This window comes from Dyadobacter linearis, assembly GCF_907165045.1.
GTDB lineage: Bacteria > Bacteroidota > Bacteroidia > Cytophagales > Spirosomataceae > Dyadobacter > Dyadobacter linearis.
Genome location: NZ_CAJRAU010000001.1, coordinates 173,015 through 288,357 on the forward strand (window position 1 = coordinate 173,015; position 115,343 = coordinate 288,357).

79 protein-coding genes and 2 pseudogenes (2 of these 81 running past the window's edge) are annotated in these 115,343 nt (G+C 48.1%); 44 read left to right on the forward strand and 37 right to left on the reverse strand.

Going from position 1 to position 115,343, the window contains the following annotated elements:
• From KOD92_RS00660 to KOD92_RS00670, 3 genes are all read left to right on the forward strand, one after another.
• Positions 1–330, forward strand: the end of a protein-coding gene (locus KOD92_RS00660) for a RagB/SusD family nutrient uptake outer membrane protein (protein ID WP_215231592.1). 1,398 nt of this gene lie to the left of the window's left edge; 330 of the gene's 1,728 nt are visible here — the last part of the coding sequence; its start codon lies off the left edge, out of view; its stop codon occupies positions 328–330.
• 45 nt (positions 331–375) lie between these two features.
• Positions 376–3,369, forward strand: coding sequence for a PA14 domain-containing protein (locus KOD92_RS00665; RefSeq protein ID WP_215231593.1), 2,994 nt, complete (start codon positions 376–378; stop codon positions 3,367–3,369).
• A 232-nt stretch (positions 3,370–3,601) separates the two neighbouring features.
• Complete coding sequence (locus KOD92_RS00670) at positions 3,602–5,158, forward strand: carbon-nitrogen hydrolase family protein (RefSeq protein ID WP_215231594.1); 1,557 nt, start codon at positions 3,602–3,604, stop codon at positions 5,156–5,158.
• A gap of 72 nt (positions 5,159–5,230) precedes the next feature.
• Here the strand turns inward: KOD92_RS00670 and gdhA are convergent, their stop codons facing one another.
• From gdhA to KOD92_RS00690, 4 genes are all read right to left on the reverse strand, one after another.
• Complete coding sequence (gdhA, locus tag KOD92_RS00675; RefSeq protein ID WP_229254552.1) at positions 5,231–6,547, reverse strand: NADP-specific glutamate dehydrogenase; 1,317 nt, start codon at positions 6,545–6,547, stop codon at positions 5,231–5,233.
• Positions 6,548–6,677: 130 nt separating this feature from the next.
• A complete protein-coding gene (locus tag KOD92_RS00680) occupies positions 6,678–7,070 on the reverse strand; it encodes a YidH family protein (protein ID WP_215231596.1) in 393 nt (130 codons plus the stop codon).
• Between the two features lie 48 nt (positions 7,071–7,118).
• Positions 7,119–9,245: a cation:proton antiporter gene (locus KOD92_RS00685; RefSeq protein WP_215231597.1), complete on the reverse strand. Its 2,127-nt coding sequence runs from the start codon at positions 9,243–9,245 to the stop codon at positions 7,119–7,121.
• A 2-nt stretch (positions 9,246–9,247) separates the two neighbouring features.
• On the reverse strand, positions 9,248–9,826 hold the full coding sequence (locus KOD92_RS00690; protein WP_229254470.1) for a hypothetical protein: 579 nt from the start codon (positions 9,824–9,826) through the stop codon (positions 9,248–9,250).
• A gap of 190 nt (positions 9,827–10,016) precedes the next feature.
• Here KOD92_RS00690 and KOD92_RS00695 point away from each other — a divergent pair, with 190 nt between their 5' ends.
• On the forward strand, positions 10,017–11,321 hold the full coding sequence (locus KOD92_RS00695; protein WP_215231598.1) for a sensor histidine kinase: 1,305 nt from the start codon (positions 10,017–10,019) through the stop codon (positions 11,319–11,321).
• 49 nt (positions 11,322–11,370) lie between these two features.
• Here KOD92_RS00695 and KOD92_RS00700 read toward each other — a convergent pair whose 3' ends face one another.
• Positions 11,371–12,024, reverse strand: coding sequence for a response regulator (locus tag KOD92_RS00700; RefSeq protein WP_215231599.1), 654 nt, complete (start codon positions 12,022–12,024; stop codon positions 11,371–11,373).
• Between the two features lie 209 nt (positions 12,025–12,233).
• Here KOD92_RS00700 and KOD92_RS00705 point away from each other — a divergent pair, with 209 nt between their 5' ends.
• The 9 genes from KOD92_RS00705 (at position 12,234) to KOD92_RS00745 (ending at position 24,106) form a co-directional block, all read left to right on the forward strand.
• Complete coding sequence (locus KOD92_RS00705) at positions 12,234–12,683, forward strand: DNA-binding transcriptional response regulator (RefSeq protein ID WP_215231600.1); 450 nt, start codon at positions 12,234–12,236, stop codon at positions 12,681–12,683.
• Between the two features lie 154 nt (positions 12,684–12,837).
• Positions 12,838–15,594, forward strand: a complete 2,757-nt coding sequence (locus KOD92_RS00710) for a DUF6923 family protein (protein WP_215231601.1) — start codon at positions 12,838–12,840, stop codon at positions 15,592–15,594.
• A gap of 183 nt (positions 15,595–15,777) precedes the next feature.
• Positions 15,778–17,022: a sensor histidine kinase gene (locus KOD92_RS00715; protein ID WP_215231602.1), complete on the forward strand. Its 1,245-nt coding sequence runs from the start codon at positions 15,778–15,780 to the stop codon at positions 17,020–17,022.
• A gap of 45 nt (positions 17,023–17,067) precedes the next feature.
• Positions 17,068–17,484, forward strand: coding sequence for a response regulator (locus KOD92_RS00720; protein WP_215231603.1), 417 nt, complete (start codon positions 17,068–17,070; stop codon positions 17,482–17,484).
• 79 nt (positions 17,485–17,563) lie between these two features.
• Positions 17,564–17,803, forward strand: a complete 240-nt coding sequence (locus tag KOD92_RS00725) for a hypothetical protein (RefSeq protein ID WP_215231604.1) — start codon at positions 17,564–17,566, stop codon at positions 17,801–17,803.
• Complete coding sequence (locus KOD92_RS00730; protein WP_215231605.1) at positions 17,800–18,234, forward strand: response regulator; 435 nt, start codon at positions 17,800–17,802, stop codon at positions 18,232–18,234. Before KOD92_RS00725 ends, KOD92_RS00730 begins: the two co-directional genes overlap by 4 nt.
• A 104-nt stretch (positions 18,235–18,338) precedes the next feature.
• Positions 18,339–18,605: a hypothetical protein gene (locus tag KOD92_RS00735; RefSeq protein WP_215231606.1), complete on the forward strand. Its 267-nt coding sequence runs from the start codon at positions 18,339–18,341 to the stop codon at positions 18,603–18,605.
• A gap of 53 nt (positions 18,606–18,658) precedes the next feature.
• Positions 18,659–19,525: a response regulator gene (locus KOD92_RS00740; protein ID WP_215231607.1), complete on the forward strand. Its 867-nt coding sequence runs from the start codon at positions 18,659–18,661 to the stop codon at positions 19,523–19,525.
• Positions 19,526–19,594: 69 nt separating this feature from the next.
• On the forward strand, positions 19,595–24,106 hold the full coding sequence (locus KOD92_RS00745; protein WP_215231608.1) for a CheR family methyltransferase: 4,512 nt from the start codon (positions 19,595–19,597) through the stop codon (positions 24,104–24,106).
• 80 nt (positions 24,107–24,186) lie between these two features.
• Here KOD92_RS00745 and KOD92_RS00750 read toward each other — a convergent pair whose 3' ends face one another.
• The 3 genes from KOD92_RS00750 to KOD92_RS00760 all read right to left on the reverse strand — a co-directional run bounded on the left by KOD92_RS00750 (position 24,187) and on the right by KOD92_RS00760 (position 28,057).
• Positions 24,187–24,567, reverse strand: coding sequence for a response regulator (locus tag KOD92_RS00750; RefSeq protein WP_215231609.1), 381 nt, complete (start codon positions 24,565–24,567; stop codon positions 24,187–24,189).
• Between the two features lie 10 nt (positions 24,568–24,577).
• Positions 24,578–27,718, reverse strand: coding sequence for a PAS domain S-box protein (locus KOD92_RS00755; protein ID WP_215231610.1), 3,141 nt, complete (start codon positions 27,716–27,718; stop codon positions 24,578–24,580).
• 81 nt (positions 27,719–27,799) lie between these two features.
• Positions 27,800–28,057, reverse strand: coding sequence for a hypothetical protein (locus KOD92_RS00760; RefSeq protein WP_215231611.1), 258 nt, complete (start codon positions 28,055–28,057; stop codon positions 27,800–27,802).
• Positions 28,058–28,282: 225 nt separating this feature from the next.
• Here KOD92_RS00760 and KOD92_RS00765 point away from each other — a divergent pair, with 225 nt between their 5' ends.
• Entirely contained in the window at positions 28,283–29,731 is a 1,449-nt protein-coding gene (locus tag KOD92_RS00765; protein ID WP_215231612.1) for a baeRF7 domain-containing protein, read from the forward strand.
• Between the two features lie 3 nt (positions 29,732–29,734).
• Positions 29,735–30,619, forward strand: coding sequence for an alpha/beta fold hydrolase (locus KOD92_RS00770; RefSeq protein ID WP_215231613.1), 885 nt, complete (start codon positions 29,735–29,737; stop codon positions 30,617–30,619).
• Here KOD92_RS00770 and KOD92_RS00775 read toward each other — a convergent pair.
• Genes KOD92_RS00775 through cphA form a run of 3 tightly spaced genes read right to left on the reverse strand, consistent with a single transcriptional unit; the run spans position 30,616 to position 34,870 of the window.
• Positions 30,616–31,359 (reverse strand): FRG domain-containing protein, encoded by a 744-nt coding sequence (locus tag KOD92_RS00775; protein WP_215231614.1) that lies wholly within the window; start codon positions 31,357–31,359, stop codon positions 30,616–30,618. The genes KOD92_RS00770 and KOD92_RS00775 overlap by 4 nt on opposite strands.
• A 7-nt stretch (positions 31,360–31,366) precedes the next feature.
• A complete protein-coding gene (locus tag KOD92_RS00780; RefSeq protein ID WP_215231615.1) occupies positions 31,367–32,218 on the reverse strand; it encodes a cyanophycinase in 852 nt (283 codons plus the stop codon).
• 6 nt (positions 32,219–32,224) lie between these two features.
• Positions 32,225–34,870 carry a cyanophycin synthetase gene (gene cphA / locus KOD92_RS00785; protein WP_215231616.1) on the reverse strand — a complete coding sequence of 882 codons (2,646 nt, stop codon included), beginning with the start codon at positions 34,868–34,870 and terminating at the stop codon, positions 32,225–32,227.
• 263 nt (positions 34,871–35,133) lie between these two features.
• On the opposite strand from cphA, the pseudogene KOD92_RS00790 reads away from it, so the two are divergent.
• Together KOD92_RS00790 and KOD92_RS00795 are read left to right on the forward strand one after the other, a co-directional pair.
• Positions 35,134–36,041: pseudogene (locus KOD92_RS00790) on the forward strand (isoaspartyl peptidase/L-asparaginase family protein).
• Positions 36,042–36,188: 147 nt separating this feature from the next.
• The gene (locus KOD92_RS00795) at positions 36,189–37,148 is read left to right on the forward strand and encodes an SDR family NAD(P)-dependent oxidoreductase (RefSeq protein ID WP_229254471.1); all 960 of its coding nucleotides are present in this window, start codon (positions 36,189–36,191) and stop codon (positions 37,146–37,148) included.
• A gap of 5 nt (positions 37,149–37,153) precedes the next feature.
• Here the strand turns inward: KOD92_RS00795 and KOD92_RS00800 are convergent, their stop codons facing one another.
• Positions 37,154–37,507 (reverse strand): hypothetical protein, encoded by a 354-nt coding sequence (locus KOD92_RS00800; RefSeq protein WP_215231618.1) that lies wholly within the window; start codon positions 37,505–37,507, stop codon positions 37,154–37,156.
• A gap of 141 nt (positions 37,508–37,648) precedes the next feature.
• Positions 37,649–38,848 (reverse strand): MgtC/SapB family protein, encoded by a 1,200-nt coding sequence (locus KOD92_RS00805; RefSeq protein ID WP_215231619.1) that lies wholly within the window; start codon positions 38,846–38,848, stop codon positions 37,649–37,651.
• 213 nt (positions 38,849–39,061) lie between these two features.
• Here KOD92_RS00805 and KOD92_RS00810 point away from each other — a divergent pair, with 213 nt between their 5' ends.
• The 4 genes from KOD92_RS00810 to KOD92_RS00825 all read left to right on the forward strand — a co-directional run bounded on the left by KOD92_RS00810 (position 39,062) and on the right by KOD92_RS00825 (position 47,057).
• Positions 39,062–40,183: a helix-turn-helix domain-containing protein gene (locus KOD92_RS00810; protein WP_215231620.1), complete on the forward strand. Its 1,122-nt coding sequence runs from the start codon at positions 39,062–39,064 to the stop codon at positions 40,181–40,183.
• A gap of 103 nt (positions 40,184–40,286) precedes the next feature.
• Positions 40,287–42,155 (forward strand): serine hydrolase domain-containing protein, encoded by a 1,869-nt coding sequence (locus KOD92_RS00815; RefSeq protein ID WP_215231621.1) that lies wholly within the window; start codon positions 40,287–40,289, stop codon positions 42,153–42,155.
• Between the two features lie 168 nt (positions 42,156–42,323).
• On the forward strand, positions 42,324–45,542 hold the full coding sequence (locus tag KOD92_RS00820; protein WP_215231622.1) for a SusC/RagA family TonB-linked outer membrane protein: 3,219 nt from the start codon (positions 42,324–42,326) through the stop codon (positions 45,540–45,542).
• Between the two features lie 39 nt (positions 45,543–45,581).
• On the forward strand, positions 45,582–47,057 hold the full coding sequence (locus KOD92_RS00825) for a RagB/SusD family nutrient uptake outer membrane protein (protein WP_215231623.1): 1,476 nt from the start codon (positions 45,582–45,584) through the stop codon (positions 47,055–47,057).
• A gap of 85 nt (positions 47,058–47,142) precedes the next feature.
• Here KOD92_RS00825 and KOD92_RS00830 read toward each other — a convergent pair whose 3' ends face one another.
• From KOD92_RS00830 to KOD92_RS00840, 3 genes are read right to left on the reverse strand one after another with little or no spacing between them, the layout of a single operon-like run.
• Positions 47,143–47,970, reverse strand: a complete 828-nt coding sequence (locus KOD92_RS00830; RefSeq protein ID WP_215231624.1) for a class II fructose-bisphosphate aldolase — start codon at positions 47,968–47,970, stop codon at positions 47,143–47,145.
• Positions 47,967–48,920, reverse strand: a complete 954-nt coding sequence (locus tag KOD92_RS00835) for a carbohydrate kinase family protein (RefSeq protein WP_215231625.1) — start codon at positions 48,918–48,920, stop codon at positions 47,967–47,969. Before KOD92_RS00835 ends, KOD92_RS00830 begins: the two co-directional genes overlap by 4 nt.
• 15 nt (positions 48,921–48,935) lie before the next feature.
• On the reverse strand, positions 48,936–50,084 hold the full coding sequence (locus KOD92_RS00840; protein WP_215231626.1) for an SIS domain-containing protein: 1,149 nt from the start codon (positions 50,082–50,084) through the stop codon (positions 48,936–48,938).
• Positions 50,085–50,311: 227 nt separating this feature from the next.
• On the opposite strand from KOD92_RS00840, the gene KOD92_RS00845 reads away from it, so the two are divergent.
• From KOD92_RS00845 to KOD92_RS00890, 10 genes are all read left to right on the forward strand, one after another.
• On the forward strand, positions 50,312–52,291 hold the full coding sequence (locus tag KOD92_RS00845; RefSeq protein WP_215231627.1) for a S9 family peptidase: 1,980 nt from the start codon (positions 50,312–50,314) through the stop codon (positions 52,289–52,291).
• Positions 52,281–53,165: a DMT family transporter gene (locus tag KOD92_RS00850; protein WP_215231628.1), complete on the forward strand. Its 885-nt coding sequence runs from the start codon at positions 52,281–52,283 to the stop codon at positions 53,163–53,165. The genes KOD92_RS00845 and KOD92_RS00850 overlap by 11 nt, the downstream gene beginning before the upstream one ends.
• A gap of 109 nt (positions 53,166–53,274) precedes the next feature.
• Entirely contained in the window at positions 53,275–54,477 is a 1,203-nt protein-coding gene (locus tag KOD92_RS00855; protein ID WP_215231629.1) for a hypothetical protein, read from the forward strand.
• Positions 54,474–55,670: an NHL repeat-containing protein gene (locus KOD92_RS00860; protein WP_215231630.1), complete on the forward strand. Its 1,197-nt coding sequence runs from the start codon at positions 54,474–54,476 to the stop codon at positions 55,668–55,670. Before KOD92_RS00855 ends, KOD92_RS00860 begins: the two co-directional genes overlap by 4 nt.
• A 32-nt stretch (positions 55,671–55,702) precedes the next feature.
• Entirely contained in the window at positions 55,703–57,640 is a 1,938-nt protein-coding gene (locus tag KOD92_RS00865) for a glycoside hydrolase domain-containing protein (RefSeq protein ID WP_215231631.1), read from the forward strand.
• Between the two features lie 7 nt (positions 57,641–57,647).
• Positions 57,648–60,881 (forward strand): DUF5107 domain-containing protein, encoded by a 3,234-nt coding sequence (locus KOD92_RS00870; RefSeq protein ID WP_215231632.1) that lies wholly within the window; start codon positions 57,648–57,650, stop codon positions 60,879–60,881.
• 6 nt (positions 60,882–60,887) lie between these two features.
• Positions 60,888–62,921 (forward strand): alpha/beta hydrolase, encoded by a 2,034-nt coding sequence (locus tag KOD92_RS00875; RefSeq protein ID WP_215231633.1) that lies wholly within the window; start codon positions 60,888–60,890, stop codon positions 62,919–62,921.
• A 5-nt stretch (positions 62,922–62,926) separates the two neighbouring features.
• On the forward strand, positions 62,927–63,214 hold the full coding sequence (locus KOD92_RS00880) for an ACT domain-containing protein (RefSeq protein WP_215231634.1): 288 nt from the start codon (positions 62,927–62,929) through the stop codon (positions 63,212–63,214).
• Between the two features lie 122 nt (positions 63,215–63,336).
• On the forward strand, positions 63,337–64,101 hold the full coding sequence (agaR, locus tag KOD92_RS00885; RefSeq protein ID WP_215231635.1) for a transcriptional repressor AgaR: 765 nt from the start codon (positions 63,337–63,339) through the stop codon (positions 64,099–64,101).
• A 16-nt stretch (positions 64,102–64,117) separates the two neighbouring features.
• Positions 64,118–65,356, forward strand: a complete 1,239-nt coding sequence (locus KOD92_RS00890) for an exo-beta-N-acetylmuramidase NamZ family protein (RefSeq protein ID WP_215231636.1) — start codon at positions 64,118–64,120, stop codon at positions 65,354–65,356.
• A 43-nt stretch (positions 65,357–65,399) separates the two neighbouring features.
• On the opposite strand, the gene KOD92_RS00895 is transcribed toward KOD92_RS00890, so the two are convergent.
• Entirely contained in the window at positions 65,400–66,089 is a 690-nt protein-coding gene (locus tag KOD92_RS00895) for a hypothetical protein (protein ID WP_215231637.1), read from the reverse strand.
• Positions 66,090–66,284: 195 nt separating this feature from the next.
• Between KOD92_RS00895 and KOD92_RS27625 the strand changes: the two are divergent.
• From KOD92_RS27625 to KOD92_RS00900, 3 genes and pseudogenes are all read left to right on the forward strand, one after another.
• Positions 66,285–66,365 (forward strand): annotated as a pseudogene (locus tag KOD92_RS27625) (XRE family transcriptional regulator); the annotation flags it as partial.
• 340 nt (positions 66,366–66,705) lie between these two features.
• Positions 66,706–66,831: a hypothetical protein gene (locus KOD92_RS27525; protein WP_255567375.1), complete on the forward strand. Its 126-nt coding sequence runs from the start codon at positions 66,706–66,708 to the stop codon at positions 66,829–66,831.
• Positions 66,832–68,535: 1,704 nt separating this feature from the next.
• Complete coding sequence (locus tag KOD92_RS00900; protein WP_215231638.1) at positions 68,536–70,770, forward strand: beta-N-acetylhexosaminidase; 2,235 nt, start codon at positions 68,536–68,538, stop codon at positions 70,768–70,770.
• Between the two features lie 15 nt (positions 70,771–70,785).
• On the opposite strand, the gene KOD92_RS00905 is transcribed toward KOD92_RS00900, so the two are convergent.
• From KOD92_RS00905 to KOD92_RS00920, 4 genes are all read right to left on the reverse strand, one after another.
• Positions 70,786–73,248 carry a TonB-dependent receptor gene (locus KOD92_RS00905; RefSeq protein ID WP_215231639.1) on the reverse strand — a complete coding sequence of 821 codons (2,463 nt, stop codon included), beginning with the start codon at positions 73,246–73,248 and terminating at the stop codon, positions 70,786–70,788.
• 98 nt (positions 73,249–73,346) lie between these two features.
• Positions 73,347–74,162: an AraC family transcriptional regulator gene (locus KOD92_RS00910; protein WP_215231640.1), complete on the reverse strand. Its 816-nt coding sequence runs from the start codon at positions 74,160–74,162 to the stop codon at positions 73,347–73,349.
• A 78-nt stretch (positions 74,163–74,240) separates the two neighbouring features.
• A complete protein-coding gene (locus KOD92_RS00915; RefSeq protein WP_215231641.1) occupies positions 74,241–75,311 on the reverse strand; it encodes an NAD(P)H-dependent flavin oxidoreductase in 1,071 nt (356 codons plus the stop codon).
• 47 nt (positions 75,312–75,358) lie between these two features.
• Entirely contained in the window at positions 75,359–77,626 is a 2,268-nt protein-coding gene (locus KOD92_RS00920) for a transglycosylase domain-containing protein (protein WP_215231642.1), read from the reverse strand.
• Positions 77,627–77,769: 143 nt separating this feature from the next.
• On the opposite strand from KOD92_RS00920, the gene KOD92_RS00925 reads away from it, so the two are divergent.
• From KOD92_RS00925 to KOD92_RS00945, 5 genes are all read left to right on the forward strand, one after another.
• A complete protein-coding gene (locus tag KOD92_RS00925) occupies positions 77,770–83,112 on the forward strand; it encodes a S8 family serine peptidase (protein WP_215231643.1) in 5,343 nt (1,780 codons plus the stop codon).
• 180 nt (positions 83,113–83,292) lie between these two features.
• A complete protein-coding gene (locus KOD92_RS00930; RefSeq protein ID WP_215231644.1) occupies positions 83,293–83,877 on the forward strand; it encodes an RNA polymerase sigma-70 factor in 585 nt (194 codons plus the stop codon).
• A 168-nt stretch (positions 83,878–84,045) separates the two neighbouring features.
• Positions 84,046–85,086, forward strand: a complete 1,041-nt coding sequence (locus KOD92_RS00935) for a FecR family protein (RefSeq protein WP_215231645.1) — start codon at positions 84,046–84,048, stop codon at positions 85,084–85,086.
• Positions 85,087–85,338: 252 nt separating this feature from the next.
• The gene (locus tag KOD92_RS00940; RefSeq protein ID WP_215231646.1) at positions 85,339–88,749 is read left to right on the forward strand and encodes a TonB-dependent receptor; all 3,411 of its coding nucleotides are present in this window, start codon (positions 85,339–85,341) and stop codon (positions 88,747–88,749) included.
• 10 nt (positions 88,750–88,759) lie between these two features.
• Entirely contained in the window at positions 88,760–90,295 is a 1,536-nt protein-coding gene (locus KOD92_RS00945) for a RagB/SusD family nutrient uptake outer membrane protein (protein ID WP_215231647.1), read from the forward strand.
• 74 nt (positions 90,296–90,369) lie between these two features.
• On the opposite strand, the gene KOD92_RS00950 is transcribed toward KOD92_RS00945, so the two are convergent.
• The 3 genes from KOD92_RS00950 to KOD92_RS00960 all read right to left on the reverse strand — a co-directional run bounded on the left by KOD92_RS00950 (position 90,370) and on the right by KOD92_RS00960 (position 92,103).
• Entirely contained in the window at positions 90,370–90,933 is a 564-nt protein-coding gene (locus KOD92_RS00950) for a dihydrofolate reductase family protein (RefSeq protein ID WP_215231648.1), read from the reverse strand.
• A 113-nt stretch (positions 90,934–91,046) separates the two neighbouring features.
• Positions 91,047–91,463, reverse strand: a complete 417-nt coding sequence (locus tag KOD92_RS00955; RefSeq protein ID WP_215231649.1) for an ester cyclase — start codon at positions 91,461–91,463, stop codon at positions 91,047–91,049.
• A 73-nt stretch (positions 91,464–91,536) separates the two neighbouring features.
• Positions 91,537–92,103: a Crp/Fnr family transcriptional regulator gene (locus tag KOD92_RS00960; protein ID WP_215231650.1), complete on the reverse strand. Its 567-nt coding sequence runs from the start codon at positions 92,101–92,103 to the stop codon at positions 91,537–91,539.
• A 156-nt stretch (positions 92,104–92,259) separates the two neighbouring features.
• Here KOD92_RS00960 and KOD92_RS00965 point away from each other — a divergent pair, with 156 nt between their 5' ends.
• Positions 92,260–92,904 (forward strand): response regulator, encoded by a 645-nt coding sequence (locus tag KOD92_RS00965; protein ID WP_215231651.1) that lies wholly within the window; start codon positions 92,260–92,262, stop codon positions 92,902–92,904.
• A 240-nt stretch (positions 92,905–93,144) separates the two neighbouring features.
• Positions 93,145–96,618: a S8 family serine peptidase gene (locus KOD92_RS00970; RefSeq protein WP_215231652.1), complete on the forward strand. Its 3,474-nt coding sequence runs from the start codon at positions 93,145–93,147 to the stop codon at positions 96,616–96,618.
• Positions 96,619–96,714: 96 nt separating this feature from the next.
• Here KOD92_RS00970 and KOD92_RS00975 read toward each other — a convergent pair whose 3' ends face one another.
• Complete coding sequence (locus tag KOD92_RS00975) at positions 96,715–97,773, reverse strand: calcium:proton antiporter (protein WP_215231653.1); 1,059 nt, start codon at positions 97,771–97,773, stop codon at positions 96,715–96,717.
• A 365-nt stretch (positions 97,774–98,138) separates the two neighbouring features.
• On the opposite strand from KOD92_RS00975, the gene KOD92_RS00980 reads away from it, so the two are divergent.
• Positions 98,139–100,772, forward strand: a complete 2,634-nt coding sequence (locus tag KOD92_RS00980) for a PAS domain S-box protein (protein WP_215231654.1) — start codon at positions 98,139–98,141, stop codon at positions 100,770–100,772.
• Positions 100,773–100,783: 11 nt separating this feature from the next.
• The gene (locus KOD92_RS00985) at positions 100,784–101,179 is read left to right on the forward strand and encodes a response regulator (RefSeq protein ID WP_215231655.1); all 396 of its coding nucleotides are present in this window, start codon (positions 100,784–100,786) and stop codon (positions 101,177–101,179) included.
• 40 nt (positions 101,180–101,219) lie between these two features.
• On the opposite strand, the gene KOD92_RS00990 is transcribed toward KOD92_RS00985, so the two are convergent.
• The 8 genes from KOD92_RS00990 to KOD92_RS01025 all read right to left on the reverse strand — a co-directional run bounded on the left by KOD92_RS00990 (position 101,220) and on the right by KOD92_RS01025 (position 107,002).
• On the reverse strand, positions 101,220–101,831 hold the full coding sequence (locus KOD92_RS00990) for a pyridoxamine 5'-phosphate oxidase family protein (RefSeq protein ID WP_215231656.1): 612 nt from the start codon (positions 101,829–101,831) through the stop codon (positions 101,220–101,222).
• Between the two features lie 33 nt (positions 101,832–101,864).
• The gene (locus tag KOD92_RS00995) at positions 101,865–102,848 is read right to left on the reverse strand and encodes a type I glyceraldehyde-3-phosphate dehydrogenase (RefSeq protein WP_215231657.1); all 984 of its coding nucleotides are present in this window, start codon (positions 102,846–102,848) and stop codon (positions 101,865–101,867) included.
• Positions 102,849–102,955: 107 nt separating this feature from the next.
• Positions 102,956–103,795: a helix-turn-helix domain-containing protein gene (locus tag KOD92_RS01000; protein ID WP_215231658.1), complete on the reverse strand. Its 840-nt coding sequence runs from the start codon at positions 103,793–103,795 to the stop codon at positions 102,956–102,958.
• Between the two features lie 41 nt (positions 103,796–103,836).
• Complete coding sequence (locus tag KOD92_RS01005) at positions 103,837–104,316, reverse strand: hypothetical protein (RefSeq protein WP_215231659.1); 480 nt, start codon at positions 104,314–104,316, stop codon at positions 103,837–103,839.
• A 31-nt stretch (positions 104,317–104,347) separates the two neighbouring features.
• Positions 104,348–105,439 (reverse strand): transaldolase, encoded by a 1,092-nt coding sequence (gene tal / locus KOD92_RS01010; protein ID WP_215231660.1) that lies wholly within the window; start codon positions 105,437–105,439, stop codon positions 104,348–104,350.
• Between the two features lie 72 nt (positions 105,440–105,511).
• Positions 105,512–105,859: a hypothetical protein gene (locus tag KOD92_RS01015; protein WP_215231661.1), complete on the reverse strand. Its 348-nt coding sequence runs from the start codon at positions 105,857–105,859 to the stop codon at positions 105,512–105,514.
• Between the two features lie 85 nt (positions 105,860–105,944).
• The gene (locus tag KOD92_RS01020; protein ID WP_215231662.1) at positions 105,945–106,115 is read right to left on the reverse strand and encodes a hypothetical protein; all 171 of its coding nucleotides are present in this window, start codon (positions 106,113–106,115) and stop codon (positions 105,945–105,947) included.
• A 74-nt stretch (positions 106,116–106,189) separates the two neighbouring features.
• Complete coding sequence (locus tag KOD92_RS01025; RefSeq protein WP_215231663.1) at positions 106,190–107,002, reverse strand: hypothetical protein; 813 nt, start codon at positions 107,000–107,002, stop codon at positions 106,190–106,192.
• Positions 107,003–107,229: 227 nt separating this feature from the next.
• On the opposite strand from KOD92_RS01025, the gene KOD92_RS01030 reads away from it, so the two are divergent.
• A complete protein-coding gene (locus KOD92_RS01030; protein WP_215231664.1) occupies positions 107,230–108,756 on the forward strand; it encodes a succinate CoA transferase in 1,527 nt (508 codons plus the stop codon).
• Here the strand turns inward: KOD92_RS01030 and KOD92_RS01035 are convergent.
• The 4 genes from KOD92_RS01035 to KOD92_RS01050 all read right to left on the reverse strand — a co-directional run.
• Entirely contained in the window at positions 108,753–110,405 is a 1,653-nt protein-coding gene (locus KOD92_RS01035; protein ID WP_215231665.1) for a carboxylesterase/lipase family protein, read from the reverse strand. The genes KOD92_RS01030 and KOD92_RS01035 overlap by 4 nt on opposite strands.
• A 314-nt stretch (positions 110,406–110,719) precedes the next feature.
• On the reverse strand, positions 110,720–113,032 hold the full coding sequence (locus KOD92_RS01040; RefSeq protein WP_406566150.1) for a glycosyl hydrolase family 95 catalytic domain-containing protein: 2,313 nt from the start codon (positions 113,030–113,032) through the stop codon (positions 110,720–110,722).
• Positions 113,033–113,061: 29 nt separating this feature from the next.
• Positions 113,062–114,591, reverse strand: coding sequence for a RagB/SusD family nutrient uptake outer membrane protein (locus tag KOD92_RS01045; protein ID WP_215231667.1), 1,530 nt, complete (start codon positions 114,589–114,591; stop codon positions 113,062–113,064).
• A 39-nt stretch (positions 114,592–114,630) separates the two neighbouring features.
• A protein-coding gene (locus tag KOD92_RS01050; protein ID WP_215231668.1) for a SusC/RagA family TonB-linked outer membrane protein crosses the window boundary here: on the reverse strand, positions 114,631–115,343 show its final stretch. It continues 2,455 nt past the right edge of the window; only the last 713 of its 3,168 coding nucleotides appear in the window; its start codon lies beyond the right edge, outside the window; it ends in the stop codon at positions 114,631–114,633.

A 115,343-nucleotide genomic window follows, 5' to 3' on the forward strand; every position in this document is an offset into this window, starting at 1 on the left:
TCTTTGGCTGAATGTAAATACAGAGCGGGTGATAAAGCGGGCGCGGCAGTATTGCTGAATGCAGTTCGCAAGCGCAACTATCCTGCGGGCTCACCAAGTCTTTACAAAACGGACGGAAGTCAGCTAACGGATCAGGAAATGCTGGATGAATGGATGCGTGAGTTTTTGGCGGAAGGAAGAAGAAGAACGGATCTGGTTCGCTGGGGCGTGTTTAGTACTGGAACCTGGTGGGACAAAAAACCGGATACGGACAACCATACAGACATTTTCCCAATCGGACAAAACGTGCTGAACTCTTCACCACAATTGAAGCAAAATCCTGGTTACTAATTATGCTTGTTGACAGCTGTTGTCAATCACTTTTAAATAGTTAAAATGAAATTTCACAAGCCACGTCTGGCTGTGCTTGGTACCGCATTAGTTTTTGCGGTACTAAGCTCGGCCAGTACTTTTATTACAACAAAACAGTCCGTTTCAGACGTAGAACGACCACGGGAAGCCTGGGTACTACGCTCGGTTCTCGACGGGAGACCACGTGTTCTGAGTATTGCATTGCACGACAATCTCTGGCTGGCTTACAATACCAAAACAGCCGCTTTGTACAAAGCCTGGGCTGGTAAGATCAACTTTGGCGGCCCGGTTTACACCTCCGCGCACGGCCCGCAGCCGGTTTCTGCCGGAATCACCTACATGGAAGAACCCGATGAAAATCCATGGCGCATTATAGCTGACGGAGAGGAAGTTACACCCGAAATCAGCTACAAAGGTCATACCGTTTTGAACAACCAGGTTACATTGAAATACGACCTGGAGTATCAGGGCAAAAAGGTTTCAGTGGAAGAAAAGCCTGAGTTTTTCGATGCGGGAAATGGTAAAGCAGGGTTCGAGCGGGCATTTACAGTAACTAATGCACCTGCCGGCACTACATTGTCGCTGAATGTGCATTTGAATTCACTTACAGCTGCCACCGATTACAAAACGGATGGCAAGTTTTCGGTAACCAATCAGCGGGATGAAAATGTTGACAATCAATCTTTCAAAGCCATTGACGGAAAACTGGTGCTTAATAGTACTGGTAAGACCACATTCTCTGTTAACCTGACCAAAAAACCAGCGAAGGCCGAAGCTACTCAGAAGGAAAGCAAAGCCGATATGGTGGCTGGACTTTTTGCCAAAAGCGACTGTAATACCTGCCACAACCAGGATGTAAAAACGGTCGGCCCTGCCTACAAAGCGATCGCAGAACGTTACGAAAACAACGACCAGAATAAGAATGCATTGGTTACCAAGGTGATCAAAGGCGGCGCAGATAACTGGGGACAAATCGCAATGTCGCCGCACCCGGATCTGAAAAAAGAGGATGCCGAAACAATGGTAACCTACATATTGGAACTGGACGCAGAAAAGGAAAGAGCACAGGCGGCAAGTAAATTAATGCCGAAGCCCTCCTACCCGGTTGCATTGAAAGCGGTGAATCCTACTCAGGTGGCAACTGCTACTGAGAAGCCTGGTATCGCGGTAAACATTTACCAGTTTGCAAGCGGCATTGGCAGCGTTCCTGAGATCAATGATGAAATGCTTCCTGTAAAATCAGGCTCTATTAATGCATTGCATTTGGACGAAGGAGATTTTGATGACCTGAAAGACAACTTCGCGATTTATGCAAGTGGTTATATCAACATCAAAAAGACTACTAACATTGTCTTCCGGTTGGTTTGCGATGACGGCGGTAAGCTTTTTATCGATAACAAACTCGTGGCTGACAATGGCGTAAATCACGGTCTACAACCTACCGACGCTGAAATTATCCTTAAACCAGGCAAACATCCATTCAAAGTAGAATATTACCAGGGATCGTTCGGCAAAGGACTTTCACTGCAATGGAGACCTTACGGAAGCAAGGAATTTACAGTGGTACCGCCTTCCGTATTTACCTACAAAGGCGCGGATATCAAGCGCACCGGGCAGGCTGCGATTGAGGTAAAAAAGACCGATATTCCAGGTGACAAGTCGCCGCTGATGGCAGTGCACCCAAGCTTTACCTTGTCACAAGCACGTCCTGACAACTTTCAGCCAAGAGTAGGGGGAATGGATTTTCTGGCTGATGGAAGAATGGTGGTAAGTACCTGGGATTCGCTCGGCTCTGTGTACATTGTCGACGGTCGGAAAGCGGCTTCTCCAAATGACATTAAAGTAAAGCGTATTGCCTACGGACTCGCTGAGCCGCTCGGCTTGAAAGTGGTCGACGATGAAATTTACGTCATGCAAAAGCAGGAGCTGACCAAGCTGGTGGATTTGAACAAAGACGAGCTGATCGACGAGTATCAAACCATCTGCAACGGCTGGAAAGTCTCTGCCAACTTCCACGAATTTGCATTTGGGCTGGTGTACAAAGACGGCTACTTCTACGGAACGTTGGCCACGGCCATTAACCCGGGCGGCGCAAGTACAAAACCGCAAATCCCTGACCGCGGGAAAGTGGTGAAGATCTCCAAAAAAGACGGTTCGTTTACATTCGCAGCATCAGGTCTGCGTACCCCAAATGGAATCGGATTGGGCGTAGACGATGAGATTTTCATTGCCGATAACCAGGGCGACTGGCTACCTGCAAACAAGATCATTCACTTGCAGGAAGGTGCGTGGTACGGCTCGCGCTCAGTGGATTTTGAAGGTACTGCCAACAAAAAAGAAGCGCCGCCGGTAGTTTGGCTGACGCAGGATGAGATAGGAAACTCGCCAAGCCAGCCTGCAAAACTGAATGTTGGTCCATACCAAAATCAGATGATCCACGGGGATGTGACGCACGGCGGTATTAAACGCGTATTTGCCGAAAAAGTGAATGGCGCCTACCAGGGAGTCGTTTTCCGGTTTACCCAAGGATTGGAAGCAGGTGTTAACCGCCTGGCCTGGGGTCCTGATGGTTCACTTTACATTGGCGGCGTAGGTTCGACAGGAAACTGGGGACATACCGGCAAGCTGGGTTATGGTTTGCAAAAGCTGACTTTCAACAACAAAGCAGCCTTCGAAATGCTGGCTGTTCGCGCCAAGTCCGACGGTTTGGAGATTGAATTTACCGAGCCTTTGAAAAAAGGTGTTGGCGAGAAAGCGTCCGATTACGGAATCCGTCAATGGTGGTTTAAACCAACCGGCGATTACGGCGGACCGAAATTCGACGAAGAAAATCTGGCTGTAAAAACGGTGAAAGTATCGGCAGACCGCAGGAAAGTAACCTTGCAGCTCACAGGAATGAAAGCCAAACACGTGGTTTACATTCATTTGAACCGAAACACAATGGTAAGCCAGAACGGCGAAACGCTGTGGAGCACCGAAGCATGGTACAATATGAACCAGCTACCCGGTAACATGTAGCTTCACCGGCGGCCGTAAAATATGATGTGATTGGCGAAAGCCGGACAGAAGAAATAATATATTAACGTCGACAATTGGTACCTTTGCGTGAAATTGAAATCGATCAAACCCTGCGAAAATTGATTTGCAGGGTTTTGTTTTTTCAGGAACAGACCATTTAAATCAACCAGCTATCACAAAATCAGTCCCCGGCCTGAACATGAACGAGACAGGCAAACCGGAGCAAAATACCATGGAACCAAACAAAGACAACAAGACAATTGAGAATATCGAGCTGGTATTTTTGAAGCCCGAAGACTACCAGGAGATCAAGGAAATGATGATCGAGACCTATTCCAGCATGCCCGATGCGTATTGGAAAGAACATCATATCAAAACACTGACCAATATTTTTCATGAAGGCCAGGTGGGTATCAGAGTTGATAACGAGCTTGCGGGCTGTGCGTTATCGATTATAGTAGACTACGAAAAGGTCGACTCCAAACATACTTACAAAGCGATAACGGGCAATTACAGTTTTAATACCCACACCGACAAAGGCGATATTCTTTACGGGATCGATGTATTCATTCGCCCCAAATACCGCGGACTTCGGTTAGGCAGGCGCTTGTATGATTACAGGAAAGAGCTTTGCGAGAAACTTAATCTGAAAGGGATCGTATTCGGAGGCCGGATCCCGAATTACCACCAGTATTCACATTCAATTTCCCCAAAGGAATATATTGAAAAAGTGAGAAACAAGGATATTCACGATCCTGTTCTAAATTTTCAATTGTCTAACGATTTCCACCCGGCGAGGATATTGCAGGGGTATCTGGAAGGCGATAAAGATTCGAATGAATACGCAGTGCTGCTTGAATGGGACAATGTTTACTATGAGAAGATCTCGGATCAGGCCGCATTTAAAAAGTCGATTATCAGGCTGGGGCTGATACAATGGCAGATGCGATTGTACAGCGATTTCGACGAACTGATGCAGCAGGTGGAATATTTCGTGGATGCAGTATCGGGTTACCGGTGCGATTTTGCATTGTTCCCCGAGTTTTTCAATGCGCCGCTGATGTCGGACTACAATCATCTTGCAGAGCCGGACGCGATCCGGAAGCTGGCAGAATTTACAGAAAAGATCGTCAACCGCTTTTCTGAGCTGGCGATCTCCTACAATATCAACATCATTACCGGGAGCATGCCGGAGGTGGTTGGAAATAGTCTGTACAATGTGGGCTACCTGTGCAAAAGGGACGGCGGGGTTGAACGGTTTGAAAAATTGCACGTTACGCCCGATGAAGCCAAAGTGTGGGGAATGCAAGGCGGCAACAGCCTGAAAACCTTTAATACCGACTGCGGGAAAATTGGTATTCTGATCTGTTACGACGTAGAATTTCCCGAACTAAGCCGCATTCTGGCCGACGAAGGAATGAATATCCTTTTTGTGCCATTTTTGACAGACACCCAAAACGGCTATTCGCGAGTAAGGAACTGTGCGCAGGCGCGGGCGATCGAAAATGAATGTTACGTGGCCATTGCAGGAAGCGTGGGCAACTTGCCGAAAGTCCATAATATGGATATTCAATATGCTCAGTCTATGGTATTTACGCCCTGCGACTTTTCGTTTCCTACCAATGGAATCAAAGCGGAAGCGACACCAAATACAGAAATGATCCTGATCGCCGACGTCGATATTGATATGCTGCGGGAACTGAATCAGTTTGGAAGTGTAAGGAACCTGAAAGACCGGCGGACCGATATTTATTCCATCATGCGCAGAATTGAGGGGCAGGATAAGTAAGGACGCTGCAACATTAACATAAACAACCCCGGTTACGCCTTCGATCGAAAGTGCAGCCGGGGTTGTTGTTATTTACACCAATCCCTGCGCCAGCATAGCGTCGGCTACTCTTACAAAGCCACCTATATTGGCGCCTTGCAAATAGCTGATGCGGCCGTCGGGCTTGCGTCCGTAACGCAGGCAGGTTGAATGAATATTCAATATAATCTCGTGTAATTTCTTGTCTACCTCCTCGCGGGACCAGGATAAGCGGAGCGAATTTTGCGACATTTCCAATCCTGAAACGGCTACGCCGCCTGCATTTGCGGCTTTTCCGGGCGCATACAGAATATCATTATTCTCAAATACCTCGATCGCTTCGGGCGTGCAGGGCATATTCGCGCCTTCTGCTACACAATAGCAGCCGTTTTTGATCAGCAACTGTGCGTCTTTTGCGTCCAGTTCGTTCTGTGTGGCGTTCGGCAGGGCAATATCACATGGAACTTCCCACGGCGTTTTTCCGGAAACAAACTCACAGCCGAATTTCTCTGCATACGAGTTGATCCGCCCGCGCTCTTCATTTTTTAAATGCATGATGTAAGCAAATTTTTCCGCATCGATCCCATTCTCGTCGTAGATATAACCCGATGAGTCAGAAAGTGTTATAACCTTAGCACCCAGCTCAATGCACTTTTCGAGGGTGTATTGTGCCACATTGCCTGATCCGGAAATGACTACCCTTTTTCCTTTGATACTGTCGCGGCGCTGTTTCAGCATTTGCTCCACAAAGTACACAACGCCATAGCCCGTCGCTTCCGGGCGGATCAGGCTTCCGCCGTAGCTTGCACCTTTGCCGGTTAATACGCCGGTGAACTCGTTTTTAAGTCGTTTATATTGACCAAATAAAAAGCCGATCTCCCTCGCTCCTACCCCGATATCGCCCGCAGGAACATCGTTATCTGAGCTGATATGACGGAAAAGTTCGGTCATAAAGCTTTGGCAGAAGAACATAACTTCCCGGTCCGACCGCCCTTTCGGATCAAAATCAGCGCCTCCCTTTCCGCCTCCCATTGGAAGCTGGGTCAGGCTGTTTTTGAATATCTGCTCGAAAGCAAGGAATTTGAGTGTACCGAGATTCACAGAAGGATGGAAACGCAAACCGCCTTTGTAAGGTCCGATCGCACTGTTCATCTGCACTCGGTAACCCCGGTTGATCTCCACTTCGCCCAGATCGTTCATCCAGGGAACCCTGAAAATGATAACGCGCTCAGGCTCCGCAATACGTTCCAGAATTTTCGCTTTCCGGTAATGCGGTTTATCCTCAATAAATGGAATAATAGTATCGGCGACCTCCCGGACAGCCTGGTGAAACTCATTTTCACCCGGATTCCGATCGATGATCCGGGTCATAAAAGATTGTACTGAAGTCACTGTTGGTGTGGTTAGTAATACAAAAGGTCTCTCGTTGGTAGTGGTGTCAGAATATTCAAAGTTAAGAATTCGCTATTGCCACCCAAGATATAAATGCATTTGAGCACGTTTAAACGCTTTGCAGCAGATAAGCGATCAATAGCATACTGATCAGAAAAATAACGCCGGTAAGAAGGGTTGTCAATAAAGTTGTAGGTTGATAACGTCCCGTCTTAAGTTGCATTTCTGTCCTGCGGTACTGCATGAAGGCGAACAGGATCGAGAGCGTACCGAGGGCGACCAGGATAATCCCGATAACCGACGAATATCCCTGAGAAGGCGCGGTTACCTTCGTATTTAACACAATACCAATTTGTTTCACAAACAGCGAGAACTTGACAACTACAAACCCGAATGCCATAATTCCAATCCCTGTCCTGACCCAGGCAAGGTAAGTCCGCTCATTGGCCAGGTGATCATTGGGCTTGAAAGGCGATGGATCGTTGTCTTTTCCAGAGTTCATTGTCTATTCATCTTTTTAAATTCAATTGTTATCACTCTTGTCGTTCAACTACCCCGGGAAGATCTTGCTGATCATCCGGCCGATCTCAACGAAATCGTCGTGGTTACTCACAGATCGCTTCTCGATTTCGTCTGGATCCTGTTGTGAGAATGGATAGATCATGAGAAAATTGTTATTGAGCGCGTGCTCATTCAAAAAGTCGGGCATGAGGCCCAGGCGCGGGAAGTAAGACGCCATTCCCCGCTTGGCCATAAAAATGACGAGCCCCTCATCTTCCGAAATCCGGGTAGCCGCAACTTCCGCCTCGCCCCAGTAGTCGATCAGGTGCAGGGACATTTCAATCGCCGATTTTTTTGCCACTCTTTCGATGATTCCAATGATCGGCTCGCTGGTATAAAATGCCATTTCGGCACCCGATGATTTTCCTATATTCCAAACACGGAGTAATGCCTGAAAGAAGCCCGGCTCCTTATCCGCCTTCGCGGGAATCAGTACGATGTATTTTTTAATGGTAGAAATAGGCTGCGCCGCGTGGTAGATCAGCGTATTCACATTGTCGTTTTGCAGATAACCATTGGTGAGGTTGTCAACCAGCGACGGCGTAAAACCCTTTTCAGTCTGCAACCCCAGCACCAGGTCTGTTACCCGTTGTTCCTTAATCACATTGTTGATCCCGGTAGCAACGTCACTGTCATATCTGGTCAGCGGCCTGATCTGGACGTCGGCAGCGGCGGCCGTGGTTACTGCCATGTGCAGCGTTTTTTCAGCATTTTTTACAGACGATTCATTCTTTTCGTCATTGATCACATTGAGTGCAAACAGTCTGTCCTTATTATGTGACGCTTTGATCAACAAACTCAGATTTACCACTTTTTCGACATTCTCTTCGTAGTTGATCGCCATCAGAATACTCTCACTTTCCGGACTGATCCCCGACGCAGTCGCTTCTTTATCCGCCGCCGCAATCCTGGCCGCGCTCGACATGGACACAAACGAGGATACCGTACAGGAAACCAGGATCAACAGAATACTACCATTCAAAACGTGCTCGCTCAGCAAGCGGACAGATTCGCCGGCAGTGGTTTCGGAAACGATAATGTTGTACCCGACCATTACAGACGCCAGCGTGGCAGCCGCCGACGCCGAGCTCATTCCAAAAATCAGCATTCCTTCGTCCTTGCTTAATTTAAAGGTTTTCTGGGTCAAAATAGCCGCCACATATTTGCCACCAATGGAAGCTACCAGCATCACCGCCGCCACAACGAGGGTTTCAATACTTTTGAAAAAAACAGTGAAATCGATCAGCATACCCACGCTGATCAGAAAAAACGGGATGAAGATCGCATTACCAACAAATTCCACGCGGTTCATTAATGCAGAAGTGTGCGGGATCAGACGATTGAGTGCAAGACCTGCAAAAAAGGCACCGATAATAGCTTCAATTCCCGCTAACTCGGCCAGCACAGCAGCGAGGTAAATCATCACCAGTACGAATATGTACTGGGAAATCTTATCGTCGACTTTCTTGAAAAACCACCTGCCGATGATCGGGAATACGAGCAGGACCGTCAAACCAAATGCGAGCACAGAAAGCCCCAGGCGCAGCCAGAATGCAGTATTGACCTCTCCCTGCGTCATTCCTACCACAACCGCCAGCACCAAAAGTGAAAGGACGTCGGTCAGCATCGTACCTCCGACAGTGATATTGACAGACAAATTCTTTGAAATACCCATTTTGCTGACGATCGGATAGGAGATCAGTGTGTGGGAAGAGAAAAGACTGGCAAATAATACGGAGGTCAGCAACGAGAAATTCAATATGTAATAGCCGCCGATCATCCCCAATACAAATGGTACGATGAAGGTGAATGCGGTGAAAGTCACACTCTTGCCCATATTCTTTTTGAAATCGCCCATATCGATTTCAAGCCCGGCGAGGAACATAATATAAAGCAGGCCGGTGGTACCCGTCACCACTACACTGCTGTCCCGGGAAAGGAGGTTCATCCCATTGGGCCCGACCAACGCGCCGGCGATCAGAAGTCCCAGTAAATGAGGCACTTTGATCTTGTTAAGCAAAAGCGGGGCGCCCAGGATAATGATTAGTTCCAGCAAAAACTTCAATACCGGATCTTCAATAGGCAGGCTGCCGATATGAATATTTAAAAGGTGCATGGCTATCGGTTTAAGCGTGTGAGTTCCATTGAAAATTGGGCAGTACAGGCTTTATCAATGCCGGTGGTCTGCGAACCTTTTAAGAGCGTTGGATTTTCTCTTTTCAGATCGACGCTGATCTCCATGTTTTTGGTGGCCGAGGTATCGCTTTTGAATTGGAGGTAAATGCTTGTGCTGTCAAATCTGGCAGAATAGACCCTGACTATCTGGTTGTTATTGATAACCCGGGTATAAAGTCCGGTGGAGTCACTGATGAATTCCCAGGTATTGGAACGCTGGTCGCCGATCACATATTCGCTGCAATTGGACTCGCGGCAAACTGACTTGGCACTCCACGCGCCGGCGATCTCTTCCGGCCACTGCTGGATTGCAATAGTAGTTGTATCGATTTTGGTGAGAAGACTATCCCGCATTTTTAACAGTGACTGATAATCAGCCTCTTTCAGGGCAAATGCTTTCTCTCTATCCAGAATCTGCTGCTCGCGCGCAGCAAGTTCCCGCTCTTTTTCCTTATCCTGACAGCTCGCCAGAAACGTTGCAAAGAAGAAGATCAGCAGGAGGTGTTTACGGTTTATCATCATGTTTTAAAAATAAATGGGCGGCAGGAAGATTTCACTCTGATGACTACTAAGTTAAAAAAGCATTCCCTAATCCTGCTCTAAAAACATATAACTTCGTTGAAAGATGAGCAAATCTGGTGTTACATCTTGTCACTTGTTAAAGCGCTATATCATACTTTTAGCCGATTTCTTTACTAATTCTTCTGCTATTTTGAATTCCCTGAAATCCCTGATTGCTTCGATCCGAAATCGCGGGCAGCACCTGATAGGGCAACCGGATGACCTGTCTTTACAAACCCGCATTTACCACTTTGTTTGCATAACTACCATTGCGGTGATGTTTTATGTACTGATTTTCAGTGCTATCCAGCAGATGGTATATTATGCCCTGATCACGCTACTGCTGATTCCGCTGCAAATTTTCCTGCTTTACATTTCCAGGTTCAGGAACCGGACTGCATTGTCCATGAAGGTCTATATCCTGCTCATTCACGGATTTTTTGTGATCAGTTATCGGCTGAGTGCGGGCATTGCCGGCTCAACTTTGCTTTCTTTCAGTATTGTCTTTTTCCTGTCGCTGGCCATAGTACCGAGGAAAGAATACGTATTGCTGACGCTTCTAAATCTGGGTACCGTAGCCGGGCTCCTGCTTGCCGAATACGACAGTCCCGCATTTGTACTCACCCATTATGCAGACAGGGCCGAGCATTTTATAGACATTGCTTCTACTTATGCTGTCACGATCATTCTGATGCTCTCTGGCCTGGGATATATCATCAAAAACTACACAACTGAAAAGGAAAATGCCGAGGCACGAGCCTCTATACTGGATGAGCTGCACGAGGAGAAAGCAAGGTTAATTTCTATCATTTCTCATGATTATCACACGCCCCTGGCCAATTTGCAACATGCGCTCTACATCATGGACACACACGAGCTGAGCCCTTCCGAACTCAAAATTTTTACCGGTGAAATGCGTAAATCTGTTGTGAACACGCAAAGCCTTTTGACAAACCTGCTAGAAATTACCAAAACTGAAAACGGACTTTATTCCTTTGATATGGTCACCTCTTTTTCAGTTTGGGAGGCGATGAGCGAAACATTGGATGTATATAGTGATATCGCCCGGTCAAACGGCCAGCGGATCGAGGTTTCAATTCCAGAAAAGCTGCATATCAATGCCAATCAGCACCTTTACACCACCGTTATCAGAAACCTTATCAATAATGCAGTGAAATATGCGGGAAGCGGCGCCTCTGTTCGCTTTTCATATCAATATCAGGAAGGATATCACGTTTTTCAGGTGGCTGACAATGGCCCGGGGATTCCTGAAAAAGTACAGCAGGAAATACTTCAAAGCTGGAACCAGTCCGCCAGAAATGTCTCGCGCTCCGGGGCGATCGGGCTGCCTCTTTCCAAACAATATGCCGCGGCGCTGAGGGGAGATCTGTTATTCGAAACCGGCCCGGGAGGGACAACTTTTTTTCTAAAAATCCCTGCTGCTGCTCCCGAATGAAGTATCAGGAATGCTGGTCTTGGAATTGAATAACCCTGCAAAAACTATTTCAAACCAGATCCAATTTGTCATTCTCGTAATAGGCATCCATTTTTCTGGAAAGCTCCACCATATTGGTAACATTCAGCTTCTGGAATATTTTGGCTTTCTGTGTACCGACGGTCGGCACGGCGACATTCAGTTCCTGCGCGATTTCTTTGAGCCACTTGCCTTTCAGCAACAACGCCAGGACCTGTCTTTCCCGCGGCGACAGCGCGCGGATCGGGTCCACCGGGAGCGGTTCATTGTTTACCAAATTGCTGACCATCAGTTTATGTACAGCCTGACTGACATACTTTTTACCTTCCAGGACGGTCTTGATAGCGTTTTTGGTCTCCGCTTCCGTGCTGTATTTGTGGAGAAATCCTTTTGCCCCGCTCTGAATATAGATAGGCGCATTGAACAATTCATCACGCGAGGTACAGATCAGGATATTGATGTCGGGCTGCACCGCCTTGAAACGCCTGATCATTTCAACACCCAGCCCTCCGGGCAGCCCCAGGTCAAGAATTATCAAATCCATTTGCTGCCGGCAGTGCTGGTCAATTGCTTTTTGGAAGGAATTGGCAAAAAATAAAGTAACACCATCTGCAATACTTTCAGCCATGGCCCCCATGCCAAAACAGATCATGGGATGGTCATCTACAATCAATATGTTGGGCATATCAAGGCCTTCAATTCTATAAAACTATTTCACTAAACGTTGTAAAGATATTGAAAACACCTTGCACTTGCGCAAGGTAGAACCGCCTTGCACGCTCATCATAATTTTACTATATCTTCTGATAGGTTGTTTAGCGAAGTTTGCAGGAATTTGCGACAACTATCTTCTCGCCAGTTCATCTTCCCTATCCCGTTAAACAATAAATCAGAATGCTCCGCATCGCTGTTATCGATCTGCAACCGCTATCATGCATAGGTATACAGGCATACCTCCAGGAACTGTTAAAAGATATTGAGTGCCAGACCGCCTATACTACAAAGGCTGCCAGCGCACTGCACCTGTCGTCTGGGCTGGACCTGATCATATTGGGTCTCAACCGGAAAACACAACATGAAATGGTGGATCTGATAGCGCAGTTAAATGAAGCAGGTTCACAGATCCCGGTGGTAATAATGTACGAATACTTCGATGTGGCGCACCTGAGACAATTACCCCGGCACACCGCAAGTGGTTTAATTTCCAAGCGGACCAACATCGAACAACTGGCTGAATGCATGGCGGCTGTGCTATCGGGAAGCTCCTTTATGTGCGAAAAAACGCGCCAGCATATTATCGATGTATTTGCAGAAAGCGGGAGCCGCAGGCGATTGGTACAGTGATAAAGGCCGGTAACAGGGATGATAAACCAGGCTGAGGCTGTCGGAATAGTTCCTGATATAATCCGTAATAGATCGAAATATTATGATTTCCCCGCGTTCGATCCCGGTCTACTTTTGCCCTCGCTTGTATGTAACTAATCGTTAACCAAAACGTATGAATAAACATTTTCGAAAATCAATTCACACCGCTAAAAACAAAATCAGGGTTGCGGTCCTGGCGTCGGTCATGACATTACCGGTGTACCATGCATTTGCCCAGCAACCAGCTTTTGACTGCTCGCAGGCGAGCTTTGTCATTGGTAACCGCAGTGTGGGTGGAAGTAATGTATCGGACGGGTACACCCTGGACCTTTCCACGGGCGAGTCGGCCCTGGCGAAATCACCTCTGATCAGTTCCGGCAGCGCATTCGTCAACGCAATCGGTTACAACTCCGTCGATAATTATATCTGGGGATATAGAACAGGTACCAACCAGCTCGTCCGCATCGGCAGCGACTGGTCCGTTGAATTTTTCGACGTCACCGGGTTCGCTTCCACCGGTTTCACGACCGGCGATGTGAGCCCGGGCGGTTTAATGTATCTATACACCACCAGTGCGGCAAGCTTTACAATCGTAGACCTGAACCCAGGCTCGACCAACTACCTTGTTGCGCAAACCGTTCCTACCAGTGGCACCCAGCTCAACGACTGGGCCTTCAACCCGGCCGATGGGCTACTTTATGGTTTTGGGACAGATAAGGTCCTTTACCAGTTTGACCCTGTTTCCGGTACACGCACTACATTAGGCGCAGTCACAGGTGGCGGCATCGAGACTTCTGCCTTCACGGGTGCATTCGGCACTGCTTTTTTTGACACGGACGGTAATATGTTCGTCGGTAACAATAGCAGCGGTGCTATTTTCAAAATTTCCGCCCCGCTGAATACATTGACAGCCAGCCTGTTCTCGACGGCCAATGTAACGCCCGGCGATGGAGCCCGTTGCGCGAATGCATCGGTACCTGTACCTCCTGTGGCTGTGAATGATGAGCTCAACGTGGCTTGTGAAAGTGCTTTGATAGATGTACTGGCGAACGATGTGGCCGGAGACGCGGCAATCGTCCCTTCAACTGTCCGGCTGATTGAGCCGGGTACTTCCAATCGGGTCACTTCGCTCGCTGTTCCGGGCCAGGGCAGCTACGAGGTGAATGTTGTCACAGGAGCAGTTACATTCACGCCTGTGGAAGGTTTTATAAATACCCTTTCCGTGAATTATGTGGTAGCCGACAGCGACGGGCTGGAAGGTGAGGGAAGTATTATCATTACGGGCAACTGCCCCGCACAGCCTGCATTTCCATGCTCCGAGCTGAGTTATGTGATCGGCAACCGCAATGTCAATGGATCCAACGTTTCGGACGGCTATACCCTTGACCTTTCTACCGGTAACGCGGTACTGGGCAAGGCGGACCTGATCGACGGCGCGAATGCTTTTATCAATGCAATTGGTTACAATGTTAAGGACAACTATATCTGGGGGTTTCGCTACAATACCCAGCAGCTGGTAAGGATCGGCAGTGACTGGTCGGTGAAGACTTTTCCGGTATCCGGCTTCCCTACTCCGCTTCCTGGTTACGCTACGGGCGATGTCAGTCCTGAGGGCATACTTTATCTCTACGCCGCCAATAGCACAGAGATCACAAAGGTGGATCTGAACCCCGGCTCGGCTGGCTATCTGACCGCTGTGACCGTACCAACAACTCCCACCGAGCTTAACGACTGGTCTTTCAACCCTGCCGACGGCCTGCTGTATGCATTCGGTACAAACAAGGTCCTTTACCAGTTTGATCCAATAACCGGCAGCCGGACAACGATTGGCGCAGTGACAGGCGCAGGTATCGAAACTTCGGCCTATACCGGCGCTTTTGGTACTGCATTCTTCGATTCGGACGGAGATCTTTATGTAGGGAATAATGGTAGCGGGGCGATTTTCAGGATCAGCGCGCCACTATCAAATCTGACAGCCTCCCTATTTTCAACTGCGAATGTTACGCCCGGTGACGGTGCCCGTTGCGCAAATGCGACAGTTACAGATCCACCAGTTGCCGTGGATGACGCCGCAACCGGTACCTGCAGTGCAACCGTCGTGGATGTGCTTTCAAATGATCTGCCGGGAAGCGCACCGATCACTATATCGAGCGTACAGTTACTTACACCTGGTACTCTTGAGCGCGTCACAACACTGGCTATCGACGGGGAAGGACAATATTCGGTCAATCCTGAAACCGGTTCTGTTACATTTACAGCTTCAAACGGTTTCCGTGGCACCACGTCTGTGGATTATGTACTTGCCGACGGAAATGGTCTTGAATCCATTGGAACCATCACCATTGAGGTAGATTGTCCGCTGCCTGTCACCCTTGTATCTTTTGATACGCGTAAGGAAAACAGGACCGCGCAGCTAAGCTGGTCAACCACTGAAGAAGTAAACTTCGATCGTTTTGAGATCGAGCGCAGCACGAATGCAAAGGTTTGGACAAAGATCGGGACGGTTGGCTCTATTGGCGAAAGCAATACGACAAAGCATTACACTTTCAATGATCTGTCGCCGGAAGCAGGCGAAAACCTGTACCGGTTAAAAATGGTCGATCACGATGGCACAATCGCTTTCAGCCGTGTCAGAAGTCTTACGTGGGAAGGCGCACTCAGCGCACATATTTACCCCAACCCAGCCACCGACCGCATTTACTTGGATCAGGCTGGCACGAAGGCGGTTGCTCATGTGCGCATTTACAATACCTCTGGCACAAAAGTATCAGCGTCAAAACTGCATGATAACTATGTCGACGTCAAAAAACTACCCACAGGCGTTTATATCTTGGAAATCACTTATCAGGACGGTTCAATCGGAAGTTTCCGGTTTGTACGTGGAAAATAACAGGTAGCTGTAACGCTCCCGCAAAACATTGGCTATGCCAATCAACTGCTTCTTCAAGCAGTTTAACGTTGAGTAAGAATTAACACCTCTTGTTATTAATGAGAGGTGTTTTCGTATATTTTAAATTTATGAAACGCAAAACCTTCTCTGTTCGGACGGATCTTGCATTCCAAAACAACAATAATGAACCACAATATTCATAAAGCAGGTGTTGTAGTCGCGGCTGCTATTCCACTATTTATTTTACCTGCCCGCATTTCCGAAGGCCAGTTGAATGACCCGGTCAATTTAATAGGATCCGAAACAGTGATTTTTCTGATGTCGCTTACCTGCTGGTATTGCATCAACTTTGTTCAGCGTAAAATGGGCGCCTGGCAGGCGCTTTTGATTTCAGTGCTTTGCTGCTGTGTCCTTTCGAATCTGTTCTATTTTACCTTCAACCCGCTCTTCAAAGACTTTCCCTTCCGGACGGAGCAGAACTCGCTGGTTATTAAAATCCTGATGTTATCCAGCAGGGGTATCCTCATGAGTGTCATTTTAATCCCAACTGCCTATTTCCTCAAAAGAGACCAGCAGGCACGGTATCAGCGACTTGAAAATGAGCGGCTTGCAGTGGAACGGGTGAAGGTTGAGAACCGGTTGCTGGAACAGGCGGTAGTGGATCGTACGAAAGCATTGCACGAAGCCCTGGCGTCCCTTGAAACTTCCCAGCGCGACCAGGAGCATCAGTTATACATTCAGTCTCGGCTGATGGCATCCATTTCCCATGATATTATCGGACCTTTCAATCACATGGTGATCATATGCAGTATGGTCAGAGAAATGCTGAGCAGCCAGCAATATGCACAAGCGGGCAGGTACAGCGCCGAGCTCCACAAGTCAATGGAAACGATGTTCGTGTTCATACGGAACCTCCTGGAATTCGCCAAGCTGCCTGTTCAGCAGAAGCTTGCGAAAATTGAGACTATTAACCTTTCGGAGCTGATCAATAGCAAAACCGAGCTGTTTGAAGCAATTATTAAAACCAATGGAAACAGCCTGCTTGTAGAATCGGACCGGTCGCTGCATGTATCAAGCAATCCGGCACTGCTGGGGATCGTGTTGCACAATTTGATCGACAATGCAAACAAGCACACATCCGGCGGGGAAATCAGGATCAGGGCCTTCCTTCAGGAGGGGCAGCCCCACCTCATCTGCGAAAATACAAACGCGCATATTCCGCCTGAGGTTTTGGAATGGATCAACTCGGATATTCACGCCGCTCAGACCATTCTCTCGCCAGTTATGATCGAGAACCTGGGTATTGGGTTGATTCTGGTCAAAGAAATCACTTCACTCCTGAAAATTCCACTGTCAATGACTTACACGGGCAACACGATCAGCGCCAGGTTAACTTTCGAATCTGCTGAACGGCATGCCTTTTGCTAGCAGAAGCGATTTATCTTACAAACCCCAGTATACCATTACAGGGCCATGGAACTATACATCGTCGATGATAACCCGGACCATCAATTTTTAGCGTACAAATTGATTAAAACATTAGATAAACCGTACCGGGTAACCTTTTTTGAAAGTGGCCGCTCCCTTCACAAACACATGCAGCAGCTGAGCCGCCTGGACCAGCCTGAGGCATTCCCAAACCTGCTGGTTTTGGATTTCAATATGCCGGGGATGAATGGTATTGAGTTGCTCAGGTTGCTACGCCAGCCACCTTTAGGAAATTGTCCCCATATCAAAGACTTACCTGTTGTGATTATGACCAGTTACATTAGCTCACTCCAAACTGAACAGTGTTACCAGGCCGGCGCGAATGCTGTGATCACTAAACCACTGAATTTTGCTGTGCTTGCGAGTACATTTCGGGCAATTTGTAAATTTTGGATTGGATAAGCTGGCGATTCGCTACTTCTGCAAACGGCGGGAACGATATTTATTATAAAAAGCCCATCATCCAAAAAACATAACTTTTATGGAAAGCAACGATCAGAGAAACACGCCCATTAAAGATGATGCAGTAAGAGAGGCGCTCGCTTCCGGCAGAAATGCGAATGACAACTTTCAGCAGGAGCCCGAGAATGAATATGGCATGGACGAGTCTGCGCCAGATGCGGATGCAGAACGCGAAGAGCGCGACATGATCAAGGGTGGCAAGGGCCAGAGAGGCGTGATCAGGAACCGGAATGATGATTTTGATCAGGAGGAGCAATGAAATCGTTCGACAACATGAAGCCTATCTATATTGTAGATGATAGTGCTGATCAGCGTCTGTTGCTCGGATATTTCATTAAACGGATCAATCCCGAATACCAGATTACATTTTTTGACGGTGGCAGGGCATTGCTTGATTCACTCGCAATCGCTGCGGAGACCGGCACGGCGCTTCCACAGATCATCGTCCTGGATTTACAAATGCCGGGAATGACCGGCTATCAGGTTCTTAAAATGATAAAGAGTCCCGATCAGAATGAGAAACATAAGGAAATCCCGGTCGTGATCCTGAGCAGTCACATGGACCAGGACCTCATTAACCAGTGCCTGGACGCCGGGGCACTGGCTTTTTTACATAAGCCTGTCGATTTTGAACAGTTAAGAAAGCTTCTCTCCGGAGCCGATATATTAGCGACCCGATCAGCCCGCTGACCGGTCGCTTTTTTTAAAGATTGATATTTTCAGCCCAACAAAACTTGCATCTTCTTAAATATTTTGGGCTTATCTTAGAGCTTCATTAGGTAAATAATAGCGTCTTGGATAAAAAATATGTCACCCAGGCGTTCGAACTCCGCCTAAAAGGCCGGTTCGATGTTTTGTTAGCCTACTACGGGGATAGACTCTTTCAGTTACCTGCAATCATCGTTGTCGCACAGATCGAAGACGAATTGGGGATTTCCATCCCGGAGCATTCCATCTACACACTCAAAAAGCGGCTCAAAAAGAGCCGGCAGCAGTCTGATGCAGTTTCTGCAAGTGATATTGCTGTTGAAACAATTCCTTCTCTCTCAAATTCAAACTAAAACAAACAGCCAGGATCGGCAAACGATGATTGTACAATAAGAACGAGCAAAGAATGAAGCAGATATACCTGGTGGATGACGATGACGATGACCGGCTATTGGCCCGCCAAGCGCTGGAAAGCGTTGCAGAAGAGATAGAGATCGTTGAATTGACCAACGGATACCAGCTGCTTGCCGTTTTGGAAGCAGCCCCTTCGGTGGAGCCTGCAATGGTGCTGATGGATATGAATATGCCCCTTGTAAACGGGATCGAAGCCCTGGCCGCTCTGAAAAGCCGCGATGATTGGCGCCATATTCCGGTAGTGATGTTTTCTACCACCGAAAATCCGAAATTCGTAGAAAAAGCCTATCAGTTAGGTGTCAATGCTTACATTGTCAAACCCGCAAGCTTCGAGGGTTATACCCGCATGGCGCAAGCCGTTACGCTCTGTTTTCTTAACCGTTATATGCCGCGGGGTGGCGAGTTTTATACAGATAATGATATTGCAAAAAATATAGTGATCATCGAGGATAATCCCGATCATGCCGTGCTCATGAAGTTTTTACTAAAAAAAAATGCGCCGAAACTCAACGTCGTGTTCCAGACTTCGCAGGAAAGTGCGGTCAGCTTTTTTCAATCGCTTGGTGAGAAGGCTTCTGCTGCCATAGATCTGATTATACTTGACCTTTATCTGCCTGACCGCGAGCAAGGCCTCGACCTGCTTGTCTGGCTCCGATCAACCTTTATGGAAAGGGGTATACCCGCAGTTCCTATTATAGTATTGAGCGCTTCGTCGCATCAGCGGGACATTAAGGCGAGTTACGGACTCCAGGCAAATGCTTATTTAACCAAAACAGCCGAGCCGGCAGAGTCTTTTTCCTATCTGACTGACTTGTGTTCATATTGGTCAGACACGATCTCTCTCCCGGCAAACCGTTAATGCGCACCGTATAGTGATATAAGAAAGCCCGCACAATTTTCCTTATTCTTTATGACTGATCACGGGCCCATGTCCAACAGCAAAAATTCTGAATACACAAATTTACTGCCTAGTAAGCAGCCCGTGCCTATTGTCGCTATCGGCGGTTCGGCCGGTGGTCAGCAGGCGATGAGCGAGCTGCTCTCCTATTTGCCTGTCGATACAGGCCTGGCGTACGTGTATATCCAGCACCTGTCGCCGGATCTGGACAGTAAGCTAGACGCAATTTTTTCGGCAAAAACGTCGATGAAGGTTCTCGAAGCCGCACATTTGATGCCGGTAGAGCCCAATCATCTATACATTATACCTCCCGGCAAAACCCTCGAGGTCATCGACGGTGTGTTGGTACTGACTCCCCGAAAGCCACGTCCAGAACCTAATCTGCCCATTGATCAGTTCTTTTCGTCTCTTGCCGAAAGGCAGAAAGACGGTGCGATCGGCATTGTGCTTTCCGGTATGGCCAGCGATGGTACGCTTGGATTAAAGGCTATTAAAGTGGCCGGCGGGATCACCATTGCACAGGATGAAACGGCAGCTTTTCAGGGTATGCCCCAGTCGGCCATCTCGGAGGGTGTCGTGGACATGGTATTGCCTCCCAAAGAGATTGCTATCGAGCTTTCCAAGCTTAGCAGCCATGCAGACATTTTTCAGCTGACATCGGAGAGCAGCGAAGCAGTCCAGGATGATTCTGACAAAGAAGACCTTAAAAAAATACTCGCTTTTGTCAAGTCTGCGGCGGGTGTTGATTTCAGTCATTATAAAAAAACGACCGTAAAGCGAAGGATCGTCCGGAGGATGTTGCTCTATAAGCTGCAAACGCTTGCGGAATATGTGATCTATTTAAAGAAAAACCCTGCCGAAGCGGGTATTCTCTTTAATGATCTGCTGATCAACGTAACCAACTTTTTCCGTGATCCTTCGACCATGGAGCACGTAAAAAAGCAGATACTTCCCCGGATCATCCAGGGCAAATCCGGCAGCGAACCTGTCCGTATCTGGGTAGCGGGCTGCTCCACCGGCCAGGAAGCCTATTCCATGGCTGTGATGATGCTGGAAGTACTGGGCGACAGGGCTACCAGTCTGCCGGTACAGATCTTTGCCACAGACCTGAGTGATATGGCAATTGCAAAAGCCAGAGTGGGGGTTTTTACCAAAAGTGAGCTCATTGATGTTTCGCCGGCGAGACTTGAACGTTATTTTTCCAAGGTTGACGATTACTACCGGGTCAATAAACTGGTGCGGGACCTTTGTGTCTTTGCTCCGCACAACCTTTTAAGTGACCCGCCATTTTCCAGGATGGATCTGATCAGCTGCCGCAATCTGCTGATCTACCTCGATGATGAGCTGCAAAAGAAAGTATTTGCCACCTTCCATTATGCATTGAAGCCGGACGGATATTTGCTACTGGGAAAATCCGAGTCTGTTGGCAGTTCGTCTACGCATTTTGCGCAAGTTGAAAAAACGCAGAAAATATTTGTGCGGAAAAATAACACCCAGACTAAAATTTCCCTCGATATGGCATTTAAGAGCAACACACCCATCGTACCGATCAAGACGCTCACGACCAAGACGACCGAACTGGTCACTGTGGGCGATTTGGACAAGTTGGTCGACAACCTGCTTCTTTCTCAGTATGTGCCGGCCAGCGTGGTCATTGATCAGGACCTGGAAATCATACAGTTCAGGGGAGTTACCGCACCTTTCTTGCAGCACGCAGCCGGGAAAGCCAGTTTGAACCTATCCAAAATGGCACACCCGTCACTGGTGTTTGAGCTCCGGAACATTGTTCATAAAGCGCGCAAAACGGCAGAAAGACAACGGAAAGACGGCCTGGAAATCAGTTACCCGGAAAAGCCCATCTATGTCAATATTGAAGCTGTACCAATTACGAACCCGGCCAATCAGCAGCTTTTCCTTGTTTTGTTTGAACAGGTGAGCGAGAATGTGGCGAACGTTTCCAATACAGGCGACACCGGCCAGCGCAACCGCCAGCTCGAAGCCGAGCTCACGGCGCTAAGGCAGGACATGCACTCCATTGTGGAGGAGCAGGAAGCCAGTAATGAGGAACTGCAGTCGGCCAATGAAGAGATTGTCAGTAGCAATGAAGAATTGCAGAGCATCAATGAAGAGCTTGAAACGAGCAAAGAGGAAATTGAGTCGGCGAATGAAGAGCTGCAAACCATTAACCAGGAGCTTCAGACCAGAAACGACCAGCTGACCGAGTCCTATGAATATTCGGAGGCGATCCTATCTACTATCAATGAAGCGACCCTTGTTCTGGACGAGCATATGCGCATTAAAAGTGCCAACCATGCTTTTTACAAATTCTTTTTAACAGATCCTGATCGGACAGAGGGACAATTGATCTATGAACTGGGCAGCCGGCAGTTTGACTTTCCGGAATTCCGTGATTTAATGCAACAGGTCGCCACCTATAATGCGCCCGTAAGTGGGCTTGAAGTCAATATGCGGATATCTTCCACGGAGCAGCGGACGATGGTGATACACGCCAGAAAGCTGACCCTTCACCGGAAACAGATCACGCTGTTGGGTTTTGAAGATATTACCGTCCACCGCCGCGAGCAGCGCCTGTTGAACGAAAGAAAGCAATGGTTTGAAAAGCTCGTCGACAACGCGCCAGCCATGATCTGGGTTCGCGGGGCCGATGGAGAGATCAATTATCTGAACAAAGCCTGGCTCAATTTTACCGGAAAGCCAGCTGGTGAAAGCCAGGCGATTTTTTATGCGGCAGTCCACCCTGACGACCTGCAGTCTTACAAGGATACCTTCTCTCAAAACCTGGTTCACCAAACAGAATTCAGTTTGGAATACCGTCTTAAAACAGGCGATGGCGACTACCGGTGGATATTGGAAAACGCAAGTCCTATGTTTTCCGCGGACGAAACCTTTACCGGTTATACGGGCAGCGGGGTAGATATACATTTACAAAAAACGCTGACTGAGCGACTTAACGAGCATGTCGACAAAAAAACCGTGGAGCTTAGTGACGCCAATCAAAAGCTTACACGATCTGCCGATCGCCTTCAGAGCGTGCTCAATGGCGTTCCGGCGTCGGTGACGCTCATGGAGCCTGTGTATGCCGAGGACGGGCGCATTGCCGACTTTACAACATCCGTATTTAATGAGAAAACCCTGGAATTTACTGGCCAGAATAGTGAGGAGATTCAAAACAGGACACTACTCGATGTACTCCCAGTCCTGAAAGATGTCGGGATTTTTGATAAATACGTACAGGTCCTGGAGACCGGTGATGCAGCATATGAAGAACTTTCTTTCCGGCAGATTATTCTTGCCTTTTTTATTACAAGGCAGGTTGATCGGACCGGCATAGTCGTTACTACATTGGATATAACTACACGAAAACAGGCAGAAATTAAGCTGAGTGAGGTTGCGGTAAGCCTGCAAGCGGTGCTGGACAGTTCGCCCGCGTCGATTGCATTTTTCAAGGCAGTTGAAGATAAGAATGGGCAGCCAGTCAATTTTGTGCTGGTTGTTTGCAATCAGAAATTCTCTGCCGACTTTGGAAGACCAGTCTCCGAACTGGTGGGCATGTCTGCGGCCGAGCTTCGTTCCGCGCAGCATCACCAGGAGATGAAGGAGGTTTACACGACCAGGATACCTTTTTATGAAGAGCATCTGCTAAACGATCAGTCCAGATGGCTGGCTACTTCTATGACCAGACATGACCATGGGATAGCTATCACCGACCTGGACATTACCGATTTCAAGGAAAGCAATTTTGAACAAATAAAGCTGATCAAGCAGCTGAACAGCTCCAACGATCTGGTTGAGTCACTGGCGACAATGAAAGAATATGTGCAGCAGCGCGGCGCCTTTCTGCGGTCGTCCTTCCACGATCTTCGTGGCAGTTTTGGTATCATTGTGGGAGCAACTGCCCTGCTTAATACCATCGATACCCACCATGAACGGGAGAAGATCCTTGAAATGCTGCAGCGCAACCTGAATCAGGTTTCACAGATGATGAACCAGCTGCTGGACTATTCGAGGCTGGAATCAGGTGAGGAAAAATTGCATATCAAAAGCTTTGATGCGGGAAGCCTGTTAACAGAACTCTGTGCCGGGTTCCATCAGCTCGCTCTGGAAAAAAATCTGTTTTTACATTTTGAAGGCCCTGCAAATCTGCTTGTAGAAGGTGATGATGTCAAAGTCCGCCGCATAGCCCAGAACCTGATTTTAAATGCATTGAAATATACCCGCGAAGGTGGCGTGAATATCAGCTGGCAGGCGCTTGAATCGGACAGCGGACAGGTTACCTCATGGAAATTCGTCGTCGCTGATACCGGACCGGGACTTGCGGAACACTTGCAGGCAAAAATGAACGGCACAGGTACCCACCATTATAATCCGGATATCGAACCCAATACGGAGGGGCACGGGGAAGGGATCGGGCTTTTTATTATCAAACGCCTTTGTGAGATTCTCCGAGCTGAGTTGACTGTGAACAGTGAGGCGGGCGTCGGAACAAGCTTTCAGATTACAATCCCACTAGCTTATTCATGAGACCGGCCAGCCCATCATTTGCAAAAGGGCGCTATCTGGTCTTGTAGGATCAGATAGCGTAGTAATCAGTCTTCAAATGGCTATTGTTTTTTGAGAAAAGAATCAAGCAGGTCTATCAAAGCGATGAAGTCCACAGGTTTAACCAGGTGTGCATTAAAGCCTACCTCGGAAGACTTGCGCATATCTTGCTGCTGGCCGTATCCCGAAAGCGCAACCAATGGAAGCTCGGTTCCGTGATTGGCACGCAGCAAGGTAGCAGTTTCATAACCATCCATTTCAGGCATTGCAAGATCCAGTATAACTAGGTCAGGGCTCAGCTTTTCGACGGCTTCGAGGGCACCTTTGCCCGAGTAGCGCGTATGCACAGTATAGCCTTTCAGCTCTAAGAACATCCCAACTGTATAGGCTGCGTCCTGGTTATCATCAACGACCAGGATTGTATATTTATCCGTGTTTTCCATTCTGAATGGCTTATAATGCTGTTATAACTGGCAAATAAATAATAAACTCACTTCCTGTATCCAGCCCGGCGCTACGGACCTCGATCCGTCCGCCGTGTTTTTTAACAAAATCTTTAACGAGCGTGAGGCCCAGCCCGAGGCCGTCGCGCAAGCGTGTCCGGGAGGAGTTGACCTGGACAAATAATTCAAAGATTCGGTCCAGCTGATCCTCCGGGATCCCGATACCATCATCACGCACCTTTAAAACGGCGTACCCGTTTTCCTGCCCCAGCTCTACCCAGATGTGCCCTTCCTCATTGGTAAACTTGATAGCGTTCGACAAAAGGTTGCGGACTGCCTGGGTGAGGCGTGTAGGGTCTCCTTGCAGGTAAATGGGTTCATCCGGGACCGCCGCCTCAAGATGACGATGTTCGCGGTTGGCGATGGGAAGTGCAGTCTGTACCGCATCTTTTACCAGGGCTGAAAAATCTATGCGTTCAAGTTCCAGCACAACCTTACCCTGATTAATGCGGCTCACATCCAAAAGATCGTCTACGAGCCGTACCAGCTGGACAACTTCCCGCCGCATCATCGAAACAGCCTTGTCGAGGGGCAACTTATCGTGCATGCCGCCCGTCAGTTCAAGTACCATCAGGGTATTGGAAAGCGTTGCCATCGGGTTACGCAGTTCGTGTGCCAGCAATGCGAGAAACTCGTCCTTGCGGCGATCCGCATCCAGGAGTGATTCCTCCGCATTTTTCCTATAAGTAATATCCAGGATAAATTCCACATACTCGTTCTGGCTTAGCTGCGTACCTGCAAACAAACCCCACCAGCGGGAACCGTCGGGACGTTCCAGCTGCTTCTCGAAAGGCGAACTGCGACCTACTGCCCTGAGCTCGGCGAGCGCCCGCTGCGTAACCGGCATCCAGTCTGGCAGTGTCATTTGCCTGGTATTCAGCTGACGGCTTTCGATCTCAGGCAGGGTAAAACCGCTCATCCGTAAAAAAGCTTCATTTGCATCAATGAAATTTCCCTCTTCATCGAAAAACAGTACCCCTACCGTTGGAATGCTCAATGCCCGTTGCAATCGCTCCTGCGATCTCAGGAATGCCTGTTCGGCTTCTTTTCGGGCTGTCAGGTCTCTCATCATCTTTAAAACCCCTATTATATTGCCGTGTTCATCCAGCAGCGGAGTCGTGACGCCGGAACCGTAAAAACGGGAACCGTCCTGGCGCAAATGCCAGCGTTCGTTTTCGCAGCGACCGGTTCTAAGCGCCTTGGCTACTTCCAGTTCAGGGGCATGTTCTGCCCTGTCCTCGGGGACAAAAACAATGTCGCCGGACCTACCAATCATTTCTGCCTCCGTGAAGCCGAGAATTTGTTCCGCGCCATTGTTCCAGCTGGTAACATTACGGTCGGTATCCAGGGTGAGGATCGCGTAATCCTTGGCACTCTCCAAAATAGCACGTTGCCGCTGGTCGCTGCGCCGTAAAGATTCTTCCGCCTGTTTCCGGTCTGTTATATCAAACATCACACCACTCATACGGAAAGGCTCACCGTCTGCAATACCGGTTACACGCCCGTAACCGCTCATCCACCGGATAGTACCGTCATTTTGCCGCACAATCCTGAGATCTGAATCGTATAGTCCATTCTCCTCGATAGCCCGCCTGATTTCGGCTACTACTCTGGACTGATCGTCTTTATGTATCCGGTTAAAAAATGCCGACGACGGCATCGGGTGATCCTCTACCTCCATGCCCAGAAGCTTGAAATGTTGCGCATTCCACACTACCTCGTCGGTTGTCAGATTCCATTCCCAGGTAGCCAATTCGGTAGCGTCAATAGCAAGCCGCAGCCGCCTGTCCGAATCTGCCAGTGCTTCCTCCGCTTTCGCGCGCTGTACTGATGCCCACGTGCGCTCTGCGACTTCTCCTACCAGTGAGACTTCCAGATCAGTCCAGTTACGCGCCTCGCTCTGGTGTATTTTCATGGCGGCCACCCATTTCCCTTCTTTGTTAAGTGGGGTAGTGATGAAAGCCCTCACTCCGATACTTTGAAAAGCCTCGCGCTCGTTAGGTGCCAGCCGATCATCAGCCATTACATCGTTGATAACTACCGTGTTTCCAGCCCTGGCTTCATCTATCAGCCACTTTCCGAACAGCGCCGCAGGATAGTTACCGATGACAGGCATGATTTCCTCCGATGCCAGGTAATTGCGTGCTATCGAAAATTCGTCTTCGGCGCCTACTATTTCGGCATAGATAACCCTGTCTGTTTTTAGTTTCGCTCCCACCAAAGAAGCCGCAGTCTGCTGAATTTCCAGGGATTCCGCGAGCGGCCTTATTTTATCGCTCAATTCCAACAAAAATGCCCTCCTCTCCTCTGCTACCTTACGTTTTGTAATATCACGGGCCGAACCAAACCATTCGGTAATGTCGCCGCTACTATCCAGCAAAGGTATAGCCCTTGAAAACGTCCAGCCAATGCTGCCGTCGGCCCGGTAAACCTGATGTTCAAGTTCAAAAAGACACTTATTTGTGATCGCTTCATCAATCGCTACACGAACCCTTTTCTGGTCAGCGTCCGGAATGTATTCCTCAAACCATTGGTCGTTTGTTCTTAAAGTATCAGCCAAAAAGTGAAAACCTTTAAAATTGACCATCACACGCCAGTCGGCACTCATGCGATACAACGTATCCGAACTAAGCATGGTCAGCAACCGGAAATGCGTTTCAGATTGAGTGAAATTGGCTTCGGCCTGCTTTTCTTCCGAAATATCAACACAAGCCCCTACCCATTTCACGATTTCCCCGTCTGCCCCCGGAATGGGAAGTATCCTAACGTCGTTCCAGCACCAGCTACCATCAGGTTGCCGCAACCGGCACGCCAACCGTAGCTTTTGCCCGCTCTGAACAGCTGTCTGCCAGCGCGCCAGTGCGTCGTCTATGTCGTCCGGATGCACAGACTCCGTCCACCCTTTTTCCAGCCAGCTTTCAAGTTTTTGCCCGGTATAGGCGCGCCATTCGGGCGCATCTTTGAAAGCCTTTCCATTGACGTCAGTTTCCCAGGTCGCTGCGACGAGGGTTTCTACCAGCATTTTATATTCCGGATTTTTCAGCAGGTTAGAGGTTTCGCCAATTGGCGCCGGGTCAGGATCGTTGATCATTGAAAAAAATTGAAGTGTGTTCCTTCGCAAACAACGAAAATCCTGTCTAAAGTAAAATCCATGCCAGGTTTTTTTGGCCTATTACCTGGGTTCGTCTGACTTGATCGTATCGCGCCCCGGAGTCACAAGTTTTTCTTCGTCACTCTGTTTTATATTCTCTCGGGTATCAAAAGACGCAGTGTCTTTACCCACGACATTGGAATCAATAGAAGTGCCCTGCTCTGACGCACTTTGCTGATTATCTTTATTAGAGCACCCAAACAACAGTGTCGCTGTGAATACAGTCGCTGTGAATAGCGTAGCCGCAAATACAAGGGTTGCAAAATATCTGGATTTCATGATTTCAAATTTTAGATAAAACATAACAGCATTCGATTGCCCGCGCACTCCTATTAAAATTGTTCCCAGAGCGATAGCATTTGGCACGGAAATTATTAATGCTCGCCTCTAATACCGCCTTTCCCGGCGAGCTGTGCGGTATGATGCGCACCGTGCGGTGGCACAGCTCGTGGAAGACCAGGCGCAGGTAATGCATTAGTTAACCAGTAACAAACCAATTGAATTATGGGAAAAGATGAGTCAGGCGGATTCCACCCGCCAAAAGGAAAGCCTTCCACGGTTGGAAAAGTAGAGGGACTTGGAATTTCAAATGCACCAGCTGATAAGATAGAAGAGTTTTTAGACCTTGATAGTGAGTATGTTGCAGACGACCTGAACCTGGATCCGTCGGTGCACGTAAGGCACCCGAACAGGAACACTTCAAAGGGTGAAAATTCTTTCAAGGGTAAAGAGAACAAGCCTGAAAGTGATAAAACGGCCGACCTTCCCATTGATGAAGAGAATAAGACCGAAGTGGAAGAATTGCCACAGGTCCTCAACAAAGAACTCTTTATCGAACTGGCCACCTACCAGTCGCCCTGCTGTGTCACAATCTATATCCCTACCCACAAGGCAGGTGTAGCCGTGAATGAGAAAAAAGACCTGATCGTATTCAAAAATGCGTTGCAGGATATTTCAAAACGATTGGCAGAAAAGGAAATTCCTGTGGCGGTGATCGAGCAAATGCTGACGCCGGGCTACGAGCTGATCAAGGACGATGCGTTTTGGGCGGGCATGAACGAAGGTCTGGCCGTGTTCATTGCGGAGGGATATTTCAGGTACATTAAAATGCCGGTGGCCCCGGAAAGTGAGGTGATGTGCGAAAAGTCTTTCTACGTTTCGCCTTTGATCCCCATTATGGCAAGTAAGGAACACTTCTACCTGCTTGTGATCAGCAAGCAGAAGTGCAAGCTGTTTAAAGCCGATGCATTCGGAATGGAATACATTCATGTACCCGACCTGCCGGATGAACTGATGGAAGTGAAGCGGATTTCAGAAAAAGATGCCAGCACGGTGCGGGTGGCAACCAGTTCCGGAGGAGGCGCAAACTTCCACGGAATGGGCGGCGGTAACCCCGACGAAAAAGCCAACATCGCGACCTATTTCGAGCACGTCGACGATATTTTGTATAAACAAATCCTGCACGAAGAGAATGTGCCGCTTTTGCTGGCCGGCGTGGAATACCTGATCCCGATCTACAAATCCGTTTGCGATTATCACAATGTGTGCGAAGAGTCGATCACAGGAAGTCACGAGCATGACGACAAGAATGAGCTGTACAAACTAGCCAAAGAGGTCATGCTCCCCTATTTCGAGCAGCCGCTTGAAAAAGCATTGACCATTTATGCTAACCAATCAGCGACTGAGCTTACTTCTGCCTCACCTGAGGAGATCATTCCCGCCGCTTATTATGGCAGGATCTCGCACATTTTCGTCAGAAAAGCTGACCATATCTGGGGCACATTTGATGAAGCTGCCAACGAACTGGTAATTGGCGATACAGAAAGTGCGGATTCGGAAGATCTGCTGGACGAAGCATTGATCAAGACCATTCAGATGGGCGGCGAGGTTTACCTGTTGGATCAGGAAAGAATGCCGGCTGAAACCGCTGTGGCAGCAGTTTTCCGATATTAGAATATGCAAAGTTCAACAGCAGCAAAACTGGGCTACGAATACCATTATGTCAACGGCTTAATGCTGCATGTGGGACACCTGGGACCTGCGGGAGGCGAGATCATCGTTTTCCTGCACGGTTTCCCGGAGTTTAGCCTGAGCTGGATGGCGCAGGCAGAATTTTTTGCAAGAAAAGGCTACCACGTCATCGTACCCGACCAACGTGGTTATAATCTTAGTAAAAAACCGGTTTTAGTTAAAGATTACGGACTGACTTATCTGGCTGGCGACATTGCTGCGCTGATCACCTCGCTCACGTCGCGCCCGGTTACTGTCACCGGGCACGATTGGGGCGGTGGGGTCGCCTGGGCACTTGCGCAGTTTCACCCCCAGCTGGTGAAAAATCTGATTGTCCTCAATATGCCCCACTTGCACGTCATGCGGGAGAATTTGAGGAAAAATCCCATGCAGTTGCTAAGAAGCTCGTATGCGTTTTTTTTCCAGCTCCCATTCATTCCGGAAGAGGTGTGCAGCGCATTCAATTTTAAATCATTGGAAATGAGTATGGTTAAAACGGCGCGCCCGGGTATTTTTTCACGCGTGTACCTTTTGGCCTGCAAGCAAGCCTGGCGGCAGCCCAACGCATTAACCGCCATGATCAACTGGTACCGGGCATTTTTTCAGTCCCCGGTTGATCACGATGTAGATATAACGGTTCCGGTGTTGCTGCTATGGGGAGCGAATGACATTTTTCTGAGTAAAAAAATGGCCGGGCAAAGTATCAAACGTTGTCCCAGCGGCCAGCTGATCACCATTGAAAACGCCTCACACTGGCTGCACCATGAGGAACCGGCTGCCGTAAACCAGTATATTTTTACTTTTCTAAATCAGGAAAAAATCAAAAGCTAACAGTTTTCCACCAGCTCCTTTTTCTGATAAAGATGTTCCCAGTTGAGATAATGGCATAAACCGGCCAGCTCGGGGAAAAGTGTCTGCGCATTGAAACCCAGCATATTCAGATGGTCCATTAATTCCCTTTTCAAACCGGGCACAATCGTAAATTCTGTTACATTCATCTTCACATCTTCATCCAGCTGCATCGGCACAAAGCCGCATTTCTCTTCTGAATAAGGATGCACCGTAAACCAACCCGACTGGGCAATGATCCTTTCATTATTCAGTGACGGCCTGAGCACCTTTAATTCCCGGATGTCAAACGGAGAGCCGAGCGGATTGTTGGCACTCACATCGTCCTTATCTATCACCTGCTCATTATAACCCCTGAATAAGTATACAAATGAGGGTGTTTCCCAATCATCAATATCCCTGATCGCAAAGTACAGGGCGACCAGCGGGTTACTCGACCAGTCGAGCAGCCTCGTTTTGAGGCCGTAATGCTGAGCCATGATCAGCAGCTCCCATTCTTCGGAAACGGTATTGGGTAACAGCAGCTTTCCCCGGCGTTTGAGGTCGAGCAGCATTTGCTTTTCAATGCTGATAATATTCTGCTGGTGGTACCGCGCTATGGAAGGGACCAGCGGTGCTTTGATCCGCTGGCCCCTGAAAATAAAGAAGTCGAAGTGTTCTTTTTTCAAATCAACAATATCGCGGATAAACTGATCTATGGATTTGATTTCAACTGATTTCATAGTTTATTTAATGCTTTTCCAAAATCATTTTCCGTTCGCTCAACGAGAAACTCGCTCCCTGTGCCAGAATATGCATCTGCATTCCTTCCACATAGATCGGCTGCATCTTTTTTGCCTCCTTGAAATTGGTCTTTTTGATACTATCCGCTTCCAGGATCATGGCTACGCCCGAGCCTATCGTCCGCATATGGTTCCCGCCGGTAACCACAAGGCTGGTGTCTTCACAAATTCCTATTGCGATAAAACCCGGATTAACCAGCAGTGCTTCGGCCAGCCGCGAGAAACGTCCTCGGCTCATAAAATGCGTATCGATGATGGTCTTCGGCAGTAATGTAAATCCCCTGGTCAGCTCCACAATCCCTTTCAATAGCGACTCGGTACTCGAACCTTCCATGATCATCGCCGCCGACATCGCCATTGCGCCCGCGCTCGTTCCGGCAATTACAAAATCCTCGTTTTGGTAGCGGTCTTTCATCACATCCATAAACCTGGTGTCGCAGATTTTGTCAATGAGCTTGGTCTGGTCACCGCCTGTAAAGAACAGCCCGTCGGCGTCACCCAATATTTCCAGCGTCTTCTTACTATTGACATTACGGCCTGTGAGATTCAGCGCGGTAACCTGTTTGCATCCAAGTTTTCCAAATGTTTCCAGATACATATCTCCCATTTCCTCCGGCTCGCCGGAAGCGGTCGTGATGACCGCCACCTTTGAGTCCGCCCCTTTCATTTCGTCCAATACCTCCTGCAACACGCCCTCGTTTTCAAACTTGACAGGCCGAGCATCGCCCGTATTCTCTGCCTCATGTGCGCGCGCTTCCTTTCCTCCGATAGGTATCAATTTCCCCTTAGGTGATTCCATAATATTCTAATGTAGGGCCAGTTGTGTTTGGTAAAAAGTAACCCCTTCCTCCTGCTCTTTAAAGCTTTTCACAGAAGAAATGGCGCTCTTGATTTTGTCAGTGGTCAGCACGATCAGCTGGCCAGGCCGCGAGTTGCGAATTGCATAGGCGATCGCCTGTAACTCATCCTGGATCACTTCTATCTTGCAGAATGGGTTCACGGCTTTGATTCCGTGCCTTACCAGTTCCACAATCTCGTGGTGTTTCCGGCCCCGCAGGTCTTCGTCCAGCCGGATAATAACCTCGTCAAAAATACCGGCAACCACTTTGCCAAGCTCAGAGATATCCTCATCCCTTCTGTCTCCTATTCCCGTAATGATCCCGAGCTTGCAGGTTGCCGGCAAATTCCCCAAGTATTGGCCCAATGCATACATTCCGTGCGGGTTATGCGCATAATCGACCAAAAAATCGAAATTTTTGAAATGAAAGTGATTCAATCTTCCAGGCGTGGTCTCCTCGGAAACCTGAAAAGTATAGAGCCCTTTTGCGAGCAAATGAACCTCAACACCCTGTGAATAAGCAGCCAGAACGGCGGCCAGGATATTTTCAATCATAAATAGGCACTTCCCATTGAATGTAGCCGGGATCGCTTCCACGTCGGCGACGGTAACCTTGATGCTGCCGTTTACAAGCCGGATTTCTCCCTGCTCATAAATGCAGGCCAGCCCTCCGTCGCGCATGTGGGCGAGCACCCGCTCGTTTTCCGGGTTCATGCTGAAAAGCCCGATCCTGCAACTCAGCCGCTCACGGATACCGTAACTTTCATCATTATCGGCATTGAGAATCGCCAAACCGTCGGGCCGCACAGACTCTGCAACCGTTGCCTTCACATTCACCATCTGCTCAATGGTATGAATGTCTTTCAGTCCTAGATGGTCGGCGGCGACATTCGTTACAATGCCCACGTCGCATTGATCAAAAGCCAGTCCCGAACGGAGCAGCCCGCCTCTGGCAGTTTCCAGTACGGCTACGTCTACACCCGGATCTTTCAGGATCATACCTGCACTTGCGGGGCCGGTACAATCTCCCTCTTCTACCATAAAATCATCCACATAAATACCGTCCGTCGTGGTGTAACCAACGCAGGCGCCGGTTTGCTTCATCAAGTGGGCGGTAATGCGCGTAGTTGTGGTTTTTCCATTCGTTCCGGTGACGGCTATGATCGGAATGCGGCCCGTTTCCTGATTTGGAAAAAGCATTTCAGCCACCGCGTCGCCTACATTCCTCGGCTTGCCTAGTGACGGATACAGGTGCATACGGAAACCAGGACTGGCATTTACCTCGATCACCGACGTGCCCGATGCGTGCAAGGGTTTGGTAATATCCTCCGCAATAACATCAATGCCGCAGATATCCAGGCCGATCAGCCTCGCGACCCGCTCCGCCATCAGCACGATCTCTGGATGGATCTGATCGGTAACATCTTCGGATGTACCTCCCTTGCTGAGATTGGCCGCATCGGATACGGTCACGCTCACATCCGAAGGCAATACCGAATCCAGCGAAAGGCTTTGCGATTCGAGGTGCGCCTGCAGCATTTCGTCCACGACAATACGCGTCAGTTTATTTTCATGACCATCGCCCCTCCGCGGATCCAGGTTGGTTTGATTGATCAGCTCGCGAATGGTGGAAATCCCGTCGCCGAAAACCATGGCTGGAGTACGCTTGGCGGCTGCGCAGAATTTATTACCGATTACCAGCAAACGATAGTCACTTCCCGTCACGAACTTCTCAACAATTACCTGATCCGAAAACAGCGACGCCCAGTTGTATGCATCGATAGCAGCCTGCATATCTTTCAGATTTGTTGTCACACCCTTACCCTGATTAGCGTCAAGGGGCTTCACAACAAGTGGGTAACCCAGGTCTGCGATAGCGTGAAAAAGCTCCTCCTCACTGCTTACGGTGACCCCGGCCGGAACAGGTACCCCGGCTTTCCCAAGCAAATTTTTGGTCGCATCCTTATTCCCGGCAAGTGAAACGGCAATATTTCCGGTGCAATCGGTTGTGGTGGCTTCAATGCGCTTTTGCTTGCTGCCATAACCCAGCTGCACATAGCTGTCATCGTTGAGCCTGATCGCCGGAATGTTCCGTGCCTGGCAGGCGTCGACAATGGACTGTGTACTTGGTCCGAGATGCTCTTTGTAATAAATGGTCTTCAACTGCTGAACCGCTTCCCCAACATCGAAGGGCTTACCTGCAACCAGGGCTGCGGCCAGATCTACGGCGAGTCGCGCGGCCAGTTCCCCTGCCCCCTCTTCCACATACTGGAATACAACGTGGTATACACCGTACTCACCCGTTCCCCTGGTTCGGCCAAAGCCACAATCCATCCCAGCAAGTGACTGCATTTCCAGCGCAATGTGCTCCACAACGTGCCCCATCCAGGTTCCGTCCTTGACACGCTCGAAAAATCCGCCGGCGTGACCTTCTGAACAAAAATGGCTGTGCAGGCTCGGCATTGCCTTTTTCAATCTGTCATAAAAACCTTCGATCCTGTTAGTTGGCAACTCTTCCAGCTCTTCCAGATCCAATTTCATGACCACCAACCTGCTTTTGCGTACCGACCAAACGTTTGGTCCGCGCATGCAACTGATATCGATGATTTTCATACTGTTTTACTAATACTGTGATTATTGTGAACGGTATTGTTACGCACTCCGAAAAATGAGATTGGAGGCGGCTATGAATAAGTGTGCCAGCACATTTGGATGCACCTGGCAATTATTGCTGCTTTGACGATCATCACTTTTAATATTATTCGTAGAAAAACTTGCGCAATAAGAAGTGGCGAATGCGGGATTAACGTTGCGTGGCAGACTTTTTGTAATGCGGCACGGTTTCAAAATTTCAGACCGCATTAAAAAATACAGATATGTTCACTATTGCGATTCACGGCGGTGCCGGCTCACTGCACCGCCACTCTACAACCCAAGAGCAGGAAGAAGATTACAAAAAAGGCCTCGCTAAGGCATTAGAGGCGGGTTATGTTGTTTTAGCACGTGGCGGCAGCGCCATTGAAGCGGTAGAAAAATCGGTGATGGCCCTGAAGATATTCCACTATTCAATGCGGGCCGGGGCGCTGTTTTCACCGCAGAAGGCAAGCACGAGACCGACGCAGCGATAATGTGCGGCCGCACGCTCGAAGCAGGAGCTGTGGCGGGGGTGACTAATATCCGCAATCCGATCAGTCTGGCCCGGGCAGTGATGGAGCAATCTGAAAATGTGCTTCTGGCCGGAAAAGGCGCTATGAATTTTGCAAGGGAGCAAAATATCACTTTTGAGGAGGATACCTATTTCGATACGGACGAGCGTCGCCGGCAGCTCATCGAGGCGCAGCAGAAAGCGGCGGGCAACAATACCGGAAAAGGTACGGTCGGCGCTGTGGCGCTGGATGAACATGGAAACCTGGCCGTTGCTACTTCTACCGGCGGCATTACCAATAAGAAATATGGCCGCGTGGGCGACAGTCCCGTTATCGGCGGCGGTACTTATGCCAACAACCAGTCGTGCGCAGTTTCGTGTACAGGCGACGGAGAGTTTTTCATCCGCCTGGTGACAGCTTACGATGTTGCCTCTTTGGTTCAATATAAGAACACAAAACTCGGCGACGCATGTGACATAGCTATTCGCAAGCTAACAACCCTTGGTGGAGAAGGCGGACTGATCGCGCTGGATACGCAGGGGAATGTTCAGCTGGTATTTAATTGTGAAAGTATGCTCCGTGCATGGAAAAATCACCAAGGCCAGGGAAGTGTCGGCATCTGGCAAGAACCGGAATGATGGAACCGAATCTAACATTGGTATACTTTTTATCATCGCTGCCGATCACCTTTCGAAGATGCCTTATTCAACCAATTTTTCACGTATCGACTCACTACAATGCTACAATTGAAATACACTTTGCCCTTAGATGTCTTATTAATTTTATTGAACAGCTGTGCCACAAAGCCGCTCAGCAAATCAGGTCAGCGCAAACTTGCCGGAAAAACATTTGTGATCACCGGTGCATCCAGCGGATTTGGCCGGGGCGTCGCCGAACAACTGGGTGAATACAAGGCGAATGTGGTACTGGCGGCAAGGCGGGGCGACCTGCTCGAAGAGGTAGCAGACGTGGTTCGCAAAGCGGGCGGAAAAGCGATCGTAGTTGTTACGGACGTAAGCAGGCCGGAAGATATCCAGCGCCTTGCCGACACCACGAAAACGGTATTCGGTGGCGCGGACTTTTGGATCAACGACGCGGGAGTTGGGGCAATCGGCCGCTTTGAGACTATTCCTGTTGCTGAATACTCCAAGCTGGTCGACGTCAATTTTAAGGGTGTTGTGTACGGCAGTAATGCGGCTATGGCGCTTTTCAAGGCCCAGGGCCACGGCAAGCTTATCAATGTGGGCTCCGTAGAAAGTGCGGTCCCTCTGGCCTATCATGCAACTTATGGTTCAACAAAAGCGGCAGTGCGCGCGCTGGGCAATGTACTTCATCAGGAAATAAGGCTTAGCGGTAATAAAAAGAATATTAAAGTGGTAACGATTATGCCCTGGGCTGTTGACACACCTTTCTGGGGACACGCAGCGAATTACAGTGGCGGCACACCGAGAATGGCAGCAATGGACGGGCCGGGGAAGGTGGTGAATGCGATTATCTTCTCGTCACTTCATAGAAAAAGAGAGTTGCCCGTCGGCTGGAAGGCCCGGGGCGCCTACATTTCGCACCGGCTCTTCCCCCACTTCACCGAAAGGATATCGGCTAATATTATACACCGTTATCAGATCAAGAACGCGCCGCCGGCCCCTGCTACATCGGGTGCAGTATTCGCGCCAATGGAGACAGGGAGGGGCGTTGATGACGGCGTGCGTAAAAGGATGAAGCAGGAGAAGAAACAAAGAAAGTAGACCGGTTATTTCTTACCGTTATAATCAGTCAGTGCGTAGTTCACAAGGGCGATACCTAAAAATGCCAGGTGAAAAGCAAGTGCCTTGCTTTCATTGCGCACGATCCGGGATATTGTCAGTGCAGACAACGTCGCCAGGAAAGCAGCGTCCGCCTTCTGGTGCGTTGCCATAGAAATGGATTTTGTAATACCCACAGGCGTATTTGTAATGGCATTAACTGCCGTGAACGTGGCCGCCAGCACTTTGTAAGTTTTTGTCATTTTTGTATTGAGCCCCAAAACCGGCGGCCCGAACAACTGAATCCCTGCAAACGCATAATCGATAATACCGTGCATTTGCGAGTCGATCGGCTTTTTCATATTCGTGTTAGTTTAGATAAAAAGTAAGGTTGATACTATACTATTATGCAATGTTAGCTTGCAAATGACTTGCCGCGACTATTAAAATTATGCCAGAAATTGCTTCCACAGCCTCTCGAAAAGCCGGAACGCAGTGCTGATTTACAATAGTGAAAAATTGATAAACCGAAAGGCAACCAGTGCTAGCATTCCCATCGCCAGCACAGAACCCAGCTGGTAGCAAACGCGCACAAAAGTTTGACCGGAACCCAGGCCGCGCCAGATGATAGGGAAATTGACAACAATGCTGGCCGCCGAAGCAGTGGTACTCGCGCTGCTCACCAGCCCGCCCAGTGCGCCGGTGGCGAGCAGGCCGTAGTCTCCGAAGATCCGGCCCAGTAGATTGCTGCCGATCTGGATGAAAACAAAAAGTAGTCCGAAGGTCAGCGTTTGTTTGAGCGAGATAGGCGATGATAAAGTGAGGTCCGCCTGTGCGCTTCCGTTCTTTTGCTCACTGATCCAGTTGACCCGTATCCAGCAAAGTGCAGCCACGCACATCAGCGCAACAGGAAATAACGCGGTAACCACAGATTCAGGGGAAAATATTCCAAGGATGATCAGGTTACGGATCAGCATGGCGATCGTAGTCAGCAGGCACAATGAAAGTACTTTACCGCGTCCCGACGACTGGGCAAGCTTGCCGGAGAGTTCTGCAATTGTAGCGGTGCTGTTCACAAATCCTCCCAGAAAAGCACCGATATAAAGCCCCTTGTCTTTCAGCACACGCAGCAATAAATAGTTTACAAAACTGATTGCGGAAATCGCGATAATGCTGCTCCACGCGTCGTGGGGATTGAACAGGTTCGTTCTATCAATGTACCTGTCGGGAATGATCGGGTAAATGACAAAGGCAAACAAGCCAAGCCAAATCGCGCTGCGGATCTCGGCCGGGCTTAAACCGCCGGCGAACCGGTTGAGCTCTGATTTCCAGGCTAGTAACATGGTGGTAACCACGGCCGCTGCAACGGGTGCGAACACATAACCCCGTCCCACCAGCACACCCAATGTAAAATCCAGGATCAACACTGCCGACGTGGTGACTTCCGCGCCGGTGCCCCGCATCAGGCTTTGTACATTGGAGAGTAAGATCAACAACAGCACACCGCCGAGCGCAGCGATGATAAAATACTGGCTGATCATCGAGGCAAGCATTCCGAGCAATGCAACCACTGCAAAAGTGCGCGTACCGGCGTCCTTATTCGCCCATTCGCGCTCCATCCCCATCAGCATGCCAATTGCAATACAAACGCCGATCTTGATTGCCGTCGGTAGTGCCTCGAAATATGCAAAATTGTCTGTCATGGATCGTCAATTTTATTAATGCCCGTGCCCTAAGCAAAAACAGTTCCAGCCGCATTGCTGTAAATGCAGCCCGTGTAGCAATTCTGGTGCAGATGTTTTTTGACTGGCGGGTAAAAAGCGCCGATGAAGTTTCTATAAATTGCAGCGCACTGCTTCCGCGGGAAGTTTGAACAGCAGCTGATAAAATGATCGATCAGCCTATTAATTGAACACATGTCCGATCCCCTGTTAATTGGCCTGACGACCGGCGGCGCGTTTCTGCTGGCATTCTTACTTCTTACCAATCCCAAAAACAGCAATACGAAGGCGAATCGCTGGCTGGGTGCATTTGTATTTACATTCGGTTGTGCATTGCTCGAAGTGTTCCTGCATAATCTCAATCTGCACAGCAAGCACGCTATATTGATCGATCTGATCGAAGCCAGCAGGTTCTTGTCCGCTCCGATGCTGTACCTGAGCGTTATCTTCTTTACATCAGCAGCCAAAAAAAGCTCAGCCCGCACGCTCTGGCACTTTGCGCTCTTTGTGATAGTCGTTATATTCCGGCTGCCGCACATGCTGACCGGCCAAAATTTTCAGTTTTCCAATCCATCGACAGCTCATGTTGTATTGATGTTTCTGAAAAATGCATTGCCGGCGCAGACAGTCATATATTGGTTTTTTTCCTATCGCAGACTATCGGGGCACCAGCAGAATATCGAACAGGTGACAAGCTCGACAGACGAAATTGACCTGTCGTGGTTGAAGCATTTTCTCTGGGTACTCGCGGCTGTCGTGCTGATCTGGCTGAATCTTGCCATTTTCAACTTTACCTTACTCTATGATTTTACGCCGCTGCTGTATCTGGTAAGCGTCTATTTTCTGGCATTTTTCGCATTGAAGCAAAGGGAGGTTTATCCATTTGCAAAACCAGCATTACAGGAATTGGACGAAGTGATTTCTTCCAAAACCAACACTCAAACCGAAAAGCAGGAACGACTGAGTGAAAGCCAGATAGCGGCGCTCAAAGAGAAGTTGGAGAAACTGATGCGCTCTGAGAAAGTATTTCTTGACAATGAGCTCAGCCTCCCCGGTCTCTCTCAGAAAATGCATATTTCTATTCATGAACTATCCTATCTGATCAACAAGGTTTACGGTCAAAACTTCTTTGCATTCGTAAATGGATACCGCATTGAAGAAGCCAAGCGGCTGTTGCTTTCAGGAGAAACTGAAAAGTTGAATATGCTGGGAATCGCTTACGAGTCGGGGTTTAATTCCAAAACGACCTTTAATACCGCATTCAAAAAATCAACCGGCCAGTCGCCCAGCGAATTTGCTGCGGCAGGCAAAAAATGAGTCCCAGCCGCCCGAATCCTGTTCGTTTGGATACATCCGAACGTACCGATTGCCATTTTTCTCCTATTTCGGCTATTACCAACCAACTCATAACCGAAATCAAATGGCCCGTCGCATTACCCTGTTTCTTTCTGCTTTGGCAGTATTATTCATCAACACGCTTGCCGGGGTTCATGCCCAGGAACCCGCTCCCGGGACTTTGGATGAACTGAAAACAAAACTGGCGGCCGAGATGCAGCGGCAGCACATTGCTGGAATGATGCTCGCGATCGTGCAGGATGATTCGATCGTTTTCTCCGGTGGACTGGGCTATTCCGACATCCAAAAGAAAACGCCGGTAACCGACCAGCACCTGTTTCGCGGCGCGTCCATTACCAAAATGTTTGTAGCGCTTGGTATTATGAATTTGTTCAAAGAAGGAAAATTGCGGCCCGAAACGAAATTGAGGGATATAGCACCGGAAATCGCATTCAAGAATAAATGGGAAACCACCCGGCCCGTTACCATCGCCGGATTAATGGAGCATACAACCGGTTTCAGCGACAAGTCCCCTTTTGAAGAATACAACTTTACCGGCAAACAGTACACAGCCAAAGAGGCGGTCGAAGTTTTTCAGGATTTTATGGTATCCAGATGGGAGCCTGGCCAGCGCCATGCCTATTCCAGCGTCAATTATGCGATTTTAGACTACATTATTGGAAAGGTATCGGGTGTACCGGCAAGCGAATATCTGCGGGAAAAGGTATTCAAGCCATTGCAAATGCCCCACGCTAATCTGGCGCTAACCGGTGATGGCTCCGACAAATACAGCAAAGGTTACATCTGGAATGGCGCTCATTTTCAGCTAGTGCCCCACCAACCTGCGTTCAATGCGGGATACAGCTCCCTGAATATCAGCGCAGCCGATCTCGCCCATGCATTGAAAGCCTATTTAAGCGACTGGAAAATTCCCTCCGGCCAGTTTCTTTCGGAAGCCGCACTAAGTGATACGGAAACACCTCATACATATCTTTCTGCTTCGGCGGGCTTACATAGTACTTATGGATACGGGAACGAATCCCATGAGCTGGGTGGACATATTTTCCGGGGCCATCGCGGCGCCATTGGCGGGTTTTTGTCAAGTTTTCTGTATAACCGAAATGCGAGGTTAGGGTACGCCTTCGCCATCAATACCCATAACGAATCATTTTATCGGTACGCCGACCATTTGATCAGTCAATTCATTTTACAGAAAGCCCCAAAACCTGCTCCCCCGGTTACATATCCTGTCAATATCAAGGCGGCAAATCCTTTTTTGGGTTATTACAGGTTAAGCAATCCGGATCAGCTCTATACGGGCTTTTTTGAAACACTTACCAATACTATTAAGGTAGAAGCCTCAGGAAGGGAACTGAACGTTCGGATCCTGGGCCGCGGCTCGATGAAATGGCAGGCGGTTGACGAAACGGGATTGAGGTATAACAACCAATATGCTGTCACTCCCCGGATCCTGTTGTTGAAGGATAGTAAATCAAATCCGGTAATCGTAGACGGAACGCTTTATTTTGAGAAAACCACCGCATTTGCCGCCTTGGCTTCCATCCTTTGTTTTGCCGTTAGTGTACTGATATTAGTTACAACCCTCTTTTTCCTGCTGGGGAATCTGGTTCTTGTTTTAATGAAGAAAATCCCGCGTCACCAGCTTTTACCAAAATTCTCACCTGTTCTGATAACCATCGGACTGACATTGGTCCTGCTATCGATCAGCCAGCTATTTGAACACATGAAGCAAGCCGCCCCAACCGCCACCCTTTTCATCATCTGGACGGTTGGAAAGTACCTTTTTGCATTGGGTACGCTGCTTATCGTAATTATTCTGGCCCTGAAATGGAAATCGCTCAATAGCATCGGACTAAAAATTTACCTGGTGCTCATCGCACTCTCCTCTTGCTACTTGTTCCAGGTTTTGGCGGAAAACAGCTGGTTCTGGTGATGTGTCAGTAAAACATCCAGAAAATTTCACCAAAACCGTCAATACCTTTCTTTTTAAATTCAATTACTAATTTTTTCTTACGAAAAAGTTTTTCTTTTTGACAAATAACATATATTTGTTTCGATACCTTTCGATTCAATCATTTCTAGCCCCTTACTTCCATTACTCATGGGAAAACTAAATTTTACCGAGCGTCATATTCGTTTACGTAACGAACGCGGAGTGCCTCTGGGAATAGTCTTCAAAGTGCTATTCCTATTCTTATTATGTGCATCGGTCCAGGCACAGACGCCAAATCGGGCGAATCTGGTGACTGTGAATGGCGTGGTTACAGAAAAAGCAACCAGTCAGCCGCTGGTCGGCGTATCGATCCGGGTTAAAGGCGGTACCGACGGTGTTGTTTCCGATGCGAACGGAGCCTACAAAATCCAGGTACCCGCAAATAGCACATTGCTATTTACGTATATAGGGTACAGTGATGTTGAAGAAGCTGTCGGAAACCGTTCAACTATCTCTCCGCAACTCGAAACGGGGGATAAATCGCTGAATGAGGTTGTAGTAGTGGGTTACGGAAGCCAGTCCAAGCGCGAGCTGACGGGCTCGATTGCCTCGGTGAGTTCGCGGCAATTACAGGACCGGGCCGTGGTTTCATTCAGTGAAGCATTGGCGGGACAAATGGCAGGTGTGCAGGTACAGCAAACCTCAGCAGCACCAGGTGGTGGAATGTCTATCAAAATCAGGGGAACCGGCTCTATTACAGCGGGTAACCAGCCTTTGTACGTTGTTGACGGTGTGCCGCTTGACAACTCAATAAGTAATGCATCTGCCCAGGGCGGAGATATTGGAGATCAGTCTCCCGTAAACCCGCTGGCGAGCATTAACCCTGGTGATATTCAGTCCATTGACGTATTGAAAGATGCATCTGCTACCTCTATCTACGGCTCACGGGGATCCAACGGTGTGGTATTGATCACTACCAAAACGGGAGCGGCGGGCAAGTCGCAGATCAGCCTGAATGCGAGCTACGGTTTCCAGGAAATTGCGAAAAAAGTGGGGATCATGACCAATCAGCAATATACCCAACGCCTTACAGATCAGCGGAATACCGACTGGGTGCGCGCGGGCGGAAAAGCAACAGACCCCAATTCAGTAAGAAGCGGACCTCAATACAAGATTGCCGACGAATTCAAAAATGCGGCCTCCCTCCCATTCACGGACTGGCAAGACCTGCTTTATCGCCGCGCGCCAATGCAAAATTACCAGCTGTCGGCTTCGGGTGGAACGGAAAATGCGCGGTATTACCTGTCGGGTAACTACCAGAACCAGGAAGGTATCGTGATCAACTCCGGTTTCAAAAAATATGCATTTCGTTTAAATGTAGATGCGAAGGTTTCTGAAAAGGTAAAAGTCGGCTTCCGTGTTGCGCCATCTTACACCAATAACCGGATCGCGACCACCGGCGGGATCCAGGATTACGGCGCGGTAGCCACTACGGTAATGTCGGTTCCCGGCTTATATCCCGCCCGGAATGCAGACGGTTCCTATGCAACTTCCTACACGCTGCATTACGACGACGGTACCACGCAGAACATCATTTATAACAACGCGCTGGCTTTTGGGGAGGGAATTAAGAATACCATGAACCAGTTCAGCACCGTGGGAAGCTTGTTTACGACTATTGATATTTTAAAAAACCTTCAATTCAAAACAAGTATCAATGCGGATGTTAATACATTCAGTAACAACAAGTTTTCGCCTTCCTTTATCAGTGTAAATCCTTCAAATGGTCGTTCTTACGCGGCTACTAATATTAGCTGGATCAATGAAAATACGCTGACTTACGATAATAGTTTTGCAGAGCGTCATAACTTGAATGTGCTCGTGGGCTTAACAGAACAGAAATCTTCGTTCAACTCGACGGCAGTCAATGCAAACTCTTTCCCGAACGACCTCGTACCGACGCTGAATGCAGGTATTGTAACGGGCGGAAGTTCGATCCGTTCACAATGGACGTTGCTTTCATTGCTGAGCCGCGCCACTTATAATCTGGATGAAAAATACTTCCTGACAGCCACATTCCGCCGCGATGGTTCGTCCCGTTTTGGTTCGGACAACAAATGGGGGAATTTCCCTTCGGCTTCGGTCGGCTGGCGGATCGGGCAGGAACAATTTATGGCTGATGTAGCTGCTGTGAGTGAGTTGAAGTTGCGTGCGAGTTATGGTCTGATTGGTAACAACCAGATTCCCGACTACGCTTCGGTCGGACTGATCTACGGCAGTAATTACATACTGGGTTCAGGCGACGGCTCCATTGCCAGCGGATTGGCGCAAGGTTCTTTGGGCAATGCTGATCTGGGTTGGGAAAAAGCGAAAGAATTTGACCTGGGGCTTGATCTTGGACTTTTCCAAAACCGAATTTTCCTGACTTTCGACTACTATAACAAGCTTACTTCTGATTTACTCCTCAATGTTCCCGTGCCACTTTCAACGGGTTACGAAACTGCATTGCGTAATCTGGGAAGTCTGCGTAATAAAGGTGTTGAACTTGCATTGGAAACTAGAAATTTTAAGACGGATAAATTCACCTGGAACACCAACGCGAACATCTCTTTTAACACAAACAAAGTGGAATCGCTCGGCCTGGGCGGCACACCGATCATTGTCGCCAACCGTGCCCAGGAGAACTCTTTGACACATATTACGCAGATCGGCAGCCCGCTGGGAAGCTATTACGGCTACATTTTCGACGGGGTTTATAATACAATCGACGAAGTAAACGCTTCCGCGCATTTGCCGAATACTTTCGCAGGTGATGCCAAATTCAGGGACCTGAATAATGATGGCGTGATCAATGATTCTGACAAAACCATTATCGGAAATAACCTGCCGAAATTCACTTACGGTCTTACAAACAGCTTCAATTACGGAAACCTGGATTTCGGCTTTTCGTTGCAAGGTGTTCAGGATGTAGAAGTGATGAACCTGACGAAACGCAGCGCTTACCGCAACAACGGAACGATTTCGGTGAACTACTGGCGCTCGCCGGAAGAGCCGGGTGACGGCAGAACATTCGGTGCGGGCAGCTCGGCCAACAACCGTACGATCTCGTCATACCTGGTGGACGATGCCTCATTCCTGCGTATTAAAAACATTACCATTGGTTACAGATTGGGCAAAATATTGAGTGGTAATACTATTTTGAAAAATGCGCGGGTTTATATGAACATTCAGAACCTGCACACTTTCACGAAATACTCGGGCTACAATCCGGAAGTGAATACAACCGAAGGTGACCCGTGGATCTCATCTGCGCTCACGCCCGGCATCGATTATGGTACTTACCCGGTGGCAAGAACTATCGTATTTGGCCTTAACCTTGGTTTCTGATCCAACTGAAAACAAATCAATCTTTTAACATTGATTCTTATGATCTCAAAGAATATAAAAATAGCAGTAGCACTGGTTATCCTGGCATTTTCGGGGACTTCCTGTGAAGATTTTCTCGAATCAAAACCCATTTCCCAGATCGGCGAAACGGACTTTTTCAAGACCGAATCTGACTTCAACCAAGCGCTCGTGGGAGCCTACTCCGCCTTTTCTCAAGTGTATTCGGGTAATGGATATTACTCGCTGCTGGTGGACCTTCGTTCTGATAACACCAGCGAGCTCGTCGCCGGTGGAGACGGAAACGATGCGAAAAGGAACCTTGACGAATTCCGCGAAACGACAGATAATGAGCACCTTACTGCATTCTGGCAGACCAGCTACAATATGATCGCCAGATGTAATAGTATCCTTGCCAAGATTGAAGGATCGGCTGTGTCGGATAACCTAAAAAAACAATATACCGGCGAAGCGCTGACCCTCCGGGCACTGGGTTACTTCAATCTCGTGCGACTTTTCGGCGGAGTTCCGTTGGTAACTGAGCCGGTAACAGACATTGATGCCAGTTATGAAGTGGGCCGCGCTACTGTTCCGGAAGTGTATGCGCAGATCGAAGCGGATCTTGTAAAGGCAGAGGGACTAGTTCCCGTTTCTTATGATGAAGCAAGCGTGGGCAGGGCCACAAAGGGCGCGGCGCAAAGTCTGCTCGGGCAAGTTTACCTGACCCAGAAAAAATACACCGAAGCAGCTGCTGAATTCAAGAAAGTGGTGACGTCGGGTACTTACAGCCTGTTGCCAGCTTATGCGGATTTGTACAAAGCCGGACAGCAGGGAAATCCGGAGGCGATCTGGCAGGCGCAATACAAAGGTGCAGCAAATGGACTTGGCTCAAACCTTCCAAATCACTTCGCTCCTACTGGTTCAGAGGGAATTACGATTCCATCCGGCGGCGCGTACGGGTTTAACCAACCTACCGATGACATTGCTGCGGCTTACACGACAGGCGATTTACGCCGGAACAACATTGCTGACGGATACCAGAATGGCGCAACATTCGTCGCTGCCAAATACATCCGCGGCTATGTGGAGCGCGAAACAGGCGGCGGTTACGCAGACTCAGGAGCGGATTGGTACGTGATCCGTTATGCAGATATCCTGTTACAGTATGCAGAAGCATTAAATGAAGCAAAAAAAGGCCCTGACGCCGACGCTTATGCAGCGATCAACCAGGTTCGGAAACGCGCGAAACTGACCGACCTGAGCGGACTGACTTACGAAACTTTCAAAGCAGCAGTTTACAACGAAGAACGTCTGGAATCACCATTTGAAGGACACCGCTGGTTTGATCTGCTGCGAACTGGTCGTGCGATGGAAGTGATGAATGCAAAAGTTTCCGGCCCTGGAAAAAGCACAGTCGGAATTTCAACCCCGATTAAAGCGTACCAGTTGCTGTATCCAATTCCAGCATTGGCTGTGATTACCAGCTCGCCTGCGATTGTGCAGAATGAGGGGTATTGATGTGAGATTGAATTAGGGAATTAAAGAAAGAGGGTGTCTCAATATTTGAGACACCCTCTTTCTTTAACTAACAGAAAAGTTAATTTCACCCACCTACATTCCCGACCATTTCCAGCTTAGTTTTCACCAATTCCGTAATCTTGCAAGTCGCCTTTGGAAACACTTTCCGAAGATCAATATCCTCGTTATAAGCCAGTTCGAATTTCAGCGACGCCATGAATATGTTCTTAATTTCAGTCGCCAGGTTCACTTTGCAAATTCCATTTGAAATCGCCTGCTGCACCTGTGAATGGGGTACGCCCGAGCTGCCGTGCAATACGAGTGTAGCTGCGGTTTTTTCGGCGATTTTGCGCAGCAGATCAATGTCCAGTTTGGGTTCTTCTTTATAAAATCCGTGCGCTGTGCCGATCGCTACTGCAAGTGCATCTACGCCTGTTTCTTCTACAAAAGCTGCGGCTTCGTCTGGCTGGGTAAAGCCTGTCGTATGATGCGACTGGCCTAGTTTCGCCACGTAACCCAGTTCTGCTTCCACGTGTGCGCCGTAACTTTTGGCTCGTTCCACTACTTCGCGGGTCAGTCTTACATTCTCTTCAAAAGCCAGCTCACTCCCGTCGATCATCACCGAATCAAAACCCGCGTCCAGGCAACGTTGCACCAGATCCACCGACCCGCCGTGATCCAAATGGATCCAGCCTTCCACGCCAAATTCTTCCAGCCCGTTTCGCCCCAGGTTTACTGCCGTTTTCAGGCCCATGTAATCAATGGAGCTCTGGGTAAGTTGCAGGATCACAGGCTGTTTGGTTTCGGCTGCTGCTTGCAATACACCATGAAGCGTTTCCAAATCGTAGTAATTAGTAGCCAGCAAGCCTTTTTTCAACTGTGTTAATTCGCGTAATTTTTCCTTTAATTTCATGACAGGCTTAATTCGATTCCCCAGAAGTCTTTTATGTTTTCGCTGATCTTGTTCAGGTTGCAGAATGCACCTGTGCCGCCCGCAGCCGTGGTATTAAGCGCGCCCATCAGGTTACCTTCTCTCAGGCAGTCTTCCAAAGAGGCACCGGAAATGTATTTTTGAATAAATCCTGCATTGAAAGAATCTCCCGCGCCGATTGCATCTACGAAATGCTCCACTTCGAAAGCGGGTACTGCTACTCGCTGGTCGCCGGAAATGCCCATACTGCCGTTTCTGCCCATTTTTAAGGCAAGTGTATTCAGGTAAGGACGAATTTTTTCAATGCCGCTCTCAATGGAATCCGTTTTGGTAAGCGCCAGCAATTCCGATTCGTTAGGCATGAAAACATCCACATAAGGCAGGCAGCGCGCGTAATCGAATGCCCATTGCTCGGTCGGGTCCCATTGCAGGTCCAGCGACGTGGTCATTCCGGCAGCTTTCGCACTTCTGAAAATCTGCTCGATGTCATGCTGGATTCCTTTTTGGAGAAACAAACTCGACACATGCAGATGTTGATAAGGGGAGGGTTTACCAAAAGGTATATTATTGATGGTCAGCGCATTCATCGCGCCCTGATAAGTCACGTTCGCACGATCCTGACCGAAATTCAAAATCATCGTGCAGCCAGTTTTATGCTCCCGAAGTCTTGTTACATGCCGGAAGCTGACGGATTTGCGTTCGAGTTCATTCAGGATAAAATCACCAAAGTAGTCTTCTCCAACCACGCCGCAGAAAGCTGTATCTACGCCCATTGCAGCACTATTTGCCGCCATAATGGCCGCAGAACTGCCCAGGCACATATTCATATCGTCCGCGATCATCTCCTTGCCTACCTGAGGAAATGACTGGATTTTATTCAAAATCAGGTCGACATTCAGCTCGCCTACAACCAACAATTTCGGAGTCAACATACGCGGTTCAGCTTTTTATTCTGTATAAATATTCACCCCCTGCACCACCCTGCTGATGGACCCGGACGTAGACGGGCTATCCGGATTAATACCCAGGTGCACCGAGCTATAATAGCCCAGTAACTGCCCCACCAGCGTCACAGGGATCATTTGGTATTGGTTTTCCGTATCAATACTCAATTCTATTTTACTGCTGTTTGGCAAAACCAGTCCATCGACGCCACCTATTTGCAGCGAATAAATTGCCCGCGCGTCACGCGAAATATCCTCCGCCAAATCCCGCTCGTAGCGTTGGATATGCGGATTCCTTGAAAACAGGTAAACCATGAGCGTATTCTCATTCACAAAAGCTCTCGGCCCGTGCCTGAATGCAAGAAAAGAATCAGACATAACTACCCGCTTCCCGTCCGTCAATTCAAGCAGTTTGAGATGGCATTCCTTTGCAATACCAAGATTTTCGCCCGAACCCAAAAACACCACTCGTTCGAAGCCACTTAGAACCAGATTTTCGAGCAGTGTTTGTTTTTCCAGGATCACATTTCCCTGTTCCGTAATGCGCTGAATTTTCGGATGTTCATCTTCAAGCGAATCCACCCGGGCAACCAGCAGCGCACTAAGCAGCATGCAGGTAAAACTGCTTGTCATCGCGAGACTTTTATCGTTCGTCCGCTCCGGCAAAATGAGGCAGAATACGTTGTTAGAAGCTTCCGAATGCATATTCGCCAGCGCACCTTCGCCATTACAGGTGATAATCAAATGGTAAATTTCGTCGCAGCAATGATTGGCTAATCTCGCCGCTTCAACACTCTCCGGACTATTTCCTGAGCGTGCAAATGAGATCAAAAGCGTGGGAACCGACCGGATAAAAGTGGCCTCAGGCTGGGTTACGATTTCGGTTGTCGGCACCGCCTGAACTGTTCTGCGCCACAACTTTTGTAACGTTCCTTGTGCGGCATCACCAATGTAACCCGAGGTCCCAGCACCCGTAAGAAGTATCCTGAGATTTTGCTTTTGCAAAACCGGCATTAAAAAGCTGCTGATTTTGGCGCTTTCCTTTTTTATTAAATGATATACTTCTTGCCAAAGCTCTGGTTGCGATAGGATTTCCCGTTGCGTGTGTGCTTCCGCACCGCTTTCAAGCTCCGTTATTTCATTTTTCTGCATTATTCTCGCGGTCGATTAGAAGACGGTTGTTGGTGACATTAAGATAACCCTGTCACCACAATTCAAATTAAACATCATAAAACGAAAGTAAAAAATATTATTAAACCTTTCTTTTAATTTATTTATGCTTACTCATATATTGCGGATAAATATTAGTGAATTGTAGCAGGTAACTTCTCTCAGGAGGACATATCTTGCAAACACAATCACTGCCTGAACCCACTTTTATGATTTCAAAGGATGTAAAAGCCTCACCTCGGGGACTTTTGATAGATGATTTATGGAGGATCAGAAAAGTGGGAACACCCCTGCTTTCTCCTGTCGGCGACGATCTCGTGTATCACGTTTCTGCCGCGGATATAGCGGAGAATGAACGTTATGATTTGATAGTACTTCTGTCCGGTGAAACAGCCGCAAAAACGGTTTTAGGAAAAGGTACTGTGCACGCATGGTCGCCGGATGGCAGCCGACTTATTTATGAAAACGAGCATGGAGAGCTCCATATCTATTTAATAGCAAAAGCAACAAGCCAATTTTTAGTCCAGCGCTACGGATCTTCATATTTCATCAATCATCTTGCAGAAAATAACTGCATCTGGTCGCCCGATGGAAAGTACATCGCCTATCTCAGTGCCGACATTCCTGATTCGAAAGAAGAAGAACACAATGGAATATGCGTTTTTGACGATCTGCTTTACAAATCCAAAGGCGGAAGCGGCAGGCCAGTGTATGCCGATCGTGCCTATACGCACATATACCTGATTGCAGCCGAGGGAGGATCACCAACGCTGCTTACTCCCGGAAATTTTAACGAGCATTCCATTACCTGGTCGCCGGACAGTCGCCACATCGCATTCATCAGCAATCGAACCGCCAGGCCAGATGATATTCAGCAAAGTGATGTTTGGAAGGTTGATATTGCGAGCCTGGAAATCACGAGATTAACTGAACATCAAGGTCTGGCATACCAGCCAAAATGGTCGCCCGATGGTGCGCACATTGCATTTCTGGCAACTTCCGGGAGCATTGGCACGAATGACAGTCCCGCCGAGGATACGCACATTGCATTGATTTCTTCCAATGGAGGCAGTTTTCAGTATCTGACCAAATCCCTGGACAGGCGGATCGAGCACATTCGCTGGCATCCGTCGGGAAAGTACATATTCTGCACTGCTGGCGATCACGGGGATACTTCCATTTATCGGGTTAGTAGTGTTGGTGAAAAGGTCGAAATGGTTCGGGGTGGTTCGGGCTGCATTTCTGAATTTTGTCTTGATGCCATTGGAGACGATTTTGTATTTGTAAAATCAGATTCAAACCAGCCTGCTGAGCTATTTAGAAGCAAAAATAAAGGCACTATTGAGCAGATCACGCAGGAAAATTCCGAGTTACTGCAAGATAAGACGCTTCAAAAAGCGGAAACATTCTGGTTTGAAAGCTTCGATTATACAAAGGTTCAGGGATGGTTAATGCTGCCTGTTGATTTTGAACAAACGCACAAATATCCACTCATTCTTGTGATCCACGGCGGGCCGCATAATATGTTTGGTCACGATTTTGACGAGCGTATGCATTTGCTTTCGGCGGCTGGTTATGCGGTCGTTTATGTCAATCCAAGAGGCAGCCACGGTTATGGACAAGCTTTTTCAAACGGTACGCTGTTGAACTGGGGCGGCGGTGATTATCAGGATTTAATGGCGGGTGTCGATTTTGTTTTGGATAAAACCCCCTGGCTGGATCCCGAAAGGTTAGGCGTAACCGGCCAGAGCTACGGGGGCTACATGACCAACTGGATCGTCTCGCAAACTTCCCGTTTCAAAGCGGCTGTAAGCGACGGCGGACTAAGTAACCTGGTCAGTTTTGCGGGTACTTCATTATATCATTCATTAATGGAATCCGAATTCGGCGGGCGGGCTTACGAACGTTTTGATGAGCTTTGGAAATGGTCGCCGCTGCGTAATGTGGCACAAGCGACCACGCCAACACTGATTTTGCACGGCGAAACCGACAATGAAGTACCTTTTTCACAGGCCGAGGAAATGTACGTTGCCCTCAAAAAACGAGGCGTCGAAACCAGGCTCGTGCAATACAAAGGCGAAGGCCACGGCTGGCGGCCCGAGCTAAGTCCAAGCAACAAAGCCGACCTGAATGCGAGGATGATCGACTGGTTTGACACCTATGTAAAAACAACATCTAATGAGCAGTAAGACAAATAGTTGGCTGATATATGTGATCATTCACGTGCTGTTCATCGGCGTATGGGGCGCAGTCATTGAAATACCCGAAAAGAATGGTTTTCCTGCAACATTAGGATACGTCGTTTGGGCACTCACAATGGTGCCAGCCGCATTGGCTGCATTGAAAATCAAAGGCTGGAAGCTGGATTTCAACAAACGCGCCATGATCTGGGGCGGCGCAGCGGGGCTACTAGGCGCTGGCGGTCAGCTAGTTCTATTTTTTGTTCTGCGCATTGCGCCGGCTTATCTGGTTTTTCCGCTGCTTTCATTAACTCCCGTAGTCACTATACTGCTGGCGGTTTTTCTACTTCATGAGAAAACAGGCAGATTAGGCTGGATTGGCGTTGGGATCGCGCTCGTTTCCATTTTTATGCTTTCCTATCAGCCGGCTGGTGGTGCACAGGTCAGTGGTTATACCTGGATGTTGCTTACCGCCATTCCGCTGCTAGCGTGGGGCGCGCAGGGGTATATCATGCGTTTTGCCAATGAGATCATGTCGGCCGAAAGCCTGTATTTTTATATGATGGCAACGTCGGTGATGCTCATTCCTTTTGCTTTGTATCTTACTGATTTTAGTCAGCCGATCGAATGGAGTTTTAAGGGTCCGTACCTGTCAGCAATTATCCAATCGCTCAATGCGTTTGGCGCGCTTTGTCTGGTATATGCATTTCGCTATGGAAAAGCGATTATCATCGCGCCTATTACTACCGCGCTTTCGCCGGTACTTACGGTCGCGTTATCGCTGGCTTTGTACCAAACCATCCCCCACCCGGTCATCATTGCAGGGATTGCGCTCGCCATAGTCTCGGCAATTTTAATGGGTTTTGAGGAAGTTAAAAGCTGAAATGAAATTTAAAAGAAAGATTTCGAAAGAAATTAGACTTCATACTGTGCAAAATCGATTCCATTTTTTACATTAGCGTAAATAAAACATTTACCTAAATCTTTAACCTTTGACACGTACAATACAACTCTGGCTGTGTTTGATGTGCGCAGCCACCGCTTTCGCCCAGAAGGCGGACAAAAATGTCGCCTTCATTGAATACCCTGATTTTCCCGAAGCGCATTCCACCTGGGGTTCGATCGGCTACAATGCAGCTTCCAACACCGTGCATATCGGCGTTACCAACCATGCGAACAATATTGGTTTGTACACGTTTGACGCGACTGCAAATGCGATGAAACTCAATGGTTTCATCAAGGATCTGGCGCATTTGCTGCCTTATCAGTGGCAGGGGAAAATACATTCCAAGATTGTGGCGGCACCCGACGGTTCTATCTTTTTCTCTACCGATGGTGGCGAGTCACGAGAGGAGTACCTGATGGAACATCCGCAAGGTTATGCAGGCGGGTTTTTCATGAAATGGAATCCTAAAACAGGCTTGCAAAACCTGGGAATCGGCATGCAATATGAAAGTATCAAGGATGTCGACATTGATCCAAAAACGGGGACGATTTACGGAATAACTTATCCGCAGGCGCATTTCTTGGTCTACAATCCCGAAAAAAATCAAATGCGCGACCTCGGTCGTCTGGCCAGCTCGCATGTGCCGCGTGTATTGTTTACCGACTGGTGGGGAAACTGCTATTATGTAGACTGGCGGCAGCGACTCGTCAAGTATGAAAAAGATATCGACTCACTGGTTTTTGCGCGTGAAAGTCTGCCTGCATTCGCAGGGACACCCGGCTCCAAAATCATCACAGGCGTAACCGCCTACGCCAAAGACGAAGCCAAAGGAATCATTTACCTGATCACATACGGCGCAAAACTCATCGCATTTCACCCTGAAAAGAACGGAATCGGAAAAGTTGAAGACCTGGGAGGCGTGATTGAAACAGGCAAAGCGAACGCCTGGGGGCCTTATGTACCTAATCTGAACATTGGAAAAAATGGAAAGCTGTATTACATCATTGGCGGTCATGGTAATTATGTATTGAAAGACAAAACCGTGCTGGTGGAATACGATCCCGCAACCCGCAAAAAGACCATTTTGCGCGAATATCCGATCACAGAGATCACCGAAGCTACCGGCTGCGACATCCGGGATAAGGACGGGAACCTGTACTTCGCCGCCCGCCGCAATCCTTCGGGGGTAGGCGATTCCACCCGCCCTTTTATGATCCAGTTCAATCCCGAAAAAGAAATCCGGAAATGAAAAACCTGACTAAAAAAATACTTTTCCCAGCCTTATACCTGTCCTGCTCTGCCCCGCTGCTAGCTCAATACACGTTTTTTACACCAAAGAATGCATTTGCAATAGAAGTTTCCCTACCCAACAGCGCCGAAAAACGCCTGCCCATGTACCGCAATGCGATCACTTCTCTGATTGTGCAAGGCGATCGGATATTGGGTGGTACCACGGCGAAGGAAGGCTTATCACCCTACCTTTTCATAGCATCCATTTCGGGCCGGAAAGTGGTGACGGTGAGAGATTTGCAGGATATTATTCCCGGACAAAAAAGCATTGCCACCGGCTTTTGTAAAGGTGCGGGTAACCAGCTGTTCGCGGGAACAATGGGACAGAAAAACCAGCCAGCGGGTCATTTGTTGCAGGTGAGTGTTGGAAACGGAGATGCCATTGAAGTAAAAGATTTGGGCGTTCCTGTCGCCGGAGAAGGCATTTTCACATTGCTAAGCAACAAACAAGGCACCGAGCTGTACGGGATTAGTTACCCGAGCGGGCGGTTTTTCACCTACGACATTGCGACCAAAAAGACGCAGGCATTCGACCAGGTCGCTCCCAAAGAAAAGCACCTGAAAGACGCGCATGATTTTGCGATCGGACCAGAGGCTTATCTCTGCAAATCACTCGTTCAGGACAATGCAGGACTAGTGTATGGCAGTACCGCTGGCAACCGGCTATTTGCATTTGATCCTGCCAAAAAGACATTTCAATTCCTGGAAACGCCACTGCCTGCTGTTTGGGGACGTGAAGTGCTGGGTCAAGTAGAAGCCTGGGCCAAAGCGCCGGACGGAAAACTGTACGGCGGCAACGCAGGTGACGGTCAGTTGTTTGTACTGAATCCTGCTACTAAAAAGATCAAAAACCTGGGTAAACCTATGATGATGGGCCGGTTGCAGGCGCTGGCTTTTGGGCGCGATGGGAAGTTGTACGGATTAGCTGGTGGCGCGCCGGGTTATTCGCATTTGTTTTCGTATGATGAAAATGCTGGTTTTGTCGATCTGGGTAATCCTGAATTTAAAATGGTGGAACCCGGTATTGAGCAGGGTATTTTGTGGCGAGGCTTTCAGCTGAGTACGCTGGCAGCTTCGGCGGATGGAAAATACATGGTTATGGGCGAAGATGAAGCATTGAGCCAGTTGATGATTTTTCCCGTCGGCCAATAGTCGATCACCCACATTCCTGAACCACCTTCACTATGATCCGATTTACAAAATTCATCCTCTGTCTTCTCGCGCTGAATGCATTCAGCTTCGGGACAAAAACTTATGCGTCCGACCTGTGGCAAGCAAACCCGTGGAAGCTGCGGGCATTACCTTCCTCCGTCCGCCTCGATCCGGTTACAAATGAAATCATCGAACACCGCTTCAAAGGTGTTCCTTCCAACCAAGCCGGAAAAGGAAATCTTCTGGATAAAAACTGGCTGTTCGATGGCAAAAAGGTTTCGCTGCACGGCGCGCGGGGCGAATATGTATCGTTTCAACTCGTGCTTACCAATGAAACAGACGCGGAGTTAACGGGCATCAAGCTTGATATGACGCCTTTCAAAAATGGAAACTCCGAGCTGAATATCAAGCCTGAATTATTTCTGGAATGGTCTGTCAATGTGCAGAGTACGAGCACTGGGTACCCCAAATCCACACTCGGTAAAGGCTGGTACCCCGACGCATTGATCCCATTTAAGTACATCCAAACCGACTCGACAAAAGTACACGGCCGCTGGGTATACCCGTTTACATTGCCCGATTTCAATAACCGGATCAGCGGCCAGCGTTCGCAGATCATTTGGGTGGATCAGTTTATCCCGCTCGACGTGCAAAAGGCAAAACCTGGTAGGTATCAGAGCACGATTACCGTTACGATTGGCGGGCAAAGCAGACAAATGCCCATCAGCCTGACTGTCTGGGACTTCGAACTGCCGAACGAAAACGCTTTCAAAGCCAGCCTGCAACACGAGGGTTTTTTGAGCAGAATGGAGGAAAAACAGGAACTCGCTGTGTACCAGCTTTTCAAACGAAACCGCATTTCCTTAATGGACCCGACGTACGATCCGGAAATCCAGGTCAAAAATGGCAAAGTTGAAATTCAGTGGGACAAGCTTGACAAGCGATTGAAAAAATACCTGACCGGTCAGGCTTTCACCAAAGAACACGGTTACATCGACGGTCCCGGCTACGGCGAGCCGCTGGAAACTTTCGCGCTTCCATTTGATGTGTATGGAAAACATGGCACTGCCGGCTGGCCGGATATCGGCAAACCCGAAGTGGAACGCAATGCGGCCAATCAGGCGATTTACACGAGCAGCATCCGGCAGGTTCGCCAGCATTTGCTCCCGATGGTGAATCCCAAAAAGACGCTTTTGACAGTCTATTTGAATGGTCTGGACGAATCCTATTTCCCCGAAGCATGGTCACGAATGGTGTTTTATGGTAATCTTTTCAAAAAAGAATATCCCGAAGCCAGGTTCCGCGTAGACGGTGGTTACAACAAAGATGCAATGGACGTGATTGGTAAATCCATTACAGATTGGGCGTCGCACACGATCAGCTATAACATCGACACGGTAAAGCATTACCAGCAAATGGGTATTAAAGACTGGCTTTACGGTCCGATGCTTTACGAACAAAAGCTCAACAGCTGGGTGGGTAGCTCGACGTTTATTGACTTGCCCTTGGTCAATGACCGCGCGATCAGCTGGTCTTGCTGGAAATACAAAACCTACTCCTGGATCAGCTGGGGCGTGGGCGCGGGCTGGGAAAGAGGCTGGTACGATCCCGAATCGTGGAAAGACTTTTACAAGGAAGCATCGGAGGCCGACGCGGAATTCACCTACCGGCAATTTAATGGGAACGGCTCGGTGATTTATAAACCGGGAATGGTGCCCAATGTATCCGAACCTTGTCCGTCAATACGCTTGAAAACGATGCGTGATGGCGTGCAGGATTATGAATATCTGCGCCTCCTGGCAAGGCTGGATGGCAACTCGAAACGCGCGGATGCGCTTGTTGATCAACTCATTAAAGAACCATTCGGGGACAAATCCATTGGTAACCTGGATGTTTGGAGCTACGATCAGGAGCAATGGTACAAAGTGCGCATGGAACTCGCGGAGCTTATTTTAAAAAGCAAAAAATAGGAAATTTATGTCGCGATTGTTTGCGAGAATAGGACAATTTATGCTTCCGCTGCTGGTGTTGTCACCAGCAGTAGCCCAGGCCCAAAAAGCCAGCATCACTGAGAAAGCACAACCTTTCAAAACCTATCCCTACTCCGACCCTAACCCGATTCCCGTCATGGGCGTCGGCAAAAAAGTCTCGCCATTTTATCCCTATTACGTTTTCGACGGCTACACCAACAAAAGCACGACAAAAAACTGGAAAGTAGTGGAGCTGGAAAATCCCTACATTAAGGTACAGGTGCTGCCGGAAGTAGGCGGAAAAGTGATGGGCGCCGTTGAAAAATCGACTGGTGAAGAGTTTGTGTATACCAACCACGTAATGAAATTCCGGGCGATCGGTATCCGCGGCCCGTGGACGAGCGGCGGCATTGAGCATAACTTCGGGCTTGATCTCGGTCACGCGCCCTGGGCAGCTGCGCCGGTGGATTACGTGATGCAAAACAACCCGGACGGAAGTGTTACCTGCGTAGTAGGTGGCCTCGATCTGGCTTCCCGCACGCAGTGGCGCGTTAAAATCGTACTTCCGAAAGACAAAGCCTATTTCGAAACGCAAAGCCTTTGGTATAATCCCCTTCCCTTGCACGACGCCTACCTTTCGTGGGAGAATGCGGCTTTCCGGGCGTCGGAGGATATGCAGTTCTTTTTCCCAGGCACGCACCATGTTGGTCACGATGGAAATGCCAATCCCTGGCCGATTGACGGGAACGGTGTGGATTTGTCGTACTACAAAAATGTGAATTCCGGCGGGGATAAGTCTTACCACGTGATGGGCGCGCATACGAATTGGTTTGGTGGGTATTGGCATAACAAAAAATTTGGGTTTGGACATTGGGCTCCGTACTCAGATGCGCCGGGCAAGAAATTATGGATCTGGTCGCGGGCGCGGGAAGGTGCAATTTGGGAAGATTTGCTCACGGATTCTGACGGACAGTATATTGAAGCACAGTCGGGTGTGACATTCAACCAGGCGGCCGAGCGGAGCGGGTTTCACAGTCCATTTAATCAAAAATCGCTGGGACCATTTTATTCTGAGACCAAAACGGAATACTGGTTTCCGGTGAAGGCGGCTGGCGGAATGGTCGACGCTTCGCCATATGGAACGCTTAATGTGGCTGTGAGAGGCGATAGTTTGAAAATCATTTTCAATCCGATTTCTCCCATTCAGGATACGCTGAAAGTGACGGTAGCCGGTAAAACGGTTTATCAATCTCCGCTTCAACTGAAACCAATGGAGGTTTATACCAAAGCAATTTTTCTGTCGGCAGCTGATCAAAAATCTGTTCGCGTGAGCATTGGTAAGGATCGGCTCGTATATGCTGTGCAGCCGGAAAAAATCCTTGACCGTCCTGTCCTTTCAGCTGAAAAACAGGATCCACATTCCGCAGAGCGGCTTTTTGAGCTGGGAGAAGATGAAAATGCGATGCGCAATTTCGAAGGTGCGCGGCTTCGTTACCTGGAATGTCTTAAAAAGGAAGCGACCCACAGCGGCGCATTGATCCGACTTGCCGAGTATCATTACCGGAATGGTGAATATGCAAAAGGGCTGGATTTTGCCAGAAAAGTATTGGCTGAAAACACCTACCACGGCGGCGCGAATTATCTGTACGGCGCATTGTACCGAAAGCTCGGCGACCTGACCAAAGCGGAAGAAGCATTGTCGGTGGCGACCTGGACGATGGAATACAAATCCGGCGCGTACACGCAGCTGGCGGGCATTGCCTTACAAAAACAGGACTTCGAAAAGGCCGAAAGTGATGCACGGAAAGCATTGGATTACAGTCGCAACAACCTGGTAGCGTACCAGTTACTAGGCACTGCACTTCGAAAATTAAACAAACCTGATGAAGCAGTGCAGGTTTGGAAAGAGCTGCTGAATGTGGACCCGCTCAATCATTATGCGCATTTCGAGCAGTATTTGCTCCAAGCAGATGCGGAGAACAAGGCCATTTTCCAGAACGCAATTCGCAATGAGCTGCCGCATGAAACCTACCTCGAACTGGCCATGGATTATGTGAATCAGGGACAAAATCAGGAGGCAAAGCAAGTGCTCGCGTTGGCTCCCGCGTACCCTACCGTTTCGTACTGGCTAGCGTATCTTAACCGGGATTCGGCACCTGCGGAAAGTAAAAAGCATTTGCAAAACGCCATTGAAATGTCGCCGGAGTTAGTTTTTCCTTATCGGCTCGAAACAATTCCTGTTTTGATGTGGGCTGAAAAACAAACCGCTTCCTGGAAAAACCGCTACTATCTGGGATTGATCTATTGGCACATTGGCGACAAAGAAAACGCCAAAACCCAATTTGCAGCTTGCAAAAACGAGCCGGATTATGCGCCTTTCTACATCGCAAGAGGCATTCTTTTTCAAAACGACCCGACCAGTTCGGCACAGGCTGATTTTGTAAAAGCCAATCAACTCAACCCGAAAGAATGGCGCAGTTGGCACTACCTGACCCGTCACTTTAGTGAGGGGAACCAGCAGGATAAGGGACTTGCTAATGCCCAAACAGCTTACAAGCAATTTGCTGACAATCCGGTTATCGGCATTGATTATGCCAAATCACTGTTGAATGCGGGCAACTTCGCGGCTTGCTTAAAAGTATTGGAGAAAATCCAGGTTCTGCCGCAGGAAGGAGCGCGGGAAGGTCACACTTTATATGTGGTAGCTAATCTCGGAAATGCGCTTGCTTTGGCGGAAAATAAAAAGTACCGCGAGATACTAAAAGCACTTGAAAAAGCCCGGCTCTGGCCAGAAAACCTGGGTACCGGCAAGCCGCACGAACCAGATACGCGGCTGATGGATTACCTTGCAGCGTATTGCGAAACGCAACTCGGCAATGCGCAGAAAGCCACTCAGTATGCTCAAAATATCTCTGATTATACCCTCAATGCGAGCAAGGAAAGTAACCGAAATGCGCTCAATAATTACCTCGGCGTGCATTTGCTTCAAAAGGCAGGCAAGCAGGAAAAGGCCGCCGGGTTTCTGAACAATTGGAAAGCAGAACAGGATTCGCTGCGAAATTGGGAAATTACAACAGGCTCCGATGCACCGGAAGTGCAATGGGTTTTGGCTAAATCACAAAATGATCAGGCGCTTTCTGAAAAGCTGAAACAGCGGTTGACAGAAGAGAAAAATTACAGCCTTACTACCTTGTTTTTCAGGATACTTGATCTGGTAGAAGCGCGTAAAAAGGAAGATTAATAGTACATGATGAAGCAGCGAAACAGATTTACCGGTTTTACTAAAAACAATGAACATCACCTGACAAGGCTGCTGACTGCGCTGACGATGCTCGCGATAGTAGCAAACGTTTATGCCCAGCCGTCGAGGCCGAAAGGCATTATCGAAGACGGGCAGCATTATAGCGAAGTGTTCAAGGAAAACCGGCATTTCCGACTGATCCTGCCTGCCGATTACCACCAGCATCCCGAGCGGCGGTACCCGGTGATTTATTATTTTCATGGGAATGCGGGGCGGTTTAATGGTCCCGCCGAAGGTGAAGTTTCCCGCTCGGGTGAAGCGCGTTATTATGATGAGTTTAATGGAAATTACGAACGTACCGGCCCGGATTCACTGGATAATTTCGCTAGCTATGTAGCTGATAATGATGTGATCATCGCCAAATGGGACGGTTATGTGCCCGCGCAATATCCGCGTCCGTACGACATTGCGCCCGTGAAGGAAGACAGGCAGTTTGCCGACTACTTTCCTGAATTTGTAAAGTACATTGACGCGCATTACCGCACAAAAGCCTTTCGCGAAGCCCGCGCAGTTTCTGGCCTGAGTATGGGTGGATTTATGTCGATGCTGATCGCTTCCAAATACCCGCATTTGCTTTCGAGCGCCTCGTTTTTCTGTCCGTCCGCTTCCTTTACAGTTGGGCCAAAGTCCTTGCAGATTTTCACGCCATTTAAAGAAATGGGGCGCAACTTTGTGGGGTTACCTATTCGAATGCATTTGGGTAGTAAGGATTTTCTGCGGCAGCACGATCAGGAGATTGACGATGCTTACAAAACATTGGAATTGAACTACGAAAGCTGGCATTACGGAATCGGCTATTTCAAAGGTTTTCACAACGCAGTGAATATTAAAGGGCAGTTTGATTTCCACATGAAGTACTTCCGGATGCCGCTTTCAAAACCTGAAAAATGGCACCATATTGATGTTTATCCTCATTTTTCAGTCTGGAATTATGACATTCGTAGCGACCGGAAAATACCCGGATTCACTGTGCTCGACGATGTGCGGCGGGAAGGATTTAGCATACAAACCAAACAATGGCTGCCCGACGGCCCATCGGTTCCGAACCTTGATGTGCAGATTTTAACAGATAGCATTTACCAGCCAAATACCCGCTTTGAACTGATTAAGCTGGATGTTTCTTCCCGCAAGATTGAGCGTAAAAGTGTTACCAGCGACGCAAAAGGCCGCATTCAATATCAGGGAACAGGCCAGCATAACAACATTGGCTTATACCGATCCGGCGATCCCGGGCACATTACGATTGCCACCTACTCACTTGATAATCGGATGCCTGCCGTGGGTGATATCGTTTCGCTAAGTCCTTTATTATTCAACAAAGGCGGTGCCGCGGTGGATTCTGTTCGCATTGAACTCATCGCGCTGGATGATGAGGTGGAAGTACTCGATCCGGCAATCGCGATTGGGAAAATGGCGCAGGGAGCATTGTATGAAAAAACAGGTTTCCGCATTCGCTCGCGACGCGCGGAGCTGGATCGTGCGAAGCTGAAATTGGTGGTCAGTTACAATGGCAAAAAAGACCAACTTTTACTGGAAGTACCTTTTTACTCACCCGAAAAAACATTGACCAAATTCGAAATTGCTGACGGTCGCGCGGTGAACCTGGAAGTGGAAGAGAAAACGCGCGTTGGCGACGGAAATGGCAACGGAATCGCCAATCCGGGTGAATGGATCAGCATTTTTACAAAATCTGACCTGGATTCACTGCACGATTTTGGTCTGCAATTGTATACCGAAGATCCTTATGTTGATATGGACAGCCGGCGCATGCTTTTCTTTGCACGGGCAGACTGGTCGGGGGCGCAGCGGCTTACTTCGCAGGTGAGGATCAAACCCAACTGTCCGGACGGGCACGAGATCGCTTTTTATGGCATTTATGAATATCCCAAAACCGGAAACACGCGCCGGGACAGCCACGGAGCGCATTCATTTATCCATGAAACGAAGCGGGTTTCTTTTAAAGTGAAAGTCAAAAAATAGTGAAAATGGAGAATGGATTGGCCGATTCGAGCCGGATCTCGGTCTATGTCAGCGACACGAATAATGTGCTCGGCAGGCTTTTGCAGGTGTTTGGAAAGAGCCGGTTTGAAGTAACCTATATGCAGGTTTTTAAAACAGAAGATGAAAACCTGAAACTGATCATCGTGGAAGCATTTTTTCCGAAAGAAATGATGGGGCTCATTCTGGAACGCATTGAAAAGATTATCGAGGTGCACCGCGCTTTCCCGCATCAGGATGAAGCGGCGAATCTTGCGGCTGTACGAAACGGTTAGTTCTGGTTTTTACAAAAGCATTTCCCCGGATGTTGCTACCTTTACAGCCTCATGTGACCGCCCAAGGCCACTTTCAAGAACATTGATTTAATAAAAACTAAGAGCATAAAAGGTTTGATACCATGAAAAAGACCGCGCAGCGCCGTTCACTGATATTGCAAAAACTCGATGAGTTGGGCGAAGTGAATGTGAATGATTTGAGTGAGATGCTGGAAGTGAGTGAGGTGACGATCCGCAACGATCTCGACAAGCTCGAAAACAGTAATCTGCTCGTGAGGGCTCACGGTGGCGCTTTTAAAACCAATAACATTGCCCTGACAGTCACCGAAAAACGGAAGATCAACCACGATATCAAGCGGCTGATAGGCAAAAAAGCCGTGTCGCTGATCAATGAAGACGACAGCATTATCCTCGACTCGGGCACGACGACTTTTGAAATATCGAACAACCTCGAAAAATTCAAGAACCTGACCGTGATCAGCAATGCGCTGGACATTGTCAATAACCTGGCGCAATACGAGAATTTGCAGGTATATATGCCCGGCGGCTACCTCAAAGAGTTCTCGATGTCGCTGGTTGGGCCTATGGCCGAGCGGAATTTTAAACAGCTTTATTGCAATAAACTTTTCCTTGGAATTGACGGAATGAAAGCCAATGCTGGCTTTTTCACGCACTACATGGAGGAAGCGCATTTGAACCAAATTATGATCGACATCGCCGAAGAAGTGATCGTGGTTACTGATTCATCCAAGTTCAAAAAATCGGGTCTGGCGTTTATTTGTGGTTTTGATAAAATTAATAAAGTGGTGACGGATGATAAAATTGAGGAGGCGGATTTGAAGATGCTCAAACAGCATAATATCGAGGTGATTATTGCGGAAAGCTAAAACTACCAGCATTAAAATGGAACAGACATTGAGATATATCTCCCTATTAGTGTTAGCGTTTTTGGCGGTCAGCAATATTGAATGTACCGCACAAACTGCATCGTCAAATCAGCGCAAAATCAATAAAGCGGAGATTATCACTGGGGCTGATCAGACTGAAAAATATCTTTCCTATTTAAAAGGAAAACGAATTGGCCTGGTGGCAAATCAGAGTTCCATTATTGGCAAAAAAAGTAGTGTTGATAGTCTGGTGAGTCTTGGAATTAACATTGCAAAAGTGTTTGGACCCGAGCATGGTTTCCGTGGGAATGCCAGCAATGGAGCCGCGGTAAGTAGTGAAGTAGACGCCAAAACGGGCATTCCAATTATTTCTTTATACGGCAAAAACCAGAAACCGACCAAAGAACAGCTGGCGGATATAGACCTGATGGTTTTTGACATTCAGGATGTTGGCTGCCGCTATTATACCAATATCAATACGCTGGAATATGTGATGGAAGCTTGTGCAGAAAACGATAAAGAACTGCTCATTCTGGACAGACCTAATCCAAATGGATATGTGGTAGACGGGCCGGTTATGACGGATGATCGATTTAAATCCGCCATCGGAATCCATTATACACCCATGACGCACGGCATGACGATCGGGGAATTTGCGCAGTACTTAAATGGCGAAGGTTATCTCGAAAAACAATGCAAAATAAAGGTTATCAAAGTCGCCAATTATGACCACGACATGCCTTATGAATTACCGATTCATCCTTCACCGAATTTGAATACGCAGCAGGCTGTCATGCTTTTTCCGAGCTTATGTATGTTTGAAGGAACTGCAATCAATGAAGGTCGTGGCACTTATTTGCCATTCACAATTTTAGGTGCACCCGCATTGAAAGGCAAATATTCTTACTCGTACAAACCGGTAAGTATCCCAGGCATGAGCGAGCGGCCAAATCACAAAGATTCCGTTTGTTATGGCCTCGACCTGCGCAATTATGACATTGAAAAGCTTCGGAAAAGTCGCCAGATTAACCTGTCGTGGGTAATTGAATTATACAAAGCCTATCCCGACAAAGCACATTTCTTCACTCCCGGCCGGGCGAACCAAGATATATCCGCATTTGACCTACGAATCGGCACCGACCAGTTACGAAAACAAATCATTGCCGGCGTTGCGGAGGCAGAAATCAGACAAAGCTGGGAGCCTGAATTGCAGAAGTTTAAGGCAATTCGGATGAAGTATTTGCTTTATCCGTGAGGAAGGTTTTTGGCAAACAGCGTTGGAAAAATGAATTTGCTGGCTAATCCGCTGATGGCGACAATTCGTAAATGTTTTTTCTGGTTAATAAATAAAGTGCGGTAACGAAAATCGTCCATACAGTTACGAGTTTTGGCGAACCCAAAATCCAGTAATCAGCAAGAATTCCACGCTCCACTAATGTGTTCATTCCTACTAAAACGACCAGAACATCAATCAGAATTGGCGCGAGGAGAAACAAAAGAAACCAGGCGATTTTTTTTCTGTTTTCGATTAATTTGAAAGCCTTCCACAAAGGATAAATTGAAAGCAGCAATACTAACAAAAAGCCAAATATCCAGGATAGTGGTTTGTTATCCAGAATGCTATTGAAGCCCCAAACTTCATCTCCACTTCCCAACGCGGTACCTAAAATGCGGGCAAATGGTAAATTGGCAAAAATGAGTGAGAACCCCAGCGCCTTTTGTTTAGCTGTTTTGTCTGATTTTATCAGGAATGCGCCGAACCAGATCATCAGGAATGTGAATAATGGTCCGGCAAAAGTTGCGAGTACAACAAAAGGCTTTTGCTCGGCACAGCCTTCGCAGACGCCCCAAACATTAAAATCCCTTTGTCCCCAGCAGCCGCAAATTAAGCGGCCCGTGACGGTATGCGCTATTTCGTGCGCCTCGTGCAACACAAAAACCAATGCTAAAAATGTAACTGTAAATCGCGGCGTTATTCTCAATTTCATTGTTATCATCTAATTTGGTCTGATCAATCACTTCCCTTGTTACCTGATTTTAAGCTTATTGATGACATTCGAGCGGCTTGCCACTTGCTCCGCGGGTAAATATAGTTTCGTTCAACGATTTTGCACTGTTTTCACCAGTGCTTTGATGACGGCCGACTAGCTGCACGTGTTTTACACTTGAAGCGCTTTCGCGAAATGCTCTCGATCAAGCAAGATGCACTTGCATTTGAGCTTGGTGAGGACTGGAACCAGCAAAAAATTGCTGAAAGCGAAAGATGATACGATCAGGATGTTGGAGAAGTTGATTGGGGCAAGGTAATTTTACCACCAAATAGCGGTTTATGTCTCAATACACTGGAAAATAGCTCCGGAGGAGCAGCCTGTTTCTAGCTAAATATTATCATTAGCATCAATCCGGCTCCTGAGGAGCCCAATTCAATACACTTATTATCTACTAGAAACAGGGAGCCGCTCTGCGGCTTTTCCTGAGATGCGAACTTTGAAATCTCACGCAAAAACGTTGATATAATTGTTACGCAGTGTGTAGCAAATTAAGCTGAATACATCAGGTTACTCTTTTGACCTCAATCAGCCCACACTAACTCCGATCAACTCCATGCCAAGAATTTCTTCAATTCGCACAATCGTTTCAATCGTAAACCAGCATATCCACCAAAAGCTGATCGAGAAATCAGAAGAACTTCTGTCTAATACCAAACTGACAATCAGCGAGGTCCCTTAGCAATTAGGCTGAACATCCGCAATCTTTCAGGAGGCTGCAAAAAATGAAGACCCCAATATCTCCGGTACAGTTCAGGTCCGGTTTTAATTGATGTTGCTGGTGATGACAATGCATGGAAAGCTCCGGAGGAGCAACCTGTTTATAGAAATGAGAATGAATCAAGTTTGCATGGCTCCCGCGGAGCCTCCTGTAATTTTAGGATAAACAGGAAGCCCCGCCGGGGCTGTGTGACTATGGATTGGGCGTTTTCTAGAAACAGGGAGCCGCTCTGCGGCCTTTCCTGAGATGCGAACTTTGAAATCTCACGCAAAAACGTTGATATAATTGTTACGCAGTGTGTAGCAACTTACGCTGAATACATCAGGTTACTCTTTTGACTTCAATCAGCCCACACTAACTCCGATCAACTCAATGCCAAGAATTTCTTCAATTCGCACAATCGTTTCAATCGTAAAACAGCATATCCACCAAAAGCTGATCGAGAAATCAGAAGAACTTCTGTCTAATACCAAACTGACAATCAGCGAGGTCCCTTAGCAATTAGGCTGAACATCCACAATCTTTCAGGAGGCTGTAAAAAATGAAGACCCCGATATCGGCGGTACAGTTCAGTTCGGGTTTTAATAGATGTTGCTGGTCATGACAATGCACGGAAAGCTCCGGAGGAGCAACCTGTTTTTAGAAATGAGAATGAATTAATTCACGTGGCTCCAGCGGAGCCTCCTGCAGTTTTAGGATAAACAGGAAGCCCCCGCCGGGGCTGTGTGACTATGGATTGGGCGTTTTTTAGAAACAGGGAGCCGCTCTGCGGCTTTTCCTGAGATGCGAACTTTGAAATCTCACGCAAAAACGTTGATATAATTGTTACGCAGTGTGTAGCAAATTACGCTGACTACATCAGGTTACTCTTTTAAACTCAATCAGCCCACACTAACTCCGATCAACTCAATGCCAAGAATTTCTTCAATTCGCACAATCGTTTCAATCATAAAACAGTTTATCCACCAAAAGCTGATCGAGAAATCAGAAGAACTTCTGTCTAATACCAAACTGACAATCAGCGAGGTCCCTTAGCAATTAGGCTGAACATCCGCAATCTTTCAGGAGGCTGCAAAAAATGAAGACCCCGATATCGCCGGTACAGTTCAGGTCCGGTTTTAATTGCTGTTGCTGGTCATGACAATGCACGGAAAGCTCCGGAGGAGCAACCTGTTTATAGAAATGAGAATGAATCAAGTTTGCATGGCTCCAGCGGAGCCTCCTGTAATTTTAGGATAAACAGGAAGCCCCGCCGGGGCTGTGTGACTATGGATTGGCGTTTTCTAGAAACAGGGAGCTGCTCTGCGGCTATTGAATTCGGTAACAAGAGACTTTCATTGTTTGAGCCAAAGTTTGAGTTTTCGTCCTACAAACTTTCCCTCAGATTCCAAATTTCCAGAAACTTCTCCACCGGACTGCAACTTGCAAATAAAAATACAAAAGTTTCATTTCCTTACTTTTTTCTTTTTAATTGCATTCTGCTATTCCTAACCGTCCATTAATCTTTCCGCCTCCCATACCATGGTATTTACCTACAAAAGTTTAACTACCCCCCTTCACATTCTAATTAGCAAGCGATGGACAGGCCTCGGTCTGTTTGCATTTAAAAAGCCGAAATTATCAGGCAAGAGCTCCCTGCTGCTTTGCTGCTGCGTTTTCCTCACAATGTTTTCAGTAAACGCACAAGTGAATGCAGCTCGCACAGTAGCTGCTAAAACAGGCAGCCCCGGCTCAGCGCTGCTTCCTCTTCCGCAGCAAATGCAGCTGACTGATAAAACCTTCACAATCAGCAAAAGCTGGAAGATCGTCTCCGATCGCGCGTCGGTACCAGCGGAGGTTTTAAAAGGTTTCCAAGAAGATTTAAAGAACGCAGGTTTGCCCCTTTCCGTCGGAACAAATGGCAGCTCACCTGCGATTCGGCTGGTTGTGAAAAAGGGTTCGGTAAAAATTGGTACAAGTGTCGACACAAACCGGGCTGCACTTACGCGCCAGGCTTACCAACTAAGCTTAAAGCCTGAGGCTGTGACCATTACGGCAAATGATCCGCAGGGTTTGTATTACGGCATTCAGACTTTAATGCAACTACTTCGCGCACAAGCGCCTAAAATGCAGCTTCCCGAAGGAGAAATTACTGACTGGCCCAATGTGGAAGTACGGATGATTTATTGGGATGATGCGCATCATGTGGAGAAACTGGCTGCATTGAAGCGCATTATCCGGCAGGCTTCGACATATAAAATCAATGCATTTTCGATCAAATTGGAGGGACATTTTCAATATAAGTCTGCCCCGGCGATTGTCGAACCTTATGCATTGACGCCGGAAGAATACCGCGAGATGGCGGATTATGCAAAGGCGCATTATGTCGACTTAGTACCGTTTCTGGACGCGCCGGCGCACGTTTCTTTTATCCTGAAACACCCTGAATACCGCAAGCTGCGCCTGATTGACGACATTAATTACCAGTTTTCAGTTACCAATCCTGAAACATTCAAACTGCTCGATGCGATGTTCAGCGAGCTGATCAATGCGAGCAAAGGCAGCAAGTTCATTATCCTTTCCAATGACGAAGCTTATTATACTGGTAAGGCTCCTTCGGAAAAAGCAATGGCGGATAGCCTGGGTGGGAATGGAAAGTTACTTGCCTGGTTTATCAAGAAAATGGCCGATAGACTGCACGAACAAGGTCGCACAGTTCTTTTTTGGGGTGAATTCCCATTGAGAAAAGAGGATATCACTGCATTGCCTTCGCACATAGTAAATGGCGTTTATAACAAAGCGATTGCGGCAGATTACAAAAAGCACGGGATCAGACAGTTTGTCTATACAGCTACCCAGGGCGCAGAGCCTATTTTCCCAAACTATTATCCATTGCATACAAAAACAGCTGTGATGGCGGATGGAAGTGACCGCTCTTCGGGCCGGGTGGCCGATATGTTCCGGGAGATCGGGACTGCTTTTTCAGCCAACTTATCGTCTTTCATGGGCGTAGTAATTGCGGGCTGGGCCGATGCCGGGCTGCATCCTGAAACTTTCTGGCTGGGCTATGCGACTGCCACGGCTGCGGGGTGGAACAACAATAACCTCACTCCTGCCGACGCCTCGGCCAGGTTTATGAATGCGTTTTACGGACCTGCGCAAAAAGATATGGACAGCGTTTACCGCGTTCTGAGCGTGCAGGCAGAGTTTCATACCGAAAGCTGGGACTGGATCGCGTCGCCCTGGCGACCGATGATCAAGGGAAATTCGGACAGCCTTTTCCTGCAACCTGAAAAAGACCAGACTTTGCCTCTATTGCCTGTGCCGGAAACGGGTACATTGGCGATTTCAAACAAAACTTACCCCGTGAATGCACAGCGTTTGACAACTGCGCAAGCTATGCTTCCGCGAAATAAATATGCATTGCAATTGCTAAAAGAGAACAAATCGCGTGCTGGAAAGCAGCTTTACAATCTGGAAGTGCTCGAATCGGTAGCAGCAATATGCGGGCAAAATTTGCGGATGCTGGTTACATTAAATCAGGTGACAGACGCGTTGCAAAAAGCGTCTTCGGCTGGCAACCCGTCAGCTGCGGTAAAGCAACTGGATGCGGCAATGGAAATGGTTAGCAAGTTGAAACAACAGCGAGACAGTACGCTCGCATTCGTGACAAAAATCTGGTATAAAGAATGGCAGCCGCTGGTTGAAGAAGCCAACGGACGCAAATATCTGCACCAGGTAGATGATATCAAAGACCACCAGCCCGTGCGCACCATCGACCTTAGCTACTTGATTTACAGAGAATTACATTATCCGTTGGATCAATGGTGGAACGATGTACAGAAAGTGCGGAACGATTATGCGAAGCAGCACAATTTACCTTTGGTGAACAAGCAATTGAATTGGGAGAAGTATAAATAGCAATAGCCTTCAAAATTAAAATTCTCTTTCACCGAATTCACTTGCCGGCATTTTGCTCTTTTTAGAGGTTTGGTTGAGGTTATAGCTCAGGTTTAAAAGAATGATATCGGTCTCCTGAATGTAATTGGTTGTCGTGAAAAAATCTTTTCCGAAAGTGGTAATCCGCTGTCGGTTCGAGCCTATTAAACCCAGATCTACATTTTGCCATTGAAGTGTCGCGGAGACTTTCCCTTTTAAAAATGTTTTTCTTGCGGATAAATTGGGTGTCACAAAACGCGAATCCTCCCCTTGTGCAGTTACGCGTTTTGACAAATAATTCACCGACGCCTGTACCTGCAAAGTCTTGGAAAACTTCCAGGTTGTATTGGCATTGATCGAATAAACCCAGCTGGCTGTATTCACCGGTACCGTTTCATCGAAAAGCGCTCCTTTTATTTTGTAGTGATAAAGATTTGCGCCGGCGTAAACCTGCCACCATTTTGCAAGGTCCACGGTGCTGCCCGCTTCAACGCCCCAGGATGTTGCGAGCCCGGCATTGGTGTAAATCCGGTTCAAAATCGTGTCATTATAAACGCTGTTGACCCGATTCACTACATTCTTAATGCGCTGGTTGTAAAGCGTCGCAAAAACGCTGCCTATCTTAAAATCTTTGACTAGCCCGAGTTCAGACAAGTCGATAAATTCGGGCAGGATATCCGGGTCGCCCGATTCCAGCGTTTCTGAATGCTCCCGCTCGGGAAAAGGGTTGAGCTCACTGTTTGTCGCGCGCTGCACGCGTTTGCTGTAACCAGCCCGCGCACGAAGCGATTTGGCAAGCTGATACTGCAAATTCAGGGACGGGAAGAGATTAGACAGATCCAGGTTGCGCGCTTCCTCGCTGCCAGCCGTAAATGCGCGGGTGGAATATTCGTAACGCAAGCCGACTACATATTCCAGTTTGGCCCGCTGCGCAGAATATTGGCCGTAAACCGAATGAATCTGGTTCACTACCTCGGTATTGCTGCTAAAATCCGGAACAATATTGAACACGCCGGTTTCCAGATCAAGATCCAGATATTGAAAATTACCTTTCTGTACCTGTTTCCGGTACTGGTAGCCAGTTTCCAACTTCCCCCGACGCACGTTTACAGTATAATCCCCTTTCACCCGAAACGCATTCAGCGGGTTCTCACTTGGGTTGCGGCTGCTTTGCAGAATAACATTCCGCTCCGGCTCCTGCATATTGAGATTGGTCGTAAGCCCCTCCAAATCAGCATATTCTACCAGCCCCGAAACAGCAAGTGCCGATTTGTTTTTGAAAGTGTGTGTATAATCCAGGTTTCCCAATGTTACCCTTCCCGACTTGCGGGCAACATTGGAATTAAAGTAAGTAATGCGCCCGATGTTGTCGCCGGTTGCCAGATCTGTTTTTGTATTGTGATAAACAATGTCGGCGCGGCGTGACTGGGAACGATACCCGGTGTAAAATCCAGCCGAAAATGCGTCACTGGCACGTGGCGTAAATGAAAGAGAACCCCGTGCAGTATAGTTATACCGCATAAAACTCCGCTCCCCGTCCGACGGGAACGAGGTGAATACATTGTCAATCGTCGTGTTTACATCGCCGGTCCGTTGCCCGGCGATATCATTCCGTAAATAATTCCCACTCAGACTTACATCCCACTTTTCCGAGCGTACATTGAATGTAGCGTCCGCACCAAACCGGACGGGATTATGCAGATTGTTGTACCTATAAATAGCAGGTAACCCGCCCTGTATATTGGCCGTGAACGATTTGCTACCCGGTACAGCAGCTTTTGTAGTAATATTAATAATCCCCGATTTTCCGTCCGGGTCGTAACGTGCAGATGGCGAAGTGATTACTTCCACGTTTTGGATCGTATTCGCCGGGATCTGGCTCAAAATTGTCGCCGCATCGGTTTGTACCGGTTTTCCATTGATCAGTACCAAAAAACCGGACGAGCCGCGCAAGGTAATGTCGCCTTCGCTATTGATGGTCACAGACGACGTGTTCCTTAATACGTCAATAGCGGTTCCCCCCTGGCTGTTGAGAAATTTGTCGGCCCGGTAAACCTGCCTGTCGATCCTTGCATCGAGCATTTGCCGGTCGGCGGTGACACTCACCTCGCGCAATGTCCTGGGATCAGCTTCCATCGCAATAGGCGGAATTTCAACCAAGTTCTGGTTTTCAGAAACAGCGGTCAGCGGCACGGTGGACTTGCTGTAACCTATATATTGCGTTTGCAGGTAATACAAGCCGGGAGCAACCTTTTCTAATTTGAAATACCCTTTTTCAGAGGTAAGCAAACCGGTCACCAATGTGGAATCCTGACTTTTAAAAAGCGCTACCGAACAGTAACCCAAAGGTTCGCCGGTTTGCCTGTCGGTCACTCTGCCGGTCAGCGTGGTGCCCGTTTGCGCCTGAGTTGGTAATAGGGAAGTGAGTAAAAAAAGCAGGACTATCTGAAAGGATCTCATGTTGAGTAAAAATGCATTTCCCGCCGTTTTAGCGGACCTGCAAATTTAACCCTACAAGATTAGTAGACTTTGTACATCCATGCCTATTTCTGGTACATTCAGGAAATTCCTTTTCGGTAAATACCCGGGAGTACACCTGTCTGCCGTTTGAAGAACTTATTGAAGTGTGAAGCGTCAGCAAACCCAAGTTCGAATGCGAGCTCGGTCAGGTTTTTCTGAGAATATAAAAGCAGTTTTTTCGATTCAGCTGTCAACTTTTCATTGATCACCGCGCTGGCAGTTGTTCCCAAAAACCGCTTACAGGCTGTATTAAGTGTTTTGGGAGTGGTATTTAAGGCTTCGGCATAAAACTTGGCTTCATGGTTTGCTCTGTATTCCGAATCCAGCAACGTGAAAAAAGTTTTCAGTAATACCGGAAACGACAGGGTTTGTTCCGCTTTGATTTCGCGTTTGAGCAAATTGAATATCAGGAGCAGGTACGTCTGGATCACAGCCTGATAATTGCTCTCGCCTTTCAGATATTCAGATTCAATACTATTAAAGATCCCGCTGAACACTTCGCTCTTTCCTTCCAGGTTAAACCCACTTGGGAAAGGCAACGGAAATGTCTGGAACAGATCATGATATAACGGGTGATCCAGCAGAAAATCCTTTTGGATCATAGCTACAAAACCTTTCGGGATCTCCGTCAGCTCCCAGCTGTGGATCTGGCCGGGCATGATCAGATAGAGGCTGTATGGTTTGACGGGAAACCGGTTAAAATCAATCTGATGAAAACCCGCTCCTTGTTCCAGATAAATGATTTCGAGATATTCCTTGTGCCCGTGCGGGTTGGTGGTTTTTATCTCCTCCTTCATCCTTTTGATCCTGAATAGCTCTTTCGCATTCAGCTTGTTCTTAATCGGGACTTCCATTTTATAATTTCTTAATTCTGAGATAAAAACGCTTTCAGCTGCGCCACTAGTTTGAAAATTGATCGGGCGGGAATCTCATTAACGTAATATATTCCCCGTTTCTGTGATCAGCGACTCCATAAGTTCCGCCGCTTTGGTGTGTTTTAGATTAACATTATTTTGCCCCGACCAGAAATTGATCATATCCGTTTTTCCCTGTGCAACGGCTGCCTCTCTCAGTGGCCCTACCAATCGGGCCTGAAGTGGGAACGGGAGCACTTCTGTTTCATATTTAACTTCCTCGGTAATGCGGTTGCGGACCATCCTGCCCATTCTGCCGGTGAGCGACTTGGAAAGCACCGTGTATTTGCCTTCGTCGGAAAAGATCCTCGCTTTGTGAACTTCCGCCGCATTGGACTCGTCGGTTACCATAAAAGCCGTTCCCAGTTGTGCGGCATCTGCTCCTAATGTCAACATAGCAGCAATACCTTTTCCATCCGCAATCCCACCCGCAGCGATAACCGGTGTTTTGATCCTGGCTTTGAGTTGTTGGACCAATGAAAAAGTGCCCGTTAAAGAGTCGCTTGCGGGCCTCAGAAACGAAGGTCGGTGGCCACCTGCTTCAAATCCTGCTGCCACAATGGCGTCGACATTGGCTTCTTCCAGCGCCAGCGCTTCGTCCAGCGTAGTAGCCGCACCGACCGTCTTGATCCCGAGTCTGCGGGCTTCATTTAAGATTTCAATAGAAGGAATTCCAAAAATAAAGCTGAAAACCGCCGGCCTGATCCGGAAAATCGCCTCGACCTGCTTCTCGAACTTCGAGGGAATATCGGTATCCAGCTCCGGCATTGGTATACTCAGTTCATCATAATATGGTTGAAAAAGTGCCTTTATCCTGCTCATGCTTTCCTCGGGAAAATTCGTCAGCCGATCGTCGACATCTGAAACCCAGAGATTGATATTATAGGGCTTATCGGTCAGCAGCCTGATCGACTTATCGACTTCCAGGATCTGTTCAGGGGTTAAGGTATAGGCACCGAAACCACCCAATCCACCCGCATTCGAAATGGCCGCAAGCAGTTCTGGTGATGAAAACCCGCCGCCCATCGGGCCAAGCAGGATCGGATATTTGATTCCAAGCAGGCTGGTAATTTTCGTTTCATTCCACATATTTCCGGCTTCCAGATTTGTCAGTTATTTTGTTTAAAATTTTCTCGTCAGAACGTAACCCCTTCATCATTAGATACATTGGGCGGAGTATAGGTGTCTGTGGAATCATCAGGGACTTCTTCACAGGTGAGCGTGTAGTTGGCCGGCTTATTGAAAGGAGCTTTACGATATTGTTCCAAAGTCCGGTCTGAATAAACTTTTTTCATGTACGTCCCCCACGCTGGCAACGCTGCGCGTCCGCCCTGGCCGAGCGCCATCGTCCGGAAATGGATCTGCATATCTTCTCCCCCGACCCATATTCCCGACACCAGATTTTGCGTCATACCCATAAACCACGCGTCCGAATGGTTTTGCGTCGTTCCTGTTTTCGCTGCAATTTCGTTTCCATCTGTCACACCGTAAGAATGCAAACGGGCCGCAGTACCACCCGGATCTTCCACAGCACCGCGCATCAGATAGAGCATATTATACGCCATTACTTCGCTCAGCTCCTGGTTTTGTTTGGGATGAAATTCCTGTAAAACCTGTCCGTTACGATCTTCGATCCTCAGAATAGACAGCGGCTCGGTGCGGTAACCGCCGTTTGCAAACGAGCAGTAAGCATTCACCATTTCATATACCGAAACCGAACTGATCCCCAGGCAGAGAGAAGGTACCGCTTCCAGCTTACTGGTAATGCCCAACTTATGCGCAAAGTCGACAACGGTGGACGGTTTCACCATTTGAATTATATTGGCACTGATCGAATTCACCGATTGCCCGAGCGCCTGCCGCAGCGTGAGCGACTGATAGGTATATTCGCTGGAAGGCGGGTTCCAGTTTCCTTCCACGGGCTGATCGGTAATGCGGTCGCAGGGCGTGAGGAAGCTTTTTTGCAAAGCCGAAACATACACAAATGGCTTGAATGTAGAACCTGGCTGCCTGCGGCCCTGTTTGACGTGATCGTATTTAAAGTATTTGAAATTGATGCCGCCCACCCAGGCCTTGACGTGCCCGTTTTGCGGATCCATCGACACCATTCCCGCGTGCAAAAAACGTTTGTAATACCGGATCGAATCAATCGGGCTCAGCAGCATTTCCTTTTCTCCATCGTAAGAAAACACTTTCATTTTATAAGGCTTGCGCATGATCTTCCAGGCCTCTGCATCGCCGATATCTTTCTTCAATGCGATAAAATGAGGCAATGCTTTCACTGCCTTTTCGATAAATCCGGGCACTTCGCGGCCGTCGGGGTAGGCCCACGGGTTGCGGCCTTTCCAATGCGCGTCAAAAAGCCTTTGCTGCTCGCGCATATGTTCGTTCATGGCCGTTTCCATGTGCTGCTGCAAGCGCGAATCAATCGTTGTGTAAATGCGTAAGCCACTGGTTTTCAGATCCAGATCAGTGTCATTTTCTTCATTATACAATTTGACCCAGGCTTCGAGATATCCCCGCATCGATTCCTGAAAGTATGGGGCGAGCCCGGCATTTGGTCCGTCCAGCTTGAACCTGAGATCCAGCGGCTTATCTTTCAGGATATCGAATTCGGCTACTGGCAGATAATTATACCTGACCATTTGTGACATCACTGTATTCCTGCGTCTGGTCGCATTGCCGGGGCGGCGCAGCGGATTGTGTAGCGACGGATTTTGAAGCATTCCAACCAAGAGTGCCGCTTCGGGCACCGTCAAATCGCGCGGTTCCTTGCCAAAGTAGCTTTTTGACGCGACTCTGATCCCGTACGTATTATTCCCGAACGAAACCGTGTTCAGGTACATCATTATAATTTCGTTCTTGGTGTATTTCCGCTCCAAAATCACGGCCAGCATCCATTCCTTCGTTTTGTTGACCACAGTGCCCACAACAGGAATACTACCCAGTAAGCCGCGGTATTTTTTAGACCGGGTTTCAAAAAGGTTTTTGGCCACCTGTTGGGTAATGGTACTTCCCCCGCCTGAACTTGCATTACCCGTAAATATGCCTTTAACTACCCGCAGCATACTGCGCCCGTCAATACCGGAGTGAGTTGTAAAACGCGCATCTTCGGTTGCAACCAATGCATGGATCAAAACGGGCGATAGCTGATCGAATTCAACGCGGGTGCGATTCTCCGAGAAATACTTTCCCAATGATTTACCGTCCTCCGAGATCAGTTCCGAAGCCAGTTCACTTTGCGGGTTTTCGAGCATAACCAGATCGGGCATACCGCCAAAAAGCCACAACAGGTTCACCCTGACCGCAATAATGAAGAAAACGAGGAGCGCAATAGATATGCCGGTAATTTTCCAGACGCGAACAATCGTTTGTCTGTATTTCCCTGGCTGCAATTCGATCATTTCAAAATATTTTAGAATTATCCAAAAGTAAACGTAATTCAATATTATTAGTATTTATATAATACCAAACGCTTCTCAATACTTAATACGGATTACCACTGGTGCACCTCTATTCATTTATGCGATTGTCAAAATTCTACTGTTTGCTATGGCTTTTTCAGTCAATCCTGTGTTTTCAGGCACTTTTTGCTCAAAACAATGAGAAGCTGTATTTAAGGAACGGGATCATGGTATCTCCGCCGCCTTTATCGCAATTCAATAGAGGTGAAAATGCACGAAAAGCTGCATCTGCCCCTCTTGGTCGTGTGGTAATTATTCAATTTGATGATATTCCGGCCCGGAGCGTTGTGCAGCAGCTGAAAGGTGCGGGAATTGAATTGCTGGAATACATCCCCGACAACGCCTACACCACCGTTATCAAACAGGATCCTGATCTGGAACTGATGCGGTCGCTGCATGTACGATCAATGATTGAGCTGGCGCCGGGCTCGAAGATCGACCCGCTTTTACTTCGTGATCAACTGCCCGCGCACATGACCAGTGTAGCGGGAAAAATGGATGTGCGGATCAGTTATCCAAGATTACTCAGTACCTCGGAAGTAAAGTCGGATCTTGAAAAGAACGGTTTCGAGATCATTTCCGTACAGTCATCCGCTTACCAGATCCTTGAAATCCGGTTAAACAAAAACCGCCTCCAAGAACTGGCTGCGCTAACCTGGGTGCAATACATAGAACCGATCCCGGCTCCTGCCGAACCGCTAAACGATAAAAGCATTTCCGCAAGCAGGGCCAATATGCTATCTGCCGGGCTGCCTTCGGGCCACAAGCTCGATGGAGGCGGCGTGGTGATCGGGATTGGTGACTATGGAGACCTGAAAAGTCACGCGGATTTTAACGGACGGATACTCGCTTATACCAACAGCGATGGTTGGCACGGACTGCACGTGACAGGTACGGCAGCCGGCGGCGGGATAATCAATGAGAAATTCAAAGGATATGCGCCCGGGGCAGGTATTGTTTTGCAGCCCAATACAGAGATCTGGCGGCTGGCGCCCTCCCTCACCCGGGACTTTGGAATGGTACTGACCTCCAATTCCTACGGTAGCGGCAACTGCAACAATTTCGGGTTGTATTCGACTGACGCGTATATGCTTGACAGACAAGCAAGTGACCTGCCGCATTTGCTCCACACGTTTGCGGTGGGAAATAGTGGGGCTTCCTCCTGTCAATATTATGCGCCCGGTTTTGGAAACGTGCACGGCGATTATCCGTCCGCCAAAAATGTGATCAGCGTCGGGCGGACGGATCTCCCGGGTACCCTTGTAGCCCTGCCTTCCAGCAAAGGGCCGACTTACGATGGCAGGATCAAGCCCGAACTCATCGCAGCCGGCGCAGGAATATCTTCCACCATACCCGTCAACAAATACGACGCCGCGTCGGGTACAAGCATGTCTGCACCGGCGGTGACCGGCGGCGCTGCTTTGCTGTACCAGCGGTACCGGCAACTTCATGGACAACAAAACCCAAAAAATGCCCTGATCAAGGCTGTACTCTGCAACGGAGCAACCGACAAAGGCCTCGCAGGTCCCGATTTCAGCCACGGTTTCGGCGTAATGAACCTGCTCAGGTCCGTTACAATGCTTGAAAAACAAAGCCATTTCAGCGGAACGATTGCCCACAAGGGAACCAATGAGTTTCAGATCCAGATCCCCGCCGGGACCGCGCTGGTGAAGGTTATGCTCTATTGGAATGATCCGGCAGCCTCTACGCTGGCTGACGGCAGTACGCTGGTTAACAACCTGGATCTTAAAGTACTAAGACCCGGCGGTTCTGAGGTGCTACCACTTGTGCCCAATCCGGCCAAAGCCGACTTACCAGCGGTTCAGGGCGTAGACGCTGTCAACAACATAGAGCAGGTCACGCTCGCAAATCCTGCCGCAGGTACATATAAGCTGAAAGTTGCCGGGACACGGATCCCGTCTGAGTCGCAGGAGTATTTCGTTGTGTATGATATTATTCCGCAGTCTGCGATCCTAACTAACCCGGTTGGTTCCGAGCGGCTTTCCAAAGGCGACGTGATCGATATCTCATGGGATAGTTACGGACACCCTTCCAGCACTTTTGCAATATCCTATTCGGTGAACAACGGGGCTTCCTGGTCGGTGATCAATGCAGCAGTTCCGGCGGGTACTAATCAGGTGAGATGGACAGTCCCGGATGCTACTACTACCACCGCAAAAGTAAGGCTCGTTCAAAATGAAACGGGCATTGTCCGTGAAAGCGGGCAGTTTTCAATAATGGCTGTGCCTGTTATCAGTCTCGCCCCGGTACAATGTGACGGATACGCTGCGGTGCAATGGAATGCGGTGAACGGTGCGACCGATTATGAGGTGATGTGGCTGAAAGGAAAGGAAATGCAATCGGTGAAAATTACGACGGAACGCACGCACCTGTTCAGTAGCCTCTCGCCCGACTCGACCTATTACTTTTCGGTCCGCCCGCGGATCAATGGTATTGCCGGCAGGAGAGCGGTCGCTATCAGCCGCAAACCCGACAATGGTACCTGCGCAGGGAATATTTCTAATGGTGATATGCGTATCACTTCCATTGTTTCACCGCTGCGATCGGGAAGGGTAGCTACGTCCAGCAGTCTCTCCGCCGCTGAACCGGTCACGATTGATATCCGTAATCTGGACGACCAGCCGAGGAAGCAACCGGTCGAGATCGGTTACTCGATTGGCGGCGCGGACGCTCCTATTCATTGGGAAACGATCAAATCCGATATTCCCGGTCTTGGAGATCTGAGATATACTTTTGACAAAAAAGCTGATTTGCATAACCCCGGGACTTACATTTTCAACTTTTTCATAAAAGCTGACGGAGACCCGGTTCAGGTAAATAACACAAAGACAATCGTCCTGAGACAGCTGCCAAACCCTGCTGTAACATTACCTTACCTCGAAAACTTCGAGAGCTTTCCTGCCCAGACTTTTTACACAGACACAACCGGCCTGGGCAATAGCTCAGGATACGATTTTTTTACGTCCAGCAGCCGCGGCAGGCTGCGAACTTATATGACGTCTCCCCCGGCCTATTCGGGCAGTAAGGCACTCATACTCGATGCGGAAAGCTGGACTAATACCGAATATTTAACAGGTGTGACCGGCACCTTTAATCTTGCCAATTTGAATGCAGGTACGGAAGAAATCAACCTTTCGTTCAGGATCAGGCACCTTGCTTCGTTTTACGGTGATTCTGACTACATAGGCATACAGGTGCGCGGCAAGGACACAGACCCGTGGATCCCGGTTTATAATCATAATGAAAACCAGTATTTCCCGGTCGAAAGAGGATATAAGTTGGTGACGGTGGCTGTGAGCGATTTGCTCTCCCGGAACGGACAACAGTTTTCTTCCAGTTTTCAGGTCAAATGGGAAGATTACTTATCGCGGCCGGCCGAATTTTATAGTCTGGCAATCGATGATATCAGGATTTATAAGACTACAACAGATATTGCATTAGTCCGCGTGGAGCCGGCTTCATTGCCGGTTTGCAATGACCAGTGGAACCAGGAAATGCTGGTTCAGGTGCGAAATCTTGGCAAAGAAGATAGCTACAAAATTCCGCTGGATGTGACAATTAATAATAGCGATGTATACTCGGTGGAGATTCCGGTTGTTAGAGCGGGCAGAGACACGCTGTATTCGGTTCCTGTATATTCTGCTTTACAAAATATGGGCGATTATCAGATCAGGGCGGAGGTTAAAAAGCTGTATGATATCAATACTGCCAATAATGTTGCTGAGGTGACCATTAACACGCCGGCGCTGGTAAGCACATTTCCCTACCTTGAAAATTTTGAGAATGGCCAGGGTGGCTGGCAAACGTCGGGTGCAAGTTCTGCGTGGCAATTTGGCAGACCTAATTCTTCAAAAGTAAAAGGCGCAGCCAGCGGACAAAATGCTTGGAAAACGAACCTGACCGGGCCTTATCAAAACGATGGATTTTCGTATCTGTATTCTCCCTGCCTCGATATCCGGGGAAGGGGAACGATGATGCTGAGTTTCAGTTTCTCCCTCGACCTGGACCCCTGCGAGGCGGGAAGTTGCGATGTGGCTTATGTGGAATATAGCACGGGTTACGGCTGGATGAGGCTGGACGGATCTTCCATGAGCGTGAACGGTTACAATGCCACGCATGAAAATCTGAGGGTTTGGAATGTCCAGGATTACACAAGGTGGCACGTTTCCACCACATTAATGCTTCCTTCCAACAGCTGGGAATACACGAGATTAAGGTTTGTCCTGAAAGGAAATTCTTCGGCGACGCGGGAGGGGATCGCGATTGATGACATTCATATTTATCAGTTGAATGAAAATAGGATACTGGAAGAATTCAGCAACGGGGAGTCGGCAACACAAAATTTAGCCGGGAATGATTGGTTGCCCATCAAATTAAACGGTGGAATGGTAGCCGCCATTAAGCCTAATGACCAAGACCTGGGTCAAGTTACGGTTACACCGTACCGCAACAGTTCGCAAGCCCCGGCGATCCGGAAGGAGCATTACCTTTCGCGCAGCTATAAAATAAATGCGTCCAATAAAAACTACCCGGAACCTGTGGACGTGCGGCTCTATTTCACCGATCAGGAAGCGGAAAGTATCATTCAGGCGCCCGCCAATACGGGAATCTCCAAGCCCGCTTCTGCGTACGATCTGACACTGACGAAGTATTCGGGGACGGGTGAAGACGGGAGCCTGGCGAACAATGCAGCGTCGGTATGGAGTTATTATCCAAAGGACAAGATCAGGATAGTACCTTTTATGCAGGGATATTATGCGGAATTTAAAACAAAGGACTTTTCAGAATTCTGGTTCGCGAAGAATTATATCGGAATCGGTACTCCGCTACCCGTGACGATTGTGAGTTTTACTGCAAAACATCAGGTTACCGGTGCTGAGAAACAAGAGTCTGCACTGCTGGAATGGCAGACTGCCGATGAGAAAAATTTCAGCCATTTCGAGGTGGAGGTTGCCGCTGACAAAGCAAGTCTTGAACAAATGACCTTTACAAAGCTCGGAGAAGTTCCCGGAAACTCCGATGCATTCAGATATTCTTACCGGGATAGTCACCCCGTTATGACGGGAACACGCTATTACCGGCTCAAACTGGTCGACACGGATGGTACTTTTCAATATTCCCCTATTCGGACAGTCAACTTCAATATGAAAAAGGAATGGGAAGTATTTCCAAATCCGGTGAAGGACAAGGTTACCCTGAAATTAGAAGGAATAGCCGGCCAGCCCGTGAAATGCAGCATTTACGACGTCAAGGGCAGAGTAGTTACAATGAATGATTTTTTAGCCGACGGAACTTCGCAAACGAAAACGATCAACCTTGAATCCAGCACATTCAAACCCGGCATATACCTTTTAAAAGTCATTTCGGGAGATCGGGAGCAGATTTTCAAGATGGTGAAGGAATAGGTGCAGCGCTAAATAATGCACAATCCGGGGCTACCGTTTCGGGCCGGATAGACGCGTTATGATGGGCGTCAGATTGGCGGTGGGCAGGCAAGTACAGGACAGTTTATCAGCCCGATCTGGGAACATTTGAATAATTAGTTATTTTTTTCGAAGGCTAGATTCAATTGTTAATACGAATAAATGCAGTATTCCGAGCTTGATGATCACGTTTTAATAAGGTTAATTACTCTGGATGATAAGGACGCTTTCCAACAGATTTATGTACGCTATTGGAGCCGGATCTTCGCCCTCGTCAGAAATAAATTGCGGTCGCATGAAAACGCTGCGGAGATTGTGCAGGATATTTTTCTTGATGTTTGGGAAAGACGGGAAACGCTGGAAATTGCGAGCGTGGACAGGTATCTTTTCACTGCTGCCAAATATAAAATACTGAATCATTTAAGAAGAAATCTCGATAAGCCGCAGTATTGGGACCAAAGCCTGGAAGATATTTCCAGCCACATCGATCAGCGCGCGGATAACAATATCGAACTGGAAGATCTTCACAATGCGCTGGAAAATGCGCTCGCCACGCTCCCGGCCAAAACGCGGAAAATTTTCCGGATGAACAGGCTCGAAAACCAGTCGGTGCAGGAAATCTCGGTTTCGCTGGATATTCCTAAACGGACCATTGAATACCATTTGACCCAGTCAATCCGCAAACTCCGCCTCCATCTGCGGGAGTTTGTCTCCTACTCCATCGTCCTCGTCGCCGGACTTTTCTAAGAATCCCCAACACAAGAACTACCGACCTATTTTTAGGATTATTTTAAGTAATTAAATCAAATACGAGAAAATCATATAAACTTTCTCATATTTTTCTAGACAAGTTGCGGTTGATACGATATTATGTGACTTACGGTTATAAGCGCTATTTTATCTCTCCGACAGCAAATGAAGATCAATCGTGACGGGCTTTCCGGTTTAATACAAAAATACCTGGACGGTACCTGCACGCCGCAGGAAAAGGAACTGATCGATTCCTGGTTTGAGGATGAAAACCTGTCCCTTGCTGAGGGAAACACCTCGGGTCTGGATATGCAGGAGTTTATCTGGCAAAAGATCCAGAAGCAGGTCGAGCCTCTCGAAAAGCGCAGGAGTTTCTTTCAAAATCCGTTTTTCCGGAAGCAAAGGATCCTGAGACTCGCCGTGGCCGCGTCGGTTATTATTGCAGGGAGTTTTGCCTTCTTTTTTCTCAAATCACAAAACAACGAACTGTTCGGCCCACTGACCGAAAACGACGCTACGTTTCTGGAAACCAACAATACCAATCAGATCAGATCCATTCACTTGGAAGAAGCGAGCCGCGTGGACCTTCGGCCGGGGAGCAGTATACGCTTTTCCAAACCATTTGCGAAAAACAAAAGAGAGGTGTTCCTGAAAGGCGAAGCGTTTTTTGAAGTGACCAAAAACCCGAAGCGCCCATTCATCGTGTACGCCGGCGAAGTGGCGACCAAAGTAGTGGGTACCAGCTTCATAGTCAGGTCAGGTGTGGAAGATGCGCAGGATGTGGAAGTATCGGTAATGACAGGAAAGCTGATCGTGGAACGTAAGAAAAACGATCCCGCGCAGAAAACCGAGAATAACGGTGTAGTGCTCACACCCAATCAGAAAGTAACCTTTTATCATATTGATAATCATTTTGTTACAGGCCTGGTCGACAAGCCGGTACTGGTGAAGCCGCAATACGAGACTGCGCGGACGCACCTGTTCCGGTTCGAGGAAACGCCGCTGCAAAAAGTGTTAGAAATGCTGCATGACGCTTACGGGGTCAGGTTTGAGCTCCTTAACGACAATATCCGCAACTGTCCGTTTACGGCGGACCTTTCGGGCGAACCATTATATACCAAGCTGGACATTATCGCAGGATCCCTGAATGCGCAGTATGAAGTGAAAGGACTGAGCATCGTCCTCTCCGGCGGCTCCTGCGATTGACATATAACTTATTTGACTATCCTAACCCCTTAGTTCCATGAAAAACCAACTATTCCTCCCTTACACCATGCAAAAACAAGGCCCCGACCTTTCCGGCTAATTATAATATGTTGATTCAGAGCAGAAAAAAGTCGGCCAGGCTCAAATGAAAGACATTTAAGCCTGGCTCCCCCGCCTTTCCCGGAAGTAACGACATCGGCCAGGATGTTTCCGGGAGGGCTTGTCAAACGTTTAGATTTAACAAACAAAAAAATGAAAAAACACCGAAGAATCATAGCGCTTTCGGGCACGATGATGAGCGCACTCTTTGTGCAGCTCGCTTTAATTATCTGTTTCTGTTCCAATGCCTTTGCCGGTCCGGGCCTCGCCGGTCCGGGCTCTGCGCAGGAGCTGCTGCGGAAAGCTGTGAGTATGGAAGCGAAAGGAACGGAGATCAGGACTGTACTGGCCCGGATTGAAAAGAGCGCAAATGTGAAGTTTGTGTACAGCTCGCACTCGCTTCACGCTCGCCGGAAAGTGTCGGTGAGCTTTAACCAAAAACCCCTTGAAGAAGCTGTAAGAGAGGTTTTTGCGCCTGCGAAGATTTCCTGCAAAGTAATAGGCGGTCAGATCGTGATCAATCAGGAATCGGAAAACGCAGTTGATAAAGAAGAAAGTGTATTGCTTAACAACGCCGCAGAGGTAGTTGACCGCCGGATTACGGGTACGGTAACGGACGATAAAGGGGCTGCATTGCCGGGTGTAAGTATTGTTGTTAAAAACACCCAGAAAGGCTCTACCACCGACGTGGAGGGCAATTATGCATTGGACATTCCCGAAGGTGAGGTTACGCTGATCTTTTCTTTTGTAGGCTATCTGAGCAAAGAAATCGCTGTGGGAACGCAGACAACCGTGAATGCGGAGCTGGCGCCTGATACCAAAGCTTTGGAAGAAGTGGTGGTAGTAGGTTACGGAACGCAGAAGAAACGTGATGTGACAGGTTCGGTGGCCAGCATCAACACCAGCGAAATCGCCGATATTCCGGTGGGTAACCTGGGTCAGAAATTGCAGGGTAAGTTTGCAGGTGTGCAGGTAAGTCAGACGAACGGGGAACCGGGCGGCGGGATGTCATTCCGTGTGCGTGGACAGGCTTCCATCAATGGAGGTAACAGCCCGCTGGTCGTGATAGATGGTTTTCCTACTGTGGCCGGGATCACCAACCTCAGCCCGGACGAAATTGAATCGGTTTCAGTATTGAAAGATGCGTCAGCTTCGTCACTATATGGTTCCAGAGCTGCGAACGGGGTGATTCTGATCACAACTAAAAGCGCCAAGCCAGGCGAAACGAACATCAATTTCAGTTCATATTACGGGATTGAAAGAGTGACCAAGCGCGGCCGGCCGGATGTGATGAATGCGTATGAATTTGCCAAATTCAAAAAGGAATATTACGAGGACCAGGCGGTTTACGAAAACTATACGGGCGGTGTTCCACCAGTTTACCAAAATCCCGACCAATACATCAACAACCCCGGTACCGACTGGTTTGACGTGCTTTTAAGAACGGCCCCGACCAAAAATTTCAACCTGGGACTTTCATCCGGGACCGAGAAATTCAAAACAGCGGTCAACCTGAACTATAACAAGCAGGAAGGTACGATTCTGGATACTTACGCAGACCGGTTTTCGGTACGTGCCAACAACAGTTTTGTGGCTTCTGAAAAAGTGCGTTTTGGACTAAATCTGGCGGGATCTTATCGTACAAGCCAGATTACGCCGGGTATTGCAGGCGGCAGGAATATCATCGGATCTTCGTTTTTAATGGATCCTTCTTTGAAATACAGAAATGAAGACGGCAGCTACCCGATCTCTTTCTCGGCGCCGGGGATGTTTGCCAATCCTAACTACTACCTGGTATTGACCCAGCGTAAAAACCCGAGAAAAGAGTACAATGTGATCGCGAATGTTTTTGGAGAAGTTGATATTATCAAAGGACTTACCTACAAGATAAGCGCCAATACGGACGTGGGAAATGTGGCATTGAGATCTTTTGAACCGTCAACTGCCCGTGGCGCAATGTTCTCTGCACCGCCGCTGCCTCCGATCGGAAGCTACTCGACTTCGAGGTACCTGACCTGGCTTCTGGAAAATACACTTACCTATAACAAAAACATCGGCAAGCACAATTTTGACCTGCTGGCAGGCTATTCAGCTCAGAAAGCTTCGTTTGAAGAAAGCAGTATCAACGCTTCACAATATCCCGACGATGAGATCGAATGGATCAATGCGGCTAATGTTCGGGTAGGAACTGCTTCGGCCAACGACTGGTCGCTGCTTTCGTTCATCGGTCGTTTGAACTACAACTACGATGGCAAATATCTTGTATCGATGGCGTTCCGCCGCGATGGCAGCTCGCGGTTTGGTAACAATACCAAATATGGAAATTTCCCTTCCGTTTCGGTGGGCTGGGTTGCTTCGGAAGAAAGGTTAATGAAAGATATTAATCAACTGAGCTACCTGAAAATCCGCGCGAGCTACGGTAAAACGGGTAATAACAACATCGGAGACTACGATTATCTGGCTTCGGTTGCTACTACCAATTACGTTTTCGACGGTGCGATCGCGCCCGGCCGCAGGATCGAAAGGATCGGAAATAACAACCTGACCTGGGAAACTACGGTGCAATATGACCTTGGGCTTGACCTGGGATTGTTCCGCGACCGCGTGTTTTTCACTTATGATTATTACCACAAAAAAACCGACGGACTTTTGTACGGGATCGATATTCCTACGCAATCAGGCTTTTCAAGCATTCGCTCTAATATCGGTCAGTTCAACTTCTGGGGACATGAATTTGGAGTGGAAACCAGGAATATGACCGGCGCGCTGAAATGGAATACACAGTTCAATGTGTCTTTCAACAGAAACAAAGCAGTGAGATTGGGTACCAACAATACCCCGATCGGCGGTAATGCAAATCAGGGCGATTACAACAGAACGCAGGTTGGGCAGCCACTCGGCCAGTTTTACGGATATGTGTTCGATGGCGTTTACATGACGGAAGAAGAGCTTGCTTCCCAGCCGAAACATGCGTCTTCGATGGTAGGAACTGCGAGAATGAAAGATCTGAACAACGACGGTGTGATCGATTTCTCAGACCGGACCTTTATCGGAAATCCTAACCCAAATTTTGTATACGGTATCACCAACGAATTCAGCTACAAAAACTTCGATGCAAGTATTGTAATGGCGGGTTCTGTGGGCAATGATATCATCGACGGAACCCTGGAATGGACAGAAAACATCGACGGCGTTTTCAACGTGACCAAAGAGATCGCAGAAAGATGGCGGTCGGTTGATAATCCGGGGAACGGCAATATCCCACGGACGCGGACGGGAACTACGGAATTGTTCCGCTACAACAATTCACGGTGGGTATTTGACGGATCTTACCTGGCTGTAAAAAACCTCACAGTGGGTTACACGGTCGATATCAAGAAAAATCCATACATCAAAAAAGCACGTTTTTACGCCAGCGGACAGAATCTGCTGATGTTTACCAACTATCCCGGGATGAACCCTGAGGTAAGTAACAGCGGTCTCAATGGGCTGAACCAGGGATTGGATATCAGCTCCTATCCGGTATCGTCGATCTATACATTGGGTGTTAATATTAAATTCTAGCCAAATCACTATGAAAATCAAATTCACATATATGCTCGCAGCGGTAATCGGGTTGAGCTCCTGCAGCGACGAATTTCTCGACCTCGCCCCGCCTACTACACTGAGTTCCGCGACATATTTTAAAACAGAAGAGCATTTCAACCAGGCGCTGAATTCGGCTTACGAAAGAACACGCCAGATCGCAACCAGCGGGATTTTTATGGATGAAATGCGCAGCGACAATACGTTTTTCACCTACTATCCGGGCGACAGAGGCCCCTACCTGAGTACCGAAGTGCTTTCCCAGTTTCTGGATGATCAGAACACGGGCAGCTACGTTTCTGCACGGTACGACGCTTGTTATTCAGGCATTTCGAGGGTTAATACCATCGTTTCGAGAATTGACGACATCGAATTGTCTGCCGAATCTCGCAACCGCATTCTTGGCGAGGCTTATTTCCTGCGCGCATTCTACTATTTCGACCTGGTGAAAAACTTCGGCGGCGTGCCGCTACACCTGTCGGAAGTAAGTGCCGAAGGAGAAGCTTTTTTGCCGCGTAATTCGGTGGAAGAGGTTTATGCTCAGATCATTGAGGACCTTTCGGTGGCTATTCCGTTGCTTCCGGTTGCATCCACTTTCCCGCAAAGCGGGCGCGCTACAAAAGGCGCCGGAAAGATGCTGCTGGCCTACGTTTACATGACCAAGCCGACGCGTGAATATGCCAAAGCAGAAGTGGAACTGACGGATATTACAAAAATGAATTACAGCCTGCTACCGACTTATGCAGCTGTTTTCAACCCGAATAATAAGAACAACAGCGAGTCGATATTCGAAGTGCAGTACCAGGAAGGCGACGCGGGCCAGCAGAGCTTTTTCAACTGGCGCTTTATCCCTAAAACCTCCAACTCAGAGCTATTAATGGGAGTTCGGGGAAATAACTATGCGGGCGATTTCAGCGGCGGCTGGAACGTGCCGACCCAGGAAATGGTGAATTCGTACGAAACCGGCGACACGCGTTTGGATGCCTCTGTGGCTGTGGTCGAAGGCCGGATGGAAAGCGATCTTTTTACGACTGAATCGGTAAAAAGCATCGTCGGCTACAAACCTACGGCGGGTAAAACGCACTATTATATGGTGAAAAAATACCTGCACGGACCTTATTCGCGGGAGTTCAATACGGATGAAAACTGGCCGGTGTACCGGTATTCGGGCGCATTGCTATTGCTGGCGGAGTGTTTGGTGGAGCAGGGTAAGGCAACCCAGGCATTGCCTCACCTGAATGCTGTGCGCAGAAGGGCCGGCCTTCCCGCTTTGACGCAGGCTACGAAACTGAATGTAAGTAACGAAATGCGCCACGAGCTGGCATTCGAAAACCACCGCTATCAGGATCTGATCCGTACCGGCCAGGCGATCGACGTGCTGACCAAAAAAGGCCAGCAGATGAAGGCGCTTTACGGTTTCCTGCTGCCTTCGGCATTCAATGTGACGCAAAACAGGTTGATTTTCGCAATACCATTCAGAGAACTTCAGGTGAACAATCAGCTGGTTCAAAACCCTGGTTATTAAAATATAAATTCCTGTATAAAACAAAGCCGCCCGGACCTTCACAGATCCGGGCGGCTTTGTTTTATTAACTCGGTTCAATTAGTATAATGCAATGTTATCACTCCCGAACCCAGCGTTTTTGAACTTTGCAGTTTCAGGTTTCTGAGCTTCGTATTACCGTTGAACAGGCTGTTTCCTTCTCCTAATATGATGGGATGCAGGGTCAGTTGATATTCGTCGATCAGCCCGAGATTCATCAGACTTTTGGCGAGCCCCGGACTGCCGAATATCACCAGATCTTTACCCGGTTGCTGTTTGAGTTTGGCAATTTCTTCCTCCACGTTGGCTCTGATCAGCGTGGTATTATTCCAGTCGGCACTTTCCAATGTAGTTGAGAAAACGATTTTGGGAATTTCCTGCACCCATTTTGCATGTGCCAGTGCGCGCTCGTTTGCATTCGGATCGTTTAAAACGGTGGGCCAGTAACCTGCCATTAAATGGTACGTATTTTTGCCGTACACAGGCGCCCCTACCGTCCTGACCAGTTCATCCGCGAATTGTTGCAGCTCTTCATTGTAAGTCAAAAAGCCCAGGCCACCCTCCTTATCACCAGCGAAACCATCGAGGGACATGTGCGCAAATAAAACCAGCTTTCTCATTTTAAGTGTTTTATGTTTGTTTATGAAAGATTAATGCGACACAAAACTATTGCTGGCCCACCAAAATAATTATGGGGTTTCGGGACAATCGCAGGGGGCGATGCAGCCAAATCTCAGCTTGTTTTTCCTCGCGTGAGTTGGTTTTCCAATGCTGTACCGTTGATCTCAGCCCAATGCTCCCTAATTTTTCCATCTTCAAGGCGATAAAAGCGATAACCACCCGTACTTACCTCGGCACCCTGCGGCTGAATACCACGCCACTCACCGATGTGGATCATTCGCATTTTGATTTTGACAATACTCTTGTCTTCCTCCGTCACCTGATCTTCAATCGTGGTTTGATGAGAAAAAGAGCGGCTCAGGGCTTGTATCCACTTTATTAATCCTAAGTGATCCGGCGTCAAAAATGCCGGCAGGGAATGATCGATATAAGCAGGATGCAGGTACTCGCCGAGTTTGTCGGTTTGTTGCTGATTCCAAACTTCCTCAATAAAGTCAGTAATAAATTTCCGGGTCTGGTCTGTGTTCATGTCCATTGTTTTGAATACTCCGGGCAAAAGTAAATGAACCGCAAACGGCGAATGTGTGACAAAAGTCAAAAAGCTACGCTCGCAGGCCACGAATGCGGCTGAGCGTTTCCCTACGTATCCCCAGATAAGAGGCGAGTTGTCCCAGAGGAACACGTTGTAATAGCGCAGGGTGCTTTTGGAGCATAAAGTCGTATCGCTCTTTGGCCGAATACAGCCTGAACCATGATAAGTACTCTTCCTGCTCTTCCAGTAAAGCTTCCAGCAGCCTCCTGCCAAAAGCTTCAATCTGATGAGATTGCTGATACAATGTGATCAGGTCGGATTTGGAAATACTTAAAAGGGTGGAAGGTTCAAGTGCCTGAATGCCTATTTCTGACGGCTGCCCGGAACGCAAACTTTTCAGGTCAGTACAAAAAGAGTTTTCGAGAGAAAAAGCAACGGTCCACTCCTCGCCTTCCTTTAAATAAAAGCTGCGTAAAAGCCCAGTTTGCAAAAAATGAATATGCCTGCAAGTGTCACCGGGCTGCATCAGAAATTGCCCCTTACCGATCTGTCTTCCAGTGAGCGCTTCCCGAAAAAGCAGCCAATCAGGCTCCTCAAACTGCGTAATATCCCTGATACCTTCGCGTATATTCGTCATGAATTCCGGTTAATAAGTATAAATAAAAACCGCTAACTAAGATAACCTGCTAATACACACAAATGTATTTCATTTTCTCTAAATTGGTATATTAAAACTGACTTCCCGCCTCTTTTTCAACGCTATTTTTCTTCATTAATTAATCCATTCTACGCAATGAATAGGACAAGAGTTCTTCTCGTAGATAGCCAGCGAATTATCCTGGAAGGAATATCAATGCTGATTTCAGCTAATGAAAAACTGCATTTAGTAGGTACAGCTGAAAATGCAGTCGACGCATTAAATTTAATGGAACTTAATGAAATAGATCTTGTAATTGCTGATTGCCAGGCACCTGATTTTTCGGGAATAGAACTGTGTTTGCAAACGCGATATCGCTACCCGCATATTAAGACGATCTTACTTACAATGGTAGAAGAAAAGACGCATATCCGGAATGCGATATTAGCTGGTATAGAGGGCTATGTATTAAAAAATGCAAGTTCAGAAGAATTATATTATGCTATTCAATCTGTGATGAATGGGAATAAATATTTCTGCAATAATATCATCACTAAACTAGCCCGCGAAGCCAAGGTATATACCGAAAAATTCAGCGATCTGCTCATTCCCAAAGTGTCATCCCGCGAACTGGAAGTGTTGAGACTGATCGCGCAAGAATTTTCCACTACCGAGATTGCAGACCGGCTTTTTATCAGCCACCCGACCGCTGAATCACATCGCCGAAACCTGATCCGGAAGCTGGGAGTGAAAGGTTCAATAGGGTTAGCATTATATGCAGTGCGTCACAAAATCATTTAATAGTATTTGTTTCTACTTTTCGAGAAAAAATTAATAATTACAAAAAGTGCTGTTGAAATTAAATCATTTCAACGGCACTTTTTTATTTGTATTTATCCGAAAAAATATAACTGAAAACCATTAGTAATTGCTCAGGGTATTCTCCCAAAATTTCATGATTTACATGATTTTTCAAAAAATAGGCACGGACTACCTTTGGTCTATTATTTGAATAAATCAACATATAAATAATGATAGGTCATGAGAAACTTTTTGAAAACTATTACAACTGCCAATCAGAAAACCGCACAGCTGGATCCTACCCGACTTTTAATCAAATTAAAGGAAGGCGTAGATACACCCGGCGCATTTGCTTCGCTGCAAGCAACATTTCTTGTTGAGGAAGAACCTGAAAGAGTTTCATTACAAAGTGGTGACGCAAAAAACGAGCGCGAGAAAAAGCAGGAGAGAATTAAGCCGCAATTAAATAATTCAAACAATAAAATATGGGTCAAAACGGCGGACGGTTCGGAGTTGAATGAAGAGCAGTTGTCAAAAATCGACGAGGAGCTGGGGGCTTCTGCGGAATCGGTATCGCCCGTTTATTATATCCCCGGCGACACGGGATTTGAAGTTCGTTTCAGCCCGAAATCCGACGTGATACTGGTGCCGGATTATGAAAAGTCACGTGGGCAGCAGGATGCTTTTCTAAAAAGCCTCGGCTTCGAAGAGATCGAAAGCAAGTCGCGGCTACTGCGAAAATTCCGGTATTTCAAATTGAAGGATCCGGGAAAGTTTGGCTTCCATGAATTGTATGAAAAGCTGCTGGGTCACTCCACAGTATTGGGCAAGGTGCGGTTTGAAAACGTGCCTATGTACAAACCGATCACCACGACTACCCCGAACGACGACCTCTGGGGTGACCAGTGGAATATGCTCAAAATACATGCGCCCGACGCCTGGGACCATACAACCGGAAGCAACGCAGTAGTTGTGTGCATCCTAGACGAAGGCTGCGACCTGTCCCACCCCGACCTGGCATTTTCGGAGGATGGTATCAATCTCAGCACCATGATGCCGACCGGTGAGCCAACCGGCGACCATGGTACCGCTTGTGCCGGTATTGCCGCAGCCACTTTCAACAACAGCGAAGGGGTGGCCGGCGTGGCTGGAAACTGCCTCATCATGCCCCTCGCGTTTTCAGACTGGTCGGACGTGGAATGTGCGAACGGGATCAATTATGCGACCACAAACGGCGCCTCGGTGATCAGTATGAGTTTTGGTGTTTACGACGACTGGGGCTGGGACTATTCGATCATTGACCCTGAAATACAAAACGCATTCAACAACAACGTAGTGATGTGCGTAGCCACCGGTAACGAGGACGACGCGGCCACCAACCGTTACCCCGGCAAACATCCGCTGGTGATCGGCTGCGGCGCTTCTTCCACCGATGATAACCGCAAGAAAAAGACCAGCCCGGACGGAGAGGATTTCTGGGGCGCAAATTATGGCGAGGATACCTACGACGGTGTTGTCACCGGCGTGTCGGTAGTCGCCCCCGGCGTGCTGATCCCTACAACCGACAGACAGGGTGGCGATGGATATGATGGCGGTGACTACACAATGGAGTTCAACGGAACCTCCTCGGCTACACCGCACGTAGCGGGGCTCGCCTGCCTGATCCGCAGTGTAGAGCCAGTTTTGACGGGTAGCCAGGTAAGAGATGTGATCGAGCTGACTGCCGAAAAGGTGGGCTCGATCGGTTATGCTGCGAATGCCGATTTCCCGAATGGTACCCGGAACCAGGAAATGGGTTACGGCCGCATCAATGCGCTCCATGCGGTTACCAAAGCCGGCTGGGAAATCACTCCGGTTCAGATCGAACTTCAGTTTATCGATATTCCGGAAGGAGAAACGCAGCTCCGGGCGATCCGGATCGATGTGAACAGTTTCCACGAGACGCGTTTTGAGCTGTCGGTACCTCCCTCCGCCCCTTTTGGCCTGCACAACTATTCGGGCCCGATCATTCTTGGCAAAACCACCGACTACGACACGCCGCGTTCAGTTTTCATCTGGGTTAAATACACGGGTACGAATGCGGGCGACACGGCTTCGGGAACGGCGGAAGTTCGCTGCAATACCACCAATGAAGTATTTCTGGTTACCATTAGTGCCAATACCGTCGCACGGCCAACCTGCGCCATGACGCTCGTTCTGGACCAGTCGGGAAGTATGCTGTGGGATTCGGGCGTGGGGTCGCTGACGCGGGAGGAAGTGCTAAAATACTCGGCCGGCATATTTGTGGGCTATGTTCGTGAAAATAATGGACTTGGCCTCGTGACTTTCGACCAGGATGCCCACGATCTGCTGCATCCGTTAGTGGGTCCGTTCGGGCCTGCGGACGATCCTTTTGATCCGGCCCGATCCGCTGCCCAGACCGCTTTCGGGAGTTATGCCGCTAATCCATCCGGCGCTACTGCGATTGGAGACGGGATCGAGCGGGCGCACAATAACATGACGGGCGTAACAGGCTACGAAAAAAAGGCAATTATTGTTTTTACGGACGGACACGAAACCGATTCGAAATACATTGCCGACGTGGAAGGTCTGATCGATGAGCAGGTATTTGCGGTTGGCCTTGGTACGGCTGGTCAGCTGAATCCCGCCGCGCTGGACAGCATTTGCAATAATACGGGCGGTTATCTGATGCTGACGGATTCACTGGACGACGACGATACATTCAAGATCGCGAAGTACTTCCTTCAAATACAGGCGGGAGTGAACAACGAGCAGATCGTAGTGGACCCGACGGGTTATGTAGCCCCCGGCCAAAAGGTAAAGATCCCGTTCAGGGTAAATGATGCAGATATTTCCATCGATACGATCGTGATGACAGTGATGAACGAGATCCTTGAATTCAGCATAGAAACACCGGACGGTGATATTATAGACACCTCTAACCTCGGCACTTTCCCCACGGTGATCCGCAGCGACGGCCAAATGCTATCCTACTACCGCCTGACCATGCCTGTCACGAATGCGGGCAGCGTTGAAGCGCACTCCGGGATCTGGAACATTGTTCTTTCCGTAAATAAGGATAACTGGAAAAAGTACCTGGAATTTCTCCGAAGGAACGATGACAGGAAATCGAACAGTATGTATCAGGCTGCGCTCGCGCATGGAGTAAAATATACTGCGCTGGTCCACGCTTATTCGAACCTCCGCATGAACTGTACCAAATCGCAGACAGGCTACGAACCGGGTGCGACGCTGAAGCTGAGAGCGGCAATCACCGAATACGGCTTTGCGCTTGACAATACAGCCAGCGTTCAGGCTGAGTTGAAAACCCCCGATGGGCTCATGTCCGATGTGGTGTTCAGCAAAACTGCTGCCGGCATTTATGAAGTGGCTGTTCCGGCGGCTTATGCCGGGGTTTATACGTTCAGAGTGAAGGCAAAAGGGAAAACTTCCCGCAATATCAGCTACACCAGGGAGCAGGTAATGACAGCTGCGGTGTGGCGGGGAGGCAATAATCCGCCACCAAGCCACGACAACGACCCGGGCCACAACCCGACCCAGGAGGCGATATGCCGCCTGCTTACCTGCCTGAACAAAACCGGCGGGAGTGAGTTCAAAGCAAATCTTCAAAAAATGGGACTTGATCTGGGCGCGCTGGCCAAATGTTTCTGCACGCCGGTGAAAAGGAGCATCAGATTGAGAGACGTGGGTTAAGAGGATTATGATTTGTATTGATAAAAAAAGGGGCACCTGCTTAGTGGTGCCCCTTTTTCGGTATTTACAGGAAGTTTTATTAAAACACAAAAACGTTTATGGAAATACGATCGTAAAAATATACATCATCAGATTGACCAGAAGCACTATTGCATACAAACTGTTGGTCTGCCCTTTATTCAGGGAAAGCATTACTGTAAAAACCGACAGAACCAGCAGGACCATCGACTTCATATCCAGGCCCAGCACCAGCGGCAGATCCATTAAAGTACAAACAATTACCACGGTAGGAATACTAAGTCCGATACTGGCCAGTGCCGAACCCAGTGCGAGGTTAATGCTCGTTTGATATTGGTTACGTCTCGCTGCCCGGATAGCGGCAATGCCTTCTGGCAACAGGATCACAGCAGCAATAGCGACACCGACCAGTGCGGTGGGTAATCCAGCGGCCACCACTCCGTCTTCAATGACCGGAGAAAGTGTTTTAGCCAATAAAATAACTACTCCTAAACAAACGAGCAAAAGAACAAGACTCGTCAGCGCTTCCACTTGTGTAACTGCCTTTTCTTCGCCGGTCACGTCTGTAAGAAAGTATTTCCGGTGCCTGACGGTTTGTGTGAATAAAAATGATCCGTAAATAACCAGGCAGCAGATACCAATGGCAATAAGCTGCGGCGCGCTGTAAGAAGGACCGGCAATACTGGTGGTAAAATTGGGCAGCACAAGGGTAAGCACCAGGATCGAGACAAGGCTCACCAGTGCGATCGTCACACTCTTGGTTTCGAAGGTTTGTTCCTTAAATTTCAATGCGCCTACGAACATACTGATACCGAGAATACCGTTGAGAATGATCATAACGGCGGCAAAAAGGGTGTCGCGCGCATAGGTATCCGCACCAACGCCACCCGTCAACATCAGGGAGACGATGATCGAAGCTTCCAGCAATGTAACAGCGATCGCCAAAATGATCGTACCGTAAGGTTCGCCCACTTTATGTGCCACTACTTCTGCATGATGCACGGCCGAGAGCACGCCTACGATCAGGGCGACCACGGCCAGTAAGTTGACTAAGAACCCAGCGTCAGCCGGCAATAGCAGGTAGACAATCCAGGCAATAACAGGTGATATATAAGTCCATTGAAATATTTTTTTCATAGAAGAATGCTTAACGATATTAGGGGATGAGATTTGTGAATCACCTAAAAATAGGAAATTTTGAGCTTAAAACGCCCCAGTAAATCCCTGCGGAAGCCAGAAATTTGACGAAAAACGGATATTTTGAGAAAATCCCCCAGACTAAACCGCTGATACTTCCGGTTTCTGTAATGCAGGATAGCGCATCCTGACGATCAAAATCTGACACTAAATTTGCGTGATTGCGTGCATAAAATCCCGCCGCAAAGATGTAAACTGCACCTAATATAATGCACCTTGCGCGGAGACTAAAAGGACACCATCAGAATCCATTTTTCCGTTACTTTTCTCTTGCAGATTGGGCATATTTTTAATCGTAACACACCATGAGCGAGAGTCTGAAAATAGTGCAGTTGGATAATTCACTGGATGGAGCAACGGTAGCAAGACATGCCCTGAACAAGGCGAATTTATCTCCTGAAATAAGGGTAGCCGGCACGCGGGACGAATTCATAAAAACAGTAATTGATTTCCCACCTGACATCATTCTATCTGAATTCTCGTTACCCGGCATACATTGCTCGCAAGCCCTTGAAATACTGCGTCAATACCACATACACATCCCTTTTATTATTGTTTCGAACGATATTACGGACGGAATAGCGCTGGAAATCCTTCGGATCGGCGCAGATGATTATGTCATAAAAAACCAGATCGACCGCCTGCCGTTTGCTATTCTCCGGAGTCTCGAAAAATACGAATTCAAAAGCGATCAGCAGAATTTACTGGAACAGTTGACTAACAGTGAAGAGCGGTTCCGTACCCTGGTTGAAAACAGCGCCGACGCGGTGGTCGTGCTCAGTGCGGAAGCGCAGCCGATATATGTATCTCCGGCTGTAAAGAATGTCCTGGGCTATACCGCTGAGGAGATATACGCGATGGATATTTTCAGCAAAGCGCATCCGGATGATGTACCCCAGCTGATGAAGGTAATGGGTAAGGTACTGGCAAGTCCGGGCATACCGATCAAGGGCCACACGGGACGGATGATGCATAAAGATGGCAGCTGGCGTTGGATCGAAGCTACGGTGACCAATATGCTGCATGAGCCGGCTATTAACGGGATCGTCGATAATTTCCGGGATGTGACCGAAATCGAGAAATCCCGGCAGGCGCTGCAAAGTTCAGAAAACAACCTGCGCGCCATTTTTGAAAATACTTCGGAAGGCTTTGTTTTGACCGACACCAATGCGACGATTGTGTATTTCAATAGTAAAGCCAGGTACTTCTATAAGATTTCCACCGGTAACGAGATCGAGACCGGAACCAGCCTGGCCGACTCCATCAACGATGAAAGAAGCGTGGAATATAACCGGGCCATTAATGCGGTATTAGCAGGAGAATTAAGGCAATATGAGCACATGTACGCGCAAATTGAGGGAAAAAAGAGTTGGTTAAATGTCACAATGATCCCGGTTGTCGAAAACGGCCGCATCACAGGACTGACCCTCACCATGACGGATATTACGGATCAGAAGTTAGCCCAGGATCTACTCCAGCGATCAGAATCGAACCTGAATGCGATCATGAACAATACCGACGCGCTGATTTACTCGCTGGATACTGACCTCAGGTACATTACCTACAACAATGCGCTGGAAGATATGATGAAGGAACGGTATGATATCGACATACAGCCTGGTTATCACATACTTGAATCGCTGAACAAGTTTGATCCGGGCTCGGAGACGGAATGGACGGATATTAATTCCAGGGCGCTGAGCGGGGAAATCCTGAAATTTGAGAAGGAACTCCCTTACAATGGCTCTTCCAGCCACCTCAGATTTTCTATTCACCCTATTAAAAAGAAAAATACGGTTACAGGTCTTTCCTGCTTTGTAAACGATATCACGAAAGAGAAACAGTCTGACGAGAAAGTCCTGAAAGCGCTGGAAGAAAAAAATGTGATCCTGGAAAGTATCGGGGACTGTTTTTTTGCAGTGGATAAAAACTGGATCGTTACTTATTGGAACAAGCAGGCAGAGATCGTATTAAATACGCCGAAAGAAAACATCCTGGGGAAAAATATATGGGATATATTCCCGGATGTAGTTGACACGCTTTTCCATATTTATTATCAAAAGGCAATTGATCAAAATACAATCCAGCATTTCGAATCCTATTACGAAAGGGGTAAAGCGTGGTTTGAGGTAACAGCTTATCCATCTGCGAGCGGGCTTTCCGTTTATTTAAGGGAAATCACGCAGCGAAAACACGATGAGTCACGACTTCATGATCTCAATAAAAATTTACAGAGTTATACGGAAGAATTAATTGATTCCAACAAAGGTCTTGAACAGTTCTCTTATATTGTATCACATAACCTGCGTGCGCCGGTAGCAAATATCATCGGGCTGGCGGAGCTGTTGAGTCAGCATAAATTTTCCCCGGCAGAAAACGAGGAACTGTTGCAGGGTGTGCTGGTAAATGTAAAAAGGCTGGATGATATTGTATCAGACCTTAATACGATCCTGCAAGTTAAAAGGGAGGTTAGCGAAAACAGAGAACCGGTGGAAATGCAGCAGCTGGTTGATAATATCCGGTCGAGCATTTACAATATTATTGAACGGGAAAATGTGGAAATACAAACGGATTTTAGTGCCTTAAATAAAATAATCACATTAAGGAGTTACCTGCACAGCATATTCTATAATCTGATTATAAACAGTATTAAATATCGACAGAAAGATATTGATCCTGTAATTAAAATAAAGAGCGCGGTTATTAATGGTGAAATGATCATTTCTTTTCAAGACAATGGATTGGGGATTGACCTGAAAAAGAAGGGTAAGCACCTGTTTGGTTTATACAAACGTTTTCATCATCATGTGGAAGGAAAGGGAATGGGATTGTTTATGGTAAAAACGCAGGTTGAAATGCTTGGTGGAAAAATAGTTGCCGACAGTACGGTAGATAAAGGCACAGAATTCAGGATACTCTTCCGTTCGGATAATCTCTAAATTCCAATACTATGAGCACACCTTCCATTTTTGTCGTCGTGGATGACGATTCGATTAGTAATCTGGTTTGCAAATACACCATTGACAAATTTGCGCCCAAATCCGAAACTCAGCTATTTATAAACCCTGAAAAAGCGCTCGCGTGGTTAAAAGAGGAATCGACTCTCAGCACAACTGATAAAGAAATAATTCTTTTTTTAGATATCAATATGCCCGTAATGAGTGGCTGGGAGTTTTTAAATGAATTTGAAACACTGCCTGAAAGTTTGAAGTCACAGATCAATATCTTTATCCTATCCTCTTCCATCGACCCCGACGACCGGGACCAGGCAGAAAATCACCCGCTTGTGCGCGGCTATTATTCAAAACCTCTGAGCAGGGAAACGTTGGATCAAATACAAGGGTAGTAAATGTGTCAGCGTTTTAAGTCTGGCGGTGAATACCTAATCAACCAGCAATCTTCCCTTTAAGAAACGCTACTTCTTCTTCCAGCTTCCTGATATACTCCTTCTGCTGGTGCAGCATCGGCTCCATTTCCTGCTCGGTAAACCTCGGGGTAATATGCTGGGGACAGTTCCAGTCGTAGGCTTTAATATGAAAAACCAGCATCCTTTCGGGCCGGAATCTGTAAGCTTCCGGTTTAAGCAGTTCATAGAGATCAGGGTGGTCGCTGATCTCCATAATTTCTGCTTCCGCATATATTTTCAACCGGGCCTGCATCGGGTATGAAACCAGAATGAGCGACACCTTGGGATCTTTCACGATATTCCCAACCGAGATATATTGCCGGTTTCCGCTGAAATCAACAATGCCGATCGTGTCATCATCAATCACCTTGATAAAACCTTTCGGCCCGCCCCGATGCTGGATGTACGGGAAGGTATTCTCCCCGTACGAAGCCAGATAAAAGCTATCCATTTGACCGATGAAATCAGTTTCAACAGCCGTAAGACCTTCCCTGAAACTCATTTCCTCCATTCGCTCGTAAGTATTGCGGCTGCCCATTCTCTGCTGGATCGACTTAATTCCGTCGGTAAATGCAAGCTTTGAGTAATTCATGATAATAATATTAATAAAGGCTTGGCAGAACACTTACAGCGACTGGATCTGTCTGATCATTTGATTGGTAAAGCCCCACTCGTTGTCGTACCACGCCATTACTTTAACCAGGTCCCCGTCAACAACCCGCGTCATTTCCAGGTCTACGGTCGCCGCGAAAGGACTTTTGACGATATCGGTCGATACAAGCGGCTCGTCGGTCACGGCAACCACTTTTTCATACCGCGCAGTCGCAGCTTCTTCGGTCAGTATCTGATTAATCTCTTCGACGGTCGTGGGACGCTCGGCAATAAACGTAATGTCTGAAATCGAACCCACCGACACCGGAACCCGTACAGCGATCCCGTCGAACTTGCCGGCATATTGCGGCAGTGCCTTGGTCGTCGCAATAGCTGCTCCCGTAGCTGCTGGCGCGAGGTTCATCCCGGCAGCCCGGCCCATGCGCGGTTCCCTTTTTGAAGGCGCATCAACCAGTGTTTGAGAGGCAGTATATGCGTGTGTGGTATTTAAAATGGCCTTTTTAATACCAAGTCTGCGACCCAGGATCTCGATAACCGGACTGATACTATTGGTAGTACAGCTCGCGCAGGAGAAGATAGAAACCTTGCCGTCTTCGGTATTTACACCGTGCACGACCGTTGGCGTGTCTTTGGTCGGGCCGGAGATCACGACGAACTTCGCACCCGAACTGATGTGCTTTTCTGCGTCGGCATGATTGGTAAAAAAACCTGTACTTTCTATCACTACATCCACTCCCAGAGCTTTCCAGGGCAGATTTTCAATTTCACGGATGCTATGGTACTTCACCGATTTGCCGTCTATGACGAGCGAATCACCCTCTACTTTTATCTCCTTTTCATACTTACCATAATTGCTATCGTATTTGAGCAGATAGGCGGCATTCTCGATGCTCATCAAATCATTGACACCTACCAGTTCCAGGTCATTGTTTTCAAAAATGACTTTCAATGCGGCGCGTCCGATGCGGCCGAAACCATTAATTGCGATTTTTTTCATGATACTATGTTTGAGTGAAGAAATCCCGTTGATTTCATGACTCAAAATTGCATCATTCATAAATGCCTTTGTTAGGCAACAATTCCCGTCCTGTTGGCAATTTTTCCCTATTCCAGCACCGGCTGCTCGGATTTTTCCCTATAATGCCCGGGCGACACCCCTTCTTTACTTTTGAAAAAGCGGCTGAACGTCTGAATATCGTCGTAACCCAGCTCATACGCAATTTCCTTAATCGACAAATTGCTGTAATTGATCTGCCGGCGCGCGTGGATCATGATCCTGTCATGAATGATATTCAGCGGCGTGCGCGTTGACATCAGAGAGAAAAGGTTGGACAGCGTTTTCGGGGATTTGTTGAGTTGAGATGCGTAAAAAGCCACGTTGTGATGGGTAGCGAAATGCTTATCTACCAAGTAGTTAAACTCTCTCACCACTTCACTTTGCGTCTTATCGAGTTTGCTGAGATTATTGGACTGCCGTAATATCCGGACCGAGAGGATCAGCATTCGTTTCAACATTGCCTGCAACATATCCTGCTGCAATATTTCATTTTTGGAGATTTCGGAAAGCATAATTACCCAGGACAATTCAAAGTCGCGGGCCCTGCTTTCATCCACAGTGATGATCGGCACGCCCGTTGCGCCAAAGAACAAAAGCCCCTTACTACCTACTTCGTTATCATGGTTGACGACACAATAGAAAGGCTGGTTAAATCTGACCATCCTGGCAGCCTGTATTTTAACCTGATCGATCCGATGAAATTCGGTCAGGAAAATGATCTGGTTTTTGGCGAGCTGGAACGGAACCTTGTCAATCGTAATGTCCATGCGATCGGCTACATTCCAGATAAAGGTCATATCCGTATCACGTACCTCGGTTACGATATGGGCATTGCTTGCATTAAGCTCGTAAAGACTGAGGATTTCGTTGGCATTCTCAAAAACCATGCTGTTGTTTTTCTTTCAAAAATAGCAACAACAGCGGATTTTCAACCGTAGATCACCAAAGCCCGCGGCGGAATTGTCAGCCTTATTGCTTTTCCATTCCTGTCTTCCACATTCAGTTCCGCAGGTGAATTAGCAGAAGCGTACAAACAATACATTTTCGACCCGCTTGGGTGCAGGTTATCGTCCAGCGTCACGTAAACCGGAATGTGTTCCTCCCGATGCAGATTGATCGCACAGAGTATTTCATTTGCATTTGAAATAGACGAAAAAGCGATCACCTGGCTTTGCAGTTCGTCAACCTCTGCCGCCGCGCTGAAATCCTGGCCATTTTTGGAGATAGTACGCCAATAATGTTCGCCTGAAAGCAGGCCGGGATATTTTTCCATCGTGTGTTGCAATTCTTCCATGGAAGATTGGCTTTGCCGGAATTCTGTCATGAATTCCAGCAAAGCCGCATCCTTCTCCGCGTGATCCGTACTTTTTTCCTGCTCCAAATCAGGCCGAGAATGAATGGTTTCCATATTTTTTCATTTTACAAAAATCGACCAGGCACTATTTCTGTTGTTCAATGGCATCCAGCAGTTTCTGGAACGGTTTGTTGAATTTTTCAATACCTTCTTCTTCCAGCTGTTTTGTGATCGCGTCCATATCGATTCCCGCTTCGCGCACTTTTTCCATGGTCTGCGTAGCAGCTTCCAGATCGTCTTCCAATCGGCTAGCCGGATCACCGTGGTCGCGGTATGCTTCGAGGGTTTCCAAAGGAATTGTATTTACAGTATTTGGACCAATCAACGCCTCAACGTACCTGGTATCTTTGAATGCAGGATTTTTGTTACTGGTACTTGCCCACAGCAAACGTTGCGGCACCGCTCCTTTCTCTTCCAGCTTTTTCCAGCGGTCTGAACTGAAAACGCGTTTGTAGATCTGGTAAGCCAGTTTCGCCGAGGCAATTGCAACTTCCCCTTTCAGTTCTCCCACACCTTTTTCGTCCAGCAGCGGGTCCACCAAAATGTCGATGCGGCTCAGGAAGAAACTAGCTACCGAAGAAACATGATTAACCGGCAAGCCCTGCGCTGCCCGTTGCTCCAATCCCGAGATATACGCTTCGGTCACCGCTTCGTAACGGTCCAGGCCAAAAAGTAATGTAACATTGATATTAATACCCTCGCTGATCGCCGTCTGGATCGCAGGAAGTCCCGGTTCGGTTCCCGGAATTTTGATCATCACATTATCCTTATCCACCGCATCCCAGAGCTGGCGCGCCTGACTGATAGTACCTTCCGTATCAAGTGCCAGAAACGGAGACACTTCCAGACTTACATATCCGTCGGCACCCACTACATCCTCTTCATTATAAACAGGCCAAAGTAGGTCACATGCCAGCTTAATATCTGCTACTGCGAGACCAAAGAATATTTCCTCATTGGTTTTATCACTTTTAGCTAATTCTGCAATGTCCGCATTGTAATCAGAACTGCTGCTGATCGCCTTTTCAAAAATAGCCGGGTTGGAAGTCACGCCGCGCACGCCGTCTTCCTCGACCAGCTTTTTCAGTTCTCCCGAAGCAATAACTTTGCGATCTATAAAATCCAGCCAGATACTCTGTCCGAAATCGTGTATTTGTTTTACTTTACTGGTAGCCATAACTGTGTATTTAATATTTAAGAAGTGCACCGGTAGGCGCGTTTATGTGAATGAGTGGCAAATAGATAGCTATTACGTATCCGTATCGCTCGCTCCCAGACGCAGCGCTGCCGCGAGTCCAGCCAGCAATGACGGCATTTCGCCTTCCGCGCCGATATCAGGTGCAATAAGCAAAACTTTGGCAGCTATTACCCCCATTTGCTTAACAATTCCCGTAGAATCTGCCGGATCAGTACCTAGTAACCCTTTTAGTTTCCGCAGCTCTTCGGCGATGGGTTGGGTATTTTCACTTTCCGAAAGCGGCACCATCCATTGATCAATCAGATCAATTCCAATTTCCGGGGTCAGGGTCTCTTCGCTACCCATCAACGTCGTAGTAGTATTATCGAGTAGCTCGGTAGTATCGGCAAGGCTTTTCATAGTCGTGGAGTATCGTTCGGACTAAATGGATAAACATCATGCCACCCGGAAATCAGCATTGCAATACACCGGCAATATGCCTGGATCATTTAGCAAAACCATTCAAGACAATCGTTTTGCCACTGAATTTCGCCTCAAGCACTGCTAACAGCGCAGCTCCTTTTTCACGCTGTCGGATACGCAGTTCATGAGCAGCGATCAATTCCTCATTGGTGTCGGTTTGTGAGCTATTATCTCTTTTCAATGCCCTTTTCATGATATATCAGTTTGAGTTCTTTTTAAAGATTTAACCGAGAGGTTTTCGACACAAAAATAAGCTGATTTATAGAACTACATCCAGGCCGGTCGAATGATCCGGTGTCCGGTTACAAAACGAAATCCCCCATTATTTATCGTTGCTATTTTCACCAGCCCGCCTACCGTCGGGATGTTCGCCGTGTACTTTTGAAAATCAATCTCTATTCTCATCAAGAGCGCGGCTAAATCAACAGCTTGCTGTAAACTAAGTTCTGAGAGTTTTTTCAGTTGTATGTCCTCGTCGATCAGCTCCACACAATCCCTGAAAATCTTGCCTTTTGCAGAATCATCAAGTACACTTCCATCGAATCCATAGTCGGTTATCAGCAACCCTATTGTCTTATTGACCGATTTAATTACTGTCTCGATCCCGCCATATATGATCCCGTTGCTTATTCTGTTTTGACCATCACAAACAATTTTCGCTGATTCACGGACAGGAATCGGAACGGCGGTAATTCCCGGCACTTTATATGTTTCCGAAGAACATTCAACCGTTTCGATCTTAAAGATAATGCTATCGGATCTTTGCCTGTCAAAGTGAGTAAAAATAAAGACCGTGCGTCCGACGATACTGTATTCATTGGCTTCAACAAACGCTTTGATCTCCTCCTCTAAAAATAAGCAAAAATCAGTGACCTTTTTCTCAATTGTCCAATATTCGAAACCGGCAATGCCAGCGTTTCTTGCCTTTTTCCTTGAAACCAGCTGCGTGATTCTCTGTCCATTCAAAACCGCATTTCCTGCCGTTGTAATTGCTGTAAATGAATCATATTCGAATATTTTTTCCTCAAAATCTCTTGTATAGGAGTCCTGAATTTGGCGCTGGCTATGAAAGTCATGCATAACAAGGTAGATGAAACACCAAAGTAGGAAGTATTCCAGCTTCACTGGATTACAATTATTTGCAGGTACCATTCGGGTGATATTAGGAGAAAGTGTCAAGCAGTTTTAGAGCAGCTCTAAAAAAACCTGATCCAAATCATGTTTCTAAACGATTCCTGATCAGCATATTTCCAGCCTTGGCTCAGTTACTTTGGCAAATGGTAACACAGGCGTTACTGTAACATCAGATGGAAAACTTAGCAAGAATTAAAAATAAAACACTGACTGATAAGATTATACCAGCGAAAGAAGCTGCCGGTCTTATTCAAAACGGGATGGTGGTCGCCGCCAGCGGCTTTACGAAATCAGGAGATAGCAAGGCGGTTTTGCTGGCTTTTGGCGAGAGGGCTCAGATCGACCATTCCCAAATTACTTTGATCACCGGCGCTTCGCTGGGGCAGGATACAGATGCGAAACTGGCTGCCGCTAACGCGATTTCGCTGCGGTTACCGTTTCAGGCAGACGCGACAATGCGCCGTCACATCAACTCGGCGCAGCTCCTGTATATTGATGAAAACCTGGGCGAGACGGCAATGCACCTGAAAACCGGCGTTTTCCCGGCCATTGATATCGCGATCATCGAAGCCGTGTGCATTCACGAAGACGGCAGTATTGTCCCCACAACTTCCGTCGGTAACTCTGCGGTTTTTGTTGCGCTGGCTAAAAAAGTGATCATCGAGATCAATACCGCAGTGCCGGAAGAGATAGAAGGTATTCACGACATTTTCCTGAGCGGCAGTTACCCTGAAAAAGCAATTATCCCCATCACTTCGGTTGGCCAGCGCATTGGGACCGGCTCCATTCCCTGCGACCCGGAGAAGATCGCGGGCATTGTTTTCACCCACAAAAAAGACAGCCCCGCTGATATTCAGCCAGCTGACAATACTACCAGTAAAATTGCAGGGTATATTCTTGATTTTCTCAAAAACGAAGTCGCAGCCGGCAGACTTACCCAGTCACTTTTACCTATTCAGGCGGGTATTGGTAAGGTAGCTAATGCAGTGCTGCAAGGTTTTGCAAACAGTGATTTTGAGCATTTGACGATGTATTCAGAAGTTTTGCAGGATAGTGCATTTGACCTGTTCGATGCGGGAAAACTGGATTTCGCCTCGGGCTCTTCTATTACAGTTTCAGAAGCTTGCTACCAGCGGGTTTTTGATAATCTGGAAAGATACAAGGACAAAATCCTGCTGCGGCCTCAGGATATCACCAACTCTGCAGAGGTGATCAGCAGGCTGGGAACTATTGCGATCAATACAGCGCTGGAATGTGATATTTACGGTAATATCAATTCCTCCCATATTGCCGGCACACACATTATGAACGGGATTGGCGGCTCGGCAGATTTTGCGCAAAACAGCTACATCAGCATTTTCGTAACCGAATCTACATGTAAAGGAGGTACTATTTCCCGCATTGTGCCGATGGTTTCCCACGTCGACCATTCCGAACACGATGTGGATATTGTGGTAACGGAACAGGGACTGGCAGATTTAAGAGGGCTCGCGCCGCGACAAAAGGCGGAGGCGATCATCAAAAACTGCGTGCATCCCGATTACCGTGAAATGCTGGCCGGGTATTACGCCGAAGCCTGCGAGCGCGGCGGACAGACACCCCACGTTCTGGAAAAAGCATTTGATTGGTACAAGAATCTGCGGACCACCGGCACTATGCAACGGCAACCGGTATTAACAGAAATACCGGGCACCAACTAAGCTTTCCGGATGGATTTCCACATAGCCAGTTCTTCTTTGAAGCGGTTGTTGATCACCTCACATTTTGTATCGATGCGCATAGTTGGCCGGTCTTTCATATTGTAAGCCGGCCACTCTGGAACGTCTTTTGCAGCTGGTTTTCCGGTTCTCGCAAAGGTTGTCCATAGCTCCGCAAAGTGGTGTGAAGCCACAAAACGCTCGGGCTTGCTCCCTCCGAAAAAGCTTTCGCTGGGCTGAGAAGGATCTTTCGGCGGCACTTCGTTATTGAATTTAAAACTAATGTCCATCGCGTGCGGCGTGCCCATCGGGTAGTCGGTGTCGAGGATCTTTTTTTCTGATTTATATCCAAAATTATACAGATAAACCGGCGCCCCATTCTGCTGTACCTTCTTCTCTGCTATATCAATCGAACCCAATCCCATCATCGCAATGGAAGTTATTGCTACAAGAACATCGATCGCGGATGCATCAGGCATCGTTTTCCGGTAAGTTGAGATCATTTTTTCCGTATCCGCGCCATGGAACGTTTCCAGCTTTTTTTGCAAACCTTCAAAATCAATCTTAACCAGATCCACCTCTTTTCGCTGCCAGATAAAAAAGTTGTACTCATCTTCATTCCACCCGACAAGCAACGGTTTATTTTTGGATATGTCAGGCGCAGCAGGATCAAACGGATGAATCGGAAGTACTTTTCCATCGACTACCGGACCAAAACCGCCCGCGCCTGGCTGCGGCTTTTCCTTATTGTCTTTATCAATAAAAGGAGGTACAGATGGCAGTTTATTCTGGATAGCCAGCAAATCGGCAGCGGGTACGTCAAGCAACTTTCTCCAATCTTTGGGAGCGATATTCAATTCTCTTAAAAGCAATGCCGTAGTCTCGGCGGCCGTTTCTTTGGGCGTCATGCGCACACCCGGGCCACTTTCTATCGAGGCTTTGTTGAAATAAGGCGCAGCGGAAGGCATCGCATACAGGCAGGAAGTCTTCGCTCCCCCACCCGACTCGCCGAAAATCATCACATTATTCGGATCGCCGCCAAATTGTGCAATATTTTCGTGCACCCATTTCAGGCCGTCGACAATATCGAGCATACCCATATTCCCCGAACCTGCATATTCGTCGCCCGCGATTTCATCCAGATACAGAAAACCCAGGAGTCCCAGTCTATGATTGGTCTGGACAACCACCACATCGAAATTCCGGGCAAGATTGGATCCATCCTGGCTTTGCGAGGCCCCCGACCCGATCACGAATCCGCCGCCGTGATTGTAAAACATCACCGGGCGTTTCCGGTTATCATTCGCCGGTGTCCATACATTGAGAAACAAACAATCCTCCGCCGGTGCGGGCTCGTTGTGGCGCGGCGGCTGCATGGAGGGCGCACCGAATACCGAGCTCCGCACACCAGTCCACGGTTCCACGGGTGCAGGGCGACGAAACCGCCTGTCCCCCGACACTTTGCCCCCGTAAGGAACGCCCCTGAATATATTCACCCCATTATGGCGTACCCCCCGCAGCTTCCCCGGCGCAAGCTCGACTTCCACGAAACCGTCCTTATCAAAAGATCGGGAAACAAATCCGCCGGCAGCAACCGCAACGGTCGCCAGCGAAAGCTGAGATAGGAAGTGCCTTCTGTCAATAGGGCTCATAGTAAGACCGTTAAGGAATTGCTGGACTTGAAACGATTAGACCAAGAATACAAAATAATGTCGCAAAAATCTAATTGAAATTTGTAAACAATAATGATTTCAGCCCCGACACGCCTCCTAGAAACAGGAGGCCCCGCCGGGGCCAAAATCACGATCAAACCATTTTTCTACAAATGGGTAGCCGCTCTGCGTCATGCGCTGACCCTACGTGTGCCTCCTTTCTCCCTTTCTCCCTTCCTCCCTTCCTCCTTTCTCCCTTCCTCCTTTCCTCTTTCCTCCCTACAAAGGGGTAGCCGCTCTGCGGCATGCAATGGTTATTTCCCCACGATTTCCACTGCGCCGCCTGCGGGAAAACTGAATTTCACAAACTTCCCGTCGTCCCCAATCTTCTTAGCGCCTTTGGATAAGGTGATATTATACCCTGCGGAAGCCAGTTCGAGCGAAGCTTCTCCGGCTTTCTCAGCAGATAAACTGATATGGCTGATTTTTCCGCCTTTCCGCTGCGCGCTTACCAGGATCGCACCTTCCGCACGTAAATTGTTGAATGCGGCCTCCTGCCAGTCTGCCGGTAACGCGGGCATGATCTGGATGAAGCCGGCGTAGCTTTGCAGCATCATTTCCTGCAAACCCGATGCAAATGCGAAGTTTCCTTCGAGGGTGAACGGACGGTAGGTGAATTTGGAAAGACCTGATTTAGTCTGGTCGCCGTTGGCGTGGAAGCTGTTGGGCAGACAAAATGCTTTGGCGAAAGTAGCCAGTGCGTCGCGGGCGCCGGCGCCGTCTTTGGCGCGGGCTTTCAGGTTGGCGAGCCAGGAATAGGAATAGCCGCACCAGTAATCCGGCCCGACCTTATCCAGCAATGCAATCGTATTTTTGATCGTTTGCTGCGCCTCTTCTCCATCTTCCCACTTGATGAGTCCCAGTGGATGGATTGCCATTACGTTCGAAAAATGCCGGTGCGATTCGTTGTAAGGGTGCCCGGGCGCAAACATCAGTTCAAGCTCGGCTGTTTTGGCATAATCCGGGAATTCTTTCAAAATGCCCTGCCATTTATCCGCCTGCGCCTTATCTCCCATCGCCAGCGCAATTTCTGCGCCAGCTGTTAATGTGAATTTGATGATCGACAGGTCGTAATTGGTAGTCTGTGAAAACCAGGCTTCGAGGCTATTGTTATGAATTTCAGGGCTTGAACTGATCGGCAGCTGCCGCTGACCTTTGTCGTTTTTAACCGTAATATTTTCAAAAAACGCACACACTTCCTTAAACCAGGGATATGCCCGGTCTTTCAAAAATGTCTTATCCATACTGTACCGCCACTGCAAATAGTAGTGCTGCGCCAGCCAGCCCGATACTGTCGGCGAAAGCGAATACTGGATCCAGCCTCCCATTTCAGTCCCGTCGAGCGTGGTTACGCCGGGTACTGCGAGTCCTTTTACACCAAAATAATCCTCGGTGTAGCGCAGGTAGTTCTTTTTGTTTTCGTCAAGATGATCCAGATATCCGAGCGCTTCTTCCAGGTGATTGCCGCTGTATGCGGGCCAGTAACTGAGCTGGGTATTCAGATCGTGGTGGTAATCGCCCTTCCAAGGCGGAATGCGACCATTATCTGCGGTCCACACAGCCTGCAAGGAAATCGGCGGTGCCCCGCGCCGGGCTGCTGAACCAAATTTATATTGTTCGAGATACCATTGCTTTTCGATCAGCGGATCAGGGACCCGGATTGATGATTGCTGCCAGAACTTAGTCCACCAGGCTGCGTGCGTGGCATGCGTAGCTGCATAAGTATCTTTCAATGCAGCTTGGGTAACAGTAGCCGCTGCCGGCTGCACAGCTGCTTTGGGGTAATGCGAAGACACGCTCCACACACCTTCAATAATACCTTTACCCGCTGATTTCCAGCGCACTGTGATTTCATATTTAAATCCACCCCACCCTTCCTGATTGTAGGTAATGCTGTTTTCAGTGCGCTTGATCGGACCTTGCTTGTAGCCTAATCTGACCAGATCTTCACCGCCTACCGGATCAGGTGCCGCGCCAGCTTTGACTTTTCCTTCATATTGCGGCGCTATTAACTCGGGCGTAAATTCATTCCCCAAACCTTCAAACCGAAACCAGCCAACCGGCTTCGTGGCGTGCACGAAAGTTTTCAGTACCATCCCGTTAGACCATTCCACGACCGCAGTCGCATTCGCTATTTCCAGATCCGCCTTTTTAACGGAAATACCTTCCGGCAAACGGAATTCCAGTGCACCGGCGGGGATTTTGGAAGGAGCAGGTTCTTTATCATAAGGCGCGTCCAGATACTGCTGAACGGGCTTATAGTCCTTTTTACGAACCTGCTCCTGCACCCATTTGAAACTAAACTCCTCCCTGTGCAAGCCCGCCATCGGTCGCATATCCCACACATCGGCACGGTCGAGTGAAAAACGGAGCTTGCCCTCTTTTTCCCAGATCAGCGCGCCCACAGTCCCGTTCCCGAGCGGCAGGGCTTCATCCCAGCTTTTTGCCAGTTTGTCAAAATGGAGATTATGTTCCGGTTTCGGCTGGGCATTCACCAGTGCCGGCAGCAGCAAAATGGCGCAGATCAACCCAAGTTTATCACGAAAAAAAGCATTGCAGGATCTCAAAATCATTTCAGGTTTAGGAATAGATAAAGTTAATAGCCCGGATTTTGCACCAGATTTTTATTCCGGTCAACTTCCGACTGCGGGAATGGGAGCAGATTTTCTTTTTCTCCAAATGACAAGGTAACCCCGGCTGGATTTTTCACCATAGCCAGTCTTTCGGCCATAATTCCCCATCGTTTCAGATCGAAATAACGATGCCCTTCCATGGCCAGCTCGGTGCGCCGTTCGTGGCGGATGAAATCGCGCAGTTTTTCTTTGGTATTGTACATCGTCTGGTCCACTGGCGGCAGATTCACGCCCGTTCTCGCGCGGATTTTATTCAATGCATCATAAATGCTGGCGTCCGGCCCGGAAACTTCATTTTTAGACTCGGCAAATGCGAGCAAAACTTCCGCATAACGCATGTGCACCACATTCATATCGGTCAACGGGATTTTAGATCTGTCCCAGGGCAGTTTGGAAACGTCCATATATTTCTTCTGAACAAAACCGGTCAGGATCGGGTCTGTGGTGTTAAATACGGATCCGTCGGGGTTAATATGCGGGTCGCCTGGCACGAGTACCGTCATTTTCAGCCTCGGGTCTCTTTTATCGTAAGGCTTGGCCGCATCGTAACCCGAGCCTGGATCCGTGATCTTTTTCCCGTTTGTCATTTCATATTCGTCCACCAGGTTCTGGTAAGGCTGAATACCTCCATACCAGCCAATTTCAACGAGCATTCCTTCATTGCCCTGCGGGTTATTGGGTGCCAGATATTTGGTTGAAAAAATGATTTCCGGATTTCCCTGCTGGGTAGGTTGCAGAAACAGGTTCGCATAACCACCCTGGAAAATGGAATAGGTATTGGTAGCCATGATCTCGCTCGTCAATGCAACTGCGTCGGCCCAGTTTTTCTCATACATCCTCACCCGCGCTTTCAACATCTGCGCACTGGCTTTTACAGCATGGCCCGCATAGGCAGTAGCAGGCAGTTTGGCGATCGCATCGTCCAGGTCTTCCACTACAAAGGCGAGCACTTCCGCTTTGGGACTTTTGGCAATTTTGGCAGCTTCCGCATCTGCCGGCGCTTCCTTATATAAGACCACATCGCCAAAGAATTGCACAAGCTCGAAATAGAACAATGCACGCAAAAACCGCACTTCCGCCGAATAGACATCCTTTTTAGCCGGCGGCAATTCTGTCACGGTTCCTACATTTGCAAGAAAATAATTACAGGCCGCGATCCCCGCATAAGGATCATTATACAGCGACGAGTTGATATTCGAAGGGTTTATAATACCAATAGTCGCGTTGTTGAAATTGAAGTAACTGTGCCTGTCAAGCGCATTGTCCGAGTAGGTGTCCAGATAAGGTCTGCGGTGGCCGAAGACAGCACTTTGCAACCTGCGGTAAACCCCGGCGAGCGCCATATCCACGTCAGCCTGCGTTTTCCAGAAATTAGCACCGGAAATAGCGTGCAGCGGGTCTTTGTCAAGATAGCCGTCGTCGCAGGAACTAGTACCGCCCAGCACGAGGCTCGCCAGCATGGCGGAGAAAATATATTTATGTCTGAAATTCATTTTAGTAAAGTTTAAATGGCTGTAAATCAATGCCAGAATTTAGAACTTGATACTTAACCCTGCGGTGTAGATCTTCAACTGAGGGAACTGTGCAAACCTGCCTGAACCCGCTCTCTCCGGATCATTTCCCTCATATTTAGTCCAAGTTAAAAGATTATCTCCCGACACGTAAATCGTCAATCCCTTGGATTTGATCTTGCTCAGCAACTTCTCGTTGAATGTGTAGGACAGGTAAAGGTTTTTCAAACGCAGGTAAGACGCATCCTGGATAAAATAGGTAGAAGCGTACCCAGAAACACCCGCATAACCAGTAAGGTAAGTAGCTGGAATCGTGTTACTTGGATTGGTCGGCGACCAGGCATCGAGGAATCTCGTCGGAGGCGCGGAACCTTGCTGGAACGGTTCGTAACCCCAGCCGTTAACCTGCGTATTCACCCCCTGAACACCCTGGAAGAATGCGGTCAGATTGAAGCCTTTCCAACCTGCATTCAGGCTGAAAGAATAGTTGTATTTCGGAAACCTGCTGATGCGGATCCTGTCTTCCGGCCCCACCGTACCATTTCCATCCACATCACGGATTTTCAGGTCACCCGGTTTCAAAGTACCCGAGGAAGGTTGTTTCGGAGAGTTATTGATTTCTTCCTGACTTTGGAAAACGCCGATCCAGTCGTACACAAAGAAATTATTGTAAGGCTGGCCGACTTCGATCGTACCCAATGTAGGCGCGAGCAATTTGGTAACCTTGTTGTTGA

Excerpts from the sequence above, each read along its gene's own strand:
- KOD92_RS00810 (WP_215231620.1), top strand. The coding sequence starts at position 39,062 with ATGTCCGATCCCCTGTTAATTGGCCTGACGACCGGCGGCGCGTTTCTG.
- KOD92_RS00990 (WP_215231656.1), bottom strand. The coding sequence starts at position 101,831 with ATGAATTACTCAAAGCTTGCATTTACCGACGGAATTAAGTCGATCCAG.
- KOD92_RS00840 (WP_215231626.1), bottom strand. The coding sequence starts at position 50,084 with ATGCAGAAAAATGAAATAACGGAGCTTGAAAGCGGTGCGGAAGCACAC.
- KOD92_RS00860 (WP_215231630.1), top strand. The coding sequence starts at position 54,474 with ATGAAAAACCTGACTAAAAAAATACTTTTCCCAGCCTTATACCTGTCC.
- KOD92_RS01000 (WP_215231658.1), bottom strand. The coding sequence starts at position 103,795 with ATGGTTTTTGAGAATGCCAACGAAATCCTCAGTCTTTACGAGCTTAAT.
- cphA (WP_215231616.1), bottom strand. The coding sequence starts at position 34,870 with ATGAAAATCATCGATATCAGTTGCATGCGCGGACCAAACGTTTGGTCG.
- KOD92_RS00850 (WP_215231628.1), top strand. The coding sequence starts at position 52,281 with ATGAGCAGTAAGACAAATAGTTGGCTGATATATGTGATCATTCACGTG.
- tal (WP_215231660.1), bottom strand. The coding sequence starts at position 105,439 with ATGGCTACCAGTAAAGTAAAACAAATACACGATTTCGGACAGAGTATC.
- KOD92_RS00740 (WP_215231607.1), top strand. The coding sequence starts at position 18,659 with ATGAAGCAGATATACCTGGTGGATGACGATGACGATGACCGGCTATTG.
- KOD92_RS00780 (WP_215231615.1), bottom strand. The coding sequence starts at position 32,218 with ATGGAATCACCTAAGGGGAAATTGATACCTATCGGAGGAAAGGAAGCG.
- KOD92_RS00800 (WP_215231618.1), bottom strand. The coding sequence starts at position 37,507 with ATGAAAAAGCCGATCGACTCGCAAATGCACGGTATTATCGATTATGCG.
- KOD92_RS00770 (WP_215231613.1), top strand. The coding sequence starts at position 29,735 with ATGCAAAGTTCAACAGCAGCAAAACTGGGCTACGAATACCATTATGTC.
- KOD92_RS00680 (WP_215231596.1), bottom strand. The coding sequence starts at position 7,070 with ATGAACTCTGGAAAAGACAACGATCCATCGCCTTTCAAGCCCAATGAT.
- KOD92_RS00970 (WP_215231652.1), top strand. The coding sequence starts at position 93,145 with ATGAGAAACTTTTTGAAAACTATTACAACTGCCAATCAGAAAACCGCA.
- KOD92_RS27525 (WP_255567375.1), top strand. The coding sequence starts at position 66,706 with ATGCCAAGAATTTCTTCAATTCGCACAATCGTTTCAATCGTAAACCAG.
- KOD92_RS01020 (WP_215231662.1), bottom strand. The coding sequence starts at position 106,115 with ATGAAAAGGGCATTGAAAAGAGATAATAGCTCACAAACCGACACCAAT.
- KOD92_RS00965 (WP_215231651.1), top strand. The coding sequence starts at position 92,260 with ATGAATAGGACAAGAGTTCTTCTCGTAGATAGCCAGCGAATTATCCTG.
- KOD92_RS00775 (WP_215231614.1), bottom strand. The coding sequence starts at position 31,359 with ATGAAATCAGTTGAAATCAAATCCATAGATCAGTTTATCCGCGATATT.
- KOD92_RS00910 (WP_215231640.1), bottom strand. The coding sequence starts at position 74,162 with ATGGAAGTCCCGATTAAGAACAAGCTGAATGCGAAAGAGCTATTCAGG.
- KOD92_RS00835 (WP_215231625.1), bottom strand. The coding sequence starts at position 48,920 with ATGTTGACTCCGAAATTGTTGGTTGTAGGCGAGCTGAATGTCGACCTG.
- KOD92_RS00705 (WP_215231600.1), top strand. The coding sequence starts at position 12,234 with ATGCTCCGCATCGCTGTTATCGATCTGCAACCGCTATCATGCATAGGT.
- KOD92_RS01005 (WP_215231659.1), bottom strand. The coding sequence starts at position 104,316 with ATGGAAACCATTCATTCTCGGCCTGATTTGGAGCAGGAAAAAAGTACG.
- KOD92_RS01025 (WP_215231663.1), bottom strand. The coding sequence starts at position 107,002 with ATGCATGACTTTCATAGCCAGCGCCAAATTCAGGACTCCTATACAAGA.
- KOD92_RS00985 (WP_215231655.1), top strand. The coding sequence starts at position 100,784 with ATGAGCACACCTTCCATTTTTGTCGTCGTGGATGACGATTCGATTAGT.
- KOD92_RS00805 (WP_215231619.1), bottom strand. The coding sequence starts at position 38,848 with ATGACAGACAATTTTGCATATTTCGAGGCACTACCGACGGCAATCAAG.
- KOD92_RS00950 (WP_215231648.1), bottom strand. The coding sequence starts at position 90,933 with ATGAGAAAGCTGGTTTTATTTGCGCACATGTCCCTCGATGGTTTCGCT.
- KOD92_RS00720 (WP_215231603.1), top strand. The coding sequence starts at position 17,068 with ATGGAACTATACATCGTCGATGATAACCCGGACCATCAATTTTTAGCG.
- KOD92_RS00895 (WP_215231637.1), bottom strand. The coding sequence starts at position 66,089 with ATGAAATTGAGAATAACGCCGCGATTTACAGTTACATTTTTAGCATTG.
- KOD92_RS00930 (WP_215231644.1), top strand. The coding sequence starts at position 83,293 with ATGCAGTATTCCGAGCTTGATGATCACGTTTTAATAAGGTTAATTACT.
- KOD92_RS00880 (WP_215231634.1), top strand. The coding sequence starts at position 62,927 with ATGGAGAATGGATTGGCCGATTCGAGCCGGATCTCGGTCTATGTCAGC.
- KOD92_RS00845 (WP_215231627.1), top strand. The coding sequence starts at position 50,312 with ATGATTTCAAAGGATGTAAAAGCCTCACCTCGGGGACTTTTGATAGAT.
- KOD92_RS00870 (WP_215231632.1), top strand. The coding sequence starts at position 57,648 with ATGTCGCGATTGTTTGCGAGAATAGGACAATTTATGCTTCCGCTGCTG.
- KOD92_RS00875 (WP_215231633.1), top strand. The coding sequence starts at position 60,888 with ATGATGAAGCAGCGAAACAGATTTACCGGTTTTACTAAAAACAATGAA.
- KOD92_RS00905 (WP_215231639.1), bottom strand. The coding sequence starts at position 73,248 with ATGAGATCCTTTCAGATAGTCCTGCTTTTTTTACTCACTTCCCTATTA.
- KOD92_RS00670 (WP_215231594.1), top strand. The coding sequence starts at position 3,602 with ATGGAACCAAACAAAGACAACAAGACAATTGAGAATATCGAGCTGGTA.
- KOD92_RS00865 (WP_215231631.1), top strand. The coding sequence starts at position 55,703 with ATGATCCGATTTACAAAATTCATCCTCTGTCTTCTCGCGCTGAATGCA.
- KOD92_RS00725 (WP_215231604.1), top strand. The coding sequence starts at position 17,564 with ATGGAAAGCAACGATCAGAGAAACACGCCCATTAAAGATGATGCAGTA.
- KOD92_RS00685 (WP_215231597.1), bottom strand. The coding sequence starts at position 9,245 with ATGCACCTTTTAAATATTCATATCGGCAGCCTGCCTATTGAAGATCCG.
- KOD92_RS00975 (WP_215231653.1), bottom strand. The coding sequence starts at position 97,773 with ATGAAAAAAATATTTCAATGGACTTATATATCACCTGTTATTGCCTGG.
- KOD92_RS01045 (WP_215231667.1), bottom strand. The coding sequence starts at position 114,591 with ATGAATTTCAGACATAAATATATTTTCTCCGCCATGCTGGCGAGCCTC.
- KOD92_RS00750 (WP_215231609.1), bottom strand. The coding sequence starts at position 24,567 with ATGGAAAACACGGATAAATATACAATCCTGGTCGTTGATGATAACCAG.
- KOD92_RS00900 (WP_215231638.1), top strand. The coding sequence starts at position 68,536 with ATGTTTTCAGTAAACGCACAAGTGAATGCAGCTCGCACAGTAGCTGCT.
- KOD92_RS01030 (WP_215231664.1), top strand. The coding sequence starts at position 107,230 with ATGGAAAACTTAGCAAGAATTAAAAATAAAACACTGACTGATAAGATT.
- KOD92_RS00760 (WP_215231611.1), bottom strand. The coding sequence starts at position 28,057 with ATGAAATCCAGATATTTTGCAACCCTTGTATTTGCGGCTACGCTATTC.
- KOD92_RS00815 (WP_215231621.1), top strand. The coding sequence starts at position 40,287 with ATGGCCCGTCGCATTACCCTGTTTCTTTCTGCTTTGGCAGTATTATTC.
- KOD92_RS00665 (WP_215231593.1), top strand. The coding sequence starts at position 376 with ATGAAATTTCACAAGCCACGTCTGGCTGTGCTTGGTACCGCATTAGTT.
- KOD92_RS00945 (WP_215231647.1), top strand. The coding sequence starts at position 88,760 with ATGAAAATCAAATTCACATATATGCTCGCAGCGGTAATCGGGTTGAGC.
- KOD92_RS00980 (WP_215231654.1), top strand. The coding sequence starts at position 98,139 with ATGAGCGAGAGTCTGAAAATAGTGCAGTTGGATAATTCACTGGATGGA.
- KOD92_RS00890 (WP_215231636.1), top strand. The coding sequence starts at position 64,118 with ATGGAACAGACATTGAGATATATCTCCCTATTAGTGTTAGCGTTTTTG.
- KOD92_RS00715 (WP_215231602.1), top strand. The coding sequence starts at position 15,778 with ATGAACCACAATATTCATAAAGCAGGTGTTGTAGTCGCGGCTGCTATT.
- KOD92_RS00960 (WP_215231650.1), bottom strand. The coding sequence starts at position 92,103 with ATGACGAATATACGCGAAGGTATCAGGGATATTACGCAGTTTGAGGAG.
- KOD92_RS01015 (WP_215231661.1), bottom strand. The coding sequence starts at position 105,859 with ATGAAAAGCCTTGCCGATACTACCGAGCTACTCGATAATACTACTACG.
- KOD92_RS01035 (WP_215231665.1), bottom strand. The coding sequence starts at position 110,405 with ATGAGCCCTATTGACAGAAGGCACTTCCTATCTCAGCTTTCGCTGGCG.
- gdhA (WP_229254552.1), bottom strand. The coding sequence starts at position 6,547 with ATGACCCGGATCATCGATCGGAATCCGGGTGAAAATGAGTTTCACCAG.
- KOD92_RS00940 (WP_215231646.1), top strand. The coding sequence starts at position 85,339 with ATGAAAAAACACCGAAGAATCATAGCGCTTTCGGGCACGATGATGAGC.
- KOD92_RS00915 (WP_215231641.1), bottom strand. The coding sequence starts at position 75,311 with ATGTGGAATGAAACGAAAATTACCAGCCTGCTTGGAATCAAATATCCG.
- KOD92_RS00830 (WP_215231624.1), bottom strand. The coding sequence starts at position 47,970 with ATGAAATTAAAGGAAAAATTACGCGAATTAACACAGTTGAAAAAAGGC.
- KOD92_RS00920 (WP_215231642.1), bottom strand. The coding sequence starts at position 77,626 with ATGATCGAATTGCAGCCAGGGAAATACAGACAAACGATTGTTCGCGTC.
- KOD92_RS00755 (WP_215231610.1), bottom strand. The coding sequence starts at position 27,718 with ATGATCAACGATCCTGACCCGGCGCCAATTGGCGAAACCTCTAACCTG.
- KOD92_RS00765 (WP_215231612.1), top strand. The coding sequence starts at position 28,283 with ATGGGAAAAGATGAGTCAGGCGGATTCCACCCGCCAAAAGGAAAGCCT.
- KOD92_RS00955 (WP_215231649.1), bottom strand. The coding sequence starts at position 91,463 with ATGAACACAGACCAGACCCGGAAATTTATTACTGACTTTATTGAGGAA.
- KOD92_RS00710 (WP_215231601.1), top strand. The coding sequence starts at position 12,838 with ATGAATAAACATTTTCGAAAATCAATTCACACCGCTAAAAACAAAATC.
- KOD92_RS00825 (WP_215231623.1), top strand. The coding sequence starts at position 45,582 with ATGATCTCAAAGAATATAAAAATAGCAGTAGCACTGGTTATCCTGGCA.
- KOD92_RS00820 (WP_215231622.1), top strand. The coding sequence starts at position 42,324 with ATGGGAAAACTAAATTTTACCGAGCGTCATATTCGTTTACGTAACGAA.
- KOD92_RS00730 (WP_215231605.1), top strand. The coding sequence starts at position 17,800 with ATGAAATCGTTCGACAACATGAAGCCTATCTATATTGTAGATGATAGT.
- agaR (WP_215231635.1), top strand. The coding sequence starts at position 63,337 with ATGAAAAAGACCGCGCAGCGCCGTTCACTGATATTGCAAAAACTCGAT.
- KOD92_RS00935 (WP_215231645.1), top strand. The coding sequence starts at position 84,046 with ATGAAGATCAATCGTGACGGGCTTTCCGGTTTAATACAAAAATACCTG.
- KOD92_RS00690 (WP_229254470.1), bottom strand. The coding sequence starts at position 9,826 with ATGATGATAAACCGTAAACACCTCCTGCTGATCTTCTTCTTTGCAACG.
- KOD92_RS00745 (WP_215231608.1), top strand. The coding sequence starts at position 19,595 with ATGTCCAACAGCAAAAATTCTGAATACACAAATTTACTGCCTAGTAAG.
- KOD92_RS00700 (WP_215231599.1), bottom strand. The coding sequence starts at position 12,024 with ATGCCCAACATATTGATTGTAGATGACCATCCCATGATCTGTTTTGGC.
- KOD92_RS00995 (WP_215231657.1), bottom strand. The coding sequence starts at position 102,848 with ATGAAAAAAATCGCAATTAATGGTTTCGGCCGCATCGGACGCGCCGCA.